This is a genomic window from Bradyrhizobium sp. (assembly GCF_022844465.1).
GTDB lineage: Bacteria > Pseudomonadota > Alphaproteobacteria > Rhizobiales > Xanthobacteraceae > Bradyrhizobium.
Genome location: NZ_JALHLP010000011.1, coordinates 1 through 113,897, shown reverse-complemented (window position 1 = coordinate 113,897; position 113,897 = coordinate 1). Strand labels below are relative to the sequence as shown.

Annotated in this window: 102 protein-coding genes, 1 tRNA gene and 3 pseudogenes (1 of these 106 running past the window's edge); 50 read left to right on the top strand and 56 right to left on the bottom strand. The window is 64.2% G+C overall.

The genetic code is table 11. The features are described 5' to 3' along the window. Together Q0D31_RS17095 and Q0D31_RS17090 are read right to left on the bottom strand one after the other, a co-directional pair. On the bottom strand, positions 1 to 766 hold the 5' portion of the coding sequence (locus tag Q0D31_RS17095; protein ID WP_291853538.1) for an SMP-30/gluconolactonase/LRE family protein. Its footprint begins 161 nt before the window's first position; 766 of the gene's 927 nt are visible here — the first part of the coding sequence; its start codon is at positions 764 to 766; its stop codon lies off the left edge, out of view. A gap of 224 nt (positions 767 to 990) precedes the next feature. Then, positions 991 to 1,350 (bottom strand): hypothetical protein, encoded by a 360-nt coding sequence (locus Q0D31_RS17090; protein WP_291853535.1) that lies wholly within the window; start codon positions 1,348 to 1,350, stop codon positions 991 to 993. Positions 1,351 to 1,555: 205 nt separating this feature from the next. Here Q0D31_RS17090 and Q0D31_RS17085 point away from each other — a divergent pair, with 205 nt between their 5' ends. Continuing rightward, the gene (locus Q0D31_RS17085) at positions 1,556 to 1,789 is read left to right on the top strand and encodes a hypothetical protein (protein ID WP_291853532.1); all 234 of its coding nucleotides are present in this window, start codon (positions 1,556 to 1,558) and stop codon (positions 1,787 to 1,789) included. A 328-nt stretch (positions 1,790 to 2,117) separates the two neighbouring features. Here the strand turns inward: Q0D31_RS17085 and Q0D31_RS17080 are convergent. The 4 genes and pseudogenes from Q0D31_RS17080 to Q0D31_RS17065 all read right to left on the bottom strand — a co-directional run. After that, a pseudogene (locus tag Q0D31_RS17080) lies at positions 2,118 to 2,240 on the bottom strand (amino acid ABC transporter substrate-binding protein); the annotation flags it as partial. A 39-nt stretch (positions 2,241 to 2,279) separates the two neighbouring features. Next, positions 2,280 to 2,951 (bottom strand): OmpA family protein, encoded by a 672-nt coding sequence (locus Q0D31_RS17075; protein WP_291853528.1) that lies wholly within the window; start codon positions 2,949 to 2,951, stop codon positions 2,280 to 2,282. Beyond that, positions 2,951 to 3,364 carry a hypothetical protein gene (locus Q0D31_RS17070; protein WP_291853525.1) on the bottom strand — a complete coding sequence of 138 codons (414 nt, stop codon included), beginning with the start codon at positions 3,362 to 3,364 and terminating at the stop codon, positions 2,951 to 2,953. The genes Q0D31_RS17075 and Q0D31_RS17070 overlap by 1 nt, the downstream gene beginning before the upstream one ends. A gap of 113 nt (positions 3,365 to 3,477) precedes the next feature. Then, positions 3,478 to 4,659: an MFS transporter gene (locus Q0D31_RS17065; protein WP_291853522.1), complete on the bottom strand. Its 1,182-nt coding sequence runs from the start codon at positions 4,657 to 4,659 to the stop codon at positions 3,478 to 3,480. A gap of 70 nt (positions 4,660 to 4,729) precedes the next feature. Here Q0D31_RS17065 and Q0D31_RS17060 point away from each other — a divergent pair, with 70 nt between their 5' ends. Both Q0D31_RS17060 and Q0D31_RS17055 read left to right on the top strand, forming a co-directional pair. Next, the gene (locus Q0D31_RS17060; RefSeq protein WP_291853519.1) at positions 4,730 to 5,530 is read left to right on the top strand and encodes a helix-turn-helix transcriptional regulator; all 801 of its coding nucleotides are present in this window, start codon (positions 4,730 to 4,732) and stop codon (positions 5,528 to 5,530) included. A 94-nt stretch (positions 5,531 to 5,624) separates the two neighbouring features. Then, the gene (locus tag Q0D31_RS17055; RefSeq protein ID WP_291853516.1) at positions 5,625 to 6,977 is read left to right on the top strand and encodes a malonyl-CoA decarboxylase; all 1,353 of its coding nucleotides are present in this window, start codon (positions 5,625 to 5,627) and stop codon (positions 6,975 to 6,977) included. Between the two features lie 114 nt (positions 6,978 to 7,091). On the opposite strand, the gene Q0D31_RS17050 is transcribed toward Q0D31_RS17055, so the two are convergent. The 4 genes from Q0D31_RS17050 to Q0D31_RS17035 all read right to left on the bottom strand — a co-directional run bounded on the left by Q0D31_RS17050 (position 7,092) and on the right by Q0D31_RS17035 (position 9,641). Next, positions 7,092 to 7,355, bottom strand: a complete 264-nt coding sequence (locus tag Q0D31_RS17050; protein ID WP_291853513.1) for a DUF3297 family protein — start codon at positions 7,353 to 7,355, stop codon at positions 7,092 to 7,094. Beyond that, positions 7,352 to 7,828, bottom strand: a complete 477-nt coding sequence (locus Q0D31_RS17045) for a glutathione peroxidase (protein WP_291853511.1) — start codon at positions 7,826 to 7,828, stop codon at positions 7,352 to 7,354. The genes Q0D31_RS17050 and Q0D31_RS17045 overlap by 4 nt, the downstream gene beginning before the upstream one ends. A 15-nt stretch (positions 7,829 to 7,843) precedes the next feature. Further along, positions 7,844 to 9,235 (bottom strand): amidase family protein, encoded by a 1,392-nt coding sequence (locus Q0D31_RS17040; RefSeq protein WP_291853508.1) that lies wholly within the window; start codon positions 9,233 to 9,235, stop codon positions 7,844 to 7,846. Between the two features lie 148 nt (positions 9,236 to 9,383). Then, positions 9,384 to 9,641: a hypothetical protein gene (locus Q0D31_RS17035; protein WP_291853505.1), complete on the bottom strand. Its 258-nt coding sequence runs from the start codon at positions 9,639 to 9,641 to the stop codon at positions 9,384 to 9,386. 288 nt (positions 9,642 to 9,929) lie between these two features. Between Q0D31_RS17035 and pqqA the strand changes: the two genes are divergently transcribed. From pqqA to Q0D31_RS16985, 10 genes are all read left to right on the top strand, one after another. Then, on the top strand, positions 9,930 to 10,010 hold the full coding sequence (pqqA, locus tag Q0D31_RS17030) for a pyrroloquinoline quinone precursor peptide PqqA (protein ID WP_200474103.1): 81 nt from the start codon (positions 9,930 to 9,932) through the stop codon (positions 10,008 to 10,010). A gap of 121 nt (positions 10,011 to 10,131) precedes the next feature. Continuing rightward, positions 10,132 to 11,061, top strand: coding sequence for a pyrroloquinoline quinone biosynthesis protein PqqB (pqqB, locus tag Q0D31_RS17025; protein ID WP_291853503.1), 930 nt, complete (start codon positions 10,132 to 10,134; stop codon positions 11,059 to 11,061). Next, positions 11,058 to 11,837: a pyrroloquinoline-quinone synthase PqqC gene (pqqC, locus tag Q0D31_RS17020; RefSeq protein ID WP_291853500.1), complete on the top strand. Its 780-nt coding sequence runs from the start codon at positions 11,058 to 11,060 to the stop codon at positions 11,835 to 11,837. The genes pqqB and pqqC overlap by 4 nt, the downstream gene beginning before the upstream one ends. A gap of 62 nt (positions 11,838 to 11,899) precedes the next feature. Further along, on the top strand, positions 11,900 to 12,211 hold the full coding sequence (gene pqqD / locus Q0D31_RS17015; protein WP_291853497.1) for a pyrroloquinoline quinone biosynthesis peptide chaperone PqqD: 312 nt from the start codon (positions 11,900 to 11,902) through the stop codon (positions 12,209 to 12,211). Further along, positions 12,208 to 13,416 (top strand): pyrroloquinoline quinone biosynthesis protein PqqE, encoded by a 1,209-nt coding sequence (gene pqqE, locus Q0D31_RS17010; RefSeq protein ID WP_291853493.1) that lies wholly within the window; start codon positions 12,208 to 12,210, stop codon positions 13,414 to 13,416. Before pqqD ends, pqqE begins: the two co-directional genes overlap by 4 nt. After that, positions 13,406 to 14,398 (top strand): prolyl aminopeptidase, encoded by a 993-nt coding sequence (gene pip, locus Q0D31_RS17005; protein ID WP_291853490.1) that lies wholly within the window; start codon positions 13,406 to 13,408, stop codon positions 14,396 to 14,398. The genes pqqE and pip overlap by 11 nt, the downstream gene beginning before the upstream one ends. Before the next feature lie 4 nt (positions 14,399 to 14,402). After that, complete coding sequence (locus tag Q0D31_RS17000; RefSeq protein WP_291853488.1) at positions 14,403 to 15,071, top strand: DUF4286 family protein; 669 nt, start codon at positions 14,403 to 14,405, stop codon at positions 15,069 to 15,071. A gap of 242 nt (positions 15,072 to 15,313) precedes the next feature. Continuing rightward, a complete protein-coding gene (locus Q0D31_RS16995) occupies positions 15,314 to 17,113 on the top strand; it encodes an FAD-dependent oxidoreductase (protein ID WP_291853485.1) in 1,800 nt (599 codons plus the stop codon). Continuing rightward, positions 17,083 to 18,933, top strand: coding sequence for a 2-oxoacid:acceptor oxidoreductase subunit alpha (locus tag Q0D31_RS16990; RefSeq protein ID WP_291853482.1), 1,851 nt, complete (start codon positions 17,083 to 17,085; stop codon positions 18,931 to 18,933). Before Q0D31_RS16995 ends, Q0D31_RS16990 begins: the two co-directional genes overlap by 31 nt. A gap of 130 nt (positions 18,934 to 19,063) precedes the next feature. Next, complete coding sequence (locus tag Q0D31_RS16985; protein WP_291853479.1) at positions 19,064 to 20,119, top strand: 2-oxoacid:ferredoxin oxidoreductase subunit beta; 1,056 nt, start codon at positions 19,064 to 19,066, stop codon at positions 20,117 to 20,119. Between the two features lie 23 nt (positions 20,120 to 20,142). On the opposite strand, the gene Q0D31_RS16980 is transcribed toward Q0D31_RS16985, so the two are convergent. The 3 genes from Q0D31_RS16980 to Q0D31_RS16970 are packed head-to-tail and all read right to left on the bottom strand — an operon-like array spanning position 20,143 to position 24,918. Further along, a complete protein-coding gene (locus tag Q0D31_RS16980; protein WP_291853476.1) occupies positions 20,143 to 21,687 on the bottom strand; it encodes a SpoVR family protein in 1,545 nt (514 codons plus the stop codon). Next, a complete protein-coding gene (locus tag Q0D31_RS16975; protein WP_291853473.1) occupies positions 21,684 to 22,961 on the bottom strand; it encodes a YeaH/YhbH family protein in 1,278 nt (425 codons plus the stop codon). The genes Q0D31_RS16980 and Q0D31_RS16975 overlap by 4 nt, the downstream gene beginning before the upstream one ends. A 13-nt stretch (positions 22,962 to 22,974) precedes the next feature. Further along, complete coding sequence (locus Q0D31_RS16970; protein WP_291853466.1) at positions 22,975 to 24,918, bottom strand: PrkA family serine protein kinase; 1,944 nt, start codon at positions 24,916 to 24,918, stop codon at positions 22,975 to 22,977. Positions 24,919 to 25,411: 493 nt separating this feature from the next. Here Q0D31_RS16970 and Q0D31_RS16965 point away from each other — a divergent pair, with 493 nt between their 5' ends. Next, positions 25,412 to 28,258, top strand: a complete 2,847-nt coding sequence (locus tag Q0D31_RS16965; RefSeq protein WP_291853463.1) for a bifunctional transaldolase/phosoglucose isomerase — start codon at positions 25,412 to 25,414, stop codon at positions 28,256 to 28,258. A gap of 116 nt (positions 28,259 to 28,374) precedes the next feature. Next, positions 28,375 to 29,178 (top strand): HAD family hydrolase, encoded by an 804-nt coding sequence (locus Q0D31_RS16960; protein ID WP_291853460.1) that lies wholly within the window; start codon positions 28,375 to 28,377, stop codon positions 29,176 to 29,178. Between the two features lie 74 nt (positions 29,179 to 29,252). On the opposite strand, the gene malQ is transcribed toward Q0D31_RS16960, so the two are convergent. Continuing rightward, positions 29,253 to 31,211, bottom strand: coding sequence for a 4-alpha-glucanotransferase (malQ, locus tag Q0D31_RS16955; protein ID WP_291853457.1), 1,959 nt, complete (start codon positions 31,209 to 31,211; stop codon positions 29,253 to 29,255). 283 nt (positions 31,212 to 31,494) lie between these two features. On the opposite strand from malQ, the gene treS reads away from it, so the two are divergent. The 5 genes from treS to treY are packed head-to-tail and all read left to right on the top strand — an operon-like array spanning position 31,495 to position 43,555. Then, positions 31,495 to 34,794 carry a maltose alpha-D-glucosyltransferase gene (gene treS, locus Q0D31_RS16950; RefSeq protein ID WP_291853573.1) on the top strand — a complete coding sequence of 1,100 codons (3,300 nt, stop codon included), beginning with the start codon at positions 31,495 to 31,497 and terminating at the stop codon, positions 34,792 to 34,794. Then, positions 34,791 to 36,938 carry a 1,4-alpha-glucan branching protein GlgB gene (gene glgB, locus Q0D31_RS16945; RefSeq protein WP_291853454.1) on the top strand — a complete coding sequence of 716 codons (2,148 nt, stop codon included), beginning with the start codon at positions 34,791 to 34,793 and terminating at the stop codon, positions 36,936 to 36,938. Before treS ends, glgB begins: the two co-directional genes overlap by 4 nt. 2 nt (positions 36,939 to 36,940) lie before the next feature. Beyond that, the gene (glgX, locus tag Q0D31_RS16940; protein ID WP_291853451.1) at positions 36,941 to 39,016 is read left to right on the top strand and encodes a glycogen debranching protein GlgX; all 2,076 of its coding nucleotides are present in this window, start codon (positions 36,941 to 36,943) and stop codon (positions 39,014 to 39,016) included. Further along, a complete protein-coding gene (gene treZ / locus Q0D31_RS16935; protein WP_291853448.1) occupies positions 39,013 to 40,767 on the top strand; it encodes a malto-oligosyltrehalose trehalohydrolase in 1,755 nt (584 codons plus the stop codon). Before glgX ends, treZ begins: the two co-directional genes overlap by 4 nt. A 4-nt stretch (positions 40,768 to 40,771) precedes the next feature. Next, positions 40,772 to 43,555 carry a malto-oligosyltrehalose synthase gene (gene treY, locus Q0D31_RS16930; RefSeq protein WP_291853445.1) on the top strand — a complete coding sequence of 928 codons (2,784 nt, stop codon included), beginning with the start codon at positions 40,772 to 40,774 and terminating at the stop codon, positions 43,553 to 43,555. A gap of 3 nt (positions 43,556 to 43,558) precedes the next feature. On the opposite strand, the gene Q0D31_RS16925 is transcribed toward treY, so the two are convergent. Beyond that, a complete protein-coding gene (locus Q0D31_RS16925) occupies positions 43,559 to 43,870 on the bottom strand; it encodes a polyhydroxyalkanoic acid system family protein (protein WP_291853442.1) in 312 nt (103 codons plus the stop codon). A 227-nt stretch (positions 43,871 to 44,097) separates the two neighbouring features. On the opposite strand from Q0D31_RS16925, the gene Q0D31_RS16920 reads away from it, so the two are divergent. After that, positions 44,098 to 44,262: a DUF3309 family protein gene (locus tag Q0D31_RS16920; protein ID WP_166056303.1), complete on the top strand. Its 165-nt coding sequence runs from the start codon at positions 44,098 to 44,100 to the stop codon at positions 44,260 to 44,262. Positions 44,263 to 44,407: 145 nt separating this feature from the next. On the opposite strand, the gene ligD is transcribed toward Q0D31_RS16920, so the two are convergent. Continuing rightward, a complete protein-coding gene (ligD, locus tag Q0D31_RS16915) occupies positions 44,408 to 47,050 on the bottom strand; it encodes a DNA ligase D (RefSeq protein WP_291853434.1) in 2,643 nt (880 codons plus the stop codon). Between the two features lie 95 nt (positions 47,051 to 47,145). Here ligD and Q0D31_RS16910 point away from each other — a divergent pair, with 95 nt between their 5' ends. Beyond that, a complete protein-coding gene (locus Q0D31_RS16910; protein WP_291853431.1) occupies positions 47,146 to 48,030 on the top strand; it encodes a Ku protein in 885 nt (294 codons plus the stop codon). A gap of 52 nt (positions 48,031 to 48,082) precedes the next feature. Here Q0D31_RS16910 and Q0D31_RS16905 read toward each other — a convergent pair whose 3' ends face one another. After that, a complete protein-coding gene (locus Q0D31_RS16905) occupies positions 48,083 to 48,310 on the bottom strand; it encodes a DUF6496 domain-containing protein (RefSeq protein ID WP_291853428.1) in 228 nt (75 codons plus the stop codon). 189 nt (positions 48,311 to 48,499) lie between these two features. Here Q0D31_RS16905 and Q0D31_RS16900 point away from each other — a divergent pair, with 189 nt between their 5' ends. Then, entirely contained in the window at positions 48,500 to 50,107 is a 1,608-nt protein-coding gene (locus Q0D31_RS16900; RefSeq protein ID WP_291853424.1) for an AMP-binding protein, read from the top strand. Positions 50,108 to 50,283: 176 nt separating this feature from the next. On the opposite strand, the gene fdhF is transcribed toward Q0D31_RS16900, so the two are convergent. The 5 genes from fdhF to mobB form a co-directional block, all read right to left on the bottom strand. Then, positions 50,284 to 53,049 (bottom strand): formate dehydrogenase subunit alpha, encoded by a 2,766-nt coding sequence (fdhF, locus tag Q0D31_RS16895; protein ID WP_291853421.1) that lies wholly within the window; start codon positions 53,047 to 53,049, stop codon positions 50,284 to 50,286. Beyond that, positions 53,046 to 54,755, bottom strand: coding sequence for an NADH-ubiquinone oxidoreductase-F iron-sulfur binding region domain-containing protein (locus Q0D31_RS16890; RefSeq protein WP_291853419.1), 1,710 nt, complete (start codon positions 54,753 to 54,755; stop codon positions 53,046 to 53,048). Before Q0D31_RS16890 ends, fdhF begins: the two co-directional genes overlap by 4 nt. 111 nt (positions 54,756 to 54,866) lie before the next feature. After that, positions 54,867 to 55,094, bottom strand: coding sequence for a sulfurtransferase TusA family protein (locus tag Q0D31_RS16885; RefSeq protein WP_291853414.1), 228 nt, complete (start codon positions 55,092 to 55,094; stop codon positions 54,867 to 54,869). Positions 55,095 to 55,129: 35 nt separating this feature from the next. Beyond that, entirely contained in the window at positions 55,130 to 56,383 is a 1,254-nt protein-coding gene (glp, locus tag Q0D31_RS16880) for a gephyrin-like molybdotransferase Glp (RefSeq protein ID WP_291853411.1), read from the bottom strand. 8 nt (positions 56,384 to 56,391) lie between these two features. Next, the gene (mobB, locus tag Q0D31_RS16875; RefSeq protein ID WP_291853407.1) at positions 56,392 to 56,919 is read right to left on the bottom strand and encodes a molybdopterin-guanine dinucleotide biosynthesis protein B; all 528 of its coding nucleotides are present in this window, start codon (positions 56,917 to 56,919) and stop codon (positions 56,392 to 56,394) included. Positions 56,920 to 57,095: 176 nt separating this feature from the next. Between mobB and fdhD the strand changes: the two genes are divergently transcribed. Together fdhD and mobA are read left to right on the top strand one after the other, a co-directional pair. Continuing rightward, positions 57,096 to 57,986, top strand: coding sequence for a formate dehydrogenase accessory sulfurtransferase FdhD (gene fdhD, locus Q0D31_RS16870; RefSeq protein WP_291853404.1), 891 nt, complete (start codon positions 57,096 to 57,098; stop codon positions 57,984 to 57,986). Next, positions 57,931 to 58,620 carry a molybdenum cofactor guanylyltransferase MobA gene (gene mobA, locus Q0D31_RS16865; protein ID WP_291853401.1) on the top strand — a complete coding sequence of 230 codons (690 nt, stop codon included), beginning with the start codon at positions 57,931 to 57,933 and terminating at the stop codon, positions 58,618 to 58,620. The genes fdhD and mobA overlap by 56 nt, the downstream gene beginning before the upstream one ends. Before the next feature lie 2 nt (positions 58,621 to 58,622). Here mobA and Q0D31_RS16860 read toward each other — a convergent pair whose 3' ends face one another. Continuing rightward, a complete protein-coding gene (locus tag Q0D31_RS16860) occupies positions 58,623 to 60,584 on the bottom strand; it encodes a molybdopterin biosynthesis protein (RefSeq protein ID WP_291853398.1) in 1,962 nt (653 codons plus the stop codon). A gap of 1 nt (position 60,585) precedes the next feature. Next, complete coding sequence (locus Q0D31_RS16855; RefSeq protein ID WP_291853395.1) at positions 60,586 to 61,698, bottom strand: molybdopterin-binding protein; 1,113 nt, start codon at positions 61,696 to 61,698, stop codon at positions 60,586 to 60,588. Positions 61,699 to 61,906: 208 nt separating this feature from the next. On the opposite strand from Q0D31_RS16855, the gene Q0D31_RS16850 reads away from it, so the two are divergent. Further along, a tRNA-Ile gene (locus Q0D31_RS16850) sits at positions 61,907 to 61,982 on the top strand. 317 nt (positions 61,983 to 62,299) lie between these two features. Here the strand turns inward: Q0D31_RS16850 and Q0D31_RS16845 are convergent. After that, positions 62,300 to 62,770, bottom strand: coding sequence for a DUF805 domain-containing protein (locus Q0D31_RS16845; protein WP_291853392.1), 471 nt, complete (start codon positions 62,768 to 62,770; stop codon positions 62,300 to 62,302). Between the two features lie 182 nt (positions 62,771 to 62,952). Between Q0D31_RS16845 and Q0D31_RS16840 the strand changes: the two genes are divergently transcribed. After that, the gene (locus Q0D31_RS16840) at positions 62,953 to 64,260 is read left to right on the top strand and encodes an adenylate/guanylate cyclase domain-containing protein (protein WP_291853389.1); all 1,308 of its coding nucleotides are present in this window, start codon (positions 62,953 to 62,955) and stop codon (positions 64,258 to 64,260) included. Positions 64,261 to 64,582: 322 nt separating this feature from the next. Next, positions 64,583 to 65,266, top strand: coding sequence for a GntR family transcriptional regulator (locus Q0D31_RS16835; protein ID WP_291853386.1), 684 nt, complete (start codon positions 64,583 to 64,585; stop codon positions 65,264 to 65,266). A 9-nt stretch (positions 65,267 to 65,275) separates the two neighbouring features. On the opposite strand, the gene Q0D31_RS16830 is transcribed toward Q0D31_RS16835, so the two are convergent. Genes Q0D31_RS16830 through Q0D31_RS16800 form a run of 7 tightly spaced genes read right to left on the bottom strand, consistent with a single transcriptional unit; the run spans position 65,276 to position 71,424 of the window. Next, positions 65,276 to 66,388: a Zn-dependent alcohol dehydrogenase gene (locus Q0D31_RS16830; protein WP_291853383.1), complete on the bottom strand. Its 1,113-nt coding sequence runs from the start codon at positions 66,386 to 66,388 to the stop codon at positions 65,276 to 65,278. A 1-nt stretch (position 66,389) separates the two neighbouring features. Then, positions 66,390 to 66,698 (bottom strand): DUF6166 domain-containing protein, encoded by a 309-nt coding sequence (locus tag Q0D31_RS16825; protein ID WP_291853379.1) that lies wholly within the window; start codon positions 66,696 to 66,698, stop codon positions 66,390 to 66,392. Positions 66,699 to 66,733: 35 nt separating this feature from the next. Continuing rightward, positions 66,734 to 67,453, bottom strand: coding sequence for an ATP-binding cassette domain-containing protein (locus Q0D31_RS16820; protein ID WP_291853375.1), 720 nt, complete (start codon positions 67,451 to 67,453; stop codon positions 66,734 to 66,736). Then, positions 67,453 to 68,256 carry an ABC transporter ATP-binding protein gene (locus Q0D31_RS16815; protein WP_291853373.1) on the bottom strand — a complete coding sequence of 268 codons (804 nt, stop codon included), beginning with the start codon at positions 68,254 to 68,256 and terminating at the stop codon, positions 67,453 to 67,455. Before Q0D31_RS16815 ends, Q0D31_RS16820 begins: the two co-directional genes overlap by 1 nt. Position 68,257: 1 nt before the next feature. Next, complete coding sequence (locus Q0D31_RS16810) at positions 68,258 to 69,268, bottom strand: branched-chain amino acid ABC transporter permease (RefSeq protein WP_291853370.1); 1,011 nt, start codon at positions 69,266 to 69,268, stop codon at positions 68,258 to 68,260. After that, a complete protein-coding gene (locus tag Q0D31_RS16805; protein ID WP_291853367.1) occupies positions 69,265 to 70,146 on the bottom strand; it encodes a branched-chain amino acid ABC transporter permease in 882 nt (293 codons plus the stop codon). Before Q0D31_RS16805 ends, Q0D31_RS16810 begins: the two co-directional genes overlap by 4 nt. Positions 70,147 to 70,149: 3 nt before the next feature. Further along, positions 70,150 to 71,424, bottom strand: coding sequence for an ABC transporter substrate-binding protein (locus tag Q0D31_RS16800; RefSeq protein ID WP_291853364.1), 1,275 nt, complete (start codon positions 71,422 to 71,424; stop codon positions 70,150 to 70,152). A 184-nt stretch (positions 71,425 to 71,608) separates the two neighbouring features. Here Q0D31_RS16800 and Q0D31_RS16795 point away from each other — a divergent pair, with 184 nt between their 5' ends. The 3 genes from Q0D31_RS16795 to Q0D31_RS16785 are packed head-to-tail and all read left to right on the top strand — an operon-like array spanning position 71,609 to position 73,053. Beyond that, positions 71,609 to 72,412, top strand: a complete 804-nt coding sequence (locus Q0D31_RS16795; RefSeq protein WP_291853361.1) for a sterol desaturase family protein — start codon at positions 71,609 to 71,611, stop codon at positions 72,410 to 72,412. 19 nt (positions 72,413 to 72,431) lie between these two features. After that, a complete protein-coding gene (locus tag Q0D31_RS16790; protein WP_291853359.1) occupies positions 72,432 to 72,830 on the top strand; it encodes a hypothetical protein in 399 nt (132 codons plus the stop codon). A gap of 13 nt (positions 72,831 to 72,843) precedes the next feature. Further along, positions 72,844 to 73,053 (top strand): hypothetical protein, encoded by a 210-nt coding sequence (locus tag Q0D31_RS16785; RefSeq protein WP_291853356.1) that lies wholly within the window; start codon positions 72,844 to 72,846, stop codon positions 73,051 to 73,053. A gap of 47 nt (positions 73,054 to 73,100) precedes the next feature. Here the strand turns inward: Q0D31_RS16785 and Q0D31_RS16780 are convergent, their stop codons facing one another. From Q0D31_RS16780 to soxY, 8 genes are all read right to left on the bottom strand, one after another. Further along, positions 73,101 to 73,622 carry a DsrE family protein gene (locus Q0D31_RS16780; RefSeq protein ID WP_291853353.1) on the bottom strand — a complete coding sequence of 174 codons (522 nt, stop codon included), beginning with the start codon at positions 73,620 to 73,622 and terminating at the stop codon, positions 73,101 to 73,103. 95 nt (positions 73,623 to 73,717) lie between these two features. After that, a complete protein-coding gene (locus tag Q0D31_RS16775) occupies positions 73,718 to 74,995 on the bottom strand; it encodes an NAD(P)/FAD-dependent oxidoreductase (protein WP_291853350.1) in 1,278 nt (425 codons plus the stop codon). Between the two features lie 28 nt (positions 74,996 to 75,023). Beyond that, entirely contained in the window at positions 75,024 to 75,353 is a 330-nt protein-coding gene (locus tag Q0D31_RS16770; protein ID WP_291853347.1) for a hypothetical protein, read from the bottom strand. Beyond that, complete coding sequence (locus Q0D31_RS16765) at positions 75,353 to 76,060, bottom strand: cytochrome c (RefSeq protein ID WP_291853344.1); 708 nt, start codon at positions 76,058 to 76,060, stop codon at positions 75,353 to 75,355. Before Q0D31_RS16765 ends, Q0D31_RS16770 begins: the two co-directional genes overlap by 1 nt. After that, positions 76,044 to 77,321, bottom strand: coding sequence for a sulfite dehydrogenase (gene soxC, locus Q0D31_RS16760; protein WP_291853341.1), 1,278 nt, complete (start codon positions 77,319 to 77,321; stop codon positions 76,044 to 76,046). Before soxC ends, Q0D31_RS16765 begins: the two co-directional genes overlap by 17 nt. Positions 77,322 to 77,394: 73 nt before the next feature. Beyond that, positions 77,395 to 79,092 carry a thiosulfohydrolase SoxB gene (soxB, locus tag Q0D31_RS16755; RefSeq protein WP_291853338.1) on the bottom strand — a complete coding sequence of 566 codons (1,698 nt, stop codon included), beginning with the start codon at positions 79,090 to 79,092 and terminating at the stop codon, positions 77,395 to 77,397. Positions 79,093 to 79,149: 57 nt separating this feature from the next. After that, positions 79,150 to 79,479 (bottom strand): thiosulfate oxidation carrier complex protein SoxZ, encoded by a 330-nt coding sequence (soxZ, locus tag Q0D31_RS16750; RefSeq protein WP_291853336.1) that lies wholly within the window; start codon positions 79,477 to 79,479, stop codon positions 79,150 to 79,152. Between the two features lie 48 nt (positions 79,480 to 79,527). Continuing rightward, positions 79,528 to 79,992 carry a thiosulfate oxidation carrier protein SoxY gene (gene soxY, locus Q0D31_RS16745; protein ID WP_291853333.1) on the bottom strand — a complete coding sequence of 155 codons (465 nt, stop codon included), beginning with the start codon at positions 79,990 to 79,992 and terminating at the stop codon, positions 79,528 to 79,530. 172 nt (positions 79,993 to 80,164) lie between these two features. On the opposite strand from soxY, the gene soxA reads away from it, so the two are divergent. From soxA to Q0D31_RS16720, 5 genes are all read left to right on the top strand, one after another. Beyond that, positions 80,165 to 80,986, top strand: a complete 822-nt coding sequence (soxA, locus tag Q0D31_RS16740; RefSeq protein ID WP_291853330.1) for a sulfur oxidation c-type cytochrome SoxA — start codon at positions 80,165 to 80,167, stop codon at positions 80,984 to 80,986. 11 nt (positions 80,987 to 80,997) lie between these two features. After that, the gene (soxX, locus tag Q0D31_RS16735; RefSeq protein WP_291853327.1) at positions 80,998 to 81,639 is read left to right on the top strand and encodes a sulfur oxidation c-type cytochrome SoxX; all 642 of its coding nucleotides are present in this window, start codon (positions 80,998 to 81,000) and stop codon (positions 81,637 to 81,639) included. Positions 81,640 to 81,675: 36 nt separating this feature from the next. Beyond that, positions 81,676 to 82,080 carry a thioredoxin family protein gene (locus tag Q0D31_RS16730; protein ID WP_291853324.1) on the top strand — a complete coding sequence of 135 codons (405 nt, stop codon included), beginning with the start codon at positions 81,676 to 81,678 and terminating at the stop codon, positions 82,078 to 82,080. Between the two features lie 37 nt (positions 82,081 to 82,117). After that, positions 82,118 to 82,495: a metalloregulator ArsR/SmtB family transcription factor gene (locus tag Q0D31_RS16725; protein WP_291853320.1), complete on the top strand. Its 378-nt coding sequence runs from the start codon at positions 82,118 to 82,120 to the stop codon at positions 82,493 to 82,495. Positions 82,496 to 82,567: 72 nt separating this feature from the next. Beyond that, a complete protein-coding gene (locus tag Q0D31_RS16720; protein WP_291853317.1) occupies positions 82,568 to 83,677 on the top strand; it encodes a YeeE/YedE family protein in 1,110 nt (369 codons plus the stop codon). A gap of 43 nt (positions 83,678 to 83,720) precedes the next feature. On the opposite strand, the gene Q0D31_RS16715 is transcribed toward Q0D31_RS16720, so the two are convergent. From Q0D31_RS16715 to Q0D31_RS16705, 3 genes are all read right to left on the bottom strand, one after another. Beyond that, positions 83,721 to 84,251: a hypothetical protein gene (locus Q0D31_RS16715; RefSeq protein ID WP_291853314.1), complete on the bottom strand. Its 531-nt coding sequence runs from the start codon at positions 84,249 to 84,251 to the stop codon at positions 83,721 to 83,723. 84 nt (positions 84,252 to 84,335) lie between these two features. Beyond that, entirely contained in the window at positions 84,336 to 84,695 is a 360-nt protein-coding gene (locus Q0D31_RS16710) for a hypothetical protein (RefSeq protein ID WP_291853311.1), read from the bottom strand. Positions 84,696 to 84,871: 176 nt separating this feature from the next. Next, positions 84,872 to 86,653, bottom strand: coding sequence for a caspase family protein (locus Q0D31_RS16705; protein WP_291853308.1), 1,782 nt, complete (start codon positions 86,651 to 86,653; stop codon positions 84,872 to 84,874). Between the two features lie 136 nt (positions 86,654 to 86,789). Between Q0D31_RS16705 and Q0D31_RS16700 the strand changes: the two genes are divergently transcribed. Beyond that, entirely contained in the window at positions 86,790 to 87,083 is a 294-nt protein-coding gene (locus Q0D31_RS16700; RefSeq protein WP_291853305.1) for a DUF533 domain-containing protein, read from the top strand. 146 nt (positions 87,084 to 87,229) lie between these two features. Beyond that, positions 87,230 to 88,123, top strand: coding sequence for a LysR substrate-binding domain-containing protein (locus tag Q0D31_RS16695; RefSeq protein ID WP_366518527.1), 894 nt, complete (start codon positions 87,230 to 87,232; stop codon positions 88,121 to 88,123). A gap of 12 nt (positions 88,124 to 88,135) precedes the next feature. Here the strand turns inward: Q0D31_RS16695 and Q0D31_RS16690 are convergent, their stop codons facing one another. Continuing rightward, positions 88,136 to 89,800, bottom strand: coding sequence for an NAD(P)/FAD-dependent oxidoreductase (locus Q0D31_RS16690; RefSeq protein WP_291853301.1), 1,665 nt, complete (start codon positions 89,798 to 89,800; stop codon positions 88,136 to 88,138). Between the two features lie 200 nt (positions 89,801 to 90,000). Between Q0D31_RS16690 and Q0D31_RS16685 the strand changes: the two genes are divergently transcribed. Next, the gene (locus Q0D31_RS16685; protein ID WP_291853298.1) at positions 90,001 to 90,867 is read left to right on the top strand and encodes an enoyl-CoA hydratase-related protein; all 867 of its coding nucleotides are present in this window, start codon (positions 90,001 to 90,003) and stop codon (positions 90,865 to 90,867) included. A gap of 49 nt (positions 90,868 to 90,916) precedes the next feature. Continuing rightward, positions 90,917 to 92,509 carry a gamma-glutamyltransferase gene (locus tag Q0D31_RS16680; RefSeq protein ID WP_291853295.1) on the top strand — a complete coding sequence of 531 codons (1,593 nt, stop codon included), beginning with the start codon at positions 90,917 to 90,919 and terminating at the stop codon, positions 92,507 to 92,509. Positions 92,510 to 92,600: 91 nt separating this feature from the next. Here Q0D31_RS16680 and Q0D31_RS16675 read toward each other — a convergent pair whose 3' ends face one another. From Q0D31_RS16675 to Q0D31_RS16665, 3 genes are all read right to left on the bottom strand, one after another. Then, complete coding sequence (locus tag Q0D31_RS16675) at positions 92,601 to 93,632, bottom strand: DUF1236 domain-containing protein (RefSeq protein ID WP_291853292.1); 1,032 nt, start codon at positions 93,630 to 93,632, stop codon at positions 92,601 to 92,603. A gap of 417 nt (positions 93,633 to 94,049) precedes the next feature. After that, the gene (locus Q0D31_RS16670; RefSeq protein WP_291853289.1) at positions 94,050 to 95,315 is read right to left on the bottom strand and encodes a D-amino acid dehydrogenase; all 1,266 of its coding nucleotides are present in this window, start codon (positions 95,313 to 95,315) and stop codon (positions 94,050 to 94,052) included. 49 nt (positions 95,316 to 95,364) lie between these two features. Continuing rightward, positions 95,365 to 96,693, bottom strand: a complete 1,329-nt coding sequence (locus Q0D31_RS16665) for an aspartate aminotransferase family protein (RefSeq protein ID WP_291853286.1) — start codon at positions 96,691 to 96,693, stop codon at positions 95,365 to 95,367. Positions 96,694 to 96,845: 152 nt separating this feature from the next. On the opposite strand from Q0D31_RS16665, the gene Q0D31_RS16660 reads away from it, so the two are divergent. From Q0D31_RS16660 to Q0D31_RS16650, 3 genes are all read left to right on the top strand, one after another. Beyond that, positions 96,846 to 97,394: a cupin domain-containing protein gene (locus Q0D31_RS16660; RefSeq protein ID WP_291853283.1), complete on the top strand. Its 549-nt coding sequence runs from the start codon at positions 96,846 to 96,848 to the stop codon at positions 97,392 to 97,394. 104 nt (positions 97,395 to 97,498) lie between these two features. Then, positions 97,499 to 97,909, top strand: coding sequence for a DUF4864 domain-containing protein (locus tag Q0D31_RS16655; protein ID WP_291853279.1), 411 nt, complete (start codon positions 97,499 to 97,501; stop codon positions 97,907 to 97,909). A 20-nt stretch (positions 97,910 to 97,929) separates the two neighbouring features. Next, complete coding sequence (locus Q0D31_RS16650; protein ID WP_366518526.1) at positions 97,930 to 98,784, top strand: class I SAM-dependent methyltransferase; 855 nt, start codon at positions 97,930 to 97,932, stop codon at positions 98,782 to 98,784. On the opposite strand, the gene Q0D31_RS16645 is transcribed toward Q0D31_RS16650, so the two are convergent. Then, positions 98,785 to 100,083 (bottom strand): MFS transporter, encoded by a 1,299-nt coding sequence (locus tag Q0D31_RS16645; RefSeq protein WP_291853273.1) that lies wholly within the window; start codon positions 100,081 to 100,083, stop codon positions 98,785 to 98,787. Positions 100,084 to 100,176: 93 nt separating this feature from the next. On the opposite strand from Q0D31_RS16645, the gene Q0D31_RS16640 reads away from it, so the two are divergent. The 6 genes and pseudogenes from Q0D31_RS16640 to Q0D31_RS16615 all read left to right on the top strand — a co-directional run bounded on the left by Q0D31_RS16640 (position 100,177) and on the right by Q0D31_RS16615 (position 106,180). After that, the gene (locus tag Q0D31_RS16640; protein WP_291853269.1) at positions 100,177 to 101,235 is read left to right on the top strand and encodes an AI-2E family transporter; all 1,059 of its coding nucleotides are present in this window, start codon (positions 100,177 to 100,179) and stop codon (positions 101,233 to 101,235) included. A 174-nt stretch (positions 101,236 to 101,409) separates the two neighbouring features. Continuing rightward, positions 101,410 to 101,880, top strand: a complete 471-nt coding sequence (locus Q0D31_RS16635; RefSeq protein WP_291853265.1) for a hypothetical protein — start codon at positions 101,410 to 101,412, stop codon at positions 101,878 to 101,880. A gap of 475 nt (positions 101,881 to 102,355) precedes the next feature. Next, the gene (locus tag Q0D31_RS16630) at positions 102,356 to 102,478 is read left to right on the top strand and encodes a hypothetical protein (protein WP_291853262.1); all 123 of its coding nucleotides are present in this window, start codon (positions 102,356 to 102,358) and stop codon (positions 102,476 to 102,478) included. A gap of 106 nt (positions 102,479 to 102,584) precedes the next feature. After that, a complete protein-coding gene (gene flhA / locus Q0D31_RS16625) occupies positions 102,585 to 104,822 on the top strand; it encodes a flagellar biosynthesis protein FlhA (RefSeq protein ID WP_291853259.1) in 2,238 nt (745 codons plus the stop codon). 30 nt (positions 104,823 to 104,852) lie between these two features. After that, positions 104,853 to 105,346: pseudogene (locus Q0D31_RS16620) on the top strand (ATP-binding cassette domain-containing protein). A 630-nt stretch (positions 105,347 to 105,976) separates the two neighbouring features. Further along, positions 105,977 to 106,180, top strand: a complete 204-nt coding sequence (locus Q0D31_RS16615; RefSeq protein ID WP_291853571.1) for a hypothetical protein — start codon at positions 105,977 to 105,979, stop codon at positions 106,178 to 106,180. Positions 106,181 to 106,426: 246 nt separating this feature from the next. On the opposite strand, the gene Q0D31_RS16610 is transcribed toward Q0D31_RS16615, so the two are convergent. From Q0D31_RS16610 to fliI, 4 genes are all read right to left on the bottom strand, one after another. Continuing rightward, complete coding sequence (locus tag Q0D31_RS16610) at positions 106,427 to 107,299, bottom strand: anti-sigma factor (protein WP_291853256.1); 873 nt, start codon at positions 107,297 to 107,299, stop codon at positions 106,427 to 106,429. 3 nt (positions 107,300 to 107,302) lie between these two features. Further along, entirely contained in the window at positions 107,303 to 107,848 is a 546-nt protein-coding gene (locus tag Q0D31_RS16605; RefSeq protein WP_291853253.1) for a sigma-70 family RNA polymerase sigma factor, read from the bottom strand. Positions 107,849 to 108,023: 175 nt separating this feature from the next. Beyond that, the gene (fliJ, locus tag Q0D31_RS16600; RefSeq protein ID WP_291853250.1) at positions 108,024 to 108,443 is read right to left on the bottom strand and encodes a flagellar export protein FliJ; all 420 of its coding nucleotides are present in this window, start codon (positions 108,441 to 108,443) and stop codon (positions 108,024 to 108,026) included. Between the two features lie 109 nt (positions 108,444 to 108,552). After that, positions 108,553 to 109,878: a flagellar protein export ATPase FliI gene (fliI, locus tag Q0D31_RS16595; protein ID WP_291853247.1), complete on the bottom strand. Its 1,326-nt coding sequence runs from the start codon at positions 109,876 to 109,878 to the stop codon at positions 108,553 to 108,555. 368 nt (positions 109,879 to 110,246) lie between these two features. On the opposite strand from fliI, the gene ctrA reads away from it, so the two are divergent. Then, entirely contained in the window at positions 110,247 to 110,948 is a 702-nt protein-coding gene (gene ctrA, locus Q0D31_RS16590) for a response regulator transcription factor CtrA (protein ID WP_291853244.1), read from the top strand. A gap of 248 nt (positions 110,949 to 111,196) precedes the next feature. On the opposite strand, the gene Q0D31_RS16585 is transcribed toward ctrA, so the two are convergent. The 4 genes and pseudogenes from Q0D31_RS16585 to Q0D31_RS16570 form a co-directional block, all read right to left on the bottom strand. After that, positions 111,197 to 112,075: a protein-glutamate O-methyltransferase CheR gene (locus Q0D31_RS16585; protein ID WP_291853241.1), complete on the bottom strand. Its 879-nt coding sequence runs from the start codon at positions 112,073 to 112,075 to the stop codon at positions 111,197 to 111,199. Beyond that, a complete protein-coding gene (locus tag Q0D31_RS16580; protein WP_291853238.1) occupies positions 112,072 to 113,235 on the bottom strand; it encodes a chemotaxis response regulator protein-glutamate methylesterase in 1,164 nt (387 codons plus the stop codon). The genes Q0D31_RS16585 and Q0D31_RS16580 overlap by 4 nt, the downstream gene beginning before the upstream one ends. A 77-nt stretch (positions 113,236 to 113,312) precedes the next feature. After that, entirely contained in the window at positions 113,313 to 113,678 is a 366-nt protein-coding gene (locus tag Q0D31_RS16575; RefSeq protein WP_291853235.1) for a response regulator, read from the bottom strand. A gap of 73 nt (positions 113,679 to 113,751) precedes the next feature. Beyond that, positions 113,752 to 113,897, bottom strand: a pseudogene (locus Q0D31_RS16570) (chemotaxis protein CheW); the annotation flags it as partial.

Genomic DNA, 113,897 nt, shown 5'->3' with positions numbered 1-113,897 from the left:
TGCCGTCGGGCGCAATCACCGAGATGCATCCCGACACCAGGGTCGCGACGCAGACATTGCCGTTGGCCTCCACCGCCATCGAATCGAACATCTGGTAGCCGCCGAGACCCGCGATCGGCTTGCCGCGCTCGCCGCGATAGATCGCGTCGCGCGGCTTGATGGTGCCGGGCTCGGAGATTTCATAGGCCCACAACCGCGCCGTCGGGGTTTCCGCGATGTAAACCGTCTTCTCGTCCGGCGACAGCCCGATGCCGTTGGCCGGCAGCACGCCGTGGACGGCCTCGACGATCTCCTTCATACCCGGCTTGAGGTAGTAGAACGCGCCGACATCCATTTCGCGGGCGCGCCGCTTGCCGAGATCGGAGAACCAGAGCCCGCCGTGCCGGTCGAACACCAGGTCGTTCGGCCCCCGCAGCGCATGCTCGCCGCATTTATCGATCACTGTTTCGACCTTGCCGCTCTGCAGGTCTACGCGCTGGATCGAGCCGCCGAGATAGTCGTCGGGCTGCGGCCCCGGCATGATCATGTTGCGGGTTGGAATCCAGCTGAAGCCGCCATTGTTGCAGATGTACATCTTGCCGTCGGGCCCGAGGGCGGCGCCGTTGGGGCCGCCGGGAATTTGCGCAACGACCTCCTTGCGTCCATCCGGCCAGACTCGCGTCAGCCTTTTCCCTCGGATTTCGACCAGCAATACCGAGCCGTCGGGCATCACCACCGGACCCTCCGGAAACTCCAGATCGGTGGCGAGAACGCGGATATTGCCCATGAAATCCTCCCGGCTTGCTCTTGGCTGCAGGCGGATTCCTGGCTCGACCCCGCACGCGCGACAATTGGTTGCGGGATGTTATGGCAAAGTCGATATCGCTTGCCAAGCAAACGCGAGCGACGGCGGGGCGCAGGGCAGCAATGCGGCGGCGCCAGGTCAGCGGGTCGACGTTCTTGCTATGGCGCCGGAAGCCCGGCGCGTCGGCCCAACCCCACATACTCCTGTCACTTCGCTCCTTCTTTCGTCGCTGGCGTTGCGTCCTTGGGCACCGCGGCCTTCTTCGCGTCTTCCGTTGCCTTGTTCTGCGCCGACTGCAGCTCGGCCACCGTTCTCTGCAATCCCGCGACCGTGCTCTTCAGCGCTTCTACCTGCCGGTTGGCGGCGTCGATCTTCTGTTGCTGGTCCGAGGCAAGCTTGGTGATCGTCTTCTGCAGGAAGTCGACATTGCTCTGCAGGCAACTGGTCCGCCGCTCCATGGTCTTTTCGACGGTGCAGATCTCGATGCCGGGAACGTCCTGCGCGCGAACGGTCGCCGGGAGAGACGCCGTCAGCAGCACGGTCAGGGCGAAAGCTGTTCTGGTCATCTGGACAATCATCAAATCCTCACTGAAAAGCGCGCTCGGCATGCCAGAGGCATTATCACGGCAATTTGCGCGACTTCGGCCATCGACCTCGCCGATACCACATTGATACCTCATTCAGGCGGTGTGCTGGTAGCTGTTGCAGGGCCCTGATTTGGTTTGGCCGATGACCTTGGGTCCTGCAGGCTTCCGCGTGGAGGTTGAGTTCATGGCGACTCGTGAAAAGCGGCTGGCGCAATTCGATGGCAGCGGAGATCCGCCGAAGGACCAGCCCATGGAAGTCCTTTGCGAGGATCACAGCGGAACCTATCTGCTGCCATTTGCCTGCCGCTGGATCGACGGCCAGTGGCGCAACGACAACACCGGCGGCGTGGTCGCGGCGACGGTGGTCGGCTGGCGGCTGCCCCGCGCGCGATCTGAAAAAGCCGCCGAACGGGTCTGACGCGCCGCTCTGTATCAAAACGCGACGGGCATACCCCATCAGCTTAATGTTCGGAACGCCGGTGGAACGAATCGCGCCCGAATCGCTGATTCCAGACCGTACACCTTTGTTCACGGCTAGATGTCGGCGGCCACCGCAGGCGTTGCACCACATCAAGGACCGCAATGACCCGCCGGAGCCGGTGGCCGATGGCTCGGGTTAATGGCTCGGGGCTATCGGCGATACCTCGCCAGTGACCGCGGCGGCATGTCGACGGGACTGAGGGGGCCGGCACGGTTGAAACCGTCGAGCCGGACGCGGCGTCGGGCTATCTGGTTTGCGTCCGGATCTACCAATCCTTCAGACCATTATTGTCATAGGCCTTGCGCAGCGTGCCATCGGCGATCGCCTCGGTCAGGAACCTGGCCGCGAACGCCAGTGACAGCGGGCGATCGGGCGGCACCGCAACCGCCTGGCGTAAGCCGTCGGCGCTTTACCCACATGCGGATAGTCAGCGCGGCTTCTTGGCCGCCGCGCCGCCTTTTTGCGCCGGGGTTGCCGGCTTTGCCGGATCGACGATTTCCATTTTTCCGACCGTAATGATCTGGGCGCGCGCATTGACCGGCGACGCCGGGCGATTGACGTCCTGCAACTGCTCTTCGCCGAGGCCGAGCGCCTGAAGTCGCTTCGGCGAAACCTTGAAGGTCGATACCAGAACGTCCCGGATCGATTCGGCGCGCCGCTGGCTCAGGGCCAGATTGTGGTCGCGCCGGCCGGCGGATTCGACGTGAGCGACGATCAGAAAGCGATAAGGCTGCAGCTTGGGATCGTACAACGCGTCTGCGATGCTTCCGATCGTCTGGTAGGAGGCAGGCCTGACGACGGAAGAGTCCGCGTCGAACACGACCTCGAAACGAACTTGCGGCAATCGCGCAAGCTGCGGCGCAATCGGCGGCCGTCGTTGCGGCTGGGCGTCCGCCCTCGCCTTGATCCGCTCGGCGGCTTGCTGGCGCAAGGCGGCGAGGTCGATTTCAGGCGCGGTATCAAGCCCGGCAAGCCTGTCGGCAATGCCGCTTGCCGGCGCCGCCGTCTGCGCCCGCACCTGCGGTATCGGCAGCGCCGGAACCGCCAGCAAGCTCATCACGAAACCGCCGCCGCAAAGAAACAGCCTGCCCACGCGCATCAGCGATATCCCCCTGCGCTGAGCGCCCTGTTGCAGTTGGCGCTCACGCCGCGCGGCCCCGCGATCAGGCATTGCAGCGACCTGCCCTCCTTTTGCTCCTCGGCGCAAAACTTGTCGGCGTCGCGTTGGCACTGCTTGGTGACGGCGGCGCGTGCGGAAATACGGGCTTGAAGCGCCGCGAACGCGCGCGGGTAGTCGGCTTGGCATTTCGCCGACACCACGTCCTGGTTTCGAACCAGGCAATCCTTCAGGCGGCCAGCGTCGAAATTGACCCCGCGGCAATTGTCATCGAGGTCCTTGCCGCAGCTCGCGGCCAGCATAGCCGCCGCCTCCTCAAACTTGATCACCTGGGCCGCCGCCAGTGACGGTAGGAATATGACAACGGAAAGCAGCAACAATCGGAATCGGTTCATGCGCGCACCTCACACAAGGAGGGGGGCGACGGTCAAGATGCATCTTTTTGTAAATGCCCGCTCGGTTATGTTGCGCTGCAACAGGCGTCGCCTGCCCCATCGCCGTTAGCTTGCTACGCCACGGTTTGCGCCGCCGGAACCTTGATCTCCCGGGGCAGGATGACGGCAGCCACGATCACCAACAGGCACAACGCGGCAAACGCCTGCAGCATGGTGACGAAGCCACCCTGCTCATAGAGCCATGCCACCACGCCGACGGAGGCGCCGGCCGCGGTGAAGCCGATGAAGTAGCGCACCGAATAGGCGCGCGAGCGCCATTCCTCGCTGGTGTATTTGCCGACCATGGCATCGTTGACGGTGACCTGTCCGAACGCGCCCATCACGATGCCGATCGAAGCGATGATCAGCGGCAGGTTCGAGAGCGTCGCTGCGAAATACAGGAACGGCGCCAGCAGGAAGGACAGCGGCAGCATCACGGTCTTGAGCGAGTAATGGTCGATCAGCTTGCCGATCGTGTATTGCGTCATGGCGCCGAACACGTAAACGCCGGCTGCGATCAACCCCAGCACCGCCGGGCTGTTGGTCAGCTCGGCCAGCCGCTCCGCGAACAGTTTCGGCAGCGCCACCGTGATGGCGTTGAAAGTCGTGGAGATCGCGATGATGACGATCAGCAGCGCCAGTATCACCCGCCACATGTCCTGCTTGGCCACCCGCGCCTGCGCCGCCGCCTGCTTGAAGCCGGAACGGTCCTCATGAACCACCATCCGCGCAAACACGATGCCGATCAGCATGGTGACGATTCCGGGCACGATGAAGGCCCAGCGCCAGCCAAGATATTGCCCGACCACGCCGGTGACCAGCGCCGAGGACGCCACGCCGAGATTGCCCCAGACGCCGTTGAGGCCCATCTCGCGCCCGAGCCTGTCGGCGTAGGACACGATCATCGCGGTTCCAACCGGGTGATAGATCGACGCGAACAGGCCGATCGACAGCAGCGCCGCCCCGAGTTGCAGCGGGGTCTGCACGAGGCCCACCGCGATCATCGACGCGCCGATACCGGCAAAGAAGACCACCATCATATGACGGCGGCTCCAGCGGTCGCCGAGCCAGCCGGTGATCAGCGAGCCCGCGCCGAAGGCGACGAAGCCCGGGGTGGCGTAGGGCAGCAGCTCCGAATAGGCCATGCCGAGCGCCGGGCCCATGATGATGACGGCGGCGGCAAAGATCAGCATGGCATAATGGTCGATGAAATGGGCGGCGTTGACGAAGCCAATGACCCGGCTGGGGCTGTTCATGGGTCGAAATTCCGGTCGAATCCACGCAGGGAAACAGGTTATACGTGGTTGTCCTGACGGGATGTCGCCAATGAATATCGCCGAGAAGCCAATTTCCGCTATCATCGGGCGCCTGACCTCGACCGGCGACGGCATCCACATGATCGCCAACAGCTACCGGAAGGGCGTTCGGCTCGACGCCCACATGCACCGCGAGGCGCAACTGGTCTACGCCGCCAAGGGCACCATGCAGGTCACAACCCCGAAGGGCCGCTGGCTGGTGCCGCCGGACCGGGCCGTCTGGGTCCCGGCGCTGTCGGAACATGCCATCGACGTGCTGGCCGATATCGAGATGCGGACGCTGTATTTCGACCTGGCGTGGCTCGACCGCGAACCGCGCAGCACGAGCCTGGCGCAGGAATTCGTGGTGCGGGTATCGCCGCTGCTGCACCAGGCGATTCTGGCGCTGTTCGACGACCGCAATACGCCCGAGCGCACCGCGGTTCTGGTCGAACTGACCATGCTTGAGTTGCACCGGGCCGAGGATTCCACGACCTTCATCCCGCTGCCGCATGAGCCGCGCTGCCGGCGCGCCGCCGACATCGTGCTCGCGGATCCGTGCGGCGCCCACGAGATCGAGGCGCTGGCGCGCGAGGTCGGCGCCTCGGCGCGAACCCTGTCGCGGCTGTTCTCGTCGGAGACGCAGTTAAGCTTCAAGAGCTGGCGTCAGCGCGCCCGCATTGCGGCGGCGATCGAGAAAATGTCGACGGATGGCAACGTCGCCGTCAAGCAGCTGGCCTCGGATCTCGGCTATGCCAGCGTGCCTGCGTTTTCCCACGCCTTTCGGCAGGTCACCGGCAAGACGCCGACGGCGTTTGCCGGGAAGGCCTGACATATTTCCATGCACTCCATGCGCTTGATTGTGATCGGCATCGCCGGGAATCCTGTATAAGATTGCAGTAAATTAGCTGGATTCGACCTGCCTCATGGCCAACGCCTTCTTTTCCGACCTGCTCTCGACGATATCGGAGCGTGGCCGCACGCTGCTGCGGCGGGGCGGCCCCTCGGACACCCGGCAGGACGCCGCGGAGCTTCTTGAGCGGTGCGAGGCGTTGTTATCCGGCCGCGGCGAGGCGTCCGGCACCGCGATGGCGCGCGACGTGCTCGATCGCTACCGCAACCTCGACGCCGCCGGCCGGCTCAAATTCTTCGAAGCGCTGGCCCGCGACTACGGCCCCGACCGCGAGAAGCTGTCGCGCGTGATTGAGAGCTGGCGGGCGCAGCCAAACGACACCGACGCCAGCGACCTTCATTTCGCTTCCGAACCGCGCCGCCAGGAGCTGATCCGCCGGCTCAATCGCGCCCCCGGCGGCACCAGCGACCTCGTGGCAATGCGCGCCGACCTGCTTGCCCTGATGAAGGACAACAAGGATTTGGCTGCGCTGGACCGCGATGTCGTGCATTTGTTGTCGTCATGGTTCAACCGGGGGTTTCTCGTGCTGCGAAGGATCGACTGGTCGACGCCGGCCAATATCCTGGAACAGATCATCCGCTACGAAGCGGTGCATGAAATTCATGACTGGAACGACCTGCGCCGCCGCATCGATCCGGTCGACCGGCGCTGCTACGCATTCTTCCACCCGCAGTCCGCCGACGAACCGCTGATCTTCGTCGAGGTCGCCCTCACCGAGACGATCCCGACCGCGATCGCGCCGCTCCTCGCCGCCGAGCGCCAGCCGGTGCCGCCCGAACGCGCCCGCACCGCCGTGTTCTATTCGATCTCGAACACGCAGAAAGGCCTTGGCGGCATCTCGTTCGGCAGCTTCCTGATCAAGCAGGTGGTCGAGGAATTGCGGCGCGAACTGCCCAGGCTGGACACCTTCGTGACGCTGTCGCCGGTGCCCGGCTTCATGCCATGGCTGAAACAGGCCGCCGACGTTCCGCTCAGCGACGAGGAGCGCACGCTGCTGGAAAACCTCGAGCGGCCGGACTGGTTCGAGAATGCGGAACTGACCGCGCAGTTGCGCGCCGTGCTGGAGCCGCTGGCGGCGCATTATTTCCTCAAAGCGCGCACGGCAAAGGGCCGGCTGATCGATTCGGTGGCGCGCTTCCACATCGGCAACGGCGCGCGGCTGGAGAAAATCGACTGGCTCGGCGACCTCTCGCCCAAGGGCCTGCGCGAATCCGCAGGGATCATGGTCAACTACCTCTACCGGCTCGACGATATCGAGAAGAACCACGAGGCCTACGCCAACCAAGGCGAGATCGCCGCCTCCAGCGCAGTGAAGAAACTGCTGAAGACCGAGGGCCGGCGGCTTCTGGATATGCGGCTGTCCTAGGCTGGTTTAGAAACGTCATTGCGAGCGAAGCGAAGCAATCCATCGTGCCGCAAAGGAAGCATGGATTGCTTCGTCGCTATCGCTCCTCGCAACGACAGATGAGAGTAGAGCACCTCACGTCTTATCGCGGAAATACGGCTCGACCGGGCCGTGGACCTTGAGGGTCAGCGGGTTGCCGTGGCGGTCCCTGGCATTGCCGGCGGTGACGCGCACCCAGCCCTCGCTGATGCAGTATTCCTCCACATTGGTCTTCTCGACGCCCTTGAAGCGGATGCCGACGTCGCGCGCGAGGATCTCGGCATTGTGATACGGGCTGTTCGGATCGACCGAGAGGCGGTCGGGAAACTGGTCGTTGGTCGCCTTGTCGGTTTCGCTCACAGCAGTGCCTCGATGTCTTTTCTGATGCTCTCGGGGGTCGCGGTCGGGGCGTAGCGCCCGACCACCCTGCCCGACCGATCGACCAGAAATTTGGTGAAATTCCATTTGATCGACAAACCCAGCAGTCCCGATTTCGCATTCTTCAAATGCTCGAACAGCGGATGCGCCTGGCTGCCATTGACGTCGACCTTGTCGAACATCGGAAACGTCACGGCATACCTGGTTTCGCAGAACGCCTCGATCGCCTTGGCGTCGCCCGGCTCCTGGCCGCCGAACTGGTTGCAGGGGAAGCCGAGCACTGCAAAGCCGCGCGGCGAAAAATCGCGATGCAGTTGCTCGAGGCCCTTGTACTGCGGCGTGAACCCGCAGCCGCTCGCGGTGTTGACGATGAGCAGCACCTGACCCTCGAACCGCTTCAGCGGAACCTGTTCGCCGGCGAGCGACTTGGCCGAAAATTCATGAATGCCCGGCATCGTGCGCTCTCCAGATTAGCCGAACGGATCGATCGCCGCCGACGGCGTGCCGCCCGCCTCGATCGCCTCGCCGGCGGCAAGGCACAGATCCTCACGGTAGCGGCCCGAGACAAGCTGGACGCCGACAGGAATGCGCCCCACCAGCCCGGTCGAAACCGTCAGTCCCGGAAGGCCCATGAAGGGAATGGCGATCTGCGGTGTTTGCGCGCGCCAGACCCGCGCGAACGACGCTTCATCCTTGCGATCGAGCTGATCGGGAAACGGCAGTTCGCCGGATACCGGCATCAGCAAGACAGGGTATTTCTCAAGGAACGCCAGCCATTCGCGCGTCAAGGTCGCCCGCCGCGTCAGCGTCCGGGACAGGTCGAATGGAAACACGTTTGCCCGGTTGCCGCGCAGGCAGGCGAGCGCGCCGGGATCGCCCTCGCGCTCGGCGGCTTCCAGCTGCGCCTCATAGCCGTCGCCGAGCCAGAGCTTGGTCTGGAGATCGGCCGCCTCGCGAAGCGACGGCGTGTCGGCGACTTCCTCGACTTCCCAGCCTGCACGCTGCAGTCGCTTGCCGGCATCGGCAATTGCGGCCTTCACCTCGGCAACTGGATTGAGTCCGTCAGGGTTAAGGCACATCGCGACGCGCCTGGGGCTTGCCGGCCCCTCCAGCGGCGCCGGCACCCACCAGGGATCGCGCGCGTCCCTGGCTGACATCGCCGCCAGCGCGATCCTGAGATCGCCGATGGTCCGCGCCAGCGGGCCCGAGACCGCGCTGATCTGCGGCCCGATCGGCCGTTCGGCTAGCGAGGCATTGAACGCCGGGATGCGCCCGATGGTCGGCCGCAGGCCATGCACGCCGCAGGCATAGGCGGGATAGCGGATCGATCCGGCAATATCGGTGCCATGCGCGATATGGCCGATGCCGGCCGCGACCGCAGCCCCCGCGCCGCCGGACGAGCCGCCCGGCGTAATCGAGGGGTCGCGGGGGTTCTTGGTGTCGCCATGCATGAGGTTGGTGGTGAACCAGCGATAGGAGAACGCCGGGCAATTGGTGCGCCCCAGGATGATCGCGCCCGCCTTCTGCAAATTGTCGATCACGGGACTGTTGCGCGTGGCGATCACGTCGCGCTGCAGCTTCAGCCCGTTGGTGGTGGCAAAGCCTTGCTGGTCGATATTGACCTTGACCGTGACCGCGACGCCGGCCAGCGGGCCGGCATCCTCGCCGCGCCCGATCGCCGCGTCGATCGCGGAAGCCTGCGCCAGCACCTCCGCCGCGTTGTGATCGACGACGGCGTTGATTTTGGGGTTCACGGCGTCGAGCCGGGCCAGCGCCGCCGTCGCCGCCTCCTTCGCCGAGACTTTCCTTGACCTGACCAGCGAGGCCATTTCCTGAGCCGACAGCCGCCAGAGCTCCTGCATGCAAAACTCCCTTTAATGGCTGCCGTTGTAGCGCTGTCCCCGCGGCAACGCCAGCGGCGGCGAACCCGGCCCTAAAGAGCAGATACTGGTCTGAAGCCGCGCAACCGGCGCGTTGACCGGGCGGACAATGCAAGAAGGCGTCGCGCCGTCAGTGCTTAGTAACGGAATTGCCTGGGGTATCGAGGATCGCTTCCGTGAACGGAAACTCGAGCACGATCTCGCCCTCGTCGTCGGTTACCTCGATGGTCGCATTCAACAGCGCGCCGTCGGCGCCATCGGTCTTCAGGAGCTCCCGGATCATGGCGCGCGCCATTTCCCAGGCGCGGTCGGGATCCCCCAGCACTTCGCCATCGGGGTCGGAAATCAGCTCGTCGCCGATACGGGTGTTAAAGAAATAGCGTGGCATCGGCGGGAACCCTGGCCTCGATTGGAACCCCTGAACCGGGCCCCCGTTACAAGCTTCTGATATCGAGCGCTACCGCTCCTCTGATCCAGAAGAGCCCTGCCTGGCGCTCATGGCAATCACCAAACGCCGGATCCCACGGTCTTTTGACTGCAATATCCAGAGACCCATATCGTATTGCGACGCAGCGTTGGCAACCGGGGGGTGACGAAAGATTTCATTGGCGAACTTTTTCATCCGGGGTAGCTTGTCATCGTTCGCTGGGTTGATCTCATAGCAGAGGAGCGCCAAATGGCCTGGAAAGCACCGAAAATCGTCGAAGTGCCTGTCGGCATGGAAATCAACATGTACGTGTGCGCGACCCGCAAGTAAGCGGCAGGGTCGGCTCATACACCACGTGGTGAACTTCCGGGGCTGACACGTTCCCGAACGCGTCAGCGCCGAGGCGTGATTGCGACGGTTGTGCCGCAAGCTTGAGACCAGGAGACGGGGTATGCTTCGCATCGTCGTCCTGGGCGCCGCCGCAGGCGGCGGCATTCCACAGTGGAACTGCGGATGTCGGGTGTGCCTGAGGGCGCGAAGCGACCATCCTGAACTGAAGAGCACCCAGGCCTCGATCGCGGTCAGCGCCGATGGCGAGCACTGGTATCTCGTCAACGCCTCGCCCGACCTGCGCCAGCAATTGATCGCGACGCCGCAGCTTCACCCCAAAGCGGGGCTGCTCAGGCACAGCCCGATCGCCGGCGTAGTCCTGACCAATGGCGAAATCGACGCGGTCGCAGGCCTGCTATCGATGCGCGAGGGCTCGCCCTTCACGCTCTACGCGCACGAGCGGGTGCTTGCGATCATCAAATCCAACAGCATCTTCAACGTTCTGAACGAAGCTACCGTCAAGCGCCTGCCAATCGAGGTGGACCAGGCATTCGAGCCTGCGTTGCCCGACGGTTCCCCGTCGGGTATGGAAATTCTTCCCTTCGCGGTTCCCGGCAAGGGCGCGTGGTATCTGGAAGGCAAGGCGCACCCCTCGGGTGGCGATGCTGCCGGCGATACGCTCGGCCTGCGGATTCTGGACAAGACGAGCGGAAAGTATTTCTATTTCCTCGCCGCCTGCGCGCGCGTCACGGAAGATCTGAAGTCGCGCCTTTCGGGCGCAGCGCTGGTGTTTTTCGACGGCACCGTGTGGCGCGACGATGAACTGATCGTCGCTGGCCTCGGCACCAAGACGGGACAGGGCATGGGTCATATTTCGATGTCGGGCGATCACGGGGCGATCGAGAGCCTGGCCGGCCTCGATATCGGCCGGAAGGTGTTCCTGCACATCAACAACTCCAACCCGGCGCTGCTGCGCGGTTCGGACGAGCGCGGGATCGTCGAACGGGCGGGCTGGCACATCCCCGCCGACGGAACGGAGATCACGCTGTGAACGCCGTGGCCACAACCGGAATGACCGCGCTGTCGATCGGCAAGGGCGTCATCCTGCGCAGCGCCGAGGAGCTGGAAGCGATGCTCCGCCATATCGGCGCGACGCGCTATCACAACCTGCATCCCTTTCACCGCCTGCTGCACGGCGGCAAGCTCAGCAAGGGCCAGGTGCAGGCCTGGGCGCTGAACCGCTATTATTACCAGAGCACGATTCCGCTAAAGGACGCGATGGTGATCTCGCGGTTCCGCGATCGCGCGACCCGCATCGAATGGCGGCACCGGATCGAGGATCATGACGGCGATGCCGGTACGGAAGGCGGCATCGAACGCTGGCTCAAGCTGACCGAGGGGCTCGGACTCGACAGCGCTTATGTGGAATCGACCGAAGGCATCCTGCCCGCAACGCGGTTTGCGGTGGAGGCTTACGTGCATTTCTGCCGCGACAAGACGCCGTTGGAGGCGATCGCCTCCTCGCTCACCGAACTGTTTGCACCTGATCTGCATGAGGAGCGCATATCGGGCATGCTGCAGCACTATGATTTCGTCAATCCTGAGATCATGAGCTATTTCAGCCGCCGCCTGACGCAGGCCCCTCGCGACGCCGGCTTCGCGCTGGAATATGTCAAGGCCCACGCCCAGACGCCGGCGGAGCGGGAGGCGGTCTGCAACGCGCTGATCTTCAAGACCAATGTGCTATGGGTTCAGCTCGACGCGCTGTATCATGCCTATGTCGAGGGCCACATTCCGCCCGGCGCATTCGTGCCGCAGGCAAATTGATGGGCTGAAAATGATGGACCCAAACTAATAGAGCGAAACTGACAAGCGGGAACCGGGATTGGATGGCGTCAAGCCGCAACATCAGCGTCAGGGAGACGAGTCGGCCGAAATTGCCGCGCCACACCCGGCTGAAATTCGATGAGACGCGGCAGGTCTGGGTGATCCTGGCGCCGGAACGCGTGCTGGCGCCGGACGAGATCGCGGTCGAAGTACTGCAGCTTTGCGACGGCGCCCGCAGCGTCGCCGACATGGTCGATCAGCTCGCCGCCAAATACGCCGCCCCGCGCGAGGCGATCTCAACCGACGTCATCGCCATGCTGCAGGATCTCGCCGACAAGGGCTTTTTGACCGAAGCGCGCGAGAACACCGCATGAGCAACGCTTTCGCCGACGGCAAGGCAGCCAGCGCCGCTCCCCCTGATGGGCTCGCTGTACTTGAGCAGCGGCGCTCGACGGCGGAAACCTTCGGCATTCCGCTCGCGGTGCTGGCCGAGCTGACGCATCGCTGCCCGCTGCAATGTCCCTATTGCTCCAACCCGGTCGCACTCGACCGCGGCGGCAGCGAACTCACGACCGAAGAATGGAAGAAGGTGCTAGGCGAGCTCGCCGAAATCGGCGTGCTTCAGATTCACTTCTCCGGCGGCGAGCCGACCGCGCGTAGGGATCTGGTCGAGCTGGTGCGGCATGCCACCGACGTCGGGCTTTACACCAATCTCATTACGTCGGCGGTGCTTCTGACCAGGGAGAAATTGTCGGCGCTGGCAGATGCCGGGCTTTGCCACGTGCAGATCAGCTTCCAGGGGAACGAGCCGGTCGTCGCCGACCGCGTCGCCGGACTGAAGAACGCGCATGAGAGAAAGATCGAGGCCGCGAAATGGACCCGCGAACTCGATCTGCCGCTGACGGTCAACGCCGTCATGCACCGCCAGAATCTGCATCAGCTCGCCGACATCATCCAGATGGCGGTCGGTCTCGACGCCGATCGGTTGGAGATCGCCAATGTCCAGTATTACGGCTGGGCGCTGAAGAACCGCGCCGCGCTGATGCCGACGCAGGAACAGATCGAAGCGGCCAGCCGCATCGTCGAGGACGCCGCTATGCGGTTGAAGGGCACGCTTGCGATCGACTATGTGGTGCCGGACTATTACGCGCTGCGGCCAAAGAAATGCATGGGCGGCTGGGGACGCCAGTTCTTCAACATTTCACCCGCCGGCAAGATCCTGCCCTGCCACGCCGCCGAAAGCATCACCGGGCTTGAATTCGACTCGGTGCGCTCCAACCGTTCGATCGCCTGGATCTGGCAGAACTCCGAGGCCTTCAACCGCTATCGCGGCACCGGCTGGATGAAGGAGCCATGCAGGAGCTGCGAGTACCGGGAAGTCGATCTCGGCGGTTGCCGCTGCCAGGCTTTTGCACTGACCGGCGATGCCGGCAATACCGATCCGGCCTGCACGCTGTCACCGATGCACGAGCAGATATTCAAGGACGCCGAGCGCGAAGCCGCCGCCGGAGAAAATCGCTTCCTCTATCGCAATTTCGCCGGCGGCACGCTGGAGACGGAAGGCGAACATGGCGCCTGACGCCGATGCCGGCACATCCATCAAGCGCGCCGATCCGTTTGCCCCGCTGACGTCGGAACAATTCGCCGTCGGCGACGGCCACGATATCCATGTTGAAAGCGTTGGACGCGCCGGCGGCGTTCCCGCGGTCTATTTGCACGGCGGACCGGGCAGCGGCTGCCAGCCAGACCATCGCCGGCTGTTCGATCCCGAGCGCTTCCATGCGGTGCTGTTCGACCAGCGCGGCGCCGGACGCAGCCGCCCCAGGGGCAGCCGCGACGCCAACACATTGCCACATCTGGTCGCGGACATGGAATTGATCCGCGGGAAATTCGGATTTGAGCGTTGGATGATCGTCGGCGGCTCGTGGGGCGCGACGCTGGCGCTGGCATATGCACAGGCGCATCCCGAGCGCGTCGCCGGCATCGTGCTGCGCGCGGCTTTCCTCGGCACCATCGCGGAAATCGAAACCGCCTTCCTGAATGTGTTGCCGCGTCTCTATCCCGACCTCTACGACGACTTCCTGAGCGTGCTGGCGGAGACCGAGCGCGCCCAACCGCTGCAGGCCTATTTTCGACGCATCCTCGATCCCGATGCGGCCGTGCATGGCCCGGCGGCGCGGGCCTGGGGCGAGACCGAGCGCATCCTGTCCGAACACGCGCCAAGCCGCACGAGAATCGATCTGTCGGCGCTGCACTCGTCACGTAACTTGCCGGCAACGCCGTTCATGGAAGCGCACTACTTTTCCAGCGGCTGCTTCCTGCAGCCGAACCAGCTGATCCGCGACGCCGGCAAGCTGAAGGATATTCCGGGCATCATCGTGCAAGGCCGCTACGATTTGTTGTGCCCACCCGCCAAATCGCACGCGCTCGCGGCCGTCTGGCCTGCGGCCGAAATTCGCGTTGCCGAAGGTGCCGGGCACACCCTGTATGACCCCGGTGTCCGCGACGCCGTGATGAAGGCGATCACGGACATGGCCTCCAAAATCAACAAACAGGACTAAAGAAATGCCATTGGCCGGAAAAGGCATGCTGCTGACCTCCATGAACATCGCCGCCTCAGACGAGGCCGAGTTCAATCGCTGGTACGACCGCGAACATCTCGAGGAGCGTGTCGCAATCGAAGGCTTCCTCGAGGCGCGCCGCTATGTCGCGCATGCAGGCAACCCGAAATACCTCAGCCTGTACTCGACCAGGACGTTCGAGGTGCTGGACAGTCCGGCCTATCGCGCCGCGCTGGCCAACCAGACGGCGTGGTCGAAGGCCAACATCGGGCGCTTCAAGGACATGATACGCGCGGTCGCGCGCATCACGGTCAGCCGCGGCACCGGCCGTGGCGCCGCACTCGGCATCGTCAGGCTGCGTCCCACGGCCGGCAGCGAAGAAAAGCTGCGCTCAGTGCTGCGCGAGCTGCTCAATCCGGCCGAACTCGACGGAATCGTCTCCATGCACCTGATCGAGAGCGACCTGGCATTGTCCAAGCCGATCACCAACGATCCGTCCGCGCCAAATCCCGGTGCCGGCGACTGGTTCGTGTTGATTGACGCCACCGATGTGGGCGCGGTTCCGCCCGCGGCGGCGCGGCTGACCGGCAATGTCACACTTACGCCAACCGCGATCTCAAGTGGCGTTTACCGGTTGATGTGGGACCTCGCAAAGAGCGATCTCGGCGGCTAAGGCTGCGTTCGTTGTTTCTGCGCCGCACATGCTGCACTGCCGCATAAGCGCTGAGACGTTAACAACAGGCGCCCATGCATTTGGGGGCCGACGCTCGCGCAAAATTGCCTTTGTGCGAAGTCTTGAATGGCTCTAGTAACATAAGCCTATGATCCAATTCGAAATCCGCAACAGCGCCGACTGGGCGTTCGCAGGCAAAAATGAGGCCGCGCTTTCCTTGAAATTGCGCGGACATGGTAGGAATGAAACCGACTGACATCTCGGCGCCAGACTACTTTCATAAAGTAGTCGATTGCCAATGGGCGTGCCCCGCTCACACGCCAGTTCCCGAGTATATCCGTCTGATTGCAGAGGGGCGTTACAGCGACGCCTACATGATCAACTGGAAATCGAACGTGTTTCCCGGAATTCTGGGACGCACCTGCGACCGCCCGTGCGAGCCCGCCTGCCGCCGCGGCCGTGTCGAGGAAACGCCGGTCGCGATCTGCCGCCTCAAGCGCGTCGCCGCCGACTTCAAGGACGACGTCAGACACCGGATGCCGAAGCCAGCGGTAAAGAACGGCAAACGCATCGCGCTGGTCGGCGGCGGCCCGGCCTCGCTTGCGGTGGCGCGCGACCTCGCCCCGCTCGGTTATCATTGCACCGTGTTCGATGCCGATCCGAGGGCGGGCGGTATGATGCGGAGCCAGATCCCGAAGTTCCGGCTGCCGGACGCGGTGATCGACGAGGAAACCGATTACATCCTCAACCTCGGTGTCGAGTTCAAGGGCGGCCATCGCATCGACAGTCTGAAGGAGCTGCTTGGTAAAAACTACGACGCCATTTTCGTCGGCTCCGGCGCGCCGCGCGGTCGCGAGCTTGACATACCGGGCCGCAAGGAAGCCGCCGCCAACATCCATATCGGGATCGAGTGGCTGTCGTCGGTGTCGTTCGGCCATGTCGAGAAGATCGGCAAGCGCGTCATCGTGCTGGGCGGCGGCAACACCGCGATGGACTGCTGCCGCACTGCGCGCCGCCTCGGCGGCGACGACGTCAAGGTGATCGTGCGCTCCGGCTTCGAGGAGATGAAGGCGAGCCCCTGGGAAAAGGAAGACGCGATTCACGAGGATATTCCGGTCCTCAATTTCATGGTGCCGGTTGCGTTCACCCATGACAACGGCAGGCTCACCGGCGTCACCTTCCAGAAGGTGAAGGCTGAATACGACAAGAATGGCCGCCGCAACCTAGTGCCCGCGGGCGAGCCCGACCAGACCATCCCTTGCGACGACGTGCTGATCGCGGTCGGCCAGGAAAACGCCTTTCCCTGGATCGAGCGCGACTGCGGCGTCGAATTCGACAAATGGGGCATGCCGCAGGTCGATCAGAAAACCTTCGCCTCGACCCATCCGAAAGTGTTCTTTGGCGGCGACGCGGCGTTTGGTCCGAAGAACATCATCTGGGCGGTCGCGCACGGCCACGATGCCGCGCTGTCGATCCACAAGATGATTTCGGGCGAAGACATTACCGAGCGTCCGCTTCCCGAGGTGCAGATCTCCTCGCAGAAGATGGGCATCCACGAGTGGAGCTACGACAACGACGTCTCCGGCGACAAGCGCTACAAGGTGCCGCATCGCGACAAGGTGATCGCGCTGAAGGACATCCGTACCGAGGTCGAGCTTGGCTACGACGTCAAACTCGCGCTCGGCGAGGCGCAACGCTGCCTGAACTGTGACATACAGACGGTGTTCTCGGCGCCCGCCTGCATCGAATGCGACGCCTGCGTCGACATCTGCCCGATGGACTGCATCACGTTCACGGAGAACGGCGAGGAAGCGGACCTCCGGCAGCGGCTGAAGGCCCCCGCGCCCAACCGCGACCAGGACCTGTATGTCGCCGACGGCCTCAAGACCGGGCGCGTCATGGTCAAGGACGAGGACGTCTGCCTGCATTGCGGCCTGTGCGCCGAACGCTGCCCCACCGGCGCCTGGGACATGCAGAAATATCTCATCGATATGACCTATGCGGGATCAACATGTCAGTCCAAAGCCCGATCAGCAGCGTAAACGACTTCGTCGTCCGCTTCGCCAACGTCAACGGCTCGGGTTCGGCGAGCGCCAATGAATTGTTCGCCCGCGCCATCCTGCGTCACGGCGTGCCGGTCAGCCCGCGCAACATCTTCCCCTCCAACATCCAGGGGCTTCCGACCTGGTATGAGGTGCGCGTCACCGAAGCCGGCCATCTCGGCGCCCGCGGCGGCGTCGACCTGATGGTGGCGATGAATCCGCAGACCTGGGACAAGGATGTCGCCTCGATCGAGACCGGCGGCTACCTGTTCTACGACTCGACCAAGCCGTTGCCGTCGTCGAAGTTCCGCACCGACATAACCGTGATCGGCGTGCCGCTGACCGCGATCACCAACTCGACCTATACCGATCCGCGCCAGCGCCAGCTGTTCAAGAACATCATCTATCTCGGCGCACTCTGCGCCTTGCTCGATATGGATCCGAAGCTGGTCGAGAAGCTGTTCGGCGAACAGTACAAGGGCAAGGAAAAGCTGTTGTCCTCCAACGTCCACGCGCTGCATCTCGGCCGCGACTGGGCGCTGCAAAACCTGAAGTGCCCGCTCGGACTGCGGGTGAAGAAGGCCGACAAGGTTGGCGAGCGGATATTCATCGAGGGCAACAGCGCGGCTGCGCTCGGCGCCGTCTATGGCGGTGCTACCGTCTGCGCCTGGTATCCGATCACGCCGTCGTCCTCGCTGGCGGATGCGTTCGGCGCCCATTGCAAGAAGCTGCGGCACGATCCGCAGACCGGCAAGGCGAAATACGCCATCGTGCAGGGCGAGGATGAACTGGCCTCGATCGGCATCGTGATCGGCGCGTCCTGGAACGGCGCGCGCGCCTTCACCGCGACGTCCGGCCCCGGCATCTCGCTGATGACCGAATTCATCGGCCTGTCCTACTTCGCGGAGATTCCAGCCGTCATCATGAACGTGCAGCGCGCCGGCCCCTCGACCGGAATGCCGACCCGAACCCAGCAGTGCGACATCATTGCGTGCGCTTACGCCTCGCATGGCGATACCAAACACATCCTTTTGTTTCCGGAAGACCCGGCCGAAGCCTTCGAATTCGCGGCGGCTTCCTTCGACCTCGCCGAGCGGCTGCAGACCACGATCTTCCTGATGCTCGATCTCGACATCGGCATGAACCACCGGCTGTGCCGCCCGCTGAAGTGGGATGACGGCAGGCAGTATGACCGCGGCAAGGTAATGACCGCCGAAATGCTCGACGAGCCCGGCCGCGATTTCGGCCGCTATCTTGACGTCGATGGCGACGGCATCCCCTTCCGCACCTATCCGGGCACCCACCCGACCAAGGGCTCGTTCTTTACCCGCGGCACGTCGCGCGACCGTTACGCGCGCTATTCGGAGGAAGGTGCGGTTTACGCCGACAACATGCAGCGGCTGGTGCGCAAGTTCGAGACCGCACAGGACATGGTGCCGCGGCCGTTGCAGGCCAACGCCGCGAAACCGACCAAGTACGGCGTCATCTATTTCGGCTCGACCTCGCCGGCGATGGACGAGGCGATCGGGCTACTGGAAGCGCGCGGCCATCAGCTTGACCGCCTGCGCATCCGCGCCTTCCCGTTCCACTCCAGCGTGGCGAGCTTCATTGCGGATCACGATTTCGTCTACGTGGTCGAACAGAACCGCGATGCCCAGTTGCGCCAGCTGATTGTCAACGAGAACGGCATCGACCCGGTCCGGCTGGTGCCGATCCTGCACTATGACGGCACGCCGATCACTGCGCGCTTCATCGCTAATTCCATCGGCGACCACCAGGACCACCTGAAAGTGACCCCTCTTCGCAAGGCTGTGTCATGACCGATGTGTTGATCCCTCCGGCGTCATGCCCGGCCTTGTGCCGGGCATCCACGCCTTCCTTTTTCTCGGCCAAGACGTGGATGGCCGGGACAAGCCCGGCCATGACGAGGCTGGAATCGCAGGTGCAGAAATGACCTACATTGCAAAACCTAAATTCCATCATCCTGGCCTGCCGAAGAACGAACTCGGCTACACCCACCGGGATTACGAGGGCAAGATCTCGACCCTGTGCGCCGGCTGCGGCCACGATTCGATCACGGCCGCGATCATCGAGGCCTGCTACGAACTGTCGATCGAACCGCACCGGGTCGCCAAGATCTCCGGCATCGGCTGCTCGTCGAAGACCCCGGACTATTTCCTCGGCAACTCGCACGGCTTCAATTCGGTTCATGGTCGCATGCCGTCGGTGCTGACCGGCGCCAACCTCGCCAACCGCGACCTGATCTATCTCGGCGTCTCCGGCGACGGCGACTCGGCCTCGATCGGCTTCGGCCAGTTCGCGCATTCGATCCGGCGCGGCGTCAACATGACCTACATCGTTGAGAACAACGGCGTGTACGGCCTGACCAAGGGCCAGTTCTCCGCCACCGCCGACCGTGGCTCGAAGTCAAAGAAGGGCGTGATGAACACCGACAACGCCATCGACCTGGTGGCGATCGCGCTGCAACTCGGCGCCAGCTTCGTGGCGCGCAGCTTCTCCGGCGACAAAACCCAACTGGTGCCGCTGATATCCGCCGCGATCCGGCACAAGGGCGCGGCGTTCATCGACGTCATCAGCCCCTGCATCGCCTTCAACAACCACGCCGGCTCGACCAAGAGCTTCGACTATGTCCGCGAACACAACGAAGCGGTGAACCGTCTCGACGTGATCACGGGGCGAGAACCCATCACCGTCGATTACGCGCCAGGCTCGGTGCAGGTGGTGGATCAGCATGACGGAACGCGGCTGGCGCTGCGCAAGATCGACGCCGATTACGATGCCAATGACCGGCTGGCGGCCATGACCTTCCTGCAGAAACATGCCGCCAAGGGCCAGGTGGTGACCGGTTTGCTGTATGTCGACCCGGATTCCGACGACCTGCACAGCCACCTCGATACCGTCGAGACGCCGCTGAACAGGCTGGAGGCCAAGGATCTGTGCCCCGGCACATCGGCGCTGGAAAAGATCAACGCCAGCCTGCGCTAGAGGCATCGCTGGCTACCGGACGTTCAAGCCGCGGCGGCGAGCTTCCGCGGATTTGCCACATGCTCCTTGAGCACCGTGCCTGAGGCATCGACCTCGACCAGCGAAACGTCGTAGCTCCAGAGGTCAGCGAGGTGCTGCAGCACGCGCCTGGCGTCGACCTCGCTCAGTTGCGCGCCCTTGAGCACCACATGGCGAAGCATCAAACGGCGGTCGCCGGCCAGGTCGACATCGACGACTTCGATGTTGGCGTCGATGAAACCGACGTCATATTGCCGCGCCAGTTCGCGGCGAAGCCGGCGATAGCCGCGCTCGTCGTGGATGGCATCGACCAGGATGCCGGCGCTCTCCGCGGGGTCGTCGTGCAGGTGAAACATGCGGAAATGGCGCATCAGCCGCGGGCTGAGAAACTGGCTGATAAAGCTTTCGTCGCGATAATCCGTCCAAACGCTGCGCAGCACGGCCATGGCGTCGCCGGTCCCGGCGATGTCGGGGAACCATTCGCGATCCTCCTCGTCAGGGCAGGTTACGATTCGCTCGATATCCTGCATCATGGCAAAGCCGAGCGCATAGGGGTTGAAGCCGGAGTAGTGGGGATTGTCGAAGTCCGGCTGGAACACGACGTTGGTATGCGACTGCAGGAACTCGAGAAAATTGCCGTCGGATATCCGCCCCTGTTCGTGCAGGCGGTTCATGATTCGGTAGTGAACGTAGGTCGCGGTGCCCTCGTTCATGACCTTGGTCTGGCTTTGCGGGTAGAAATACTGCGCGATGTGCCGCACGATACGCAGCAACTCGCGTTGCCATGGCGCCAGCCGCGGCGCCGTCTTCTCCAGAAAATAAAGCAGATTCTCCTGCGGCAAGCCGAGCAAATTCTGGCGACGCCCGACATTGAGCAACACATCACTCTTGGCCGGACCGCTCGGGACGGTTCGCCACAGATCGTTGAAAGTGCCCTCCTCGTGCATGCGACGCTTTCCGGCCCGCTTTTCCTCCGCACGCAGGTCCAGCTTCTTTTTGCCGGGATAGCGGTCGATACCGTGCGACATCAGCGCATGCGCGGCATCCAAGGTCTGCTCGACCGCCTGCCGGCCGTGGCGCTCCTCGCACTGCGTCACATAGCTCTTGGCAAATTCGAGGTAGTCGAGAATGCCGTCGGCATCGGTCCATTGCCTGAAGAGATAGTTGTTCTTGAAAAAATGGTTGTGACCGAACGCCGCGTGCGCGATCACCAGCGTTTGCATCGTCGCGGTGTTTTCCTCCATCAGATAGGAGATGCACGGCGAACTGTTGATGACGATCTCGTAGGCAAGGCCCATCAGCCCTTTGCGGTAGGATGCCTCCTGATAGGCAAAGTGCTTTCCGAATGACCAGTGCTTGTAATACAGCGGCATGCCGACCGAGGAATAGGCGTCCAGCATCTGCTCGGCTGTGATGACCTCGATCTGGTTCGGATAGACGTTGAGGCCGAGTTCTTTCAGCGCAATCCCCTCGCAGGCGTCATGGACGCGCTGCAGCGCCGGAAAATCCCAGTCGGCGCCCCTGAAAAGCAGTTGGTCGGTCGCGGTCATGGGGCGGCCCTCTCCTGCTGTCCACGGCGCTGGAACAGGTCGTGGAATACCGGAAAAATTTCGCTGCGCTCGCGCACCTTGCGCATCGACAGCGGCGCGCCGTTCGCGCGCAGACGCTCATAGAGCGTCCACAACGACGAATTGGGCATGTCATACATCATCCCGCCATCCTGGCCGACCTCCAGATAGGCAAAGAACTGGCTTGCCGGCAGGATCATCTCCGTCAGCAGCCGGCCTGCGACTTCGCCGTCAGCGTGGGAATTGTCCCCATCGGAGGCCTGCGCGGCGTAGATATTCCAGTCGGCGGGCCGAAACCGCGACCTGACGATGTCGTGCATCGCCTGCAAGGCGCTCGATACCAGCGTGCCGCCCGAGGCCGGTCCATGAAAAAACGTATCCTCGTCGACTTCCTCGGCCCGATCCGTATGCCGGATGAAGACGATTTCGACGTGGCGATAGCGTCGCTTGAGAAAGACGTAAAGCAGCATGTAGAATCGCTTGGCAAGATCCTTCATGTGCTCGTTCATCGAGCCCGACACATCCATCAGGCAGAACATCACGGCCTGCGCCACCGGTTTCGGCACCGCCTCGAAGCGCCGGTAGCGGATATCGATCGGATCGATGAAAGGGATCCGGTGCATTTTGGATTTCAACGCCGCAATCTCGGCCAGCAGTTCGACCCGCCTGACCTCGTCGCAAGTCGCCATCTCCGCTTCCAGCGCTGCCAATTCTTCGGGCCGCGGCCGCCGCAACGCTACCCGCCGCGCCATCGCCCGCGCAACGGTTCGGCTCACCGAAATATTCGCCGGCGAACCCGAAGTTGTATAACCGGCCCTGCGAATTCCCTCGCTTTCGACTTCCGCAAGCTTCCGCTTGGCAAGATCGGGCAATTCCAGATCGTCGAGGAACAGATCAACGAACTCATCGCGGCTGAGGACGAAGCGGAACGCGTCCTGGCTGTCGCCCTCGCCGGGACCGCCTGCTCTTCCGCCAGTCTGGCCGGAGCGCGGCAGAATGTCGCCTTCAATGAACTTCTTGTTTCCGGGCAGAACCATGTCGCGCGTCCCGCCATCGCGGCGGAAACGCGGCTCATCCATACCCTCGACCGGGATGCTCACCTCGCCGCCTTCCAGGACGTCCTTGACGTTTCGATCCTGCGAGGACTTCTTGACCGCCCCCTGCACCAGCGCCTTGGCGCGGCGCAGGAAGCGCTGGCGGTTCTCGAGGCTCTTGCTACCGGGGTTGAGCCGCCGGTCAACGATATGGAGGGTCACTTTCGTATCCGCCTCACCCCGCTTGTTTCACGCGCATGTACCATTCGACGAGCCGCCGGACCTGACGCTCGGTATACCCGCGCTCGACCATGCGCGCGACAAACTCGCCATGCTTCTTTTCGGTTTCGCCGTCTTTCTTCGAGCCGAATGAAATGACAGGCAGCAGGTCCTCGACCTGGGAGAATATCCGCTTTTCGATCACCTCGCGAATCTTCTCGTAACTCGTCCAGGACGGATTCTTGCCGCCATTCTGCGCCCGCGAGCGCAGCGAGAACTTGACGACCTCGTTGCGGAAGTCCTTCGGGTTGGCGATGCCAGCCGGCTTCTCGATCTTGGTCAGTTCCTGGTTGAGGAGCTCGCGGTCGAGCAGCTGACCTGTATCGGGATCCTTGAAATCCTGGTCCTCGATCCAGGAGTCGGCGTAATCGACATAGCGATCGAACAGATTTTGGCCGTAATCGGAATAGGACTCGAGATAAGCCTTTTGAATCTCATGGCCGATGAACTCGGCGTAGCGCGGAGCCAGATCGGCCTTGATGAATTCGAGGTAGCGTTTCTCGACTTCGTCGGGAAGCTGCTCGCGGCGGATCGCCTGCTCCAGTGTGTACATCAGATGAACCGCGTCGGCTCCGACCTCGGTCGTGTCGTGATTGTAGGTCGCTGCGAGAACCTTGAAGGCAAACCGCGTCGAGACGCCGTCCATTCCCTCGTCAACACCGGCGGCGTCCTTGTATTCCTGGACACTGCGGGCCTTTGGATCCGACTCTTTCAGGCTTTCGCCGTCATATACCCGCATCTTCGCGAACAGGGTCGAATTCTCATGCTTGCGCAGACGCGACAGCACCGAGAACCGCGCCAGCGTTTCCAGCGTCGCCGGCGCGCAAGGCGCGGTCGCCAGTTCGGACCCTTGGATGAGCTTCTCGTAAATCTTCTGTTCCTCGGTGGCGCGCAAGCAGTACGGCACCTTGACGACGCAGATTCGGTCGATGAAGGCTTCGTTGTTCTTGTTGGTCTTGAAGCTTTGCCATTCGGACTCGTTGGAATGGGCCAGGATGACGCCGGTGAACGGAATGGCGCCGATATTCTCGGTGCCGATATAGTTGCCTTCCTGCGTCGCCGTCAGCAGCGGATGCAGCATCTTGATCGGGGCCTTGAACATCTCGACGAATTCAAGCACGCCCTGGTTGGCCCGATTGAGCCCGCCGGAATAGCTGTAGGCGTCGGGATCGTTCTGGGCGAAGGTCTCTAGCTTGCGGATGTCGACCTTGCCGACCAGCGAAGAGATATCCTGGTTGTTTTCGTCTCCGGGCTCGGTCTTGGCTACCGCGATCTGCCGCAACCGCGACGGTTGAATCCTGGCGACGCGGAATTGCGAGATGTCGCCGCCGAAGGCCTCGAGGCGCTTGTAGCACCATGGACTCATCAGCCCGTTGAGGCGGCGGCGCGGAATGCCGTATTTCTCCTCGAGCATCGGCCCCAGCGAGTCCGGATCAAACAGGCCGAGCGGGCTTTCGAAGACGGGGCTGAGTTCGTCGCCGGCCTTCAGGACATAGATCGGATGAACTTCCATCAACGCCTTCAGGCGCTCGGCAAGCGACGACTTTCCGCCGCCGACAGGTCCGAGCAAGTAAAGAATCTGCTTGCGCTCCTCGAGGCCCTGCGCTGCGTGCCGGAAAAACCCGACAATGCGCTCGATGGTTTCCTCCATGCCGTAGAAGCCGGCGAACGCCGGATAAACCCGCATCGTGCGATTGAGGAAAATGCGGCCAAGGCGAGCGTCCTTGGCGGTGTCGATCATCTGAGGCTCGCCGATCGCTGCCAGTAACCGTTCGGCGGCGTTGGCATATCGCATCGGATCGCTTCGACACGATTCCAGATATTCAGCCATCGACATGTCGGTCTGGCTTCGCGCTTCGAAGGACCGAACAAACGCATTGAACAGAGAATCGTTGTACATGATCCCTCTCTCCATGGTCAGTTGTATGGCTGGACGCGCCGGCAGAGTTCATCACCGTCGGCGCACCAGCACCCGATCGCGAATCAGCAACAGCACATGGCTGTATTGGACACGCGACGGAGTCAGTCACGCAATGCAATAGTCATGCTAGAAGCGTGATCCTAGTATTGTTACGGTCGAATTCTCTCGCTATGTAACTGTCCCGCAACATTGAGCCTGATTATCACCCGATCGTGAGTCTTAACGATTTGTTAGGAATCGCTTGGCTTCACGGTCCTGTCTTGACCAGACTCCAAGAACTCGGATTGATGGAACTCGTTCCTCGCACCCCCCGGAGTTCTGCGATTTCCATGGAAAATCGACGCGCGCGGCACGGTCCACGGATTGCCTCAATCCGTCGGCAACTCGTTCAACCCGTTGTTGACATTCCCCCCTCGCCCCCGAAAGCTGCCCAAAACCCGCAAAAACCAATCGATCTAACCCAACAGGCATCATGAATCCCGTCAAAGCACTCGAAAAACACGGCCAGTCGGTATGGCTGGACTTCCTCGCCCGCGGCTTCGTCGCCAAGGGTGACCTCCAGGCGCTGATCGAGACCGACGGCGTCAAGGGGGTGACCTCGAATCCATCGATCTTTGAAAAAGCGATCGGCAGCTCGGACGAGTATGACGGTGCGATCGGCCAGGCGTTGCGCAAGGGCGACCGGGAAGTCGCCGAGATATTCGAGGCGCTCGCAGTCGAAGACATCCAGAACGCCGCCGACGTGCTGCGCGCGGTCTATGACACGCTGAACGGCGGCGACGGTTTTGTCAGCCTCGAGGTCTCGCCCTATCTGGCGAAGGATACCAAAGGTACCATCGTCGAGGCCGAGCGGCTCTGGAAGAGCGTCAAGCGCCGCAATCTGATGGTCAAGGTGCCGGCGACGCCGGAGGGCCTGCCGGCGATCGAACACCTGATTGGCGAAGGCATCAGCGTCAACGTCACCTTGTTGTTTTCGCAAGCGGTCTATCGCGAGGTTGCGGAGGCCTACATCGCCGGCCTGGAGAAATTCGTCGCCAGCGGTGGCGATCCCGCGCCTGTCGCCAGCGTCGCCTCGTTCTTCGTCAGCCGTATCGACAGCGCGGTCGACAAGCAACTCGACGAACAGGTCGCCAGGGCCAACGACCCCGGCGAGAAGGCGCGGCTGAACGCGCTGAAGGGCAAGATCGCCATCGCCAACGCCAAGCTTGCCTACCAGGACTACAAGCGCCTGTTTGCCGGCCCGCGCTGGGAGAAGCTCGCGCGCAAGGGCGCCAGGCCGCAGCGCCTGCTCTGGGCCTCTACCGGCACCAAGAACAAGGACTACAGCGACGTCTTGTATGTCGAGGAGCTTATCGGCCCCGACACCATCAACACTGTGCCGCCGACCACGCTCGACGCGTTCCGCGACCACGGCAAGCCGCGCGACAGCCTTGAGGAAAACATCGATGGCGCCCGGCATGCGCTGGAAGAACTCGAAAGATCCGGCATCGTGCTCGACGCGATCACCGCCGAACTGGTGAAGGACGGCGTCAGGCAATTTGCTGATGCCGCCGACAGGCTCTATGGCGCGGTCGCGCACAAGCGCGCGGCCTTCCTCGGAAGCGGCATCGACCGACAGCAGCTGGCGTTGGGCGAGCGGATGATGACGGCCGTCGCGAAGAGCACGGAGGATTGGCGCGCTTCGGCCAAGATCCGTCGCCTCTGGCAAAAGGACAAATCGGTCTGGACCGGTGACGACGAAAACAAATGGCTGGGCTGGCTCGACAGCCCCGCCGCCGCCGACCTTGCGGATTACGAGGATTTTGCCCGGCGCGTGAAGGGACAGAATTTCAGCGATGCGGTCGTGCTCGGCATGGGCGGATCGAGCCTGGGCCCCGAGGTTCTCGCCGAAACCTTCGCCAGAAAATCAGGCTTTCCGAAACTGCGCGTGCTTGACTCCACCGATCCCGCCCAGGTGCGCGCGATGGAAGCCTCGGTCGATCTTGCCAAAACACTGTTTATCGTCTCCAGCAAATCCGGCAGCACGACCGAGCCGAACGCGATGAAGGATTACTTTTTCGATCGCGTCGCCGACACCATCGGCGCTGACAAGGCCGGTCATCGCTTCATCGCGGTGACCGATCCCGGCTCGTCGCTGGAGAAGGTCGCAACCAGGCAGGGTTTTGCGCGCATCTTCCACGGCGATCCCGCGGTCGGCGGTCGCTATTCCGTGCTTTCGCCGTTCGGGCTGGTGCCGGCAGCGGCGGCCGGCATCGACATCCGCAGCCTGATCACGCACGCGCTGACGATGGTGCGCTCCTGCGGCGCCGACGTACCGCCGCAGGAAAATCCGGGTGTACAGCTCGGGCTCGCAATGGGCATCGCCGGTCTCGAAGGCCGCGACAAGGTGACCATCACGGCCTCGCCGAAGCTCGCCGATTTCGGCGCCTGGGCCGAACAGTTGATCGCCGAATCCACCGGCAAGGATGGCAAGGGATTGATTCCGGTCGATGGCGAGCCGCTGGGCGAGCCGAAGCTCTATGGCAATGACCGCCTCTTCATCGACATCCGGATCGAAGGCGACAACGACGCCGCGCATGACGACAGGCTGCATGCGCTTGAAGCGGCCGGACATCCCGTCGTCCGCATCGCCGTGAAGTCGATCGCCCACATCGGCCAGGAATTTTTCCGCTTTGAGCTTGCAACCGCGGTGGCGAGCGCGGTCCTCGGCGTCAACCCGTTCAATCAGCCCGATGTGGAAGCGGCCAAGATCAAGACCCGCGAATTGACAACGGCGTTCGAGAACACCGGCGCCCTGCCGGCGGAACGGCCGGTGGTTTCGACCGATGAAGTCGACCTCTATACCGACTCGCACAACACAGCCCAGCTTCGCCAGGCAGGCGCCGACGGCAGCCTCGGCTCCTGGATCAAGGCGCATCTGGCGCGCTCCGGCCGCGGCGACTATGTCGCCCTGCTCGCCTATATCGCACGCGATGGCGGCACGATCGACGCGCTGCAGAAGATGCGGCTTGCGGTGCGCGAGGGGCGTCGGGTGGCGACCTGCGCTCAGTTCGGTCCGCGTTTCCTGCACTCCACCGGACAAGCCTACAAGGGCGGCCCTGACAGCGGCGTGTTCCTGCAGATTACCGCCGACGATGCCCGGGATTTGCCGGTGCCGGGCCAGAAGGCCAGCTTCGGCGTGATCAAGGCGGCGCAGGCCCGCGGCGATTTCGACGTGCTGACCGAACGCGGCAAGCGCGCGCTCCGCGTCCACCTCAAGGGAGAGCTGGGACCGGCGCTGGCTGCGCTCGACGCCGCTATTGTCGAAGCGCTGGCCTAGCCAAGCCGGGGCATGCAGATCGCCGTAACGCAGCTATTCGCCCGTCGGCCACCCAAACGCGCCGGGCGATCGATGCGATCGTGGAGACTTCATTCACTACTTGAACTGGCTGCCCGATGGCACGCATCTCACTCGTTGTTTCCGACGTTGACGGCACCCTGCTGACCGATGACAAGAGCCTGACCGATGGCGCAAAGGCAGCGGTCCGCAAGCTGCACGCGGCCGGCATCGGCTTTTCCATCGTTTCCAGCCGTCCTACCATCGGCATGGGCTTTCTGGTCGAACCTCTGGCGATTGCACTCCCTATTGGGGCTTTCAACGGCAGTTCGACCGTCGATGCCGGACTCAAGCCGATTGAACAGCACCTGATCGCGCCTGAAGTGGCAAAACGCAGCCTTGACGTGCTCGATGCGTTTGGCGTCGACATCTGGCTGTTCACCAATGACCGCTGGTACACGCGCAATCGAGCTGGCGAGTACGTCGCGTCCGAACAGCATGCGATCAAGGCCCATCCGACCGTCATCGCGGACTTCGCGCCGCATTTGAGCCAGGCCTGCAAGATCGTCGGCGCCAGTTCGGATGCCGCGCTGCTGCAGCGTTGCGAGGCGGCGATGAAGCAGGCGGTTGGCCGGGAGGCCACCGCGGTGCGGTCGCAAACCTACTATCTGGACGTGACGCCGCCGGGTCATGACAAAGGCACCTTCGTCGAGGGGTTGTCGAAACGGCTCGGCATTTCGACCGACGCGGTTGCGACCATCGGCGACATGGAGAACGATCTGCCGATGTTTGCCAGAAGCGGCGTCTCGTTCGCCATGGGCAACGCCGCCTACGAGATCAAAAAGCGCGCGACGCATGTGACCGACAGCAACGAGCGCGACGGCTTTGCGCGCGCAGTGGAGACGGTGCTGAAGCTTGCGTAGCGCGCCGCGGCTACACCCTTCACCGTCAGGGCGGCGGACAAACCGCGATCTCGGGGCGCCGACGCCCGCGGAAATCAGGATCGGCCTGGCGTGCGCGAGCGCTCCTGCGTCGCGGCCTTGAGCGCAACAACGTCGATCGCGGATTTCATATCCTCAAGCGGCACTGGAAGCCGCCGTCGCCAGTTCGGATGTTCGTGGACGGTGCCGGGAATGTTGGGCTGGTCCACCACCCCAAGCAGGTCCTCCAGCGCGATCGCGAGCAGCCGCGATCTGGTCCGCGCCAGAAAACTCACCACCGCATGAAGGTCGTTGCGATCGATCGCATGATGGCGCAACACATCGTCGAGCATGGCGAGCGCATGCCAGCGCGCCTCGTCGCTCTCGCCGGGATCGATGCCGATCGAACGCTTGGTCTTCAGATCCCCGAAGCCGCGCCAGCCGGCATAAGTGGAGAGATCGTGGGTGTTGAAGGTAACGAGCGCATTGGCCCCGTAATGGTCGATGTCGCGGAAAGCGCCGCGGTCGTCGCGCTCGAACATCATCACCAGGTACGACCAGATGCCCCAGTCGGCCATCTCGGCGCGAAAACCTTCCGGCACGGTGCCGAGATCCTCGCCAATCACGACGCAGCGATGCGTCAGGCTTTCCTGCGCGGTCACCGCCAGCAGCGCCTCGAACGGCATCTGCACATAGACGCCATCGGCGGCGGAAAAGCCGTGCGGTACCAGATAGAGCCGCTTCAAACCCAGCACATGGTCGAGCCGGATCGCGCCGGCATGCCGCATCGAGGCGCGCAGCATGTCGCGGTACGGCGCAAAGGATTGCCGCTCCAGCCCGGCGGCGTTGAATCCGGCAAGCCCCCAGCTTTGACCGGCGGTGTTGAGCGGATCCGGCGGCGCCCCGACGCCGAGATGGCGCGAGATCGCGACCTGTTCGTTCCAGGCGTCGAAGCCGTCGGCCTGCACCCCGACGGCGACGTCGAGATAAAGTCCGACCCGCATGCCGCGCTTGCGGGCCAGATCGGCGGCGGCGCCGAGCTGCCGGTCGGCGATCCATTGCACGAATTCGACAAAAGCGATCTCGTCGGCATCCGCGCCCTTTCGAAGCGCGGCGAATCCAGCATCGTCCGGTTGCCGCCACGGCTGCGGCCATTCCCACCACGGCGCGCCAAATTTGTGCCTGAGCACCTCGAAGCAGGCAAAGCGCGACAGCAGGACCTGGCGTTCCCGGCGGAATTTGTTGAAATCCCGCCGGCGCGCCGGCGTCGCGCCGGCCTTGAAGGACGCAAAGGCGGACCGCAGCGCGCGCCATTTCAGGCCCGCGGCGGCGGGGTAATCGACGATTTCGGCAGCCCGTAGCCGGGCCAGGGCCTGGCTGGTTTCGGCATCAAGGTGAAACTCGGGAAGCCGTTCGACGTCGATATAAAGCGCGTTGAGAAACAACCGGCTGTTCGGCGAATAGGGGCTGCAATCGCCCGGCCGGTCGTCGAACAGCGCGTGCAGGGGATTGAGGCCGACGCCATCGGCGCCGAGATCACTGGCCAAGCCGATCAACCCTTCGAGATCGGTGAAATCGCCGATCCCCCAGTTGCGCGCGGAACGAACGCCATAAAGCTGCACCGCGAGCAGCCAGCAGCGGTCGAAATCGCCGCCGAACGCCCGCTCAGGCGCCGAAATCAGCGGCACGTCCTCGGTGACGGCAGCGCCGTCGGCCAGTTGCAGACGGTACACGCCCGGCGTCAGGCCCTCCGGCCAGTCGATAGCCCGCGCCCTCGCCACGCCTTCCGCAACTACCCCGGCAGCCGCAACAATCTTCCAACGCACCGGAAGCCGCGCCTCCGGCCGGAGTTCGCTACGCGTCGCCCGCCCGGCCCGAACCACCACCGGCCGTCCTACCAGCGGCCCCGAAGCCTGCAACGGCAGCGCGTCGAGGATTACTTTGAGGGCGGCCGCGTCGGTCAGGCGGCGCCTGCCCTGGCCGTCCAGGAACTCGGTCTGAATTCCCCGTGCTTCAGCTTGCGAAAAAAGATCCATTCGGCACGCACTTTGCACGCAAACATCGCACGGATGTCGCGAAATTGTCCCAATGCAGGAAGGGGATGGATTTGAGTAACGCCCCCGGCCACACCAGGTTCCCCAACGGAACCAAAGCGCGCCGGACGGCTTTCTACCCAAGTCCAGAACGTTTCCCATTCAGCCAACGAAACGGGAGCGTCATTTCCATGGCCATGGCATCACCGTGAACAAAAAAGCCCAAATCGCCGAAAGCGCCAAGGCGGGCGCTCCCGTCCCACTGCCCGGCGGCAACCGCACTGATATCGACGCCGGAAAGGCGGGCGACGCGCCAGCCATCGATGCCGCCGCCGACGATCTTTGGTACAAGGACGCCATCATCTATCAGCTTCACGTCAAGGCCTTCGCCGACAGCAACAATGACGGCATCGGCGACTTCGCGGGGCTGACCGAGAAGCTGGGCTACCTGGAGGACCTCGGCGTCACCACGCTGTGGCTGTTGCCGTTCTATCCCTCGCCCGGCCGGGACGACGGCTACGACATCGCCGACTACGGCGACATCAATCCCGATTTCGGCACGATGAAGGACTTCAAGCGCTTCATCCAGGAAGCCAAGAAGCGCGGCCTGCGTGTCATCACCGAACTCGTCGTCAACCACACCTCGGACCAGCACGACTGGTTCAAGCGCGCCCGCCGCAGCGATCCGAACTCCAGCGCGCGCAACTGGTATGTCTGGAGCGACACCGATCAGAAGTACCAGGGCACGCGGATCATCTTCACCGATACCGAGAAATCGAACTGGACCTGGGATCCGGAGGCCGGCCAGTTCTACTGGCACCGCTTCTTCTCGCACCAGCCGGACCTCAATTTCGACAATCCTCGGGTGGTGAGCGCGCTGGTGCAGGTGATGAAGCGCTGGCTCGACACCGGCGTCGACGGCTTCCGGCTCGACGCCATTCCCTATCTGTGCGAGCGCGACGGCACCAACAACGAGAACCTGCCGCAGACGCACGCCATCATCAAGCAGTTGCGACGCGAACTCGACAATTATGCCAAGGGCAAGGTCCTGCTGGCCGAGGCCAACCAATGGCCGGAAGACGTCCAGGAATACTTCGGCAGCGGCGACGAATGCCACATGGCCTATCATTTTCCGCTGATGCCACGCATCTACATGGCGATCGCGCAGGAAGACCGCTTTCCCATCACCGACATCCTGCGCCAGACGCCTGATATCCCCAACAGCTGCCAGTGGGCGCTGTTCCTGCGCAACCACGACGAACTGACGCTGGAAATGGTCACCGACGTCGAGCGCGACTATCTGTGGTCGACCTATGCGAACGATCCGCGCGCACGCATCAATGTCGGCATCCGCCGCCGGCTGGCGCCCTTGATGGACAACGACCGCCGCAAGATCGAGCTGATGAACTCGCTGCTGTTCTCGTTTCCGGGTACGCCGATCATCTACTACGGCGACGAGATCGGCATGGGCGACAACATCTATCTCGGCGACCGCAACGGCGTCCGCACCCCGATGCAGTGGACCCCGGACCGCAATGGCGGCTTCTCGCGCGCCGATCCGGCGCGGCTCTACGCGCCGACCATCATGGACCCGGTCTATGGTTATGAGTCCGTCAATGTCGAGGCGCAGTCGCGCAGCCTCTCCTCGCTGCTGTCAGCCACCAAACGGCTGATCGCAGTGCGCAAGTCCACGCTTGCCTTCGGCCGCGGCAGCATGACTTTCATCCGCCCTGAGAACCGCGCAGTATTGTGCTACGTTCGGCAGTACCGCGACGAAGTCATTCTGTGCGTCGCCAACCTGTCGCGCTCGGCGCAGGCGACGGAGCTCGATCTTTCCGCCTGGAAGGACCGCGTGCCGCTGGAAATGCTCGGCCGTTCGCGCTTTCCTGCGATCGGCGACGCGCCCTACATGATCACGCTGGCGCCCTACGGCTTCTACTGGTTCGAACTGCAGGAGCCCGACAAATCGGCGCCGGTCACACCGCGCGCGGTGCCCGAGTTTGAAACGCTGGTGGTGCCGGTCAACGCCACCTGGGTGTCGCTGGCGCGCGAGCGCGGCGTGTTCGAACGCGACGTGCTGCCGGGATACCTGGCGCGCACCCGCTGGTATCCGCAACGGTTGGCCAGGGAAATCCAGCCCAGGCTGGTATCGGCGATCCCGTTCTGCGATATCGGCGACAACCGGCCGTGGCTCGCCTGCTTCGAGACCACGCAGCGTGGCGTGACGGCGCGCTACTTGCTGCCGCTGCAGATCGAATGGGTGCGCTTTGATCGCGAACGCTACAATCCCAGTGCGCTGGCCGCGGTGCGCCAGGGTGCGCGCGAAGGTACCCTGCTGGATGTCGCCACCGACCCGATTTTCATTTCGCTGTTGCTGCGAAATTTGAGGGCGTCGCTGACCATCGAGGAGAACGACCAGGGACTGCGGCTCGAATTCCGTCCAACCAGCCGTTTCGCCAACGGACCGATCCGGCCGCCCAAGCACATCAGGACCATTGAAACCGACCGGCCCGACAGCACGGCGCTGGTGGACGAAGACTATGTCATCAAAATTTTCCGTGCACTTGAGGCTGGCATCCATCCCGCGATCGAGATGGGACGTTTCCTCACCGACGTCGCGAAATTTCCAAACGCTCCGGCGCTGCTCGGCAGCGTCGAACTGGTCGAAGGCTTGGAGAATCGCGCGGTCGGAACCGTTCATGCCTTCGTCACCAACCAGGGCGACCTGTGGGCGGTGACCGCTTCCTACCTCGATCGCTTCGTCGAGGAGCAGCAATTGCTGGCGGCGAGCGAACATCCGGGTGAACGCGAGGAGCAAATGCCCTATCTGCGTCTGATGTCGCAGGCCGGGCGGCGCGTCGCCGAATTGCATGCCGCGCTGGGCGGCAACCGCGAAATGGCCGAATTCGCACCTGCCCCGATCCGGCCGGAAGACATCCAGCGCTGGACCGATGACCTGCTGACCCGCGCCGGGCGCGTCTGCGCCGTGCTGAGGGAGCGCCGCGACATGCTGAAGGAGCCGGAGCGCCTGCTCGCCGACCAGTTGCCGATGTTGCAAGCCGCCCTGCCCGAGCGTCTCGAAGCGTTGCTGCCGCCCGACCTCGACGGCCTCAACATCCGTCACCACGGCGACCTGCACCTCGGCCAGTTGCTGGCCGTCAAGGACGATGTCTTCATCATCGACTTCGCCGGCGAGGCAGACCGAACGATCGCCGAGCGCCGGCGCAAGGGGCCCGCGGCGCGCGATGTCGCCAGCCTGGTGCGTTCGATCGACTATTCGGCGACCGCAGCACTTGAGCGCGCACTCAAGGTTGCCCATGACGAACACGGCAGACTCGGCGCGGCGCTTGGCGAGTGGCGCGATCGAGCGACCGTAGCGTTGCTCGCCGCCTATCACGAGGCGATGGCCGACCGCCGCCTGTGGCCGTCCGACCCGAAGGCCGCCGATCGGTTGTTGACATTCTTCCTGATCGAGAAGGCGTTCAGCGAACTCGAACACGAACTGTCCTGGCGGCCGGACTGGCTGCGAATGCCTTTGGCCGGAATCATCAGGCTGTTGTCGCCATCGGCGCGCGAGGCCTCATGAACAGGTTGAGCGACGAGGCCTACGCCATCATCGAAGGCAGGCATTCCGACCCGTTTCGCTACCTCGGTCGCCACAGCGAAGGCGGCCGCCAGGTCGTGCGCGCCCTGCTGCCGGACGCGTCCAATGTGGAGGCGGTCGGCGAGCGCGGCGAAACCGCGCCGCTGGCGAAACTGCACGAGGCCGGACTGTTCGCCGGCCCGCTGCCGAACGGCGCCGCCAAATACCGGCTGCGCGCCCGCTTCGGCGACCATGTCGTCGATCTTGATGACCCCTATCGCTTTCCCCCCGTCCTGAGCGAGTTCGACCTGCACTTGCTGGGCGAAGGTACCCACCGCCGGATCTACGACAAGCTCGGCGCGCATCCGATGACGCTCGATGGCGTCGCGGGGGTTTCGTTCGTGGTGCTGGCGCCGAACGCCAGAGGCGTCAGCGTGGTCGGCGACTTCAACTACTGGAACGCGCGGCGTCATCCGATGCGCGTGCGCGGCGTCGGCTATTGGGAGCTATTCGTCCCGCATGCACGCGCCGGCGACCGCTACAAGTTCGAGATCATTGCCGCCGACGGGCGGCACCTGCCACTGAAATCAGACCCGCTTGCCTTTGCCGCGGAAGTGCGCCCCAGCACCGCCTCGATCGTGGTCGATCAAGCCAGGATTCCGCGGCCGCGCCCGGCGCCCTCTTCCGTCAACGCGCTGCAGGCCCCCGTCTCTATCTACGAGGTCCATCTCGGCTCTTGGCGGCGCAAGGGCAACAACGAATGGCTGAGCTATCGCGAACTCGCCGAACAGCTGCCGGCCTATGTGCGCGATCTCGGCTTCACCCATGTCGAGTTCCTGCCGGTCAGCGAGCATCCGTTCGACGGATCATGGGGCTACCAGCCGACCGGCCTGTACGCGCCGACCAGCCGGTTCGGCCCACCCGAAGATTTCTCAGCGCTGGTCGACGCCTGCCATCGCGAAGGGCTTGCAGTGTGGCTCGATTGGGTGCCCGGACATTTTCCCGATGATCCGCACGGCCTCGGCTATTTCGACGGCACTGCGCTTTACGAGCACGCCAATCCGCGGCAGGGCCGCCACTTCGACTGGGGCACGCTGATCTACAATTACGGCCGCACCGAAGTGGTCAACTTCCTGGTGTCGAACGCGCTGTTCTGGCTCGATCGTTACGGCATTGACGGCCTGCGCGTCGATGCCGTCGCCTCGATGCTCTATCTCGACTACAGCCGACCGGCCGGGGAATGGATCCCGAACCAGCACGGTGGCCGGGAGAACCTTGAAGCCGTCGCTTTCCTGCGCCGTTTCAATACCGAGCTGTTCGGAGAATTCCCAAACGCCACCACAGCGGCGGAAGAGTCCACCTCGTGGCCGGAGGTGTCGCGGCCGGTGGAGCATGGCGGACTCGGCTTCGGCTACAAATGGAACATGGGCTGGATGCACGACACGCTGAATTACATCGGCAAGGACCCGGTGTATCGCAAACACCACCATGGCGATGTCCTGTTCGGCCTGCACTATGCGTTCTCGGAAAACTTCATCCTGCCGCTGTCCCACGACGAGGTCGTGCACGGCAAGCGTTCGATCCTCGGCCGGATGCCCGGCGACGACTGGCAGCGCTTCGCGAATCTGCGCGCCTATTACAGCTTCATGTTCGGCCATCCCGGCAAAAAGCTGATGTTCATGGGTTGCGAATTCGGCCAGGAACGTGAATGGAACCACGATCAATCGCTGGATTGGCACCTGACGCGGCAGCCGGCCCATGCCGGCGTCCAGTCCCTGATCCGCGATCTCAACCGACTTTATCGCGACCTGCCGGCGCTGCACGAGATGGACTGCAATCAGGCCGGGTTTGAATGGGTTGTCACCCATGATTCCGGCAACAACGTTTTTGCCTGGATACGCCGGGGGTTCGACCCGCGGGCGCGTTGCCTTGTCGTCGTGAATTTCTCGCCGAACGTCCAATACAACTACCGCGTTCGGGTGCCATTTGCCGGCGCGTGGAAGGAAGCGCTCAATTCGGACTCCGCCTTTTACGGCGGCAGCAACGTCGGCAACACCGGCACCGTTCACACACTGGAGGCTAACATACCCGAGCTCAACCTGACCCTTCCGCCGCTCGCCGCCATCTTTCTCGTGCCGGAAACCTGACCATGCGATTGTCAACGGGAAGCCCAGCGCATCTCGGCGCAAGCTGGGACGGCCGGGGTACCAATTTTGCGCTGTTCTCGGCCAATGCCGCCAAGGTCGAGCTTTGCCTGTTCGACAGCCAAGGCCGCCGCGAACTCGAACGAATTGAATTGCCTGCGCGTAGCGAGGATGTCTGGCACGTCTACGTCAACGATGTCTCGCCGGGGCAGCTTTACGGCTATCGCGTTCATGGACCCTATGAGCCGGAGCGCGGCCACCGCTTCAATCCCAACAAGTTGCTGCTCGACCCCTATGCCAGGCGGCTCGCCGGCCGGCTGGTGTGGAGCGACGCGCATTTCGGCTACCGCGCCGGCAGTGCTCGCGAGGATCTCTCGTTCGACCGGCGCGACAATGCGCGCGGCATGCCGAAGGCGGTCGTGGTCGACGAGACTTTCAATTGGGGACGGCGCGAGATGCGCCCGAACATTGCCTGGGAAGACACCGTCATTTACGAAGCCCACGTCAAGGGTCTGACGCAAAAGCGCGGCGATGTGCCGCCCGGCCTGCGCGGCACCTATGGCGGGCTTTCCTCACCCGCGATGATCGACCATCTCAAGCGCCTCGGCGTCACCACCATCGAGCTGTTGCCGATCCACGGACTGATCGACGACCGCGTGCTGGTCGAGAAGAAGCTTTCAAACTACTGGGGTTACAACACGCTGGCATTCTTTGCTCCGGAGCCGCGATACGCCCAGGACAACGCGCTGGACGCCTTCCGCACCACCGTTGCCCGACTTCACGACGCCGGCATCGAGGTGATGCTCGACGTCGTCTACAACCACACCGCCGAAGGCAATCATCTTGGCCCGACGCTGTCGTTCCGCGGCATCGACAACGCATCCTACTACTGGCTCAAGCCGGACAACCCGCGATACTACGATGATTTCACGGGCTGCGGCAGCTCGGTCAACCTCACCCACCCGCGCGTGTTGCAGATGGTGATGGATTCGCTCCGGTACTGGGTCGAGGTTTGTCACGTCGACGGCTTCCGCTTTGACCTCGCCACCACGCTGGCGCGGGGACCGAACGGGTACGATCGCAACGCAGCGTTCCTGACTGCAGTGCGCCAGGACCCGGTACTCTCGACCGTCAAGCTGGTCGCCGAACCCTGGGACCTCGGCATGGGTGGCTATCAAGTCGGCGCGTTTCCGTCGCAATGGTCGGAATGGAACGACCGCTATCGCAGCGCGATGCGACGCTACTGGAGCGGCGAAGGCAGCCTCATCGGCGAGGTGTCGCGGCGCATGACCGCCTCCTCCGACCTGTTCCATCACGACGGCCGCGCCCCGCGCGCCAGCATCAACCACGTGACGGTTCATGACGGCTTCACGCTCGCCGACCTGTTCAGCTACAACGAGAAGCACAACGAGGCCAACGGCGAGGACAATCGCGACGGCTCAAGCGACAATCACAGCAACAATTGCGGCCATGAAGGCCCGACCAGCGATGCAGCGATCAACGCGCTGCGGCGACAGCTCCGCAAGAATCAACTTGCCTGCCTGTTCCTCGCCCAGGGCACCCCGCTGATGCTGGCCGGCGACGAGGTTGGCAATTCGCAAGCCGGCAACAACAACGCCTATTGCCAGGACAACGACATTGGATGGGTCGACTGGGATCATCTCGGCAAGGAAGGCGAGGACCTCACCGGGTTTGTCGGACACATGAGCGAACTGCGCCGGCGGTTTGGGCAGATTCGTTGCCAGCGCTGGCTCGACGGGCGTCGCGCCGACGGCTCTTACGGGGTGTTGTGGCTAACGCCGGCAGCCGAGGAGATGCAGGAAGCCGACTGGAACTTTCCGGAAGGCCGTTTTCTCGCCTATGTGCTTGGACCGGTGGAACCCGGGCAGGCGCCGATCTTTATCGTGCTGAACGCCGCGCCCGAGGAGATCGCCTTCACGTTGCCCAGGATGCCTGAGTACCAGAGCTGGCAGCAGGTACTGAACACCGCTGAATCCTCACAAGCTCCCGCGAGCCTCCCTTCCGGCGCCGAGACCCGTGCGCCGCCGCGCTCGGTGCTTGCTTTTGCGGGTGCAGCATGAGCGACCGGCCATTCGGGCCTGTCCTGACCAAGGCGGGCGTGCAATTTCGGCTCTGGGCGCCGGCAGCCGAGCGCGTCGATGTACTAATTGGTGAGCGCCAGGCGATGCGGCGCAGCGAGGACGGATGGTTCACCGCGGACATCCCAGGCGTGAAGGCCGGCGCCCGCTACAGGTTTCGTATTGACGATGAGATCGACGTCCCGGACCCGGCATCGGCGTTTCAACCCGACGACGTGTTTGGTCCGAGCGAGGTGATCGACCATGGCGCCTTCCCGTGGCGAGCCAGGGCGTGGCGCGGGCGGCCGTGGCAGGAAGCGGTCATTGTCGAAGCCCATGTCGGCACCTTCACCCGCGAGGGCAGCTATCGCGCGATGATCGACAAGCTCGACCACCTGGTGCGGACCGGCGTCACAGCGCTTGAATTGATGCCGCTGGCGGATTTCGCCGGCGCGCGCAACTGGGGCTATGACGGCGTGCTGTGGTACGCGCCCGACAGCGCCTATGGCCGGCCGGAGGAACTGAAGACGCTGATCGACGAGGCGCATCTGCGCGGGCTGATGGTGATGCTCGACGTGGTCTATAACCATTTCGGCCCGGAAGGAAATTTCCTCGGCCGCTACGCGCCTGACTTCTTCACGCAGGCGCAGACGCCGTGGGGATCCGCGATCGATTATCGCGTGCCCGAAGTGCGCGCCTTCGCGATCGATAACGCGCTGCATTGGCTGCGCGATTACCGGTTCGACGGGCTGCGGCTCGATGCCGTCAACAGCATCGTCGAGCCCGGGGGATTGTCGCTGCTGCACGATATCAGCGCCGCCGCCGGCCGACTCGCAGGCGAAGCCGGCCGCCAGATTCACCTGGTGCTGGAGAACGGCGATAACCGCGCCAGCCTGCTGGATGCGGATCAGGACCCGCCGCAGGGAAAATACCGCGCGCAGTGGAACGACGACTACCATCATGCGTGGCGCGTGCTGCTGACCGGCGAAAGCCGGGGCTACTATGCCGACTACCAGCGCTCGCCGATGTCCGACATTGCCCGCACCCTGGCCTCGGGCTTCATCTACCAGGGCGAAGTTTCGGCGTTTCGCGGCGACAGGCGCGGCGAGCCGAGCGGCCACCTGGCGCCCGCGGCCTTTATCAACTTTCTGCAGAACCACGACCAGATCGGAAATCGCGCGCTGGGCGACCGGCTGGAAGGCCAGGCAGATGCGCAGGCGATCGAGGCCGCGCTGGCGGTGCTGCTGCTGGCGCCCGCCGTTCCGATGCTGTTCATGGGCGAGGAATGGGGCTCGGCGGCGCCCTTCCCGTTCTTCTGCGATTTCAAGGGCGAACTCGCCGACGCCGTCCGCGCCGGCCGCCGCGCCGAATATGCCTGGGCCTATGACGAGTTCGGCGACGAGGTCCCCGATGCGCTGGACCCGTCGTCCCGCGACCGCGCGGTGCTCGACTGGGACAGCCTCGACACCCCGGCGGCGCGCAAGCGACTTACGCTGGTGCTGGAGCTGTTGCGGATCCGGCGAGAGCAGATCGTCCCACGGCTGGCTGGCGCCGCCTTCGGCGAGGCCCGCGCCGCCGACCGGCTGCTGACTGCAACCTGGCGAATGGGCGATGGCGCCATCCTTAATCTCACCGCCAACCTGTCGGACCGGGCCGTCAACCGACCCGCCGATGCCTATCCGGGAACCGCCATCTGGGGCCGCGAGTCGAGCGATGGCGTCCCGCCATGGTCGGTGCTCTGGCGCATGGGATAGCAAAATGCCCCCGGCGATCCCGATCGCGACTTACCGGCTGCAATTATCGGCGCGTTTCGATTTCGATGCTGCTGCGGAGGTGGTGCCGTATCTGAAGGCGCTAGGGGTCACGCATCTCTATGCATCGCCCTTCATGTGCGCCCGCAAGGGCAGCACGCATGGATACGACGTTACCGACCACGCCGGCTTCAACCCCGAGCTTGGCGGCGAAGCCGGGTTCGAGCGGCTCAGCGCCGCGCTGCGGCAGCACGACCTCGGTCTGATCCTTGATTTCGTGCCCAACCATGTCGGCGTTCACTTCGCGGACAACCCGTGGTGGCTCGACGTGCTGGAATGGGGTCAGGCCTCGCCCCATGCCGCCTCCTTTGACATCGACTGGGAGCAGTTGCCGCATCGCCCTCGAGGCGGCGTGCTGCTGCCGATCATTGGCTCGTCCTACGGTGATGCGCTTGAGCAGGGCGAAATCGCGTTGCGCTACGATCCCGACGAAGGCAGTTTCTCGGCGTGGTATTTCGAGCATCGACTGCCGATCGCCCCTCAACGCTACGGCGAAATCCTGCGAACCATCGTCAAGCATGCAGATGCCGAGCAGACCACACCCGGCAAAGCGATGCTGGCCCTGGTGTCGCGCTATCCGGGGCTACGCAGCCCGAACCGCAAGGAAGCGCCGGACTTCCAGGCGGCACTCCGTGAAATCCCCGGCGGCGCCGAGATCATCGCCCGTGGATTGAACGCGTATCGCGCCGGACCGGATCGGCCCGGTCCGACGCTGGCACTGCACCACCTGCTCGAACGCCAGCACTACCGGCTCGGCCACTGGCGGCTGGCCTCCAGCGACATCAACTATCGGCGGTTCTTCGACATCAACACCTTGGCCGGCCTGCGCATCGAGGACGCCGGCACGTTCGAGGCGGTGCATCGGCTGGTCAAGCGGTTGATCGGGGAAGGAAAGCTGCAGGGTCTGCGGCTCGATCACATCGACGGCTTGCGCGATCCTGCCCAGTACTTCCAGCGCCTGCGCCGATTGATCCGCGAGGCGCAAGGCCGCGCCCGACCCTTCTACGTGGTGATCGAGAAGATTCTGGCCGAGCATGAGAGTCTGCCGCCGTTCGCCGGCGTTTTCGGCACCACCGGTTATGAATGGATGAACGCGATCACAAGGGTATTGACCTGCGGCGACGGCCTTGAACCGCTCGACGAAATCTGGCGACAGATCAGCAACCAGCCGCCGACGCTCGAGCCTGTTCTCAAGCAAGCCAAGCGCCGCGTGCTCGAGACGCTGCTGACCAGCGAATTCACGGTGCTGACGCGGCTTTTGGCGCGGATCGCCAGCGGACATTACTCAACCCGCGACTATTCCGCCGACAGCCTGCGCCAGGCGCTCGAACTCTACGTGCTTCACTTCCCGGTCTATCGCACCTACCTGACCTCAACAGTGGCAACGGGCCACGACCGCCAGCTGATCGCGGAGACGATCGAGCAAGCGCGCGCCGATTGGTTTGCCGCCGATGACGGCATTTTCGATTTCCTGCGGGATACGTTGACGATGGACCTGGCGAAACCGGGACGTGCCGCTCACAGCGCGCCCAGGGTCCGGAGGTTTGCCCTGAAGATGCAACAATTCACCGGCCCGATGATGGCCAAGTCGCTCGAGGACACGGCGTTCTACCGTTACCACCGCCTGCTGGCGCTCAACGAAGTCGGCGGCGATCCCGCGGCAAAGGCGCTCGCCGTAGAGGACTTTCACCTGATGATGCGGGCGCGCGCCGATGAATGGCCGCACGGCATGACCGCCACTGCGACGCATGACACCAAGCGAGGCGAGGACGCCCGCGCCCGTATCATGGCGCTGTCGGAAATTTCGGGAGAATGGGCGAGCGCGGTGGCGCGCTGGAAGGTCGCCAACGCGCCGCATTTGACAATTCACGGAAACATGCGCGCGCCTTCGACGACGTTCGAGTACATGCTTTATCAGGCGCTGCTGGGAGCGTGGCAGCCGGAAGACGCTTCGTTCACGGAACGGATGCAGGAATATGCGCTCAAGGCGGCGCGCGAGGGCAAGCAGGAAACCAGTTGGCTCAATCCTCACTCGGCGTATGAGGCGGGGGTCAGCAACTTTGTCGAAAAGGTTCTCGACCCGTCGATTTCCAGCGAATTCCTGGGCTCTGTCCAGGCCTTGGCGCAGCGCCTCTCATTGCTGGGCGCGCTGAACTCGCTTACCCAGATCACGCTGAAGGCGACGATGCCGGGAGTTCCGGACTTCTATCAGGGCACCGAGCTCTGGGACTTCTCGCTGGTCGATCCGGATAACCGGCGGCCGGTCGATTTTGGTACCCGGGCCCGTCTGTTGGAGGCGCTGGAACGGCCGGATTGGAATCGTCTGGCGCTGGATTGGCCAAGCGGCCATCTCAAATTCGCCTGGACCAGGCATCTGCTCCGTCTGCGCACGGAAATAGCCGACGTTTTTACCCAAGGCGGGTACGCGCCGCTGAATGTGGCGGGAGACCACCGGGATCATTTTATTGCATTCGCCCGGCGCCGGGGTCTCGACGCCGCGATCGTCGTGGTGGCGAAATCGTTCGCGGCGTTCACCGACCATGGCCGAAGCTGGCCGAATCCAGCGCGATACAACGCCACCCTGAACGTGCAAGGCTACGTCGTGGAAGGCATCGCCGACCGCGATACCAACCGGCTGCAGATGTCCGACCTGCTTGAACACCTGCCGGTTGCGGTTCTGAAAGCCAGGTTCAACGGCGAGGCAAAGCCTGCGCGCCGAAGCGTGGCTTAACAACTAGTTCTGCTTCGTCAGCAACAGGCTGCCGCGGCTGCGGATCGCCTTCTGGGCCGCTTCGGCAAAGCGCTGCAGCAGCCATGGCAGCACGACCTCCACCTGCACGTGATCGTCGGCAACGTCGACATGACCGGCCGCGGCCTGGCCGAGCGCGCGAACGCGAAAGATCATGCGGTTGTCTTCCCAGCGCTCCTCGTCGACGCTCAGCACCGGCAGGCTGGATGTCGCGCGCGAAAGTCCCTGCTTCAAACGTCGGGTGGCTTCTTCGCGTCCCAGACGGTGCGGGATCGATACCACCAGTGGCTTGCTCATCGCTGAACCCTCATTTCATGCAGATTGCATCTAGTTAGCGCGCGGCCCGAAATGAAGTGGCATCGAGGAGAGTTGCGTCTTCCGCTTGGATGGATATGCGCGCTCTCTTGGTGCAATCAGCCCGCCCACATGAAACGCGCGGTTTCATAAATGGAACTTCCGCGGCTTCGGTGTGTTATTCCGCCGCAGGCACGCAACACAAAAGCCCCCGGGCTGAGGAGATATTCATGTCTATCGGGACCATCATTCTCATTATTCTCGTTATTGCCCTGCTCGGCGGCTTCAGCGGCATCGGTGGCGGGCCGTTTTACGGTACCGGCTATTACGGCGGCGGGGGCCTTGGCCTCGTCATCGTGATCCTGCTGATCCTGCTGCTGCTCGGCAAGCTCTGAGCACGACGTCCGGAAGTGACAGGAGCGCACCATCGCGTTGCGCCTACGCACGAGAATCTTATCACCCGCCGCGGCGAGTGATAAGATTGAGAGGCAAAGCCGCGGCTTGTTGACGGGTCGATTGGCAAGCCCGGGTTGGGGTCCGCTACATCGCTGCCAGCTTCTTCATCGCCGCCTTGATCGAGCTCGCCGCGTCGTCATAGCCCTGCCACGCGCGGATCTTCGCCAGCAGCGCCGGCACGGTGCGGACGGTGTATTTAGCCGGATCGAGGTTGCCGCGCACCTGTGTCCAGGTCAGCGGCATCGAAACGGTGGCGCCCTCGCGCGCGCGCGGCGAGAGCACGGCCACCGCGGTCGCCATCCGGTCGTTGCGCAGATAGTCGAGGAAGATTTTTCCCTTGCGCAGCTTCTTCGACATGTTGAGCAGATAGCGCTCCGGCGCATCGTTTGCCATCCACTGGCAGACTCCTTGCGCAAACGCCTTGGCCTCCTTCCAGTCGACCTTTTCCCGGGCGCCATGGCGCAGCGGCGCCACCACGTGCAGCCCCTTGCCGCCGGTGGTCTTGCAGAAACTCTCCAGCCCCAGCGCCGCCAGACGGTCGCGCATATCGTTCGCAGCCTTGATCACTTCAGCGAATCCGACCTCCGGCGCAGGGTCGAGATCAAACACCAGCCGTCCCGGCGTCTCGTAGGCGTCCGGTGCGCAATTCCAGGGGTGCAGCTCCAGCCCGCCGATCTGCGCCACCGCCGCCAGCGCCTCGATCCGGTCGATCTGCAAGTAAGGCTTGCGATCGCCCGAAACCTTGGCGAGCGTCATGAGGCTGGAGCCGCCATGCATCGCGTGACGCTGAAAGAATTGCTCGCCATCGATGCCGTCGGGCGCGCGGACAATCGAGCACGGCCGGCCCTTGAGGTGGACCATCATCCATTCGCCGACCGCCTCGAAATATCGCGCGAGGTCGAGTTTAGTGACGCTCCTGCCGTCACCGCCGTCGGGCCACAGCGCCTTGTCGGGTTTCGAAATCGCGACGCCCATCACCTCGGCGGGTTTGGTCGCCGATGATTTCATCGACCTGACCGCAGGCTTTGCAAGCTTGACCGTCGCAGGCATCTCCGCCCGCACCTCAACGGCCGGCTTGTCCTGCCGCAGCCCCTTGAACGCGGCCTGCCGGATGTTGCCGCCATCGGTCCAGCCGGCAAACTCGATTTCGGCGACCAGTTCAGGTCTCAGCCAATGCACGTCGCGGGTTTTCCTCGGCGCATCCTTGCCGGCGAACGGGTTCTCGTCCGATTCCGCCGCTTTCAGCGCTGGCATGATACGGCGGACGGTGTCCTGCCCGAAACCGGTGCCGACAATGCCGACATAGGCCAATTGGCTGCCGCGATAGACGCCCGCCATCAACGATCGGAATTTCCCGTTGCTGGTCTTCCAGCCGCCCAAAACCACCTCCTGCCCGCCGCGGACCTTGGCCTTGGTCCAGCCCCCCGTACGGCCGGAGCGATAGGGCGCATCGAGTTTCTTGGAGATGATGCCCTCGATCTGCAGCTTCCTGGCGGATTGCAGCATGGTATCGCCGCTTTCCTCGAAGTGCTCTACGTAGCGGATCAACATCCCGTCACTCTTGCGCCGCGTCAGCACGTCCTTCAGGCGCGCCTTGCGCTCGCGCAACGGCAGCGGACGAAGATCCTCGCCGTCGAAAAACAGCAGGTCGAACGCGAACAGCACGAGGTCATCGGTCTTGCCGTCGGACAAGGCCGCCTGCAGCGCCGAAAAATCCGGGACGCCGTTCTGGTCGAGCGCAGCAATTTCGCCGTCGATCAGGAGATCGGGAAGCGAGCCCGCTTCCCGGGCGATGGCGCCGAACTTATCGGTCCAGTTCAGCCCCTTGCGGGTGTTCACCGCGACCTCGCCGCCCTCGACCCGCAACTGCACGCGATAACCGTCGAACTTGATTTCGTGGCACCAGCCGGCCGAGTTGGGTGGCCGCTCGACGGAAGCGCAAAGCTGCGGCGCCACGAAATCGGGCATGGCTTGCTGCTTCGGCTTCACGGCTGGAGCGCGCGCGCTTGCCTTGCGCGCCGGGGCTGATCGCGCGGTGACCCTTTTTGCCCTGGAACGCGCCTCGGCGGCATCACCGCGATTGGAGTGCCAGACCGCGTCGGCGCTGGTCTTGCGTTTCGCCAGCATGAACGGCGTCGGCGCCTTGCCCTTGCCGTCTGCGATCTGCGCCATCGATCGTCCGGAGGCGACCGAGCGGTCCGCGTCTAGGACATCGTTGGCTTCGGCCTCCCTGGCGAATTCGTCACGGTGCTTGATCAGGAGCCAGTTGGTGCGCTTGCCGCCATGGCGGTCGGCCTTCATCCGGACCAGCACCCAGCTCCCTTGCAGCTTTTCGCCATGCAAAGTGAACTTCAGATCGCCCTTGCTGAAACCACGCCCGGGATCGGGCGATTCCCAGAAGCCCCGATCCCAGATCATGACGGTGCCGCCGCCATATTGGTCATGCGGAATCGTCCCTTCGAAGTCGCCGTAATCGAGCGGGTGGTCCTCGACTTCGACCGCCAGCCGCTTGTCGCTGGGATCCAGCGACGGTCCCCTCGTAACGGCCCACGACTTGAAGACGCCATCGAACTCCAGCCGGAGATCGTAATGCAGGCGGGTCGCATCATGCTTCTGAATCACGAACCGGCGCTTGATGGCGGGCGCGACACTGATGTCGCCAGAGGGCTCCCCGGTCCTGCCGAAGTCGCGCTTGTTGCGGTAGGTGATCAGGCTCTTCAACGCCACGGCTAGACCTCTACAGGCCGCAAAGGCGGCCAACCGGAACGAAAACCGACATTAACCGTTGCAGTTCCCCAACCCAACCCGTGCCGGAGATGATAATGGCTCCCCGCGCCTACTGGAAAGGCTCGCTCAAGCTGTCGCTGGTTTCATGTCCGGTGGCGCTCTACCCGGCCTCGACCTCCACCGAGAAAACCCGCTTCCACATGATCAACCGGGAGACCGGCAACCGGCTGAAGCAGCAGATGGTCGATGCCGAAACCGGCGATATCGTCGATGGCGACCAGAAGGGCCGCGGTTATGAGTTGACCAAGGGAAGCTACGTCGAGATCGAGAAGCAAGAGCTCGAGGCGGTTCAGATCGAGAGCAACCACACCATCGATATCGACAGCTTCGTGCCCCGAGATGAGATCGACAAGCGCTATCTCGATCACCCCTACTACATCGTGCCCGACGGCAAGGCGGGGATCGATGCCTTTGCAGTGATTCGCGATGCCATGAAGGACCAGGACCGCGTCGCGCTGGCGCGCATCGTGCTGACCAACCGCGAGCACGTGATTGCGATCGAACCGCTCGGCAAGGGCCTGCTCGGCACCACGTTGCGATATCCTTACGAGCTGCGCGACGAAAGCGACTATTTCGACGACATCAAGAACCCGAAGATATCAAGAGACATGATCGAGCTCGCAAGCCATATTCTCGATACCAAGGCCGCGCATTTCGATCCGTCGAAATTCAAGGATGAATACGAGTTCGCGCTGAAGGCGCTGGTGCGCCGCAAGGCCGCCGGCAAGTCGATGAAAATCAGCGAACGCCAGCCCAAGCCGGACAATGTCGTCAACTTGATGGATGCGTTGAAGGCAAGCCTGAAGGGAACGCCGGCGGCAAAGCGACGCGCAAACAATCCGGCTTCGCAGCGGTCGCCTGCTCGCCGCACCACCAGGAAGGCGCACCGGTCGGCGGCGCGCCAGCGCAAGGCGGGTTGAAAATCGCTCTGCCGTTCCGCTTTCCAAAGCGCCGGCAACGAGAGTTTCAACGCTATCGCCCTGCCTTCCGCTTCGACTTCTTCGCTGCGTTTCGTTTCTTAGCGGTCTTTTTCGGCACCTTCCGCCCTTTGGCGCGCGCCTCGGACAGGCCGATCGCAATCGCCTGTTTGCGGCTGGTGACCTTCTTGCCGGACCGACCGCTGCGCAAGGTGCCGGCCTTGCGCTTCTTCATCGCGCGCTCGACATCGGCGGACGCTTTCTTCGAGTATTTGCGTGCCATGGCTTTGCTCCGCTGGAGAGAAAACAATCCGCTTCACCAGGCGAGGTTCCGCCTCTGCCCACCCCGCCTGCCGGGGGCGCGACGCCGCCGGCTTCGCTCCGGCTTGCATTGACCGGATACGGAAGGCATTTTGGACGTAAGCGGCGTCTGACGCCAGCGACAACAACCACGCCGAACCGGGAGCACCAGATGGCATTGACGCAATCGCACGTCGCAGGACCGGGCACGCCGGCGGTACGGGAGATGACGTTCGGCGACCTCTTGCGCAACGCGGCCGAGGCGGCCCCCGATCGAGTCGCGCTGATTGCCGGCGTTCCAGATCCGGCGCTGCGACGGCAATGGACCTACGCGCAGCTATACCGTGAGGCAAGGCGCACCGCGCGGGCGCTGCTCACCCGCTTCAAGCCCGGGGAGCGCATTGCGGTCTGGGCGCAGAACCTGCCGGAATGGGTGATGCTCGAGTTCGGCGCGGGGCTCGCGGGCATGGTGCTCGTGACCGTCAACCCGGCCTTCCGCGCCAGGGAGGTGGAGTATGTGTTGAAACAGTCGCGCGCCGCCGGGGTGTTCGTCGCCAACGGCTTCCGCGGCAACCCGATGCTGGAGACGGTACGGGCGGTGGCGCCGAACTGCCGCGAGTTGCGGGAGATCATCTGCTTTGACGATTGGGACGCCTTCATCGCCGCAGGCGATGATGAACGGATCGAACTTCCCGCCGTCCGCCCCGATGATCCCGTGATGATCCAGTACACGTCAGGCACGACAGGCTTTCCGAAGGGAGCCCTGCTCCGCCACCGCGGACTTCTGAACAACGGCGCCGACACCGCCGAACGGATGGGCGTCGATCCCGGCGATGTCTTCATCACCACCATGCCGTTGTTTCACACCGGCGGCTGCGTCTGCTGCGTGATCGGCGCGGTGTCGAAAGCGGCGACGCAGGTGCTGATCGAGGCCTTCGACCCGGCACTGGTGCTTGAAATGTTCGGCACCTATCGCGGCAACGCCATGGTCGGCGTTCCCACCATGCTGGTCGCCATGCTGGAACACCCGTCATTTCCGACCACCGACCTCTCCTCGGTCAAGGCGATCTGCTCCGGCGGCTCCACGGTGCCGGCGCCGCTGGTCCGGCTGTTCGAGGAGAAGCTCGGCGCGCCCTTCACCATCGTGTTCGGCCAGACCGAATGCTCGCCGGTCGCGGCGCAAACCCGCACCGACGACAGCGTCGAGGACAAGGCCAATACGATCGGCCTGCCGCTTCCCAACATGGAAACCAAGATCATCGACCCCGACACCGGCCAGACGGTGCCGATCGGCACCATCGGCGAGTTCTGCACCCGCGGCTATCACGTCATGCTCGGCTATTTCGAAATGCCGGACGCCACCGCGGCCGCCATCGACGCCGATGGCTGGCTGCATACCGGCGATCTCTGCGCGATGGATTCACGCGGCTACTGCACGGTGGAAGGCCGGCTCAAGGACATGATCATCCGCGGCGGCGAAAACATCTATCCGCGCGAGCTGGAAGAGCTATTGTTCCGGCATCCCAAGGTCGGCGAAGTCGCCGTCATCGGCGTTCCCAACGAAAAGTGGGGCGAAGAGGTCGCAGCCTTCATCCGGCCTGCGCCCGGCGCCGCCATCGACAAGGACGAATTGATCGACTACATGCGCGCCGCGCTGGCCCCGCACAAGACGCCAAAACACTGGTTCGTCGTCGATGCGTTTCCGCTGACGGGATCGGGCAAGATCCAGAAGTTCAAGCTGCGGGAAGCCTGGACCAAGGGCGAGATGACGGCGCTCTAGGTTCGTGCGTCATCGCCTCCGAACCGACTGAAGAGACGCGGCCTGACGATCCGCCGCAGGCCCGGAATCCATCCAACCGCTCGAGTTGGTGCCGCCGTGGATTCCGGGTTCGATGCTTTGCATCGCCCCGGAATGACGGAGGAACGATGGTCAGGCCGCTTGCCGGACCATCTCGCCTATTCCGCCGCCGCCTGCTGTCCCGCCTTCTCGGCCCTTACTGCGCAGAACTTGAATTCAGGGATTTTGCCGAACGGGTCGAGCGCCGGGTTGGTCAGCAGGTTGGCCGCTGCCTCCGCGTAGCAGAACGGCATGAACACCATGTTGTCGGGCACATCGCGGTCGGAACGCACCTTGACCTCGACCGCGCCGCGGCGGGTTTCCAGCCTGACGAAATCGCCGGGCCACACCCCGAGACGCCGCATGTCGCGCGGCGACATGAACGCCACCGCCTCCGGCTCAAGCTCATCGAGCACGCTGGCGCGGCGGGTCATCGATCCCGTGTGCCAGTGTTCGAGCACCCGGCCCGTCGACAGCACCATCGGATATTCGGCGTCAGGCACCTCGTCCGGCGCGATGACGTTCGCCGGCACGATCCTGCCGCGGCCGCTCGCGGTCGGGAACCCGGTGGTGAAGATGATCTCGTTGCCGGGCTTGTCGGGCGCATCGACCGGATAGGTCACCGCGCCCTCGCGTACCAGCCGCTCCCAGCTGATGTTCTTCAGCGACGGCATCACCTGCGTCATCTCGGCAAAGACGTCGGCCGGACCGCTATAGTTCCAGGGCAGCCCCATGCGCTTGCCGATTTCCTGGATGATCCAGAGATCCTGGCGCGCCTCGCCGGGCGGCTTGATCACCTCGCGCGCGAGCTGCACCCGGCGGTCGGTGTTGGTGAAGGTGCCGGACTTTTCCGCGAATGCGGAGGCCGGCAGGATCACGTCGGCGTGGAACGCGGTCTCGGTAACGAACAGGTCCTGCACCACCAGATGCTCGAGCCGGGCCAGCGCTTCGCGCGCGTGCTGCAGGTCGGGGTCCGACATCGCCGGATTCTCGCCCTCGATGTACATGCCCGAGATTTCGCCGGCGTGGATGGCGTTCATGATCTCGACCACGGTCAGGCCGCGCACCGGATCGAGCTCCCGGCCCCAAAGCTTTTCAAAGGGCTGGCGCAAATCGGTACGGCCGACCGGCTGGTAGTCCGGCAGGAACATCGGGATCAGGCCGGCGTCGGAGGCGCCCTGCACGTTGTTCTGGCCGCGCAGCGGATGCAACCCGGTGCCGGGGCGGCCGACCTGGCCCGTGATCAACGCCAGCGCGATAAGGCAGCGCGCGTTGTCGGTGCCGTGGATGTGCTGGCTGATGCCCATGCCCCAGAAGATGATCGAGGCGCGCGAGCGCGCATAGACCCGCGCCACCTCCTTCAGCGTCTCCGCGGGGATACCGCAGATCGCCTCCATCTTCTCCGGCGGGAAATCCTTGATGCGCTCGGCCAGCTCATCAAACCCTTCGGTATAGCCCGCGATATATTGCTGGTCGGCCAGCCCCTCGGTGATGATGGTGTGCAGCATCGCGTTCAGCAGCGCGACGTCGCTGCCGGGCTTGAAGGCGAGATGCCGCCAGGCGTGGCGCGACAGCGACTGCTGGCGCGGATCGATCACGATCAGCTTGGCGCCGCGCTGGGCAGCGTTCTTGATGTAGGTGGCGGCGACCGGATGATTCACGGTCGGGTTGGCGCCGATCACGATGATGACCTCGGCGTCCATGGCGGCGGCAAACGGCGCCGACACCGCGCCTGAATTCAATCCCTCCATCAGCGCCGCCACCGACGAGGCGTGGCAGAGCCGTGTGCAGTGATCGACATTGTTGGAGCCAAAGCCGGTGCGCACCAGCTTCTGGAACAGATAGGCCTCCTCGTTGGAGCCCTTGGCCGAGCCGAACCCGGCCAGTGCCTTGACGCCCTTCGCGTCGCGAATTCTAACGAGGCCGCCGGCGGCGATGTCCAGCGCCTCGTCCCACGAGGCTTCGCGGAAATGCGTGAAGGGATTGGCCGGATCGACCTGGTCGTTGGCGTCCTTCTTCGCGTTCGGCAACCGCACCAGCGGCTTGGTCAGACGATGCGGATGGTGGATATAGTCGAAGCCGAAGCGGCCCTTGACGCAGAGGCGGTTGTGGTTGGCCGGGCCGTCGCGGCCCTCGGCGTAGATCACCTTCTCGTCCTTGACCTGATAGGTAACCTGGCAGCCGACGCCGCAGAACGGGCACAGCGAATCGACCTTGCGGTCGGCGTAGGTGACGCGGGTCTGGTTCTCGTCCAGCATCACCGAGGGCATCAAGGCGCCGGTCGGGCAGGCCTGCACGCATTCGCCGCAGGCGACGCAGGTGGACTCGCCCATCGGATCGTCGAAGTCGAACACGATCTTCGATCCGTGACTGCGATAGGCCATGCCGATGACGTCGTTGACCTGCACCTCGCGGCAGGCGCGCACGCACAGGCCGCACTGGATGCAGGCGTCGAGATTGACGCTCATCGCGGGATGGCTGGTATCGCCGGCCCAGCGCTCGGCGGCGGGGAAGCGGCTTTCGGTCACCTCGACCTTTTCGGCCCAGCGCCAGAATTTCGAATCGGGATCGTGCGAGGTTGCACGCGCCGGCTGATCGGCGACCAGGAGCTCCATCACCATCTTCTGCGCCGCCACCGCGCGCGCGCTCGCGGTCTTTACCTTCATGCCGACGCTCGGGGTGCGCGTGCAGGACGCGGCCAGCACGCGCTCGCCTTCGATCTCGACCATGCAGGCGCGGCAATTGCCGTCGGGCCGATAGTCCGGCGCCGGCGAATAGCACAGATGCGGAATTTCTCTCTCGTGACGTTTGGCGACTTGCCAGATGGTTTCGCCGGCGCCGGCCTCGACCTGTTTGCCGTCGAGTTCGAATGTAATCCTGGTCATTCCGCGGCCTCTTTCGGCACGAACTCTTCCGGAAAGTATTTGATCACCGACGTCAGTGGATTCGACGCCGCCTGGCCGAGCCCGCAGATCGAGGCGTCGCGCATCGCCTGGCTCAACTGGTCCAGCAGCTCGAGGTCCCAGACCGGCCGCGCCATCAGGATCGCCGCTTTCTCGGTGCCGACCCGGCACGGCGTACACTGGCCGCAGCTTTCATCCTCGAAGAAGCGCATCAGGTTGAGCGCCGCATCCCTGACGCTGTCGTGCCCGGACAGGACGATGACGGCGGCGGAGCCGATGAAGCAGCCGTATTTTTCCAGCGCGCCGAAATCGAGCGGAATGCTGTCCATCGACGCCGGCAGGATGCCGCCCGACGCGCCGCCGGGCAGATAAGCCTGGAAAACATGTCCGTCAGCCATGCCGCCGCAGAACTCATCGATCAGCTCGCGCACCGTGATTCCGGCCGGCGCCAGCTTCATGCCGGGATTCTTGACGCGGCCCGACACTGAATAGCTGCGCAGACCGTGGCGGTCGTTGCGGCCGTGGCTCTTCCACCAGCCGGCGCCCTTCTCGACGATGTCGCGCACCCACCACAGCGTCTCGAGGTTGTTGATCAGCGTCGGCAGGCCGAACAGGCCGACCTGGAACGGATATGGCGGCTTGTGCCGGGGCAGGCCGCGCTTGCCCTCGATGCTTTCCAGCAGCGAGGATTCCTCGCCGCAGATATAGGCGCCGGCGCCGCGCCGCATATGCAGGACCGGACCGCCGGGCGGCAGCCTGGCGATCTCGCGCGCGAGAATTTCGCGCGAGGCCGGATATTCATCGCGCATGTAGATATAGACGTCGGTCGCCTCGACCACGTGGGCGCCGATCAGCATGCCCTCGATGAAACGATGCGGATCGGTTTCGAGATAATAGCGGTCCTTGAAGGTGCCGGGCTCGCCCTCGTCGCCATTGATCGCCATCAGCCGCGGGCCGGGCTCGCCGAGCACCGCGCGCCATTTGCGCCCGGTGGGAAAGCCCGCGCCGCCGAGGCCGCGCAGCGAGGCGTCGTCGAGCGACTTCAGGAGATCGTCCCGCGTCATTGCCCCGGAACGAAGACGATTGAGCAGCGCGTAGCCGCCGTCGGCGACATAGGCGTCATAGTCGACATATTTTGGCAGATGCGCATGGGTGTCGCCGGCCTTGGCCGCGGCAAGCACGCTCGTCACGGTGGCATGGTCGACGAAGTGATGGCCGACTTCGGCTGAAGGAGCGGTGTCGCAACGACCGACACAGGGCGCGCGCACCACGCGGATGCCGGGGCCGGCCGTGTTCTGCAATTCGCGCAGCAGCTGTTCCGCGCCCAGCATGGCGCAGGTCAGGGAGTCGCAGACGCGAATAGTCAGCGGCGCGATGTCGGGTTCACCCTCCTTCACCACATCGAAATGCGCATAGAAGGTCGCGGTCTCGAACACTTCCGCAAACGACAGCTTCATCTCGTCGGCCAGCGCTGCCAGGTGCGCCGCCGAGATCTGGTGATACTTGTCCTGGATCAGGTGCAGGTGTTCGATCAGGAGATCGCGCCGACGCGGCCGGTCGCCGAGCAGAAGCGCGATGTCGTGCGCGGCGGTGGGATCGATCTGGCGGCCCTTGGGGGTCGACTTGGCCCGCTTCCGCCCCGCGCCTGGGTGCTCGAACGCGCGGACTTGTTGGGGGTCGTGATCCATCTAAACGTCTCGTTTGCCGCTCAACATCAATCAAACCTAGTCTCTGGCATGCCAGATGCCAAGAGAATTATGGCGGTTGAGAAGCATTTAAGAGCGGGCGTCGGAACCGTTTTATCCTGTCTTTTCGATCAGGAAAACGATCCGGCTTTCCACGCGTTCGGCGATCTCGACCTTGTCGCCGGTTTCCCGGATCAGATTGGGAATGTCGATCACCGACAATGGATCAGTGCAATGCACTTCGAGGAAGTCGCCCGGCGTGATCGTCTTCAGCGCCTTGCGCGTCTTGAGCGCCGGCAACGGGCATTTCAGGCCGGTGAGATCAAGTTTTGTCGTGGTCATGTCGCAAACATGGCGAAGCGGGAGATCGGCGTCAATCACATCAGGCTGGCATAGGCCAGGAACCCGACGCTCTCGCCGGGCTCGACCCGTGTGACGGTTTCGCCGAGTTCGACCAGGCCGTCGGTATCGACCAGCGAGGACAACAGCCCGGCGCCCTCGCGCGGGAATTTCACCGCCTCAAGCACGCCATCGGCCGCCCTGCGCAAACTGACCCGGACATATTCGCGGCGCGCGATCTTCTTCCTGTAGCTGAAGCCGGCGCGTACCGGCAGGGGCAGCAGATTCTCCTGCCTCGCGCCCGACAGCGCCAGGATTGTCGGCCGCACCACGTGAACGAAGGTCACGAAACTCGCCACCGGGTTGCCCGGCAAGCCGATGAACGGCGTGCCGGCGATGACCCCCATGGCGACGGGACGTCCGGGCTTGATCGCCATCCGCCACAGCACCAGACTGCCTACGCTTTCGACGCTCGCCTTGACGTGATCCTCCTCGCCGGTTGAAACGCCGCCAGTCGTGAGGATAAGGTCATGGGTGCCGGCCACGTCCTGCAACGCGCTGGCAAGCGCGGCGCGATCGTCCCTGATGATGCCGAGATCGCTGACCTCGCAGCCGAGCCGCGCCAGCATCGCCATCAGCATGTAGCGGTTGGAATCGAACAACTGCGCCGGGTCGCGCGCCTCGCCGGGCGAAGCCAGTTCGTTGCCGGTGGAGAACACCGCCACCCGCAGGCGTCTGACGACGTCGAGCCGGGTGAGGCCAAAGGCCGCCACCAGCGCCACGTCCTGCGGCCGCAGCCGCTGGCCCGACTTCAGCGCCGGATCGCCCAATGCAACATCCTCTCCTGCCGGGCGCACATTGGCGCCCGGCTTGAGGCCGGCAGGCAAAACGACCTTGTCTCCCTCGAGACGGACGTCTTCCTGCATGAACACGGTGTCGGCGCCGTCGGGCATCGGCGCGCCGGTGAAAATCCGCATCGCCCGCCCCTGTGCAAGCGGCCCGCCCGCGGAGCCGCCGGCCTGGACGCGCCCGGTAACCGCGAACGACAATTCCTGGTCTTGCGGCAGGTCGCGGCTCGACACCGCGTAACCGTCGACGGCGGAATTGGTGAAGGGTGGCAGCGGCAGCGGCGCCGTTATATCCCGCGCCAGCACACGGCCGTCGGCGCCGGCGAGAGCCACGGTTTCCATGTCCCGCACCGGCGTCACGCGCGCGGCGATCAAAGCGATGGCCTCGTCCACCGACATCATCGGGCCGCCAAAGGCAAAGCAATCGTCGGACAATTGCGCCATCTGCCGGATCAGCCCTCAGCTTCGCATGCAGCCAGCACGTCTTCGATCGAAACGGCCGAGCGCAGCAGCATCGCCGCCACGGCCGCGACATCGTCGAGGTGGGCGGTCGCCAGCCTGGTTTCAACCGGGGTATCGGTCACAATCCCGACTACGCCGGGATCGTCGGGAAACAGCAGCGGCTTGCCATTGGCGGCGCGATGGACCTCGATCTTGCGGTGCGGCTCGCGCTTGAAGCCCTCGACGACGACGAGATCGACCCGCGACAGCTTCGCCAGCAGTTCCGGCAATCGCGGCTCGGCGGCGCCGCGAAGTTCACGCATCAGCGCCCAGCGCTGGCTGGACGACACCAGGACTTCGGCCGCGCCAGCCTCGCGGTGCCGCCAGGAATCCTTCCCGGGCACGTCGACATCGAAGGCGTGGTGGGCGTGCTTGATGACGGAAACGCGCAGGCCGTCCTTGAGAAAATACGGGATCGCCCGCGTCAGCAAGGTGGTCTTGCCGGCGCCGCTCCATCCCGCGAGGCCTATCACTTTCATGTTGTTCTCCGGCACCGGCGCAAACTGTCATTGCGAGCGGAGCGAAGCAATCCAGGCTTCCTTTTCTGCACCATGGATTGCTTCGCTTCGCTCGCAATGACGGCAGCAGCCGCATTGTTCATAGCCTGAAATGCTTTATATCGGCTGACAGCGAATGTCATGCTACGCTGTGCCTTATGATGAAAATCGACAAAATCCCCGCCCCCCTGATCGTGCCGAATCCCCGGGATCCGCGGCTGACCGAGCGCGTCGCCGGGATCGACCAGAACGGCGCCACGGCCGAAATCCGGGTGCCGGTGGAACGGCCGCTGACGCTGTACCTGAACGCGCAGGAGATCGTCACCATGATGACGATCGGCGACTATCCGGAGTATCTGGCGCTGGGCTACCTGTTGAACCAGAACATGCTGAAATATGACGATGCCGTCACCGAGGTGGAATACGATGACGACCTGCAGGTGGTGGTGGTGCGAACAGAACATCACACCAATTTTGAAGCCAAACTGAAGAAGCGCACGCAGACTTCAGGCTGCGCGCAGGGCACGGCGTTCGGCGACCTGCTGGAGGCCATCGAAAGCGTGGCGCTGCCGAAGGCGCAACTGCGCACCTCCTGGCTCTACCAGATGACGCATGCGATCAACACCATGCCCTCGCTGTATCTGGAAGCCGGCGCCATCCACGGCTGCGTGCTGTGCAAGGAGGGCCGGCCGGTCTGCTACACCGAGGATGTCGGCCGCCACAACGCCGTCGACAAGATCGCCGGCTGGATCTACCGCCACGGCGTCGATCCCGCCGACAAGATCCTCTACACCACCGGACGGCTCACTTCCGAAATGGTGATCAAGACGGTGCGGATGGGAATTCCGATCCTGGTGTCGCGCTCCGGATTTACTGCGTGGGGCGTCGATCTGGCGCGCCAGGTCGGACTGACGCTGGTCGGGCGCACGCGGGGAAAGCGCTTCATCGCGCTGTCGGGACAGGAGCGCATCATCTACGACCAGAACCTCGACTATGTCGAGGAGGAATCGGCGCGACACAAACGCAAGGGCGAAGACCGTGAAGACTGACGCGACGCCGGGGGACGCACGGACGATTCCCGGCGTGCTGCTTGCCGGTGGATTGGCGCGGCGGATGGGCGGCGGCGACAAGCCAATGCGCGCAATCGGCGGCCGCACCATTCTCGATCGGGTGATCGCGCGGTTGCAGCCGCAGTGCGACGGGCTCGTTCTCAACGCCAATGGCGATCCCGCGCGCTTTGCCACGTTCGGACTGCCGGTGATCGCGGACGGCGTCGCCGATTTTCCGGGGCCGCTCGCCGGCATTCTGGCGGCGCTCGACTGGGCCGCGGCCAACCGGCCGGATGTTCAACTTGTTCTCAGCGCTGCCGCCGACTGCCCGTTCCTGCCGCGCGATCTGGTGTCGCGGCTGCACGGCGCGCTCGTGGCCGAGAAGGCCGAGCTTGCGGTTGCCGCCTCCGGCGGCCAGACGCATCCGGTGATCGGGCTCTGGAGCGTCGCCTTGCGCGAACAGCTGCGCCACGCGCTTGTGGTCGAGGACGTCAGGAAGATCGACCGCTGGACCGCGCGCTACAGGCTCGCCACCGTGACATGGCCGATTGCGCCGCTCGACCCGTTCTTCAACGCCAACACCATCGATGACATCGCCGAGGCCGAGCGTCTGGCGGCGCTGGATGGCGGGTAGCTTCAGGCCGGCCGAAACCCCGCTCTTGCCAGCGCCGCGCGGCCTTCCTCGGACGCAATCGCGTCGAGAAAGGCCTGCACCGCCGACCGCTGCTTGCGCGCCTTTACCAGCGCGAAGTCATAATGCTCTTCGGCAAAGGGAATGAAACCCAGGTTTGACGCATGCGCGACCGGCGCAATGGTCATGCCCCAGTCGGCGCGGTGCTGCGCGACGGCGGCGGCCACCGCATTGTGCGAGCGCGGCTGGTTCCAGTAGCCGTCAGGGCGCGCATCGCCGAGCAGCCGGTCGATCAGGATGCGCGTGCCGGCGCCCTGGTTGCGGTTGACCATGATGCAGGCGGGATCGGCCAGCGCCGCGCGCACGGCCTCAACCGCCGACCTTGCTTCGAATCGCGGATCGCCGTGGCGAAACACGATGCCCTGCATGCGGCGCCAGCCCGGCACCAGCTCCAGGCCTTCGGTGAGATACGGCGCGTTGTAGGTTTCGGTCTCCTCGTTGAACAGGTGGATCGGCGCGAGATCGCACTCGCCGCGCTTGGCCGCCGCGAGGCCGCCAAGGCTTCCGACGGCGATGGAACGCACCGAGAGCCCGGCACGCCCCAGCGGCGCGGTGATGAGATCAAGCCCGGTGCAGTGGCTGCCGATGATGACGAGATCCGGCACCCGCACATGCGGCGTGAACAGCGTGACCTCGGCTTGCGCGCCGGCCGGCATCTGGTCGGCCAGCGCGTCGATGCGCAGAAAGCCGTCGGCCTGCGCAAACGAGGTGATGGCGCCGGAGCCTTTTCCGGAGGGGTAAGCGATCAATCCGTCCGACCCTTCGACCAGCGACACCATGACGAATTCGGTGCGGCCGAGTTCGGAGGCGATCCGCACCGGAAGCCGGGCGCTGACCGTGGCGTCCGTGCGCGGCGGCAGGCCCGCCATCCGCCGCAGGACCGGCACGATCATGTCATGGAAGGTGAACATCGCCGAAGTCGGGAATCCCGGCAGGATGACCACGGGCTTGCCGTCACATACCGCGAGACACAGCGGCTTGCCGGGCTTGAGCGCGACGCCATGGGCGATGACGCCGGGCTTGCCGAGCCGGCCGATGAGACGGTACGACACGTCGCCCGCGCCCTTCGAGGTGCCGCCGGACAGCACCAGCATGTCGCTGTTCGCGAGCGCGGCGCGCATCGCCGCTTCCAGCTGCGCTTCGTCGTCCGGAATCGCGCCGAGAAACCGCGCCTCGCCGCCATTCTCCGTGATCGCGGCGGTGACGATGGCGCCGTTGGTGTCGTAGATCGCGGCGGGGGCAAGCGGCGCGCCGGGCTGCACCAGTTCGTCACCCGTGGAGATGACCGCCACAATCGGTCGCCGCGCCACGCTGACTTGCGCGATGCCGCAGGCCGCCAACATGCCGATCTCGCGCGAGCCGATCACGGTGCCTGCGCGCAAGAGCGCCTCGCCGCGGGCGATATCGGAGCCGGCATAGGACACGAACTGGCCGGGCGACGCACTCCGGCGGATTTCGATGGCCTGCCGGCCCGCCGGCTGGGTGTGCTCGACCATCACGATAGCGTCGGCCCCGCGTGGCACTGGCCCTCCGGTTGCTATCGGCGTCGCCGTCCCCGACAACACCGGCCGGGTCGGCGCGACGCCGCAGGCGATCACCTCGTCGTTCAACTTCAGCCGTACCATCGCGGCTTCGCCGGCGGAGGCGAGGTCGGCGGAACGCACCGCAAAGCCATCGACGTTGGAACGGTCGAACGGCGGCACGTCGATCGGCGCCACCACGTCCTCGGCGAGCGCGCAGCCGAGGACGTCAGCGAGCGCGCCCTGCTCGCGCGGAACCTCGCGCGGAAACAGCGCGGCCTCGAACCGCGCCAGCGCGTCCTCGCGCGACAGGATGGTCAGGAACTGGTCCTGATCGGGATTGTCGCGGCTTCCCGACAAGGGCGTGTTGCTCGTTCCCGAATTCATGTCATTCCCGCAGCATATAGCCATCGACCGCCGTACCGGCCGCGAAACCTTCCGCGCCACCCGGCACCGCAATCCAGGCTTCGGCGCGGGCGATGGCATCGAGCGACAGATCGCCCGCCGCCAGCGTGATCCAGATGCACTGCTTTCGCTCCAGCAGCACCACCTCCGCGATGCCGACGCTGGATGCAATCTTGCGCGCCAGCGGCAGATTGAGCGCCTTGCGCGGCCGGCGGCCGGACAGGCGATCGAGCGCGGGAAGCGCCAGCGTCCACCACGCCGCGAAGGCCTGGTCCGGCGCGCCCGGCAGCACGACAACAGGTGTCTTGCCGATCCGGCCCACGGCCGAAGTCCGGCCGGGCTGTACCGCAATGCCGTGGGCGAGCACTTCGCCGCGCGCGGCCAGCGCCACCACCGCCGCATCGGTGCGGCCGACGCCGGAGCCGCCGACGATCAGCAGCAGGTCGCATCCGCCCGCCTCCAGCGCCGCCGCGATCGATCCGGCGTCGCGGCTGGCGGGCGTCAACACGGCGACCTCGGCGCCCGCACTGCGCGCGCTCTCGGCGATCAGGTCGGCGGTCACGGTGTCGCCGGGAACATTGACGACAAGCACGCGCGGCCGCCGCACCGTCAGGCGCGCCATTCCGGCCGCGCGCGCGATCAAGAGATCGCGCGGCAGCACGCGCCGGCCCGGCTCGACGACGCGGCGGCCGGCCGCGATATCGCTGCCCGCGCGACGCACGCCCTGCCCCGGGATCGCTTCCGCCAGCACCTGCGCGACCGGGCCGGACAGATCGATGGAATCGGAATCCAGCACGCAGTCGCAAGCCTCCGGCATGGCTTCGCCGACCTCGACCCAGGCCGGCGGCGTCGCCAGCGGCAGCGGCGAATAGGCGGACGCTCCGACCAGATCGCGGGCGCGAAGCGCAAAGCCATCCGCCGCGGCGATGTCGCGCGGCGGAACGGCGTCAAGCGGCGGCATCTCGGCGGCGACGCAGCGCAGCGCCTCCGCCAATGAAAGCTCCATCGGCGCGACCGGCGCCACGCCATGCAGCAGCGCGGCAAGGGCGGCGTCAAGTGGTGTCAAGGCAGGCGGCAAACGCTGGTTCGAACTCATGGCCCGCCTATGCCCTGAATCGGTGCGGAAATAAACAGGGGTGCGGAACAAGTCGCGCCTGTCCTCCGGCACTTGACCGGGTTGAGACCCGCTCAGCAGGGCTGAAACAGCCTGTTCTGGGCCGCGATGGCGGCATTGCCGGATCGATGGGCTGCCTGTAAACGATGGCGGCACCGTCGCCGACCGCTTGCCGCGGGCGCGCACGGCGGGGCCTGTAGCTCAATGGTTAGAGCCGGCCGCTCATAACGGTCTGGTTCCTGGTTCGAGTCCAGGCAGGCCCACCAGCCTTCGCTCGCTTCGCGAGCTTCGGCTAGGCAAGCCAGTCCGTGACCTCTCCGAGCGAAGCGAGTGAGAGCTGCCGCGCCGAAGCCCATCGGGCGTAGGCGGGCTGGGCGCGCGAGCTACGGCTCGGCAAGCCTCCCAACCAAAATATCGAAAACAACCCCATGCAAAGGAGCGCGGCGTCGCCGGCGTGGATGCTTTGACCCGCGAAAACACTTTGACACGTCGGGCAAATCACGGGCACTAATTCATCATCGCGCACATTTTCAGGATAGCCCCTGGGCCTGCCCAATGGATGCTTCGGGGCAGCTCGCGGTTTTCAAGCCGGCTGTCGCGCCGGGTCGGCGCCGTAGAGGTTCGGTCCCCTGGTGCCCGGCAGAATGCCGAGCTCGACGATGCCCCATAGCGTCGGCGGAAGGCTCGCAAGAACCAGGATCGCGCCGGTGAAGAAATCTCCGCTCCGGCCGGTTCCGGGGTCGTTGAACAAGGCGATGCTGAAGCCGCCTGCGAGCAGGGCGAAGGGGAGCAGCCAGAAAACCAGCAGCCACCAGCCGTTCCTGTTGCGGTCGTGCAATCGCTTGGCGCCCACGGCGAGGATCGGCCACAGGCTCAAGATTCCCATGAATTGCGAGGCCAAGGCGACAAACAGGATGGCCGCCTCTCCGCTTTCGAGCGCGAGGGGAACGAAGATCAAAAGCTGCACCGGAACGATCAGCGCAAGGATCGCCAGCCAATAGATGCGGCGGCCGATCCGGCCGTCGAAGCTGAAAAGGATCGTCTGCAGTTTCATCGCATCCTCGTCAACGGCGAGCTCTGGCGTGCGTTGATTGGTCGGTACGGCGGCTGATTAAGTTCGAAACGGCGTTCCTTGATACCGATGCCGCAGACTCTGCCTCAGCGACGTTTTTCCGCACCATGCGACGAGTCCTCGGTGTCCGCCAGGAAAGTTGGGCCTGGCCGGGCCACGCTTGCTTGACCGAGTTCAATACCGGCCGCATTGCACCCTCGAACATTCGAGGCGCGCCACGCATGCCCCTGTTTCCTGGCATCCGCTTCGGCACCGATCGCTACCCAGAGAAGGTGGCAAGGCGGCTTCGGGGCGTCAACCTCGCCACCTGGATCGCTTCGGCCACTCACGCCTTCTATGCCGTCGTGCTTGTGTTCGATTTCACGCGGTTCTGGTGGCTTGCCCTCGCAAACACGGTCGCGATGCTGCTCTACGCGGGCATTCCGCAGCTCCATCGCCTTGGCCATCTCGCGGGACCGATCGTCCTCATCGTTCTGTTCTATGCGGATATTCTCGCCTACACGTGCTTGCTCGGCACCGGCGTCGGCATTCAGTTCTACTTTCTGCTCGCCGTGGCGCTCGCCGTTCTGTACGTGGGCCCCGGGTACACATTTCTCGCGACAGCCGCCGGTGTGCTTGCGGCGGCCCTGATCATCGCTGTGCAGCTGATGGTGCCCTATGACACCGGACTGCTGCCGCAGTGGCTACTTGTTGCGAGTCTTTTCACGAATACCGTCGTCAGCTGCAGTGCGCTGCTGCTGATCGTATCCTACGCGCTACGCGAGGCCGCGCGCGCCGAGACGATCGCCGAGCGTGAGTATGAGCGGTCCGAGCGACTTCTCACCAACGTCCTGCCCTCTCCCATCGCCGCTCGACTGAAGAAGGAAAGCAATGTTGTGATCGCCGATCGCCACGATGAGGCCTCGATTCTATTCGCCGACATGGAAGGGTTCACGGCGCAGGCGTCTGAAACCGCCCCGGACGAGCTCGTCCGGTTTCTCAACCGCGTGTTCTCGGACTTCGACCGGCTGGTGGACCGCCACGGGCTCGAAAAAATCAAGACCACCGGCGATGCCTACATGGTGATAAGCGGCGCACCGGCTGCTCGCCCGGACCACGCGCAGGCGCTGGCGACATTGGCGCTGGAGATGCGCGAGACAGCCATGGAATGGCGGGATCCGCGCGGTCGGCGCGTGCCGGTCCGAATCGGCATCAGCAGCGGGCCGATTGTCGCGGGTGTCGTTGGCACGCGAAAGTTCTTCTACGATGTCTGGGGCGACGCCGTGAACGTCGCCGCTCGCATGGAAACGACGGGGGTTGCGGGAAAAATTCAAATTTCGCATAGCGTCTACGAACGGTTGAAGGACCAGTTCGTGCTGGAGCCGCGCGGCGAGATCGAGGTCAAGGGCAAGGGCTCCATGCAGACGTGGTTCCTGACCGGTCGCAAGCCGCTTGCCGACGCCCAGCCCCTGTCGCACAAGCGCCCCTCATAGACCCGATATCGCGACCTAGGCGATGGACTGGCTCGACGCGGCAGCGCCCCGCGGCGGCGGCCACGATAGCGCCAGCCGCGCTCATCAACCGACTTTCAGGTAAGTGAAGCCCTTGCTTTGCACCGAGGCCACCGTCGCGAACGCGGGGCCATTCGTCCGGACGCAAAAACGACGTCGCTTCCAGGGACATCGTCAGCTTTGTAACATCTCGCGTTCCCGCATCGGCCGAACCCTTGTACTTTCCAGTTCGACTGATATGTTTCAAGTATACTTCTGGGATGCGTCAAAGATTTATCACAAACCTGCCTGATACGGAGAAGCGGTGCCAAGGACGCCAGCGAAACGTCGCAACCGAGCCACCCCTTCCGAGGATGGCACCCTCACCGACCGCGCTTACGCCGAACTCGAGGAGATGATTGTCACCCTGCAATTATCTCCGGGCACCGTGCTGTCCGAGCAGGCGCTCGCCGTTCGGCTGAAAATCGGGCGGACCCCGATCCGCGAAGCGTTGCAGCGGCTGGCACGCGACGGGCTGGTGGTCATCATGCCACGCCGCGGCATCATGGTTTCCGAAATCAATCTGAGGCTGCAGTTGCGGCTGCTCGAAGTCAGACGCGAGCTCGAACGGCTGATGGCGAGGCTTGCGGCCGAACGCGCCACGCCAGAGGAGCGCAGCGAGTTCGCGGAAGTCGCACGGGCCATGCTTCAGGCCGCGGCCAAGTCGGACGACATCGCCTTCATGCGGCTCGACCAGCGTTTCAACATGCTGATCGCAGCCGCCGCCCGCAATGAATTCGCGCGGCGCTCGATCGGGCTGATGAACGCGCTTTCGCGCCGGTTCTGGTACCAGCACTATCAGGAGGTCGCTGACCTGCCGCTCGCCGCCAAGCTGCACGCTGCGGTCGCCGAGGCGGTGTCGCAGAAAAAGGCGAAAGCCGCCGCGACCGCATCCGACCGGCTGATCGACTATATCGAGGACTTCGCGCGCAAGACGCTCGATACCTGAGCCGCGGGATCAGTCGAACATGACGACGCTGCGAATGGTTTCGCCGCGCCTCAGCGAAGCAAAGCCATCGTTGATCCCGTCAAGCGAAATGCGGCGGGAGATCAGCTCATCCAGCAGAAGCGCGCCGTCGAGATAGGCTCGCGCCAGCAGCGGAAAATCGCGGCGCGGGCGCGCATTGCCATAGCTGACGCGGCGAATGCGCTTCTCCTGCATCAGCGAGCCCCAACGAAACGAGACATCCTTGTCGACATCGACCTTGCCGAGCCAGATCACCTGGCCGCCGGGCCGCACGGCCTCGGTGGTGTTGCGGAACGCGGCGGCGCTGCCGGCGGCCTCTATCACCACATCGACGCCGCGGCCGCCGGTCGCGCGCTTTCCGAACGCGACCGCATCCTCCTTCGATGCGTCGACGCCCTGCGTCGCGCCCATTTTTGCCGCGAGCGCAAGTTTCGCCGGATCGAGATCGACGGCGATAATGGCCCCGGCGCCCGCCAGCCGCGCGCCTTGCAACGCGGCAAGCCCGACCGCGCCGCAACCGATCACCATGACGGTGTCGCCGTGCGCGATGGCGCCGAGATTGAGTGCTGCCCCGACGCCGGTCATGACGCCACAGCCGATCAGGCAGGCGCGGTCGAACGGAATTTCCTTTGGGACCGGGATTGCCTGCTGGTCCGAGACGATGCAGTATTCGCCGAACGATCCCAGAAACATCAGTTGCTTCACCTGACGTCCGTCGGCCAGCGCGGCGCGGCCGCCGCCGTCGAAGGCGCCCGCCTTGGGGCCTTCGACGAGATATTGTTCACACAGGATCGGCGCATCTCGGTCGCAGTAGAAGCAATGCCCGCAATGCGGATTCCACGACAGCACGACATGGTCGCCGGCCTTGACGCCGCGCGCCGCCGCTCCGGTCCGCTCGACGACGCCCGCCGCCTCATGGCCGAGCACGATCGGCATCGGGTAGCGCAGCGAGCCGTCGATGACTTCCAGATCGGTGTGGCAAAGGCCGGCTGCGAGAATCCGCACCAGCACGTCCGTCGGCTGCAACGCCGCGGCGGTGATCGTCTCGATCGTTAGCGGCGTCTGCGCCGCATGCAGCACGGCGGCTCGATATTGCAGCGTCATTTCAGGCGACCGCCCTGCCGGGAAGCGCGGTCAGCGCCAGGTCAATGTCCGCGGAGGTCATCTCCCACTCGTTGCCGAAATTGGCAACCACGGCCTGCATGAACGGCTCGAGCGCCGCCCTGGCGGCGTCGTTGTCGCCGAGATGGTCGACCAGCAGCGCCAGCGCGAGCTGGCGCGGTTCCGGCCCCTCGTAGCTCCACTCGAAACCGTTCCTGCTGTATTCCGCCACGCTGGTGGCGGGATCGAGCGGCACGCCGTCAACGGTCACCTTGACGCCGTCGATGGTGCGGTCTCCGACATAGTGCTTCATGCTGCTCTCCTGTCTTCCGGCATTCGCAACCCGAATCACGAGGCGGCCTCGATCTGGCCCGCGATCACCCGCATCACGTCGCGATCCCGATGGGCCTGCGCCAGGGTGCCCGAAAACATCACCTCGCCGCGCTCCAGTACATAGATGCGGTCGGCATAGTCGGGAATATGGTGGACGTTGGATTCCGCAATCAGCACGCCCTTGCCCATGGCGCGGATGGAGGCGACGCCCTCGGCGATCAGCGGGATGATCGCCGGCGACAGACCCTCGAACGGCTCGTCGAGCAGCAGGAGATTCGGATCAAGCGTCAGCGCACGGGCGATCGAAACCATCTTGCGCTCGCCGCCCGACAGTTGCGCGCCGCCGCGCGCCAGATACTGCCGCAGCTTTGGAAACACCGTGTAGGCCTCTTCAAGGCGCACGGCGGCCGGGCGACCTGATGGCCGCGTCCAGGTCGAGAGCTCGATATTCTCCTTCACCGTCAGGTCGGCATAGACTTCCGATTCCTCGGGCGAGAAGCCGATACCGCGCTGGGCGATCTGCCAGGTCGGAAGCCGGGTCAGGTCGACGCCATCGAAGGTGATCCCGCCTGACAGCGCACGGCGATAGCCCATGATGCTGCGAAACGTCGTTGTCTTGCCGGCGCCGTTTCGCCCCACCAGGCACACCAGTTCGCCCGCCCCGACCGTCAAGCTGACGCCGTTCAGGATACGGCTGCCCTCGATATTGACCTTCAGATTCGACAGGTTCAGCATCACGGCGCCTTTTTCGGCGTTTGCGGGCGGGTTCCAACCACGGCGGCGATCATCGCCGGGTCGGCAAAGAACGCGTCCGGCGGCATGTCGCCGAGCACGGCGCCCTCCTGCAGCGCGACGATACGGTGCGAGTAGCGTTCGACCAGATCCATGTCATGCTCGACCTGGACGATGGCGCGAACCCCGGCCGCCTTGGCGGCGGTGACGAGCACCTGCATGATGGCATGCTTGTCTCCGGTCGAGACGCCGCTGGTCGGCTCGTCCAGCAGGATCACAGTCGGATTGAGCGCAAAGGCGCTGGCGATGTCGAGCAGCTTCTTTTCACCCTGCGACAGGGTCGAGGCGATGGTGTCGAGCTTGCCGCGCAGGCCCAGCACGTCGGCGACGCGCTCGTTGTCGGCCTGCAGGACGTGATCCCGCTGCAGCGAGCGAAACGGATTGCCGATACGGCGCAGCCGTGACGCCACCGCGACCGCAAGCGTTTCACGCACCGTCAGCGCCGGAAAGATATTGACCAATTGAAACGTACGCGCCATGCCGCGCCGCGCCAGTTCCACCGGGCCGACGCCGGCGATGTCGCGGCCGAGAAAGCGAACCTCGCCGACCGTCGGCCGCAACAACCCGGTCACGACATTGACCAGCGTGGTCTTGCCGGCACCGTTCGGCCCGACGATCGAGACGAACTCGCCGTCGCCGAGCCGGAACGAAACGTCGCGCAGCGCCGTGAACGGTCCATACTTCTTGGTGACGTTGATGGTCTCGAACAAAGGTTCAGGGTTGGCGGCGACGCGCTCGGGCTGCATCTCATCGCCCTCCCTTGCGCCTGTTGGCAAAGAACCCGACGGCGCCGGACAGGCCTTGTGGCATGAACACGACCAGCAGCACGAGCACACCGCCCATCACGAAGCGCCAGTATTGCGTGACCGACATCACGAAATCCTGCAACAGCACGAACACCAGCGCGCCGATTGCGGGCCCTGCGAAAGTGCCGCTGCCGCCGAGCACCGCCATGAACACCAGATTGCCGGAGTGGGTCCAGTACGCCAGTTCGGGATCGGCCAGCCCTGTGGTGACCGCCAGGATGGTGCCGCCGACACCGCCATAGACCGCCGAGATCACGAAGGCGGCAAGCCGCATGCGAAAGATCTGAACTCCGACATAGGCACCCTTGCCGGCGTTCTCGCGGATCGCCTTCAGATGCAGTCCGAATGGCGATTGGGTGATGCGCCACATCGCAAGGCCGAGGACGCCGAACAGCACCAGCGCGTAATAGTAGAATGGCCCGGTCAGGAACGCGGTCTTGCCGCCGCGCCACTCCATGCCGAGCAGCAGCGGGCGCAGCACGCGCATGCCTTGATCTCCGCCGGTGATGGCGTAAAACTTGAACAGGAAGGAGTGAAACAGCATGCCGAACGCCAGCGTCAGCATGCCGAAGAATATCCGGGTGTAACGGACACACAACATGCCGATGATGAGCGAGATCAGGCCGGAAAACACCGCGGCGGCCAGCAGCAGGATTTCAAAGCTCCTCACCCCGAACTTCGACGTCAGCGCGGCGGCCGTATAGGCGCCGACGGCCAGAAACAGCGCATGCCCGAATGAGAGCAGTCCCGTGGTGCCGAACAGGAGATTGAACCCCAATAGCGCGATGCCGTAGCCCATGAACGGCAGCATCAGCATCAGTGCATAGGGCGATGCGACCGCCGGCAACACCGCCATCGCCGCGAGCAGGCCGAGCAGGGCCCACAGCCCGCTGACGCGCGGCATCGCCTGCAACATGGAAGGCGGTGCGACATCGGCCGAGGGGATGCTCATGCGGTCGCCTTTCCGAACAAACCGGCAGGCCGGACAATCAGCACGAGGACGACCACCAGATAGACCGACAGCATCTCCAGTTCCGGCACCAGCGATATCGATGCCGCGCGCATCAGGCCGACGATCAGGGCCCCGACGATCGCGCCGCGCATGCTGCCGAGCCCGCCGATCACCACCACCGCGAAGGATTCCACGACCAGTTCGACCGCCATGTCGAGCGACGCGGCGCCGGACGGCACCACCAGCGCGCCTCCGACCGTGCCCAGCATGCAGCCGACCGTGAAGACCAGCGCAAAGATCCTGGAGGCGTTGACACCAAGTCCCTCGGCCATATCGCGGTTCTCGGCGGTGGCCCGCACGATGCGCCCGGTCCTGGTCCTCTCCAGGAAGAAACCGAGCCCGACCGCGATGGCGATGCTGGCGGCGATCACCAGGAGGTTGTAGGTCGGCACCCGGACGCCCAGCACATTCGCCGTGCCGTAGACAAGATAGACGCTGTCCATGGTGCGCGGCGTCGCGCCCCAGATATAGCGGAACACATCCTGGAACATCAGGAGGAAGCCGAAGGTGATGAGCAGCTGATAGCTCTCATCCCGCCGGTAGATGGTGCGCAGCACGCGCTCGATCGGCAGCCCGACGAGACCGATCGCCAGTCCGGCCACGATCAGAACCGGAAAGAACAGCAGCGGCGGCATCCCCAACTTGATGGCGAGGCCGACCGCCGTGATCCCGAAATAGGCGCCCAACGCGTAGAACGAGCCGCAGGCCAGATTGACGAGCTTCTGCACGCCGAACACGAGCTGCAGCCCGGCGGCGACCAGGAACAGCACCGCCGCATGGAACGTCCCGCCGAGAATGACGTCCACAAGCTCGGTCATGCCTCAGACCGGCATTTTCGCGGTCTTGATCCAGTCCCAGAAATCCGCGCCGGGCGGCTTCTGCAACTGCGCGGCCTGAAAGGTGTCGACCGAGGCCAGGGTCGGGAAATCGTACTTGTTGGTGTTGGTGGATGGCCCCTGGTAAAATACCTGTTCGGCGATCTTGTCCTTGCGGAAGCGACCCTTGCCGCCGAGGCTTTCCACCTCAAGCCCGGGCATCGCTTCGGCCACCTGTTCGGCGCTCGGCCATTTGCTCGCCGCCTTTTGCGCGGCTTCGACGCCGGCCTTGTAGGCGGCCAGCGCGAAATAGGCGCGATCCGCTTCCCAGTGCGGCGCTTCCTTGTATCGCTCCATGTAGTCATGGACGAAAGCCTTCTGCAGCGCCGACGCCTGCGGGTGATCGAAGTACAGGGTGTTGTGCCCGAAGATGATGCCTTCCGGCATGAACTCCTTCTTGAGCTGGTTGAGCTGCCAACCGGCCGCCGGCAGCACCATCTTGACGCCGTCGAACAGGCCGGCAGCGTGTCCCTGCTTCATGAACACCGGCAGGTCGGCAAACAGCATGGAGGAGAAGATCAGGTCCGGCTTGGCCGCCTTGAGCGCGGCGATATGCGAGGTCAGGTCCATGGTGCCGACCTTCGGCCATTGTTCGGCGACGAATTCGGCCTCGATGCCATAGCGTACCAATATCTGCCGGAACGCCTCCCAATTGTTGCGGCCGTAGGAATAGTCCGGATTGATGCCGGCCACGCGCTTGAACTTGCCCTTGAAGTGCTTGACCGCCAGCAGCGATCCCATCACCGCTTCGCATTCATTGTCGGTGGAGCGGAACACGTAGCGCGGGTTGGGCATCGTCTCCTTGACGCCGTCCTGCGTGGTGCCGTCCCACATCACCAGCAACGCCTGCTCCTCCTCGGCGACCGGCGCGGCCCCGAGGCTGACGCCGGTGGAGATCAAGCCGTGGATCGCCTCGACCTTTTCCTGCAGCACCAGGCGCCGGAAGCGCTCGATCGTATCCTTCGGGTTGGTTTCCTCCTCGAACACCAGCTCGATCTTGCGGCCGGCAATGCCGCCGTCCCTATTCATCCGCTCCGACGCCCACTGGACCGCGCGGATGCCGCACTCGCCGGCGGTACCGGCAACGCCCGATCGCGGCGCGATGATGCCGATCCGCAGCGGCTTGTTTTGCGCCAGCGCCGGCGCGAACAGCCCCGGCGCGGCGGCGGCCAGGATGCCTGATGTTGCGAGCTTGGAGAATTCGCGGCGCGTCAGCTTCATGGAAATCCCTCCCCTGTCGGGCGCGTCTGCCGCGCGTCTATTGCCATACCATAAATATATCAGCGACATTGCATCAAGCGGTTTCTTGGGGAAATCCACCAGAACCCGCTGTTGCCGCCCTAATAGACTAATGATATATCAAGACCGCCCGGCAGGTATCGGGCGGTGGCCACGGAGACGAGCGATGGAACTAGCATCAAGCCCGATGACGGAACGGCAGCGCAACTACCGGGCAAACTACCGTTATCGCATCGCCGGCTGGTACAATGGCTGGCTGCATGTCGTCGTCATCTATGTGATCGGGTTGACCGCATTGTCGGTCTATTTCGCCAACATCAGCAATCTGCGCTGGTGGGAGCTGGCGATCGTGCCGGTGACGTTCCTGTTCGCCAATTTCTTCGAATGGTGGATCCACCGCTTCGTCATGCACCGGCCGTCGCAGGTCAAGGCTTTCCGGGCGATCTACAACCGCCACACGCTGATGCATCACCAGTTCTTCACCGACCAGGAGATGCGCTTCGCGGATCACCACGACTGGCGCGTGACGTTCTTTCCGCCCTACGCGCTGGTGACGTTCACGATGATGTCGATCCTGCCGGCGCTGGCGCTCGGCTGGCTCATCTCACCCAATGTCGGCTGGCTGCTGATCTCGACGACGACGTCGATGTACCTGATCTACGAGTTCATGCATTTCTGCTGCCATGTCGACGAAAACTGGTTCGTCCGCAACGTCCCCTTCGTCAACACGATCCGCCGCCATCACGCCGCCCATCACAACCAGTCGATCATGATGGAGCGCAACATGAACCTGACCTTCCCGGTCATGGACTGGCTGTTCGGCACCTCCGACCTCAATCGCGGGCTGCTCGGCCATTTGTTCAACGGCTATGACACTCGCTTCGTCAAGACCGACATGCGCAAGACCTCGCGCACGCCGAAGCCGCAGATGGCGGCGCCGTCGAGCGGATACGCCACGCCGGCCGAATAGGACGTTCCGAGGTCACCCCATGCAATCGATCGAGCCGCACTGGGTCGCCTCGCTGTATTTCGCAGCGTTCGCGACCGGTTGTGCGGTGGCCTTCCTGATCCTTGCCGGCATGTTTCCGCTGCGCGCGCGCCCCGATGCGGCACGATCAAGCCTGGCCATGCTGCTGGTGGCCGGCAACGCCGTGCTCCTGATCGTGCTGCTGGCCGCTACCTGCCTCTATGGCTACAGCGAACTCAGATGGAGCACGCTGATCGTGGTCGCGGGCCTGGTGGTGCTGTTCGCGCCCGGCCTGTTCGAAGCCCTGCCCGCACCATTGCGTGACGGCCGCGCCGGGCTCATCGTGCTGGCCGGCGCCCAGGCGCTCGCCCTGGCCGCACTGGCGAAGGTCGGCGGGCTGCCGTGGACCAACATGTCGTAATGGAGATCGAGCCATGCCCGTGAAGATCAAGCTCGCGCTGTCGATGCTCGTGGTCCTGGTGACGGCGATCGCCGTCTACCATCAACACGCGCTCGGCCACGACCGCATCCAGTATGTCGTCGCGTTTCTGGGCGCCTTCATGATCTTCGCGATGTGGCTGTTCCCCGAGGTCAAGCGCGAGGAAACCGCCGGCGGCGTTCGCCGCAACGGTACGACGCAGTAGCGCCGGCCCGCCGCATCGGACGGATCAACCGGTCTAGACCAGACGCGTCAGCCAACTTTCAGATAAGCAAAGCCCTTGCTTTGCAGCGCGGCGACGGTGGCAACGCCGGACGGCACCAGCTTGATGTAGGGCGCGTCCTTTGTCAGCGCGATATCGAGCTTCAGGTTGGTGAACGTGATCTTGCACAGATAGACCTCGACGCCATACTTGGCGAGCGCTTCCATCCGGCTGTCGAGTTCCGGATCGAGCGCAGGCTGCTTCTCCCACGGCGTTCCGGTGAGCGTCTTCAGATGGTACTTGATGCCGACCGAATGCGCGACGATGACGATCTTGGTGTTGAGCGGATCGAAATTATACACTGACAGATGGTTGTTGACGTTTCGCAGCAGGGCGCTGTAGCGGCTGTCGTCACCGAAATCACAGTGGTAGACGCAGGAGACATCGGCCTCTTTTTTCATGTCCGCCAGGTTGAGGTCCTTCGGCGCGGCCTGCGCCGACACCGCTCCCATGGCGGCGGCGCCACCGGCGGCGAGTGCAGTCAGAAGGTCTCTTCGGCCGATCTCGGTCATTCGTCGTCTCCCTTGTTGCCGTGATTAATCTTGCTAGTCCGAAGTGGCGATGAACGATTGAAGCAGCGCCTCCCAAGCTATCCGAAGATCCCAAGCTATCCGAAGATATCGGCGGTGATCCCCGCATACCAGTCCATGTTCTCGGCCTGGGTCTGCTTTCGCAGATCCGCCGGCTCTCCGGGTTTGGAGACGAAGGTGGAGGAAGCGGTGATCTTGCCGTCCTTGGCCTCATAGGCGCCGCCGATCTTGACGCAATCATCGGCCGCGATCAGGCTCCAGCAGGTGTTGCTGTAACGGGCCTCGAACATCCGCGACGACAACAATTCGCCGCGGATCGTCATCGCCGCGACTTTCGCCTGGCTGTTGGCGGAGAAGGCGGATTTGGGCATGTCGCCGGCAATGCTGGCGTCGCCGAGAACATGGATGCTGGCGTCCATGGCCGACTTCATGTTGGCGGGGTCGATCGGGCAGAAACCGCTGGCGTTGGCGAGCATGGCGTCGCGCGCGATCGCGCCCGCCATCTGCGCCGGGATGACGTTGACCAGCGCGGCGTTCTTGTAGGTCTCGAAGCCAGTGACGACCGTTCCGGTCTTCGGATCCACCGACTTGACGCCGTCATGGACCTTGGGGCCGAGCCACTCGACCATGCCCTTGTAGTGCTTCTCCCACCCCTCCATGAACAGCGCCTGCTTGGAGAACGTCTCCTTGGGATCGATGACGAATATCTTGCAGCGATCCTTGCCGGCGGCCTTGAGCGCATACGCCATCATCGAGACGCGCTCATAGGGGCCGGGCGGGCAACGGTACGGGTTCGGCGGCGCGATCATGACGACGACCCCGCCGTTCGGCACCGCGTCGAGCCGCTTGCGCAACAGCAGCGTCTGGGCGCCGGGCTTCCAGGCGTGCGGCATCGCCTCTTCGGCGGCCTCCGACCATCCCGGAACCGAATCGTATTTGAGATCGATGCCGGGAGCGACCACCAGACGGTCGTAGCCAAGCCTGCGGCCGCCGGCGACGACGACTTCCTTCTTGTCGCGATCGATCGAAGTGGCCCGCGCGTTGACCAGATCGATGCCGTAGGCGCTCATCAGCTTGCCGTAGTCGTGCGTGATTGAGGGATAATCCCTGAAGCCGCCGAGATAGAGGTTGCTGTGGAAACAGGTCTGGTACTTGGCAACGGGCTCAATGAGCGTCACGGCAATCGCGCCGTTGCTGTCCCTGGCGACGTACTTCGCCGCGGTCGCACCTCCCGCGCCGCCGCCGATCACCACGACACGCGGCTTGGTCTGCCCGAGCAGCGCCGGCGCCCCGAACATGGTTGCGCCGATCACGGCAGTTGACCCGCCGAGAAACCGTCTTCGGTTGAGTGTCATGGTCACCTCCCAATATTGTCTTATCGAACTATTGCTTGGTGCCTGACGACGCCGGAAGCCCGCCAAAATAGGCAGCCAGCGCCGCGATCTCCTCCTCGTTCAGTCGCCCCGCAATCGTCCGCATCACGGGATTGTCGCGCTCCGCGCGCCTGTAGGCAAGCATGACGGCCACGAATTGGTCTTCCGGCCAGCCGAATATCCGCGGAACGCCGCCCGCGGACGGGCCGGAGGACCGATGGCAGGTCACGCATTCCGACGACAGATGCTGGCCAAGCTCGCGGTCACCGCCGAAAACAGGCTCCGCGCAGACCATCGGCAAGACCGCGGCGGCATATGACCATGCACGCCATTTCGACATCAATCGACCTTGGGCCCGCTCTTGCTGTCCGGCGTAACATCGACCGTGATGGCCCTGCCGACCACCTTGGGTGCGCCACGGCAATTCTTCATGCACGGCTCCTTCTCCCAGAACCGCCGCTCCGACGTCTCGCGGTCATCCCCGAAAAACGCGGACGCGTTCGGCATCCTGATGGACCTGAAGTTCTTCTCGTTCAGTTCGAAGTTCTCGTCCTTTACGATATCATTCATGCTGAGCAAATAGGCCGTGAGCGCATAAACGTCGTCATTGGAAAGCGACTGTGCGTTGCCATACGGCATGGCGCGCTTGATGTAATCGAAAACCGTCGACAATTCCGGCCAGAACGACCCGATGGTCTTGTCGGGCCGGTCGGCCTTGAGCGTGCCCAGGCCGCCCGCCAGCACCGGCCAGCGACCGACGCCTTGCCCGAACTCGCCATGGCAGACGGCGCACTGCGCCTGAAACAGTTCGTCGCCCTGCTTCACCGTGCCCTTGCCGGGGGGAAGGCCGTGCCCGTCGGGCCGAACGTCGGTGTCCCAGGCCTTGATCTCCTCCGGCAATGCGGGACGCCCCAGGCCGAGCTTGGCCGAAGCGGAAGATGCTGCGTGCCGCGCCGCCACCTGTTGCGCCGGAGACGGGACAACCGACGACAGCACCAGCGCGCCGACCAGCGCGAGAAGCGCGAAGCGTTCAACCAATTTCGACATTCTCGATCTCTCCGCCGGAACGCACCAGCCAGGTCTGGATGCCGTTGTTGTGGTAGATTGAGTTGACGCCCCTCACCTTGCGCAGTTCGTCCTTTGAAGGCTGCACGTAGCCGGTTGAATCGATCGCCCGCGACTGGATCATCAGTTCCTCGCCGTTCCAGTCGAAATCGACGTAAAATCGAGCCAGCGACTTGTCGAGCACCGGCCCGTCGAGGCGGGCGGTCTGCCAGTTGCGGCCGCCGTCCAGCGACACGTCGACCCGCCTGATCGAGCCGCGCCCGGACCAGGCAAGGCCGCTCAGCACATTTCTGCCCTTGTGCTTGAGGGGGGCCTGCGGCGACGGATTGGTCACCACCGATTTCGCGTCCATGATGAAGGTGTATTTTCGCGACCGGCCGTCGGCCAGCAGGTCGGTGTATTTCGAGGTCTCCTCTCGGGTCTGCCAGGGTTGATCGCCCGCCTCGATGCGGCGCAGCCATTTCACCCACAGATTGCCTTCCCAGCCCGGAATCACCGCGCGAAGCGGATAGCCCTGCTCCGGCCGCAGCGCTTCGCCGTTCATGGCAAACGCGATCAGGACGTCGTTCAAGGCCTTCTCGATCGGCAGCGAGCGGTTCATGCCGGCCGAATCCGCCCCTTCGAGCATCAGCCATTTGACGTTGGGCTTCAGGCCCGCTTCGTCCAGCAGCACTTTCAACGGCACGCCGGTGTACATGACGTTGTGGATCATGCCGTGGGTGAACTGACAGCCATTGAGCTGGGCGCCACGCCACTCCATGCCGGAGTTCGCCGCACATTCGAGAAAGTAGAGCTTGTTCACCCGCGGCATTCGCTTGATGTCGTCCATCGTGAATACCAGCGGCCGGTCAACGAGGCCGTTGATCATCAGGCGATGATTGGCGGGGTCTATCTCGGCGATGCCGCCGTGATGGCGCTCAAAGCACAGCCCCGACGGGGTGATGATGCCATCAAGCTCGTGCAGCGGCGTAAAATTGACCGAGGATTCCGGAGACGCCGTCAACCAGGCGACGTCGCGGCGAACGATATGCTTCTCGAACTTCGAGGGCGTTCCGTAAGGCCGCTTGTCGACGCCTTCGCCGAGATAACGCTGCCAGTCCTGGACCTCGGTGATCAGCGGATCGGGTTTTTCCGACCCGGCCACGGCCGGCATTGCCGCAAGCGCCGTGCCGGCGCCGACCACACCCGCCGCGCCGAGGAATTTGCGCCGGCTGAGAAATTCCACAGACGATCTGCCGCTCATGCAGGACTGCCTTCTTGTTTATCCGGATATGTGAATATGTTGAACGCGCCATTGCGGGATAAAAGCATCGGCGTCAGGCCCCCGTCACCTTGACCGAATTGTTCGGCTCGATCCTGATGGCGCCAGCCTTGGCGAGATGGGCCGCCAGAACATCCCATATCGGCGGGCCCTGCGTGTTTTCGTTGACGCTGGCCCAGCCCGCCACGGTGTAGCTCTTCGCCGCCTCGATCGGTTTGCCCGACTTCAGATGGACCATGCCGGACACGCGCGATCCCACGGATTTCGAAATGTCGAGCGCGTAGCCCATGCCCCCGACGCGGACCATGTCGCCGCCGCCCTGAAAATACGGATCGGGATGGAAAATATTGTCGGCGACGTCTTCCAGAATTTCCTTGAGCTGGGCGCCGGTCATCTGGCTGCGGTAGCAATTGGGATAGGTGATGGCGGTGGCGTTGGTGACGTCTTCCCAGGTGATGGCATCGCCGGGCAACAGGGTGGCGCCCCAGCGGAAACCGGGCGACAGCGAAATCTCGGCGTCCCGTTCCGCGAGCATGGCGTGGCAGATCACGTCGTCAAAGGTTCCGTTGAAATTGCCGCGGCGATAGAGCAGCGAGTCGGTCTTGCCGATGGGGCGCGCCAGGTCCTTGGCGAAGGGCGCCCTCACCCTCTCCACCAGCGCCTTCATCGCCGGATCGGGCGCGATCGCGTCGGAAAACACCGGCATCAGCTTGAAGCGCACGCCGGCGACTTTCTTGTCCTTGACCTCGATATCGAGGCGCGAGACGAACTTGCCGTGCGAACCGGAAGCGACGAGGACCGTATCCCCGACGCGGATCAGCCCCGGCATGGCGTCATGGGTGTGTGCGGTCAGAATGACGTCGAGACCCTTGACCCGGCGCGCGAGCTTGCGATCGACGTCGAAGCCGTTATGCGAAAGCAACACGACGACTGCGGCGCCCGCGGCGCGGGATTCATCGACCTGCTTCTGGAGATCCTCCTCGCGGATGCCGAATTCCCATTTCGGAAACATCCAGCGCGGATTGGCGATCGCGGTGCGCGGCAGCGCCTGGCCGATGACGGCAATCTTCGCCCCGCCGCGCTCGAACATCTTTCGCGCCTCGAACACCGGCTCCTGCCATTCATTGTCGCGGACGTTCTGCGCCAGGAAGGCAAACGGCGCCTTGTCCGCGATCTCCTTGACGCGCTCGGCGCCATAGGTGAACTCCCAATGGCCGACCATCGCGTCGAGCCTCAACGCCGACATGACCTCGACCATGTCCTGGGCCCTGGTCTGCAACGAGGTCCAGCTGCCCTGCCAGTTGTCGCCGCCATCGAGCAGCAACACCTTGTCGTCGCCGCGTTCGGCGCGCACGGCGCCGATCAGCGTGGCGACGCGATCCATGCCGCCCATGCGCCCGTAGTTGCGGGCGAGCGCGACAAAATCGTCCGAGGTCAGCGCGAACGCCTCAGCCGAACCGGTAGCCAGCTTGAAATACTTCCGGAACTCGGCGTCCGAGATGTGCGGTGGAACTCCCCGGGCTTCGCCGACGCCGAGATTGATCGACGGCTCGCGAAAGTGCAGCGGCATCAATTGCGCGTGGATGTCGGTCACATACAAAAGGGTAACGGTGCCAAGCGGATCGAAGCGGGTGATGTCGGCTTGCGTCAGACGCTGCTGCGCCGCGACGCGGCCCAATTGCCCGACGCCGCCGCCGACCGTGAGCGCCGACGCAGCCGCCGTCGCCTGCAGGAACTCCCGCCGTGAAATCATGATGCGCCTCATGCCCCTTCATTTGGAGGAAGGGTACTCTTGCAACTCGGAAAGAGATCAGCCGACGGTCAGCTTGTTCTTCGCCACATATTCCGACCCGTCATCGTCCTTCCAGGTGAAGGTGAACTCGCCGCTTTCGGCAGCCTTGTAGAAAAACGACTGATAGGGATTGGCCGAGATCGCAGGATGCCAGTCGGCCTCGAACACCGTCTTGCCGTTGAAGGCCGCCACGAATTGCTTGATGATCTTGCGCGGAATGACCTTGCCGGCGCTATCCCTGCGCTGGCCTGATTCCATCTCGTGCGAGATGAGCGTCTTGATCTCGATCAGCTCGCCCGGCTTCGCCTGGGCCGGCAGACGAACGCGCGGTATCGATGCGGTGGCCATCTGGATGTCCTCCTGTGATTTTTTTGACGTTGGGGCAGCAGGGCTTGATCAGCCGCCGCAGCCGCCGATGGTAACCTTCACATTCGCTTTCACCGAGTGGAGCGCACCATTCGACATTTCGGCGATGCAGACGATGTTCTGGGTTTGCGCCAGGCGCATCCGTATCGAGGCCGCGGCCTTGCCGCAGGCCGGCGTGAAGCGGTAGCTCACCACGCCCGGAAGCGGGTTGCCGTCGGCGAACACATGGACTGTCTTGACGTAATTGCTGTCGGTCATCGGGCTTTCGACCTCGACATTGATCGGCACCACCAGACCGTTCTCGGCGATTTCAGGCACGTCGAGCTTGATCTTGCCACTCTCGAGTTTCTTGTCGCCGTAGAGCTTTTTGATTTCCGCTGCGACGGCCGCCTCATCCGCCAGCGACATTCGGGGGGCGATCAACAAGGCGAGGCCGGCCATAGCCGCCAGGGTCAGCGTTTCGCGGCGGGTTTTTTCAACCGATTTCAAAACCATTCTGCCTCCTCCCGCGGGACGTCTTGTGCGTCCCCGCCGATAGTTTCTCTTGACGATTCCAAGATTATTCTATCATCATCTTCAAACATCATTATATTGTTTTTCTTGAATGTAAAGATGCTTACGTGCCTCATGACCGCAAAAGACGGTCTTGACGGAGGGAGGGGACCAGATGAAGCGCGCTTCGATAGGGGCCATCACCGTCGCTATCCTTTTATGTTCGTTGGCCTTTCCGGTCAACGCGCAGGACGCAAGCGAAAAGGAGATCGAACGCTACCGCGCGATGATCTCCGATCCCTTTTCCAACCCCGGATTTCTCGCGGTCGATCGCGGCGAGGCGCTGTGGAAACTGAAGCGCGGCGCCAAGAACGTCTCCCTCGAAGGGTGCGACCTCGGGCTCGGTGTCGGCAAGCTCGACGGCGCCTTCGCGAAGATGCCGCGCTTCTTCGCCGATGCGAACCGGGTCATGGATCTCGAGCAGCGCCTGCTGTGGTGCATGCAGAACATCCAGGACCTGGATACCAAGGATGTGGTTGCCCGTCGTTTCTCGGGTCCAGGCCGGCTCTCCGACATGGAGGATCTCGTCGCCTACATCGCCAACAAGTCGAGCGGCATGAAGATCGACGTGCCGCTTGCGCACCCCAAGGAGCAGGAAATGGCCGCGGTCGGCGAGGCGCTGTTCTACCGGCGCGGCGGCGTGATGGATTTCTCGTGCGCGACCTGCCATGCCGACGAGGGCAAACGTATCCGGTTGCAGGGACTGCCGGACTTATCGAAACCCGGCAAGCAACCACAGGAAACCATGGCCACCTGGCCGACCTATCGGGTATCGCAGGGCGCGCTGCGCACCATGCAGCACCGGCTCTGGGACTGCTTTCGCCAGCAGCGCTGGCCGGTTCCGGAATATGGCTCCGACAGCATCACGGCCCTCACCGTCTTCCTGCAGAAGCAGGCGATGGGTGGAACGATCGCCGTCCCGTCGATCAAGCGCTGAGGGAGTTTCCCATGACGACAATGTCGAAACTTGTTGCACTGGCGATTGCCGCAGGCGTCATCACGACTCTCCCGTTCGCGGCGTCCGCGCAGACCGCCGCAGCCGCGAAGCGCGCCGACCCGGCGCTGGTTGAAACATACCTGAAGGCGACGTTCGGAAAGGCCCCGCCGGAATGGCAGGCGCGCATCGAGCCCGATGAGACGCTGCGGGCCTGCAACCTCCATCGCAACGACGTGCCATCAGCCGAAGCCGACAAGATCATCAAGCGCGAACTGGCGAAGGTGGTGTTCCCGGCCGACGGCAAGCTGATCGGCGACTGGAAGGAAGGCAAGAAGATCGCCAACAACGGTCGCGGCGGACAGTTCTCCGACGACGAGAAAACCGTCAGTGGCGGCAATTGCTACGCCTGCCACCAGATGGAAAAAGCCGAACTCAGCTATGGCACGCTGGGTCCGAGCCTGACGGCCTACGGCAAGGAACGCAAATTCGATCCCGCGGAGGTCAGGAACGCCTTCACCAAGATCTACAATTCGCAGGCGGTGCTGGCATGTTCCAACATGCCGCGGTTCGGCGCCAACAAGTTCTTGAGCGAACAGCAGATCATGGACCTGGTCGCATTCCTGTTCGATCCAGAATCGCCGGTGAATAAATAGCCTGGACCTTGAGTACTGGCATGCGAGTTCGTTTATATGTCTGATATGTTGCACCGAACGACCGGGAAAGTCCTGTTGGGCGCCGCGTTGATGGTGGCTGTCAGTCTGTCGGCGGCCGCGTCGGGGGCGGCCGAACTGCTGATGTTCTCGCAAGGCGGCTGTCCCTCCTGCCTGCGGTGGGACCGCGAGGTCGGGTCGGTCTATCACAAGACGGCGGAGGCAAAGGTGCTTCCGCTACGCCGCCTCGACATTGCCGAGCAGACCGCTGTTAACGTGACGCTCGCTTCGCGGGTGATCTACACCCCGACTTTCGTGGTGGTGGATGGCGGCCGCGAGATCGGACGTATCACCGGCTACATCAATGATGAGGCCTTCTGGGGATTGCTCGGTCCCCTCGCCGCCGGGTTGACGCGTTCCCAAACCCGGACTGACCGCCTCTGAGGTCCCTACTCACAAGTTGAACGAACAGCTGGCAAGCATGGCATCAATCCTTTCAACCGAACTGGAGACCGAACTTCGCGACGGCGCGGAATACTCGCCGGAGCTCGACCAGTTGATGCGCAAGGCCCGCAAGGCCAGCAACTTCCTGAAAGCCCTGTCGCACGAAAACCGGCTGCTGCTGCTCTGCCTGCTGGCGGAGCGCGAGCGATCGGTCACGGAGCTCGAGAACATTCTGTCGTTGCGGCAATCGGCGGTTTCGCAGCAATTGGCGCGCCTGCGCTATGATGGAATGGTCGATACGCGCCGCGACGGCAAGACGATCTATTACAGCCTCGCCAACGAGGACGTGCGCCGCGTCATCTCGGTCGTGTACGATATTTTCTGCAAGCCGACGGTGCCGGTCGAGAAAGCATGACGTTGCGGCGCGGCGGCCACGCGACGCCGCTGTCATCGTCGACAAGCCATTGCGGCTTCCGGAGATAGAGCCGTGCAGAATTTAGCTGCCTGGATTCCCGCCTTGCTCGGCTTCGCGATCGGCGCCGTGGCGGGATTCGCGGTGCGCCATGCCAGGCTCTGCTCGTTCGGCGCCATCGAGGACGCGCTGATGGGAGACGACGGGCGCAGGTTGCGCGTGTTCGGACTTGCGCTGGGAATCGCTGTTCTCGGCACCCAGGCGCTGATCGTCGGCGGCGTGCTCAATCCGGAAACCACCAGCTATGTACCCCCCGCCCTGCCGGTCATCGCGATCCTGATCGGCAGCATCATGTTCGGGATCGGCATGGCGATGGTCGGCACCTGCGGGTTTGGATCGCTGGTGCGGCTGGGCGGCGGCGATCTGCGCAGCCTCGTCGTCGTGATCATTCTCGGGGCGACTGCCTATGCAACGCTTCGCGGCGTTCTCGCCGGGTTTCGGATCGAGGTTCTCGAAGCGCTGACGGTGAGCATGCCCGAAGGCGCCCGCTCCGACATCGCCTCGCTGGTCGCGCGCGGATTCGGAATCGACATGCGCGCCATCGTCGCTGCCGCGATCGGGACCGGCCTCGTTCTGCTCGCATTCGGCGATCGCAGGCTGTGGCGCGCGCCGCGGCTGCTGTCGGCCGGCGTCGTGCTCGGCATCGCCACCACCGCCGGTTGGATCGTCACGACAACGCTCGGCGACGCGTTCAGCGCGCCGCTGCAGCCGCAAAGCCTGACCTTCGTCTCGACGATCGGAAAGACCCTGTTTGCGGGCTTGCTCAACGTCGCCAACTTCAGGGACTTCGGCGTCGCCAGCGTCCTTGGCGTCATTGCGGGATCATGCCTTGCGGCCTGGCGCGCGGCGGAGTTGCGCTGGGAAGCGTTCGACGACGACCACGAAATGCGGCGTCATTTGCTCGGCGCTGCCTTGATGGGAATGGGCGGCATCCTGGCTGGCGGCTGCACCATCGGCCAGGGCATTACCGCAGGATCAATGCTGGCGCTGTCCTGGCCGCTCGCCGTTGCCGGAATGATGCTGGGCGCGCGCATCGGTATTGCCATGCTGGTCGACGGTTCGCTGCGCGACGTGTTCGGGCGCAGCTGGGCGGGACTGCTTCGCGGCCGGGGGCCGCTGCGTTGAGAGCCGGCGTCCCCCGCGACTGGTTCGCGTATCGGCCGAGCTGCTAGTTTCCCGCAAAAACATTGCCGGTGCGGACCGAGCAGGTCGGCGAGCCGGTGCTGACGGAATCGATCACGGTCATCACTCCGTCCGGACCGCGGCGCCGGATCTTCGCGCCGCCCGCCTTGGCGTCGATAATGGATAACGTGCAGCTTGAGAAGCTGGAATCGAAGGTTGCGACGTATTGCCGGGCGCCGCTGGCAGAGCCTTCGGTGCCGACCAGCCGATTGCCCTCCAGCCGCACCGAACCCTTTGAGCCGCCCTCGCCGGGACCGGTCTCGGCCTGACGCGCGCCGCCCTTGCCGGAGGACCTGACCTGCATACGCAGAAAGGTGCGGCCGGCGGAGCTGACATAGACCACCCGCGTATTGATGTTGGAGAAGCTCACCGGGCTGCCGTCGGCCTTGGTCCCGGTGCCCGAGGTGCTCCACGACATCGTAACCGTCTTGTCCGAAAGGCCTGGTGGCGCGGACAGTGCCGGACTGACGCCGAACGCGGTGAGCAGGAAAAGCACGCAGACGGGAAATCGGGCCATGGCCTGCTCCAATCAAAAAGCAAAGCTACAGGCCAGACGCGGCGCTCGCAACCGTCGCAGCTTTGCGGAGCGCTGTCTGCGCCGCTATTCGCAGTAGGTCCGGCCGTTGAACTGGAAGCATTTCGCCACAGCGGCCGCCGGTTGGGCGAGCGGCAACGTCGCCCTCGATATCGCCCGAACAGGCTTCCGGTGAAACCTGGCAACGGCCGGCGACGAACACAGACGATTGACGTCCTGCTCCGCCACGATCGTCCAAACCATCCGTCCACCCTCCAGGCGGCAACGCTGCATCAGCGATCGGCGCAGGCAGATCGAAGCCCCTTCGGAATAGCTCTTGCTCCCGTAAACGCAGACGCCGGTCGTCTCGGCATGCAGGAGTTTGGATGGGCCCACGCACAGGGCCGCCGCAATCAAACCGGCACAGACTTTCAGGCCAGATTTCATAACAATATCCTCTGATCGTCGAAATGAAATGGTCGCAATGATCTATCCTGTGGTTACGGGACGGTTTGGCAATGCGTGCAATCCTGTCGGCGTCGAATGCTTGGCGATCCCGGCGCCTGAAGTCTCCCGAGAAGCCGGGTAGATCCGTTCGCCGCGATACCGACCCGGTCAGGCCTTCATTCGCAGTAGGTCTTTCCGCCGAAGCTGAAGCACTTGCCGCCGCCTGCTGCCGATCCGGCCCGTCGCGGCGCAGGGTCGGGCGCGGCCGGTTCGCGGCGGGTCGCCGTCTGCGGCTTGGCGGCCGGCTCCGGCTTTTTCTCGCAGGCGCCACTGGAATTCAGGACATAACCGCTCTCGCAGCCGATCTGGACGCAGCGTTCGCCGTCGGCGCGCTGGCCCTTCTTGCATACCAGCGGACATACGCGGTCGGTCCTGCCGCGCACGGAATCGAGCGCGTCCAGGCTTGCCACCTGGACGTTCAACCTGGTTTGCGCATTCTTGTTGAACTGTTCGAGGGCGGCTTTCGAGGCATTGTCCCAGCTGCCATCGACATTGCCGGGATTGCATCCGACGCGCTTGAGATGAGCCTGCAGAAGCCGCGCGATATCGGCCGCATCCATCTGCGGCGCAGCCGGCGCCGCGGCATTTCCGGTGGCGTTCTGAGACGGTGACAGCGCGGCGAGCTTTTCGCGCTCCGTGACCGCTTCACGCTTGGCCTGCTCCACCTGTTTCTGGGCATCGGCAACGGCCTGACGCTTGGCTTCCTCGACCTGACGCCGCGCCGCTTCTGCCTCCAGCCGCGCCGTCTCCAACTGGCGCTTGGCGCCCTCCAGCTGCTTCTTGGCCTGTTCGGCAACCTGGACGCGGGCCTCTTCCAGCTCTTTCTTGGCCTGCTCCGAAATCTTCTGCTTCGCCTCGGAGGTTTGCTGGGCGGTCTGTTCCTCCAGCTGGCGGCGGAATTCGTCCGTCTTGCGGGCGGCCTGTGCTTCGGCTTCGCGCCTGGCCTCATCGGCCTTGGTGCGCGTCTGTTCCGCCGCCGTCAGTTTGGCGGTCTGGGCACGAGCCAGTTCGGCATAGAGTCCGCTGCGATGGACGGCCAGAAACGAATCCCAGGCCTCGCGGGTGCCGATCTGGGCTGCCAGTTCGTAATCAGTCCGGGCGACGGCGTCGGGGTCCGCGGGTTTCGAAACCTGCGGGACCAGCGCGACCGTCTCGCCGCCCAACGAGCCGTAAACGAACGGCTCCTGCTTGTAGCCTGTACTCTTGAGGACGTCGTCACGAACCCGCCCAAAGGCCAGCCGGAGGTCGAGGCCAGGTTCGGCGATATACTTGACGAGCGCGGCGGCGAACGGGCTGTTCTTGCCGTCACCGTCGCTGGCCACCGCGCCAGCCTTGGCGGCGTAGGCAACCAGCGTGTCGGACATCGCCGGCTCGATCTTGGCAAGGCCGCGTCCGATGGAGCGGGTGCTCACGGACCGTTTCATGGTCTTGCTGAAAGGATTATCCCGACAGGCATCAAGAATGACGAGCTTCAGGCGCTTGGCGCCATCGAGCGCCTTCAAGACCCGGTCGAGCGATATGGTTTCGTCCTCGACGTCGAAATCGCTCTCCAGCCTGGCGTCCGCCGGCACCAGATAATTGGTGCCGTCAACCTCGATGCCGTGGCCGGCGTAATAGACCACCGAGATATCGGCATCGCGGGAGGTTTCTGAGAACAGCCGAATGGATTTGCGCAGGTCGGAAATCCCGTAATCGCGGCCGCTCTCGACGACCTCGAAACCCGCCTTCTTGAACAGCGCCGACATCGCCTCGGCGTCGCGCGCCGGATTGATCAGCCGCGGCACCGACTGATATTTCGAGATACCGATCACGAGGGCGACGCGCTTCTCCGCCCATGCCGGCTCGCTCAGCAGCGAGGTCAGGCAAAGCAGCGAAAACAGGGCTCCCAGCACGCGCATGACGGCGTCCCAAATCGGCTATCGAGCCGAACCTATCATTCGGCCCAATGTCTGCAATATCCACGCGCATGTTTGTGACTTAGATCACATGGGCACATTTTGTCGTTGCTGGACATCCGCATCGACGCGTCGGCTGTTGCGCGTCGCGGGATCGGGCGGTTGCAACCGCTCACTCAACCTGAATGCCGAGGAGCAGCTGTTTCTCACCCATCTCATCATGCGACCGAGCACGATCGAGGAGCTGGCGGCGGAAGCCACCACGCCCGAGCTCGGCGCCGAGGTGTATGCCGCAGCCCGGCTTGCGATCGACCCGGACGCCGCGGCGGAGCGCGACTTCCTGGATCGGCTTGCGGCCGCGCTGAAACTGGATTCAGGATTGCGGGCTCACCTGGATGCCATCGGCGGCTCAACGCAATCGCACGCAGCCTGACCTCGCCCGAAGCGGACGCGACAACATCTCCCGGCAGACCCGGGGGATGTGGCATGATGCCGTGGTGTTATTTGCCGCGGCTTGTGCGCTTGCGGAGCCGGGATGCCTGGATGATATGATGCCCCGGTCCGAAAAGAACCACCACGATCGGTACCGGCATTAACGACTCCCCTGCCTCCATTCGACTTCGACCTGCTGCGAACATACGTTGCGGTCGTTTCACGCGGGCCGCGGAACGCGTCGGCCGAACCCAATCCACGGTCAGCCTGCAGATCAGAAAGCTCGAACAGAACCTTGGACGGAGTGTATTCGAGCGCAACGGCCGCGACTTCCTGCTGACAGCCGACGGCGAGGTCCTGCTCAATTATGCACGGCAGCTGCTGCATCTGGCCGACGAAGCCCGCTCGCGCATTCTGGAACCTGAAGTCGAAGGCAACGTCCGGCTGGGAACCCCCGAAGACTTCGCCACCGTCTACCTTCCGGATATTCTGGCGCGGTTTGCACGAACGCATCCGCGGGTCGCCCTCGAGGTCAATTGCAATTTCAGCTTCAATCTGCTCGAGGGTTTCTCCAGGGATGAATACGATCTCGTGCTGGTCAAGCGCGAGCCGCAAGGGCCGGCGGGCGGCATCGCGGTCTGGCGCGACACGCTGGTATGGGTCAGCGGGCCGAAGCTGGTGCCGGATCCCGCCCAACCGCTTCCGCTGGTGCTGGCACCTGCTCCCGACGTCTATCGCAAGCGGGCGCTTGCCGCCCTTCAGGCCGCCAAGCGCGAGTGGCGGATCGTCTATACCAGCCCGAGCAGCGAGGGCCTGCAGGCGGCTGTGCGCGCGGGCCTCGGGGTGACGGTGCTGTCCAAGGATATGGCGCCGGAAGGCCTGATGATGCTTGGCGCAGAACACAACCTCCCCACCATGCCCGACGCCGAGATCGCATTGTATCGCGCACCAGGAACGATTTCGCGCGCCGCCCAGCTGCTGGCGCAGCATGTCACGCATTCGCTGGAGATTGCCGCCGGGCGCGGCCACCCGGCAAGCTAAGCGGCGGCTGGTCTATTCCGCAGCGGTCGCCGCCCTTGCCTCGGCCCGCGCCCTGGCGCCAAACACGATTCCCTCGTAGCCCTTGGCGGCGACCTCGTTGACGGCGGCGACGTATTTCGGCGTGCCGCCATTATAGACGAGGTAGCGCGTCTTGCCGTGCTCGTGGCCGGGGACGTTGGAATTGTAACCGGTGAACCACGACTTGGCTTTGCGCATCAGCATGATGGCGTACATCTTGGTGACGTGCGCGGTCCAGCGCGCCTGCGCCTCGGCGGTGGCTTCGGCCCGGGTGTGGCCGCGCGCCCACATGTACTCCAGCAGATCCATGCACCAATTGACGCCGTTCTCGATGCCGCGCGGGAAATTGGTCGAGGCCGAGCCGCTCTGGGGACCCGTCGGCATCAACAGATTCGGAAATCCGTGGGCCATCATGCCGAGGAAGGTCGAGGGGCCGTCGCGCCATTGCTCGAACAGCTTCGCACCATCTGCACCTGTTATGTCGATGGCGTCGAAGGCGCCGGTGATGGCGTCGAAGCCGGTCGAATAGACGATGATGTCGAAATCGTAATCGCGCGCGCTGGTCCGCAAGCCGGTCGCCGTCACCCGCTCGATCGGCGTCTCGCTGATGTCAACGAGATGGACGTTGTCGCGGTTATAGGCCTCGAAATAGTTGGTCTCCAGCGGCACCCGCTGCACGCCGAAGCCGTGGTCCTTCGGGATCAGCTTCTCGGCGGTGACGGGATCGCGGACGCGCCGGCGAATGCGCTCGGCGATATAGGCGGAAAACTCGGCGTTGGCCGCCTCGTCCATGAAAATCTCGCGGAAGTTGCTGAGCCAAATCCCGAAACCCGGCTCGTCGTACAGCTTGTCCCAGAGCGCGCGCCGCTCCTCGGGGCTGACCTCGTAAAAGCCGCGACGGTCGGGCTCATGCTCGAAGCCGCCGGGCGTGCGGGCGCAGGTCGCGAAGATCTCCTCGTAGCGGGCGCGGATATCCGCCATCTCCTGGACCGAGATCGGGCTGTTGTTGAGCGGGGCGCTCCAGTTCGGACGCCGCTGGAACACGGTGAGCTCTCCGACCTTGTCGGCGATCTCGCCGATCACCTGGATGGCGGTGGCGCCGGTGCCGATGATGGCGACCTTCTTGCCCGCCAGTTCGACCGGCTCGTGCGGCCAGTAGAAGGTGTGGAACGATCGCCCCTTGAAACTATCCATGCCTTCGAACCGCGGCAGCGTCGGCACCGAGAGCAGGCCGACGGCAAGCACCACGAACCGGCTGGTCAGCTCGCGGCCGTCGCCGAGCCGCAACCGCCACACATGGTCCGCCTCGTCGAAGCTGGCCGCCTCGACCTTGCAGTTGAACCGCATGTATTTCCGCAGGTCGAACTTGTCGGCGACGTAGTTGAGGTAGCGCAGGTTCTCCGGCTGGGGCGAGAAGCGCTCTTTCCAGTGCCACTCATCGAGCAGTTCCCTGGAGAACGAGTAGCCGTAGGTATAGCTCTCGGAATCGAAGCGCGCGCCGGGATAGCGATTCCAGTACCACGTTCCGCCGAGGTCGGGGGCGGCGTCCAGCACCAGCGCATCGACCCCGCGGTCGGCCAGGCGCTTGATCTGGTAGATCCCGGCGACGCCGGCGCCGATCACGATGACTTCGTAGTGCGACCTGGTTTCCTCGGTCATGCGCGGCTCCCGTTTCTTTTTCTGGCGTCGATCCCGGCGCCGTCGGATTGACCATACCATTTATTCGCGCGCGGCACTTGCGTCAGGATGCCGGCCCTTGCGGATGTGGCGATCCGCCGTAATGTGCCCTGGCCGGTGGCCCGGCGACCATCTGCGATCTACCGGCGGGCTGCAAGAAGAACAAGAACGGGAGGCGACGCTTGAACTACGAACACATCACCTGCGAAATCGACGGCCGGCTCATGATCGTCACGCTCAACCGGCCGGACAGGCTGAACGCTTATACCGGCCAGATGGGCGCGGAGATCGCAGACGCCTTCGAGCGCGCCGACGGCGACGACAATGTCCGCGCCATCATCGTCACCGGCGCGGGCCGCGCGTTCTGCGCCGGGGCCGATGTGTCCGGCGGCGCGGCAAGCTTCGACACCTCGGGCCAGCACGGCGCCGGAGTGTTTGCCAGCCCGAAGCCCGGCGGCGGCCGCTTTGTCGAGGCGATCTTCAACTGCCGCAAGCCCTCGATCGCGGCGATCAACGGCGGCGCGGTCGGCGTCGGCATCACCATGACGCTGCCGATGGATATCAGGATCGCGACCAAAGGCGCCAAGATCGGCTTCATCTTTGCCCGCCGCGGCCTGGTCCCAGAAGCCGGCAGCGCCTGGTTCCTGCCAAAACTGGTCGGGTTGCCGCAGGCGTTGCGCTGGTGCCTCTCCGGCCGCACCTTCGATGCGGACGAAGCGCGCCAGGGCGGGCTGGTCAGCGAGGTGGTGGAGCCCGCTGAACTGCTCGGGCGCGCCAAGGAGATCGCACGCGAGATGACGGAGGCGACCTCCGCCGTCGCGGTCGCGTTGACGCGCCAGATGCTGTGGCGGTTTTCCGGCGCGCCGGCCCCGTTCGAACTGCTTGAAATCGACAAGCCGATGTCGATCGAGCGCGGCGGCCACGCCGACGTGCGCGAAGGCGTCCAGGCCTTTCTGGAGAAGCGCGCGCCGTCGTTTCCGGGAAAGGTGTCGCAGGACATGCCGAGCCAGTATCCGTGGTGGCACGGCGAGAAAAATGTAGCCGAGTAAACCGCCGGACCGCCGGCAGCGCCAACATCACAAAGACGAAGGCCATCCCATGCGCGACCAGTTCTCCAATATCCAGACCATGCGCAAGTCCGCGGTCGTTTCCAAAGGCGGCATCGTCGCCGCGCAATCGCGCAAGGCCGCCGAAGTCGGCGCGGAAGTGCTGGCCGCGGGCGGCGACTGCGTCGACGCCGTGATCGCGACGAGCTTTGCGCTTGGCGTGCTGGAACCGTGGATGAGCGGGCTCGGCGGCGGCGGCGCGATGGTGCTCTACCGCGCGGGCGAGAACCGCTACGAGGTCATCGACTACGGCATGCGGGCGCCGGCGAGCTTGCGGCCCGAGGATTATCCTTTGACCGGCGACGGCGCGGCTTCCGACATCTTCCCCTGGCCGCGCGTGAAAGACGACCGCAACCTGCACGGCCCCGGCTCGATCGCGGTGCCCGGTGTGGTGGCCGGCATGGAGGAAGCCCATCGCCGCCACGCCAGGCTGCCGTGGAAGGAACTGCTGGCGCCGAGTGTCGCGCTCGCCGGTGAAGGCCTTGCGGTCGACTGGTGGACCACGCTGATGATTTCGAGTTCGGCCGCCGATCTGCGCCGGTACCCGGCTAGCGCGGCGGCCTATCTGCAGGACGGCCTGCCGCCGAACGCACCCTGGGGCATCAAGTCCGATGTCCGCCTGCCGCAGCACCGCCTCAAGGCGACGATGGCGCATCTGGCCAGCCAGGGCGCGCGCGATTTCTACCAGGGCGATCTGGCAAAGAGTCTTGCCGCCGACATCCAGGCGGCCGGCGGCGCGCTTTCGGTCGACGACCTCGCGCCGTTCCGCGCGCATCTGCGCGAACCGCTCGCGATCCCCTATCGCGGCGGCAAGGTGTTGGCGACGCCGGAACTGACGGCAGGGCCGACGCTGGCGCGAACGCTCGGCCTGCTGCAGGAAAGTCTGAAGCCTTCGCGTGGCACGCCCGATGCGGCCGCCTACATCGCCTATGCCTCGGCGCTGCAGACGGCCTACCGCGAACGCCTCAAAGACATGGGCGATGAAGACGGCCGGCGCGCGCTCGGCGCAGAAGCGCTGGCGCCGGCCTGCACCACGCACTTCTCGGCGGTCGACCGCGACGGCAACATGGCGGCGGTGACCCAGACGCTGCTGTCGACGTTCGGCTCCAAATTCGTCTCAGGCCAGACCGGCATCACCATGAACAACGGCATCATGTGGTTCGATCCGACCCCGGGCACGCCGAATTCGCTGGCGCCGGGCAAGCGCTGCCTCACCAATTACACGCCGGTGCTGGCCGAGGCCGCGGACGGCCGGCGGTTCGCCGTCGGCGCCTCCGGCGGCCGGCGCATCCTGCCGGCGGTGACGCAGCTGCTGTCCTTCGTGATGGATTACGGCATGGACCTCGATGCGGCGATCCACCAGCCGCGCATCGACGCCAGCGAAGGCGCGGTGGTGATCGGCGACGTCCGCCTGCCGCAGGCCGCGCGCGATACGCTCGGCGCCCGTTTCGACTACGAGGAAGCGCGGATCCAGACGCTGCCGATGAAGTTCGCCTGCCCCAGCGTGGTGCTGCGCGACGGCGCTACCAACAGCGGCGCGACCGAGCCGTTCCAGCCCTGGAGCGAGGCGGTGGCGGAGGGGTAAAAGCCACAGCACATCGTATCAGCGCAAGGAAAGTGCGGCAGTGGTGCCGCACTTTCTCTTACTCCAGCGCGCACAGTGCGGGTTCTTTTCCTTATCGGGCCGGCGGCTCGATCATCACCACGCAATCAGCTCCGCTCTGACCTGACACCACGATCCGCCCGTCCGGCGCACCCATCGAGATCGGCGCGGTTGTCGCGCCGCCGGGGACGCGGACCGTGACGCTGATGGCTTCCTGCTGCGCCGCCGAACCGACGGTCTGCGGCGTGAGTTCGGTGACATTGCCGGCATTGTCGCGCCGCATGATGCGGCACGGCGAGGCGCCACCGGCGGCGGCCACCGGGCTGGTGTAACTGCCCGAGCTGCTCGTACCACTGGTGCCGGGTTGGCCACCGGCGGCGCGAATGCGGGAGGCATCACGCGGGACCTGGCTGACGATCCGCTTGCTCCGTGGCTCGACGATGACGATGTCTTCCTCGGTCGTGAAGTACTCGTAGTCGCGATACTCAGGCTCGATCGAGACGATTTCCGGCGGCAACCGGTGGAACCGGACATTCTGCGGGACCGTTTCGCCGATCCGGATCGATATGTTGAGGTTGCGCTCCGGCGGCGCCAGACGTTCGCGGGTCAGGGTCTGGGAGATCCGCACCTGCTTTTCAGTCGAGATGCTGGATTGCTGGCTGACCTGCGTCTGGCTGGTCTGGCTCTGCGTCGTTGGGCTCTGGCTGGCCGCGCCGCCCGGAGCAGTCGTCTGCGCATTGCCCGCCGGCGGCGTGCGCGTGCTGTCGGTTGCGGTGGACGGCCGGTTTGCATCCTTACCCTGCTCGGCGGCATTCTTGGCGCCGTCCTTGGCGCCATCGCGCTGATCGCGGCCCGACTCTTTCTGCGTCGTGGTCGTTCCCTCGCGCTCCTTTTGAGCGGCAGCGGTTCCGTCCTTCGATTTTTCCTGCTCGGCGCTGGACTTGCCGCGGGCCGCATTGTCGCGATCCGTTTCGGCGCGACCCTTGGTGCTGTCCTTCGCGTCCTTGCCCTCGCCCTGACGGGAATCCTGGGCGCGCTCGCTGGATTTTGCGTCATCGCCGCGGCCGCGCTTGTCATCGCTCGCCGTAGCCGGACGGTCAGTCATCGGCGCGGCCTTGCTCCTTTCATCAGTCTGTCGGGAACCCGGTCCTTTTTCTTCCCGGCCGGCTGCCCCTTGCGCCTTTTGTTCCGCGCCCTGCGCGCGTTCCTGTACCCGCTCGGCGCCGCCGCGTTCTTGCGATGCAGCACCCTTGCCGGCATCGCTTGGCCGCGTCTGTTTCGGCTCTTCCCCTTTTGCTCCAGGGGCTTGGCCGTAGGAAACGGCCGGTGCCAGCATCAAGCAGATGATTCCCGTCGATAGCAGCAGTTGCTTGCGCATTTTAGACTCCTCCACAAAGGCGTTACGCAAGCGAACGTTCGCCGCTGTTGGAGGTTCCGCGTTTGGCGAGCTTTGATATCGCTGACCGCCGGGCGCCGAGGTCCCGTGCATCCCGAAGCGGCCCAAGCGGGATCAGACGATTTACTACCCGAACCGGTGATCGTATCGGCTCACGTTGAGTTCGCTCACGTCGATATCCGGCTTGCGCCCGGACATCAGGTCGGCCAGCGCCCGCCCCGATCCGCAGGCCATGGTCCAGCCGAGTGTGCCGTGGCCGGTGTTGAGGTACAGATTGCCGTAGCGCGTCGCCCCGATTACTGGCGGCCCGTCCGGCGTCATCGGCCTCAGGCCGCACCAGAAGCTCGCTTTGCTCAGATCGCCGCCGTTCGGAAACATGTCGGTCAGGGAATGATCGAGCGTCGCGCGCCGCGCCGCATCGAGGCGATCGGAGTAGCCCGAGATTTCCGCGGTGCCGCCGACGCGGATGCGGTCGCCCAGCCGCGTGATCGCGACCTTGTAGCTTTCGTCCATGACGGTCGACGCCGGCGCGCCGGCGGGATCGATGACCGGCACCGTGATCGAGTAGCCCTTCACCGGATAGACCGGAACCGGAATCCCGACCGGCCGCAGCAACCGCGGCGACCAGCTGCCAAGCGCCGCGACATAGGCATCGGCCTGCAACAGGCCCGCGCCAGTGACGACGCCGGTGATCCTGCCGCCATCCGCGACCAGCCGCTCGATATGGGTGTCGAACCTGAACTGGACGCCGAGCCGCGCGGCCTCGGCGGCGAGCGCCTGCGTGAACATGTGGCAATCGCCGGTCTCGTCCTGCGGCAGGCGGAGCCCGCCGACGAACTTGACCTTCGAGGCGGCGAGCCCGGGCTCCGCGGCAATGCAGCCGGCAGGATCGAGCACCTCGTAGGGCACGCCATATTGCTTGAGCACCGCGATGTCGTCGCCGGCACCGTCGAGCTGCTTCTGCTTGCGAAACAGCTGCAGCGTGCCGCCGCTGCGTTCGTCATACTGGATGCCGGTCTCGGCCCGCAGCGCGCGCAGGCAATCGCGGCTGTATTCGGCGATCGGGATCATCCGGCTCTTGTTGATGGCGTAGCGCGCCGCGGTGCAGTTGCGCAGCAGCTTGAGCATCCACCACCACATCACGGGATCGAGCTTGGGCCAGATCACCAGCGGGCCGTGCCGCATCAACAGCCATTTGACGGCCTTCACCGGCACGCCGGGTCCGGCCCAAGGCGAGGAATAACCCGGCGACACCTCGCCGGCGTTGGCAAAACTGGTTTCGCGCGCGGGACCCGCCTGGCGGTCGACCACCGTCACCTCATGGCCGGCGCGCGCCAGATAATAGGCTGTGGTGACGCCGATGACGCCGCTGCCGAGAACGATGACCTTCACGATCCCTCACGCATCCGCCACGACCGCTCGGTCCCATTCCAGGCCAGGATCAGGCCACGCGCTTGATGGCATCGCCGAGGATCGAAACGATGTCGTCGATATGGCTTTTCTCGACGATCAGGGGCGGCGACAGCGCAAAGGAGTCGCCGCTCATGCGCAAATAGAGCCCGCGGTTGAAGCAATCGACCATCACCTCATAGCCGCGCGCGCCGACGCCTTCCTTGCGCGAGGCGACTTCGACGGCGCCCATCAGGCCGATATTGCGGATGTCGACCACGTTCGGCAGGCCCTTGAGCGAATGCAGCGCGTCGCGCCAGTACCCGGCCATCGTTGCGCCGCGCGTCAAGAGCCCCTCGTCCTTGTAGATGTCGAGGGTCGCAAGGCCGGCGGCGCAGGCGACCGGATGGGCCGAATAGGTGTAGCCATGGAACAGTTCGATCGTGCCCTCGGGGCCGGTCATCAGCCCGTCATGGATCTTGCGGCCGGCAAACACCGCGCCGCAGGGAACGGTGCCGTTGGTGATGCCCTTGGCCGTCACCATCAGGTCCGGCGTGACGCCGAAATAGTCGGCCGCGAACGGCGCGCCGAGGCGGCCGAAGCCGGTGATGACCTCGTCGAAGATCAGGAGGATGCCGTGCTTGTCGCAGAGTTCGCGCAAGCGCTGCAGGTAACCTTTCGGCGGCGGCAGCACCGCGGTCGAACCCGGCACCGGCTCGACGATGACGGCGGCGATGGTGTCGGCGCCATGCAGCGCCACCATCCGCTCGAGGTCGTCGGCGAGTTCGGCGCCATGCTCCGGCTGATCCTTGGCGAAGGCGTTGCGGGCGAGATCGTGGGTGTGACGGAGATGGTCGACGCCGGGAAGATGGGTCGCGAACGCGCGGCGGTTCGCCACCATGCCGCCCACCGACATGCCGCCGAAGCCGACGCCGTGATAGCCGCGCTCGCGGCCGATCAGGCGCGTGCGCGTCCCTTGTCCGATGGCTCGCTGGTAGGCGAGCGCAATCTTGAGCGCGGTGTCCACCGATTCAGAACCGGAATTGGTGAAGAAGATGCGATCGAGCCCCTTCGGCGCGATCTCGGCCAGCCGCTCGGCGAAATCGAACGCCAGCGGGTGGCCCATGTTGAACGAAGGCGCGAAGTCCAGCGTCATCAATTGCCGTTCGACCGCGGATGCGATCTGCCGGCGGCCATGGCCGGCATTGACGCACCAAAGCCCGGCCGAGCCGTCGATCACCTTGCGGCCGTCGACGGTGGTGTAGTGCATGCCCTCAGCCGAGGCGAACAGCCGCGGCGCCTTCTTGAACTGCCGGTTGGCGGTGAACGGCATCCAGAACGAATCGGTCTGCAGGGTGTTCGGCTTCTGATGAAGGGTCACGGGCGGCTCCTGTGCTGGCAGCTCAAGGCGACAGCGGGCCACGCTCGGGAAGCCGCAACAAGTCCTTTTCTAAGCTCCTGCAACCCATTGATTTTGCTGGGGCGAAAGGAGCATAATTGTCCGATCCGAAACACTTGCAACAGGTTTGGACGATGAGCGTCGATATTGGTGGCCGACTCAGGTTCGTTCGGGCGCGGCACAAGCTGTCGCAGCGCGAACTGGCGAAGCGCTCCGGCGTCACCAATTCGACGATCTCGCTGATCGAATCGAACCAGATGAACCCCTCCGTCGGCGCGCTCAAGCGCATCCTCGATGGCCTGCCGATGGGGCTCGCCGAGTTCTTCGCGATCGAGCCGGAACGGCCGCGCAAGGCGTTCTATCGCGCCGACGAACTGACCGAGATCGGCAAGCAGCCGATCTCCTATCGCCAGGTCGGCGACAGCCTGTTCGGTCGCAGCCTGCAAATCCTGAAGGAGCGCTACGAGCCCGGCAGCGACACCGGCCGCGTGCCGCTCACCCATGAGGGCGAGGAAGGCGGCATCGTGGTGAGCGGCCGGCTGGAGGTGACCGTCGACGACGAACGCCGCATCCTCGATCCCGGCGACGCCTATTATTTCGAAAGCCGCCGCCCGCATCGCTTTCGCTGCATCGGCGGCAAGCCCTGCGAAGTGATAAGCGCCTGCACGCCGCCGACGTTTTGAAGAAAGATTGCGGCCGATCCCGCAAGACCGTGAGTTGCGCGCGCCGTGCGGCTTGTCGTAGCCTTTGAACTAGCCGGACCAACACGACACATTGGGAGCGCCCCATGCGCGCCGCGGTTTTGCTTCTCGGAATCCTGCTTGGCCTCGCGACATCTGCCCCTGCCCGCGCCGACGAGGTCGCCGCCGCGCAGGGGGTCATCCGCGCCCAGGCGCAGGCGTTCGGCCGCGACGACGCGGCGGCGGCCTATTCGCATGCCGCGCCCGAGATCAGGCAGCTGTTTCCGCAACCCGACATCTTCATGCAGATGGTCCGGCAGGGCTATCCACCAGTTTACCGCCACAGGAGTTTCGAATTCGGCGAGGCGCGCGTCGCCAATGGCCGCGTGGCGCAGCGCGTCCACATTATCGACGACAATGGCGAGGCGTGGGAGGCGCTGTACACGCTGGAGCAGCAGCCGGACGGCAGCCTGAAGATCACAGGGTGTTCGCTGCTGAAGGCGGGTCAAGCGGTGTGAGAACTGCCCACGAGGGAGCAATGATGTCAAACTCTGTCTCCGCGACCGCCTATTATTGCGCGGGCACACGCATGCTCGATGCATTGCGCACCGATACGCTCCTCAATGACAGTTTGGCTGCCCGTTTCATGGGTGACGACGGCCTCTTGATCTTCGAAAAATTCCGTCACTTGGCGATACCGATCGGCGCCCATCAGGTCCGCTGCTACCTGATCGATCAGGCCGTGCGCATGAGGCTGAATGTCGATCCCGACATGCTGGTCGTTCTCGTCGGCGCCGGCTTTGATTCGCGGGCATTCCGAATCCCGGGCGGGCGCTGGATCGAGATCGACGAGCAGCCTATCATCGAGCGCAAGAACGCAGTTGCGCCAACCGCTTCCTGCGGCAATCCGCTCCGGCGTATTGCCGTCAGCTTTCACGAGGAACGCCTGCGCGACGTCCTCGCCCCCCTTGCCACCGGGGCGCCAACGCTCGTAATCTGCGAAGGCGTCACCATGTATCTGGAAGCGGCCCAGATCGACGAATTCGCAGCCACGCTGGCGGACGCATTTCCGCGTCACTGGCTCTATGTCGACCTGATGAGCAGAGGCTTTGCCCGGACCTTCGCAAAGGGCATGAGCCGCGTGCTAGCGTCGATCGGCACGGCGTTCAGCAGCCTCGAACCCGATCCGCTCGCCCACCTCCGCAGGCTCGGGTACAAGATCGAGGCTAAACACGCGCTTCTCCCGGCAGCGATAGCGATGCGCCGCGTGCCGCTGCCGGCTGTAGCTGGACCGCTGCTCGCGATGCTTCCGGTTGTCCGCAACGGATATCTAGTCGCCCTGCTGGCGAACGCAGGAATTCCGCCGATAGAAGCCCGCTTAAGTCGAGGGTGATTACGCCACTGCCAGCCGTTGCCGAGCCCGCATCAAGAGCAGCAGCATGATGACGATGTTAACCGCGTTCCAGGCGACGCCGTTGGCGAAGGCGGCGGCGTAGGAGCCGGTGGCGTCGAAGATCACGCCGGAGATCCAGCCGCCGACCGACATCCCGAACACCGACGCGAAGATCACGATGCCGACGCGGGTGGCGGCTTGCGACGCCGGCATCGCCTCGCGCACGATGATGGCGTAGCTCGGCACGATGCCGCCCTGGAACAGGCCGAACATCGCCGAGATGACATAGAGCGAGGTCAGGCCGTCGAAGAACAGATAGAACACCAGCGCCGTGGTCTGCGCGATCGAACCGATCAGCAGCGTTGCGATGCCGCCGATCCGGTCGGCGAGAAATCCCGAGCCGATGCGGCTGATGATGCCGAAGCCCAGCATCAGCGACAGCATCTCGGCGCCGCGCGCCACGCCATAGCCGAGGTCGCCGCAATAAGCCACGATGTGAACCTGGGGCATCGCCATCGCCACGCAGCATGCGATGGCGGCCAGTCCCAGAATCGCGGTCAGCGAATTGGTGGAAAGCCGCAGGTCGATGCGCGGCGGCGGCGCGTTGACGTGGCTGCGTTGCGTCCCCGCCCCCATCAGCATCCGCAAGCCGATCAGCGCCAGTGTCATCGCCGCCACCGTGAACAGGCCGATTGCGACATGGGTGTCGCGCCAGCCGATCTGCTCCATGCCGAAATTCACCAGCGGCGGCCAGATCGCGCCGCCGACGTAGTTGCCACTGGCGGCGATGCCGACCGCCAGCCCCCGGTAGCGGTCGAACCAGTGCGAGGCCTCCGCCATCAGCGGCCCGAAGGTGGCCGCCGAGGAAAGCCCGATCGCAAAATGCACCAGGATGAACTGCCAGATCGAGGACGACATCCCCGCCCCGATATAGCCGAGGCCGAGAATGCCGATGCCGAGCCCGATCGCGGTGACGATGCCGTAGCGGTCGGCAATCTTGCCGGTGAGCACAGCGCCGGAACCGAATCCGAGCATCACCAGCGTGAACGCCAGCGACGCCGTGCCCCGGCTCGCCGCGAATTCGCCCTGCACAACCGGCAGTGCGACCACCACCGACCACATCCCGACGCTGCCGAGCGAGCCGATCAGCACGGCCACGGCAAGGCGGGCCCACGCCCGACGCGAATCGGGAACGAACGGGCTTGAATTTCCGTTGAGTTCAGAGGAGATGACCACGGCGGGCGCAACTTCGCGGGCGAATGGCCCGAGGTCAAGCCACAATGGCGCGACATTGGGCATGCAGCTATGAAGGGACTGTCGTGCCTGCGAGGCACGAGCGCCAATCACGGCGGCGCAAGCGCCGCAGCAACTAGAAACCGAGTGAAGAAAACCGTGCGAAGGATCGAACACCAAGCTTTCCTGTTGCTGCTAGTCGCCATCAGCCTGGCTTTCGCCTGGGTTCTGAAGCCGTTCTTTGGCGCCGTTCTCTGGTCGATCGTCCTGGCGGTGATATTCGCGCCGGTCTATCGCAAGCTGCTGGCGTCGATGAACGAGCGGCCGAGCCTTGCCGCCGCCGTCACCGTACTGATCATTATCGCTTTGGTGATTCTGCCGCTGGCGATGATCGCGACTTCCCTGATCCAGGAAGCCTCAAATCTTGTCGCGAAGATCCAGTCCGGCGAGTACGATTTTGGCCGCTATTTCCGGCAGGTGTTCGAGGCCCTGCCGGCCTGGGCGACCGGGCTGGTCGAGCGGTTCAATCTCACGGATTTCTCAACCCTACGCGACCGGCTGGCGTCCGGCCTCGTGAAGGGCGGCGAGGCGCTCGCCCCGCAAGCCCTGACCATCGGCATCAACACCGTCGACTTCCTGATCGGCCTCGGCATCATGCTTTATCTTCTGTTCTTCCTGTTTCGCGACGGCCGAACTCTGGCAGAACGGATCAAGCAGGCCATTCCGCTTCGCAGCGATCAAAAGGCGGCGCTGTTCAACCGGTTCGCCGACGTTGTTCGCGCAACGGTCAAAGGCGGGATTCTCGTCGCCATCGCGCAAGGCTCACTCGGCGGCATCGCGTTCTGGTTTCTCGGAATCCACGCCGCGCTGCTGTGGGCGGTGCTGATGGCGTTCCTGTCGCTGATCCCCGCGATCGGCTCCGCCCTGATCTGGCTCCCGGTCGCGATCTACTTCCTGGCCACCGGCGCCATCTGGCAGGGGATCGGACTCATCCTGTTTGGCGTGCTCGTTATCGGCCTGGTGGACAATGTGCTTCGCCCGTATCTGGTCGGCAAGGACTCCAAGCTGCCGGACTACGTCGTGCTGATTTCAACACTGGGTGGGATCGAAGTCTTCGGCTTGAACGGCTTCATCATCGGCCCGCTGATCGCCGCGATGTTCATGGTGACCTGGGAGATATTTTCGGCGGCGCGCCGGGAGCTGCAAGAAAACCCGTAAGCACTCCGTCTGCGCATAGATTTCTTGCGCGCAGATTTCGCGATCCAGATGATGCGCGGGTAGTACCGTCCAAGAATGGCACACTTCTTCGCGCAGAATGTCATTGCGTACTGCGCATTGTTTAGCGAAAATTAATCACGCTGGCTGGCGGGGCTGCATTGTTGGAGGCGTCACATGTACCGATCATCACTCACGCTGGCCTTTGTTCTCCTGTACTCCGCCGCCGCCGCGGCCAGCGACCTCTCGTCGTCCGTCTATGTGGCGCCGGGCGGAATCTACGCGCCTTCCGCCGATGTCTATGTTCGTCCGGGCCCGGCCTATCGGCAACCGCCTCACGCGGACCCCGCCTACCCGTACCGGCAGCCCTCCTATGGGACGCCAGACCCTGGATACCGCGCACCGGCGTCGGTCCATGGCCCGTACGGATCGACCTACGACGCGCGGCCGACCTATGTGGAACGCGGTCCCGTCTATCCCGAGCGCTATCACGCTCCCGAGCGCTATTACGCGCAGGAGCGTTACTACGCCCGGGAGCGCGACTACGCGCTTGAATATGCGCCGAGGCCGCCATTGCCCGTGCCTTACCATTCGCGGGCGCGATGCGTCGTCGACGACGGCTATGGCAGGTGGACCCACTGCGATTGAGGCCGCGCAGGCGGAGGCGCCGCGCATCGGCATCGATCGGTGTGGCGGGATTGACCGTCGGGCGATTGGCCCGGCGATGCTCCGGGCTGAACCACTAGATTGAGTGATTCGTCGAACGCGACGACGAGAGAGAGTCGGTCGCCACGACGAGAAAAAAACATGCAGCAAGCGCGCCCTTTGATCTCGCATTCGCGCCTGCCAATGCCTATGTGTGATTCAGGAAGGAAACTCGTCCAAGGACAACTCCGAAAAGGAGCCATCTTATGGCGAACGTACTGACCACTGGGGCCTGGCTTTCTGCCCCGACCAAACCACCCCCGTTTTTCGCACGATTGTTGCGCGCTTACGTCGAATCCCGTCAGCGACGGGCCGACCGCGCCGTCGCGGAATACATTGCCACCCACGGACTGCAGCAACTGTCTGACGACACCGAGCGTCAAATCAGTCGTCTGCTCTCCAGAACGGGGCAATAGCCATGGTCACGCTCATCATCATACAGGCAGCAACCCGCCTTGGCCGTTTCGGAAAGGCGGTTCGTGAGACCTGGCGCGAGGCCCAGCGGCTTCGTCGCAGCCTTGCCGGCCCCACCGAGGAGTAATTTCCGGGCCAATCCATCCCCCGTTAACCCTTTGCTAACCATACACCGGGCAAAAATTGCCGGGTGAAGTCGAGTGTCGTCAGCCGCGTAAAACGGGAGGAACCCCGTGGACGCCAGTGCGGTGCCTCATCTTCGAAACGGCGGCCCCCCGGCCCCCGCGCAGACGTTTGGCGCCCGCAACCGGCATTCGCGGGGGGAAGCAGCTAGCATGGTCGATGTCACGGCAGGTCAGGGCGCCAGCGGCGGTAGCGGCGGATTTCCGAGCCTCGGCGAAATCGGCGATATCCTCAAACGCGGCGATCTCGCGCTGGCCTTCGGGGTCCTCACCATCCTGGTGGTGCTGATCCTGCCGCTGCCTCCGATCGTGCTGGATCTGTTCCTGGCGATCTCGATCACGGTCTCGATCCTGATCCTGATGACGGCGCTGTTCATCCAGGCGCCGCTGGAATTCTCGGCGTTTCCGACCGTGCTGCTGATCTCGACCATGCTGCGGCTGTCGCTGAACATGGCGTCGACCCGGTTGATCCTGTCGCATGGCCATGAGGGCACCGCCGCCGCCGGCCACGTCATCGAAGCCTTCGGCAATTTCGTGATGGGCGGCAATTTCGTGATCGGAATTATCGTGTTCGCGATCCTGGTGATCGTGAACTTCGTCGTCATCACTAAGGGTTCAGGGCGCATCGCCGAAGTCGCGGCCCGCTTCCAGCTGGACTCGATGCCCGGCAAGCAGATGGCGATCGACGCCGACCTGTCCGCCGGCCTGATCGACGAGAACACCGCTAAGGCGCGTCGCAAGGAGCTCGAGGACGAGAGCGGCTTTTTCGGCGCGATGGACGGCGCCTCGAAATTCGTCCGCGGCGACGCCATCGCGGGTCTTTTGATCGTGTTCATCAACGTCATCGGCGGCATCATCATCGGCGTCGCCCAGCAGGGCATGAGCTTTACCGACGCCGCGCGCACCTACACCATCCTGACGGTGGGCGACGGCCTGGTGACGCAGGTGCCGGCGCTGATCGTCTCCACCGCCGCGGGCCTTTTGGTGTCGAAGGCCGGCATCACCGGTTCGGCCGACAAGGCGATGATGAAGCAACTCTCCGGCTACCCGCAGGCGCTCGGCATGTCGGCCGGCGTGATGCTGGTGCTGGCGCTGCTGCCGGGCATCCCGATGCTGCCCTTCCTCGCGCTCGGCGGCGGCGCCGCCGCGCTGGCCTGGAAAGCGACCAAACGCAATGGCGCCGCCAGGGCGGCCGACGCTGCCGCCGCGGCTGCGCCGGAACTGGCGGCCGCCGCCGCCAGCGCCGCGGCGGAGGAGCCGATCGCCACCGCGCTCAAGATCGATGATCTCAAGATCGAGCTCGGCTATGCCCTGCTGCCGCTGGTCAACGGCCCCGACGGCACCGACCGCCTGACCGAACAGATCAAGGCGCTGCGCCGTTCGCTTGCGGTCGAGATGGGTTTCGTGATGCCGGCGGTGCGCATCCTCGACAACGTGCAGCTCGAGGCCAACACCTACATTATCAAGATCAAGGAAGTCGACGCCGGCAGCGGCAAGATCTGGCCGAACCAGTTCATGGTGATGGACCCCGCCGGCAACCAGGTCGGCGTCCCCGGCATCCACACCGTCGAGCCGACGTTCGGTCTTCCTGCGACCTGGGTCGATGCGGCGCTCAAGGAAGAGGCCTCGCTGAAGGGCTATACGGTGGTGGACGCCGCCACCGTGCTGTCGACCCACCTGACCGAACTGCTCAAGAACAACATGAGCGATCTGCTGTCATATGGCGAGGTGCAGAAGCTGCTGAAGGATCTGCCGAAGGAACAGGGCGAACTGGTCAAGGACATCGTGCCGAGCCAGGTCACGGTGTCGGGCATCCAGCGCGTGCTGCAGCTGCTGCTGGCCGAACGCATCTCGATCCGCGACCTCTCCACCATCCTGGAAGGCATCGCCGACGCCCTCGCCTTCTCGCGCAACCCGGCCGCCATGGTCGAGCATGTGCGCGCCCGGCTGGCGCGCCAGATCTGCGCCCAGAACACAACCCACAATGGCTATCTGCCGCTGATCGCGTTGACGGCACGATGGGAGCAGGCGTTTGCGGAATCGATCGTGGGCCAGGGCGACGAACGCAGCCTCGCCATGCAGCCCTCAAAGCTGTCCGAATTCATGACCGCGGTCCGCAACAGCTTCGAGCAGGCCGCCCGCGAGGGCGAAGCGCCGGTGCTGGTGACGTCAGCCGCGATCCGTCCCTTCGTCCGCTCGCTGGTCGAGCGCTTCCGGTCGCAGACGACCGTATTGTCGCAGGCGGAAATCCATCCCCGCGCCCGGCTGAAGACCGTCGGCAGCGTTTAGCCGGGTGATCAGACGCTAAGATAGCGAGGAATCAATCTCGATATCGCGGAGAAGGAATTCGTCGCCATTGTCGGGCCCTCCGGCTGCGGCAAGACCACCTGTCTGCGCATCGTTGCGGGATTCGAGCAGCCGAGCAGCGGATCGGTGACGCTCAATGGACGCAAGGTGACAGAGCCCGCCCCGATCGCGCCGTCGTGTTTCAGCATTTCGCGCTGTTTCCATGGAAAACCGTGCGACAGAATCTCGATCTCGGCCTGCGCAACAAGAATGTCGCCGCAGACCGCCGCAACGAGTTGATCGCCGGCGCGCTGAAGCTGATGAGCCTTGAAAGCCACGCCGACGCCTTCCCGCATCAACTGTCCGGCGGCATGCAGCAGCGGGTGGCGATCGCGCGCGCCTACCTGCTCGATCCCGAGGTGCTGTTGATGGACGAGCCGTTCGGCGCGCTCGACGCCCAGACCCGTGTCGTCATGCAGGAGGAACTGGTGCGGCTGGCGCGCATCAACCCGCGCACCGTTACGTGAGGAGAAGTCGGATACCCGGCCCTGAGTGCCCAACAAGAACTGATGTCGAGGTCGGGACGATTCCCTCGCACCCCGATGCCAAGTCGTTCATTACCGACGAGTTCATGAAAAGGGTGGCGGCCGATCCAAAACTGCGCGCGTTCGCCACGGAATTCTCCGGAAAGTAGATGCCAGGGAACGATCCGGTGGGTCACCGGATCGTTCCGAGGTTTGAAACAAGGATGCTGGACTATGGGCGGGCACCACCCTTCGGTGCCGCCCGCCCCGCATCGCGGGACCTGACGCGCGTCCGCCAAACCGACCGACATCGACCCGGAGCGGGGGACCGCGTCTTGCGGGGCGGTTGCCCGGACGTGGGCTTTTCTGCCACAGGCAAATGGTTTGTTGAAATCGCCGGTGCGGCGGGGAGTTCGCGTCACCGGCAACATTCAGAGATTAACATCCTATCATATCAGCAAAGTTGACCGACCTAGCCGACGACCCATCGCGCCCATTCACGTTTGTTCACTGCCTTGTGACTGCATCTTTGGAACCAACCCCGGAGTTCCCACGTTTACTGCACGAGAGACGTTGAACCTGTTTGCAAATGACCTCGACGAACTCTTGAGCAAGAAGACGGAAGATACTTCCATGAACCACTCGATCTACAGCGCTGATCGCACCACTCATCTGAAGGTGGTGGTCGTCGCCCTCGTGGCGGGCATTCTGGTGGCTGGCTTCGGCATTTCCGCGCGTATCGCGGATGAAGGCCTGACCCAGACCGCGAGCGCCCCTGTCGTGAAGGCCGGCAAGCCCGTCGCGATAACCAGTTCCGCCAACACCGTCGTACGCTAGACAAGGAATTCACCAATTCACGCGGCTTCTTAGCCCCCCAAAGTCGCCACGTGGATAAACAAGACCCCAACTACCCCCAAGTTGACTATGGAAAACGCCCGCTCCCCACGGGCGTTTTCTTTTTTCGCCGACGTCTTGTCGCGTCCGCGGTCTCGACCGGGCCAGCCTCTTCCATGGACTGAACAATCGGCCCCAAATGGCTGATTTGACAGGTTCTTGACGGTAAGGCGGCTTCTGAAAACGGTGCTAGCGAACCGCCGGGACCGTCTCGATCAACTTGCCGGTGAAGACCGGCGCGGAGTGAGGCTTGCCGTCGGGCGATCCGCCAGCCTGCTCGACCGTCACCGCATAGGTCGCGGTGTTGATGGTATTGGCGTCGTAGCCAGCAAGCACCGGGCGCGCGGTGAAATCGCTGCCGCCGATCACGCCGAGTGAGCGCGGTTGCGGCAGTCTGTCTGAGATCAGCCAGAGTTCGAAGCTCTTGCCGGGTTCGGCGTCGGCGCCGACCTTGCGGACCGTAAAGATCTTGGTGGCGGCATCGAGCGTGAGGATGAACGCCGGCAAACCGCCTTCGCGCTGCAGCAGGGCGACATACTGCGCCGATTGGGTCGACCGCGCCGGGGGAACTGGCGGTGGCGCGAATGGCCGCTCGACCATTTGGACGCGGGGCTTCGGACGCAAGGCTCCCGGCAACAGTTCCGGCTGATAGACCTGCACCGCCAGCATTGCGATCAGGGCAGCGGCAAGCGCCGACACAGCCAGCGCCGCGCCGCGCCAACGTCGCATCCGGCCCGACAGCTGGACCAGGTTTCGATCATCTGCGAGCTGGGCCGCCTCCTCCGCAGCCGGAGGTGGCGGCGCCTCGGGAAGCATCAGCGGCGCCCGCGGCTCGACAGAGTTTCCGATCGCGGCCTTGACGTTTTCCCAAACGGCCGGCCGCGGCTCGACCGACCCGACCATCTGGTTCAGCGCGCCGAGCCGGTATTCCCAGGCACGAACAATCTCCGCGAACTCGGCGTCGATGGCCATCAGCATCGCGGCCTGCGCGCGTTCGTCGGCATCGAGGGTGCCGAGGGCGTATTCCGCGGCGAGCGCGATATGGTCGTCGTCATAAGCCATGATCTAAAGACCGAGACACTCCCTTATGTCCAACATGCTGCGGCGCAACCACGTCTTCACCGTATTGACCGGCGTCTCGAATTTGGCAGCGAGCTGCTCGCGGCTCCAGCCGTTATAGTAGGCCAGCAGCACCAGCTTCTGCCGTTCCGGCTCGAGGCGGCCGACGCACTCCAGCAACTTCTTCAGCTCCTCCGTCATCTCGCGCCGCGCCAGCGGATCGGCCGAATCGGCAGCCGCTTCCATCGCTGTCGGCTCCTCCTCGATCGAGGTCTCGGTGCGCTTGCGCATCACGTCGATGGCCCGGTTGCGGGCGATCGACGCCATCCACGTGATCGGCGAAGCGAGCGCCGGATTGAACTGTCCCGCGCTGTTCCAGATCTTGACGTAAGCATCCTGAAGAACCTCCTCGGCGAGGTCCTGACGGCGCAAGATACGGAGCACCACGCCGAACAGTTTCGCGCGCGTGGCGGCGTAAAGGCGCTCAAAAGCCGCCTCGTCCCCCTTCGCCACGGCGGCCATCAGCCAGACCAGCTCCGCTGGCGTCAGCATTCAGCGTACCCCAAAGTCGCGATCCCCCATCGCGTTCTACGCAGGGAGCCATCGAGAAGTTTCGCAGCATACCCTGCGCGGGACCAGCCACCAAGCCGCCGGTCCCGAGGGCACACCAACGAAAAACCGGGCCTTGCGGCCCGGGTCGATACCAGAAATCAGAGAAAAAATCGCGTCAGGCGATGGCGCCGAGCCGGGCGCGCATCAGACCGATGCTGTCCATGTCGGCCTGCTCCCGGGCGCTTTCCTCGGCGCGCTCGCGGGCCTGGTCGCGCTCGTCGAGCAGCTCGACCTTCTTGAGTTCTTCGAAAGCCTCGTTCAACAGCCCTTTGGCATCTTCGAGCTGGTTGCGGAGTTCGTCGGCGGAGCGGGTGAGGTTTTCCCGCCGCTGGATCGCCGCCTTGGCATAGGTCGGATAGGCGAAATGGGAGGGATCGTTGATCCCGGCCCGCTCCTGCTCGGTTTCGATTTCACGCTCAAGGTCGACCGACATCCGCTGGAAATCGGCGATCATGCCTTCGATCTGGGCGACCCTTCGGCGCTTCTCGTCGACCTGAAACTTCTTCAGGCGGATCAGCGTTTCACGCGACTTCATCGACTCATACTCCCCAGAAGTCCCGATCTGAACGCGGGACGGAGCCGGCTTCCCCGAAGGGCCGCGCCGGCAGAACTAGTCATGCGCGGGGGATGATGGCCTGACAAAGTTAGCGTTCCGTTTCCAAACTGGCGAGGATGTCGGCCAATTGCCGGTAGCCGTCACCCAGATTCGATTTTTCGTCCTTGGCCTGGCGCAGGAAGGCCTCCAGCGGCTCGTGCAACCGGATGGCCTCATCGACCTCCGGGCTCGACCCCGCCCGGTAGGCGCCAAGCCGGATCAGTTCCTCCATGTCGGCATAGGTCGCCATCACCTGCCGGCCGCGGAGGATCACGGGCAAATAGGCGGGGTCGGCCGATCTCGGCATGGTGCGGGACACGGATTTAAGGATGTTGATGGCGGGAAAGCGCCCGCGCTCGGCAATCGAACGCTGCATTACGACATGGCCGTCCAGAATGCCGCGCACCGCATCCGCAATCGGTTCGTTGTGGTCGTCGCCGTCAACCAGCACCGTGAAGATGCCGGTAATGGTGCCGGCGCCGGTGCCGGGGCCCGCCCGCTCCAGGAGCTTGGGCAATTCGGTGAACACGGTCGGTGTATAGCCCTTGGCGGTCGGCGGCTCGCCGGCCGAAAGCCCGATCTCGCGCTGCGCCATCGCAAAGCGCGTGACCGAATCCATCAGGCAAAGCACGTCCTTGTCCTCGTCGCGAAAATACTCGGCGATCGACAGCGTCAAATAGGCCGCCTGCCGCCGCATCAGCGCGGGCTCGTCGGAGGTCGCCACCACCACCACCGCGCGCGCCAAACCGTCGTCGCCGAGGTCTTCCTGCAAGAATTCCTGCACCTCGCGGCCGCGTTCGCCGATCAGGCCGATCACCGTGATGTCGGCATCGACGTTGCGCGCGAGCATCGACAGCAGCACCGACTTGCCGACGCCAGACCCCGCGAAGATGCCGAGCCGCTGGCCGCGGCAGCAGGTCAGGAAGGTATTGAGCGCGCGGACGCCGAGATCGAGCGGCGCGCCGACCCGCTGGCGTGAATGCGCCGGCGGCGGCGAATTCCGGAAGGGCATCGGCGATGGACCCGGCGCCAGCGGCCCCTTGCCGTCGATCGGCTCGGCCATCGCGTTGATGACGCGCCCGAGCCAGGCCGGCGATGGCCGCACCTGGCTGGCGGCCGTCGCAATCACGGCGCGGCAGCCGCGCCGGACCCCCTCGAGCCCGCCGAACGGCATGACAACGGCGTTGCTGCCGGAGAAGCCGATCACCTCGGCCGGGATGAAGCGGTCGCCACCGGTCTCGATCACGATGCGGGCGCCGACCGACATCGCATGGATGGGCCCGGCGATCTCGACCATCAGGCCGCGCACGCCGACGACACGGCCGTAAATGTTGACGCCGTCGATATCGCCGATCTGCTCCGCCAGCGCCCTCATTGCGGAAACCTTAAGTTTCGGCGTTCAGGCCGGCGGAGCTTAACCTGATGTTTACCCGCATCCTTAATCATTGCGTCACTTGTCTTTTGGTGACTGAAAGCGCTCGCCCCTCAGAAGAAGGGCGAATCGCAAGAGTCGATTAGACCCGGCTCTTAATGTGGAACTTGAACACACTAGGTAGATAAAAGCTGCTTCGACGCAACATCTTAGGGCGATTCGACAAAAATTGCACTGTTTGACCTTGCGCACCGGAATCAGACTTTGTTAACCATGTGCAGTCAGGATCCGAATCAGTTGTTCAAAGGCGTTTTGAGTGCCGCAAGTGCGGCCGACCTGACGCCCGGAGCGGCGGACTAAAGGGGACTGGCATGCGCGTTTTGCTGATAGAAGATGACAGCGCCGTCGCGCAGTCGATCGAGTTGATGCTTAAATCGGAGAGTTTCAACGTCTATACGACGGACCTCGGGGAAGAAGGCGTCGATCTCGGTAAACTATACGATTACGACATTATCCTTCTCGACCTCAATCTGCCCGACATGTCCGGCTACGACGTGCTCAAGCAGCTCCGGGTATCGAAGATCAAGACTCCCATTCTGATCCTCTCCGGCCTTGCCGGCATCGAGGACAAGGTCAAGGGCCTCGGCGTCGGCGCCGATGACTACATGACCAAGCCCTTCCACAAGGACGAACTGGTCGCCCGCATCCACGCCATCGTGCGCCGTTCCAAGGGCCATGCGCAGTCGGTGATCCAGACCGGCGACCTCGTCGTCAATCTCGACACCAAGACGGTCGAGGTCGGCGGCCAGCGGGTGCATTTGACCGGCAAGGAATATCAGATGCTGGAGCTGCTCTCGCTCCGCAAGGGCACGACGCTCACCAAGGAAATGTTCCTCAACCACCTCTATGGCGGCATGGACGAGCCCGAGCTGAAGATCATCGACGTCTTCATCTGCAAGCTGCGCAAGAAGCTCGCCAATGCCTCCGATGGCCGCAACTTCATCGAAACCGTGTGGGGCCGCGGCTATGTGCTGCGCGAGCCGCACGAGCAGGAAGAACGCATTCCAGCCTGACCCAGGGTTCACGACGGGCCGGACAGGCCCGTTCCTCCCGACTTGACCCCGCCGCAAACGGCGGGGTTCTTGTTTGGCTGGGCGTTCATCAGGTTGATCGGGAATGAGTTCGCAGCCGCGATACCGCGGCCGGCAGGTCGTGACACCCTGCCGGAACGCAGACTCAAATGATCTTTGGATCCGGGCCGGCGGCGTACGCCGACCCCCAACGCGCCGCGAGCAAGCCTGGCGCGAAGCGATCGACCATCTCAGCCCGCCGCGGCGGCTGCCTTCAAGCTGGCCGGCATCGCGGCGGAGGCTCTCGCTTGCGCCGCCGGCGCGGCGTTCGGGGAGTAAAATCCGCGCCGCTCCGGATAGGGCTTGAAGGATTCGGTGATGCCGACGACGGTTTCGGCGGCGCCGAGCGCCAGGACGCCGTCGGGCGCCATGATCCGGCAGATCCGGTCCAGGATGCCGGCCTTGGTGCTCTGATCGAAGTAGATCAGCACGTTGCGGCAGAACACGATGTCGAAGACCCCAAGATGGGAGAAATCCTGCAGCAGGTTCAGTTGGCGATGCTGGACCATGGCGCGTATCTCGGCATTGAGCTGCCACAATTCGCCGTTCTGCGTAAAATACTTCATCAGCATCTGGATCGGCAGCCCGCGCTGCACCTCGAACTGGCTGAAGATGCCGGCTCTGGCTTTCTCCAGCACCGCCTGCGACAGGTCGGTTGCGACAATCTCGATGCGCCAGCCCGACAATAGCGCGCCGGCTTCCTTCAGGCACATCGCAATCGAGTAGGGCTCCTGTCCGGTGGAAGACGCCGCGCACCAGATGCGCAAGCTGCGACGCGCCGAGCGCGCCTGCGCCAACGCCGGGATGACGGCCTGCTGCAGATGATCGAACGGCGTCTTGTCGCGGAAGAAGAACGACTCGTTGGTGGTCATCGCCTCGACCACCTCGGCCGTCAGCGCGCTGGCGCCCTTCTTCAGCTGATCGACCAGTGCTGAAATGCCTGCCAGGCCGGCCTTGCGCGCCAGCGGCACCAGCCGACTCTCGACCAGATACTGCTTGTCGGGAGACAGATCCAGCCCCGAAATTTGCTTCAGAACCTTACGCAGATATTCGTAGTCCGAAGGCGTCACGAGCGGTCTCCCGAGAACAGCCGCACCAGTTTCGGCGCGATCCGATCGAGCGGCAGGATGTCAGCGCAAATGCCGGCATGGGCCGCCGCGCCCGGCATTCCCCACACCACGCTGGTCGCTTCGTCCTGGGCAATCACGCTGCCGCCGGCGGCGACGATTTCCTTGCCGCCGCGCATGCCGTCCGACCCCATGCCGGTCAGGATGACCGACATGATGCCGCCCTGCCAGACATCGATTGCGGAGATGAACAATGGATCGACCGCCGGCTTGCAGAAATTCACCTGCGGGCCGTCGTCGAGGGCGATCGCGGCTTCCGCGCCCTGGCGCACGACGCGCATGTGGCGGCCACCCGGAGCAAGATAGATTCGTCCGGCCTTGACGATTTCGCCGTCGACGCCCTCATGCGCCGGCCGATGGCTCGTGCGTGTCAGATGCTCGGCGAGAATTGTGGTGAAGGTCGGCGGCATGTGCTGGGTGATCAGCACCGGAAAACGATCGATCACCGGGCCGATCTCGGCGACCAGCGACATCAGGGCCTGCGGGCCGCCGGTCGACGAGCCGATCAAGAGCACGCGCGGCGCCAGCATGCCATACGGCCGGCGTGCCGGTAGCGCGGGCGCAGCCGGCCGGGCCGAAACCTCCCGCATCCGCTCGAGGGCCGGCGCGGCGGCTGCACTCGCGGTCCCCTGCTTGGATGCCGTGCGGCGAACCCTGGCGCCGAATTGGCGGATCTTCTGAATCAGGTCGTGATGAAAGGTGTCGGCGGCGCTGGCCTCGCGGGTGCTTTCGGGCTTTGGAATGTAGTCGGATGCGCCGAGTGAAAGCGCCTTGAAGCTGATCTCCGCATTGCGGCGGGTCAGCGTCGAGGCCATGATGATGATGAGGTCGCGCTTCTTGGCCAGCAGCTGCGGCAGCGCCGAAATGCCGTCGAGCTCCGGCATTTCGATATCGAGCACCGCGACATCGGGATTGACGCGCTCGACCTGGTTGACGGCGTCGAGGCCGGTGCGCAGCGAGGCCGCGACCTCCATGTCCGGCTCGGCTGCGATCCAGCGCGAAATCATCCCGCGGATCACCACCGAGTCGTCGACCACCATCACGCGTAGTTTTTCTTGCCGCGCCGAAGCCGGGGCCGGCGGACTCATCGTCGCAGTACTCATGACGTCACCAATGGTTTCAAGCGGCACAATTGCCAGGACAGCCGACGGCCGTAGAGCCGCCTACCGCGATAGAGGATTCAGATCAGGCCGACTTCCTGGAACTTCGTGGTGACGATTTCCTTGTCGAACGGCTTCATGATGTATTCGTTGGCGCCGGCATGCAGCGCGCGCGCGATGTGCGCAACGTCGTTCTCGGTAGTGCAGAACACGACCTTGGGCATGTCGCCGCCGGGCATGCGGCGCAGATTGCCGAGGAATTCATAGCCGTCCATGACCGGCATGTTCCAGTCGAGCAGGACCGCCTCGGGCATCGCGCGCTTGCAGGCTTCCAGCGCCTGCTGGCCGTCTCCGGCCTCGATGATCTGGAAATCGAGACCTTCCAGGATGCGGCGCGCGACCTTTCGAATGACGCTCGAGTCATCGACGACCAGACATGTTCTCATTCGAGCTCTCCACTTCCCGTCAACCCCAAGTAGGGTCGTTGATACCGGGCAATATCTGTTTTGTTTATGATTCTCATGCCGCGATCAGGTCAGGCGTTATTTCGAGGACGCGATCGACGTCGAGGACGACCATGAGCTGTCCGTCGAGGCGGTGGACGCCGCCGGCGAACTTGGCCATGCGGGGATCGAGGTTGACGGGGTTTTCCTCGCGGCCATCGT

Bases quoted from the DNA above. Each gene is read 5' to 3' on its own strand.
- Q0D31_RS17090 (WP_291853535.1), bottom strand. From the start codon at position 1,350: ATGACCAGAACAGCTTTCGCCCTGACCGTGCTGCTGACGGCGTCTCTC.
- Q0D31_RS17085 (WP_291853532.1), top strand. From the start codon at position 1,556: ATGGCGACTCGTGAAAAGCGGCTGGCGCAATTCGATGGCAGCGGAGAT.
- Q0D31_RS17075 (WP_291853528.1), bottom strand. From the start codon at position 2,951: ATGCGCGTGGGCAGGCTGTTTCTTTGCGGCGGCGGTTTCGTGATGAGC.
- Q0D31_RS17070 (WP_291853525.1), bottom strand. From the start codon at position 3,364: ATGAACCGATTCCGATTGTTGCTGCTTTCCGTTGTCATATTCCTACCG.
- Q0D31_RS17065 (WP_291853522.1), bottom strand. From the start codon at position 4,659: ATGAACAGCCCCAGCCGGGTCATTGGCTTCGTCAACGCCGCCCATTTC.
- Q0D31_RS17060 (WP_291853519.1), top strand. From the start codon at position 4,730: ATGAATATCGCCGAGAAGCCAATTTCCGCTATCATCGGGCGCCTGACC.
- Q0D31_RS17055 (WP_291853516.1), top strand. From the start codon at position 5,625: ATGGCCAACGCCTTCTTTTCCGACCTGCTCTCGACGATATCGGAGCGT.
- Q0D31_RS17045 (WP_291853511.1), bottom strand. From the start codon at position 7,828: ATGCCGGGCATTCATGAATTTTCGGCCAAGTCGCTCGCCGGCGAACAG.
- Q0D31_RS17040 (WP_291853508.1), bottom strand. From the start codon at position 9,235: ATGCAGGAGCTCTGGCGGCTGTCGGCTCAGGAAATGGCCTCGCTGGTC.
- Q0D31_RS17035 (WP_291853505.1), bottom strand. From the start codon at position 9,641: ATGCCACGCTATTTCTTTAACACCCGTATCGGCGACGAGCTGATTTCC.
- pqqA (WP_200474103.1), top strand. From the start codon at position 9,930: ATGGCCTGGAAAGCACCGAAAATCGTCGAAGTGCCTGTCGGCATGGAA.
- pqqB (WP_291853503.1), top strand. From the start codon at position 10,132: ATGCTTCGCATCGTCGTCCTGGGCGCCGCCGCAGGCGGCGGCATTCCA.
- pqqD (WP_291853497.1), top strand. From the start codon at position 11,900: ATGGCGTCAAGCCGCAACATCAGCGTCAGGGAGACGAGTCGGCCGAAA.
- pqqE (WP_291853493.1), top strand. From the start codon at position 12,208: ATGAGCAACGCTTTCGCCGACGGCAAGGCAGCCAGCGCCGCTCCCCCT.
- pip (WP_291853490.1), top strand. From the start codon at position 13,406: ATGGCGCCTGACGCCGATGCCGGCACATCCATCAAGCGCGCCGATCCG.
- Q0D31_RS17000 (WP_291853488.1), top strand. From the start codon at position 14,403: ATGCCATTGGCCGGAAAAGGCATGCTGCTGACCTCCATGAACATCGCC.
- Q0D31_RS16995 (WP_291853485.1), top strand. From the start codon at position 15,314: ATGAAACCGACTGACATCTCGGCGCCAGACTACTTTCATAAAGTAGTC.
- Q0D31_RS16990 (WP_291853482.1), top strand. From the start codon at position 17,083: ATGTCAGTCCAAAGCCCGATCAGCAGCGTAAACGACTTCGTCGTCCGC.
- Q0D31_RS16985 (WP_291853479.1), top strand. From the start codon at position 19,064: ATGACCTACATTGCAAAACCTAAATTCCATCATCCTGGCCTGCCGAAG.
- Q0D31_RS16980 (WP_291853476.1), bottom strand. From the start codon at position 21,687: ATGACCGCGACCGACCAACTGCTTTTCAGGGGCGCCGACTGGGATTTT.
- Q0D31_RS16970 (WP_291853466.1), bottom strand. From the start codon at position 24,918: ATGTACAACGATTCTCTGTTCAATGCGTTTGTTCGGTCCTTCGAAGCG.
- Q0D31_RS16965 (WP_291853463.1), top strand. From the start codon at position 25,412: ATGAATCCCGTCAAAGCACTCGAAAAACACGGCCAGTCGGTATGGCTG.
- Q0D31_RS16960 (WP_291853460.1), top strand. From the start codon at position 28,375: ATGGCACGCATCTCACTCGTTGTTTCCGACGTTGACGGCACCCTGCTG.
- malQ (WP_291853457.1), bottom strand. From the start codon at position 31,211: ATGGATCTTTTTTCGCAAGCTGAAGCACGGGGAATTCAGACCGAGTTC.
- glgB (WP_291853454.1), top strand. From the start codon at position 34,791: ATGAACAGGTTGAGCGACGAGGCCTACGCCATCATCGAAGGCAGGCAT.
- glgX (WP_291853451.1), top strand. From the start codon at position 36,941: ATGCGATTGTCAACGGGAAGCCCAGCGCATCTCGGCGCAAGCTGGGAC.
- treZ (WP_291853448.1), top strand. From the start codon at position 39,013: ATGAGCGACCGGCCATTCGGGCCTGTCCTGACCAAGGCGGGCGTGCAA.
- treY (WP_291853445.1), top strand. From the start codon at position 40,772: ATGCCCCCGGCGATCCCGATCGCGACTTACCGGCTGCAATTATCGGCG.
- Q0D31_RS16925 (WP_291853442.1), bottom strand. From the start codon at position 43,870: ATGAGCAAGCCACTGGTGGTATCGATCCCGCACCGTCTGGGACGCGAA.
- Q0D31_RS16920 (WP_166056303.1), top strand. From the start codon at position 44,098: ATGTCTATCGGGACCATCATTCTCATTATTCTCGTTATTGCCCTGCTC.
- Q0D31_RS16910 (WP_291853431.1), top strand. From the start codon at position 47,146: ATGGCTCCCCGCGCCTACTGGAAAGGCTCGCTCAAGCTGTCGCTGGTT.
- Q0D31_RS16905 (WP_291853428.1), bottom strand. From the start codon at position 48,310: ATGGCACGCAAATACTCGAAGAAAGCGTCCGCCGATGTCGAGCGCGCG.
- Q0D31_RS16900 (WP_291853424.1), top strand. From the start codon at position 48,500: ATGGCATTGACGCAATCGCACGTCGCAGGACCGGGCACGCCGGCGGTA.
- fdhF (WP_291853421.1), bottom strand. From the start codon at position 53,049: ATGACCAGGATTACATTCGAACTCGACGGCAAACAGGTCGAGGCCGGC.
- Q0D31_RS16890 (WP_291853419.1), bottom strand. From the start codon at position 54,755: ATGGATCACGACCCCCAACAAGTCCGCGCGTTCGAGCACCCAGGCGCG.
- Q0D31_RS16885 (WP_291853414.1), bottom strand. From the start codon at position 55,094: ATGACCACGACAAAACTTGATCTCACCGGCCTGAAATGCCCGTTGCCG.
- glp (WP_291853411.1), bottom strand. From the start codon at position 56,383: ATGGCGCAATTGTCCGACGATTGCTTTGCCTTTGGCGGCCCGATGATG.
- mobB (WP_291853407.1), bottom strand. From the start codon at position 56,919: ATGAAAGTGATAGGCCTCGCGGGATGGAGCGGCGCCGGCAAGACCACC.
- fdhD (WP_291853404.1), top strand. From the start codon at position 57,096: ATGATGAAAATCGACAAAATCCCCGCCCCCCTGATCGTGCCGAATCCC.
- mobA (WP_291853401.1), top strand. From the start codon at position 57,931: ATGTCGAGGAGGAATCGGCGCGACACAAACGCAAGGGCGAAGACCGTG.
- Q0D31_RS16860 (WP_291853398.1), bottom strand. From the start codon at position 60,584: ATGAATTCGGGAACGAGCAACACGCCCTTGTCGGGAAGCCGCGACAAT.
- Q0D31_RS16855 (WP_291853395.1), bottom strand. From the start codon at position 61,698: ATGAGTTCGAACCAGCGTTTGCCGCCTGCCTTGACACCACTTGACGCC.
- Q0D31_RS16845 (WP_291853392.1), bottom strand. From the start codon at position 62,770: ATGAAACTGCAGACGATCCTTTTCAGCTTCGACGGCCGGATCGGCCGC.
- Q0D31_RS16830 (WP_291853383.1), bottom strand. From the start codon at position 66,388: ATGACGCTGCAATATCGAGCCGCCGTGCTGCATGCGGCGCAGACGCCG.
- Q0D31_RS16825 (WP_291853379.1), bottom strand. From the start codon at position 66,698: ATGAAGCACTATGTCGGAGACCGCACCATCGACGGCGTCAAGGTGACC.
- Q0D31_RS16820 (WP_291853375.1), bottom strand. From the start codon at position 67,453: ATGCTGAACCTGTCGAATCTGAAGGTCAATATCGAGGGCAGCCGTATC.
- Q0D31_RS16815 (WP_291853373.1), bottom strand. From the start codon at position 68,256: ATGCAGCCCGAGCGCGTCGCCGCCAACCCTGAACCTTTGTTCGAGACC.
- Q0D31_RS16810 (WP_291853370.1), bottom strand. From the start codon at position 69,268: ATGAGCATCCCCTCGGCCGATGTCGCACCGCCTTCCATGTTGCAGGCG.
- Q0D31_RS16805 (WP_291853367.1), bottom strand. From the start codon at position 70,146: ATGACCGAGCTTGTGGACGTCATTCTCGGCGGGACGTTCCATGCGGCG.
- Q0D31_RS16800 (WP_291853364.1), bottom strand. From the start codon at position 71,424: ATGAAGCTGACGCGCCGCGAATTCTCCAAGCTCGCAACATCAGGCATC.
- Q0D31_RS16795 (WP_291853361.1), top strand. From the start codon at position 71,609: ATGGAACTAGCATCAAGCCCGATGACGGAACGGCAGCGCAACTACCGG.
- Q0D31_RS16790 (WP_291853359.1), top strand. From the start codon at position 72,432: ATGCAATCGATCGAGCCGCACTGGGTCGCCTCGCTGTATTTCGCAGCG.
- Q0D31_RS16785 (WP_291853356.1), top strand. From the start codon at position 72,844: ATGCCCGTGAAGATCAAGCTCGCGCTGTCGATGCTCGTGGTCCTGGTG.
- Q0D31_RS16780 (WP_291853353.1), bottom strand. From the start codon at position 73,622: ATGACCGAGATCGGCCGAAGAGACCTTCTGACTGCACTCGCCGCCGGT.
- Q0D31_RS16775 (WP_291853350.1), bottom strand. From the start codon at position 74,995: ATGACACTCAACCGAAGACGGTTTCTCGGCGGGTCAACTGCCGTGATC.
- Q0D31_RS16770 (WP_291853347.1), bottom strand. From the start codon at position 75,353: ATGTCGAAATGGCGTGCATGGTCATATGCCGCCGCGGTCTTGCCGATG.
- Q0D31_RS16765 (WP_291853344.1), bottom strand. From the start codon at position 76,060: ATGTCGAAATTGGTTGAACGCTTCGCGCTTCTCGCGCTGGTCGGCGCG.
- soxC (WP_291853341.1), bottom strand. From the start codon at position 77,321: ATGAGCGGCAGATCGTCTGTGGAATTTCTCAGCCGGCGCAAATTCCTC.
- soxB (WP_291853338.1), bottom strand. From the start codon at position 79,092: ATGATTTCACGGCGGGAGTTCCTGCAGGCGACGGCGGCTGCGTCGGCG.
- soxZ (WP_291853336.1), bottom strand. From the start codon at position 79,479: ATGGCCACCGCATCGATACCGCGCGTTCGTCTGCCGGCCCAGGCGAAG.
- soxY (WP_291853333.1), bottom strand. From the start codon at position 79,992: ATGGTTTTGAAATCGGTTGAAAAAACCCGCCGCGAAACGCTGACCCTG.
- soxA (WP_291853330.1), top strand. From the start codon at position 80,165: ATGAAGCGCGCTTCGATAGGGGCCATCACCGTCGCTATCCTTTTATGT.
- soxX (WP_291853327.1), top strand. From the start codon at position 80,998: ATGACGACAATGTCGAAACTTGTTGCACTGGCGATTGCCGCAGGCGTC.
- Q0D31_RS16730 (WP_291853324.1), top strand. From the start codon at position 81,676: ATGTCTGATATGTTGCACCGAACGACCGGGAAAGTCCTGTTGGGCGCC.
- Q0D31_RS16725 (WP_291853320.1), top strand. From the start codon at position 82,118: ATGGCATCAATCCTTTCAACCGAACTGGAGACCGAACTTCGCGACGGC.
- Q0D31_RS16715 (WP_291853314.1), bottom strand. From the start codon at position 84,251: ATGGCCCGATTTCCCGTCTGCGTGCTTTTCCTGCTCACCGCGTTCGGC.
- Q0D31_RS16710 (WP_291853311.1), bottom strand. From the start codon at position 84,695: ATGAAATCTGGCCTGAAAGTCTGTGCCGGTTTGATTGCGGCGGCCCTG.
- Q0D31_RS16705 (WP_291853308.1), bottom strand. From the start codon at position 86,653: ATGCGCGTGCTGGGAGCCCTGTTTTCGCTGCTTTGCCTGACCTCGCTG.
- Q0D31_RS16690 (WP_291853301.1), bottom strand. From the start codon at position 89,800: ATGACCGAGGAAACCAGGTCGCACTACGAAGTCATCGTGATCGGCGCC.
- Q0D31_RS16680 (WP_291853295.1), top strand. From the start codon at position 90,917: ATGCGCGACCAGTTCTCCAATATCCAGACCATGCGCAAGTCCGCGGTC.
- Q0D31_RS16675 (WP_291853292.1), bottom strand. From the start codon at position 93,632: ATGACTGACCGTCCGGCTACGGCGAGCGATGACAAGCGCGGCCGCGGC.
- Q0D31_RS16660 (WP_291853283.1), top strand. From the start codon at position 96,846: ATGAGCGTCGATATTGGTGGCCGACTCAGGTTCGTTCGGGCGCGGCAC.
- Q0D31_RS16655 (WP_291853279.1), top strand. From the start codon at position 97,499: ATGCGCGCCGCGGTTTTGCTTCTCGGAATCCTGCTTGGCCTCGCGACA.
- Q0D31_RS16650 (WP_366518526.1), top strand. From the start codon at position 97,930: ATGATGTCAAACTCTGTCTCCGCGACCGCCTATTATTGCGCGGGCACA.
- Q0D31_RS16645 (WP_291853273.1), bottom strand. From the start codon at position 100,083: ATGCCCAATGTCGCGCCATTGTGGCTTGACCTCGGGCCATTCGCCCGC.
- Q0D31_RS16635 (WP_291853265.1), top strand. From the start codon at position 101,410: ATGTACCGATCATCACTCACGCTGGCCTTTGTTCTCCTGTACTCCGCC.
- Q0D31_RS16630 (WP_291853262.1), top strand. From the start codon at position 102,356: ATGGTCACGCTCATCATCATACAGGCAGCAACCCGCCTTGGCCGTTTC.
- Q0D31_RS16615 (WP_291853571.1), top strand. From the start codon at position 105,977: ATGAACCACTCGATCTACAGCGCTGATCGCACCACTCATCTGAAGGTG.
- Q0D31_RS16610 (WP_291853256.1), bottom strand. From the start codon at position 107,299: ATGGCTTATGACGACGACCATATCGCGCTCGCCGCGGAATACGCCCTC.
- Q0D31_RS16605 (WP_291853253.1), bottom strand. From the start codon at position 107,848: ATGCTGACGCCAGCGGAGCTGGTCTGGCTGATGGCCGCCGTGGCGAAG.
- fliJ (WP_291853250.1), bottom strand. From the start codon at position 108,443: ATGAAGTCGCGTGAAACGCTGATCCGCCTGAAGAAGTTTCAGGTCGAC.
- fliI (WP_291853247.1), bottom strand. From the start codon at position 109,878: ATGAGGGCGCTGGCGGAGCAGATCGGCGATATCGACGGCGTCAACATT.
- ctrA (WP_291853244.1), top strand. From the start codon at position 110,247: ATGCGCGTTTTGCTGATAGAAGATGACAGCGCCGTCGCGCAGTCGATC.
- Q0D31_RS16580 (WP_291853238.1), bottom strand. From the start codon at position 113,235: ATGAGTACTGCGACGATGAGTCCGCCGGCCCCGGCTTCGGCGCGGCAA.
- Q0D31_RS16575 (WP_291853235.1), bottom strand. From the start codon at position 113,678: ATGAGAACATGTCTGGTCGTCGATGACTCGAGCGTCATTCGAAAGGTC.